The sequence below is a fragment of the Gluconobacter kondonii genome, assembly GCF_002723995.1.
GTDB classification, from domain to species: Bacteria; Pseudomonadota; Alphaproteobacteria; order Acetobacterales; family Acetobacteraceae; genus Gluconobacter; species Gluconobacter kondonii.
The window spans coordinates 1-111,839 of sequence record NZ_BEWP01000007.1 but is presented as its reverse complement, the minus strand read 5'-3'; the positions used below and the strand labels follow the sequence as shown (position 1 = coordinate 111,839).

Sequence of the window (111,839 nt, the reverse complement as noted above, 5' to 3'; positions counted from 1 at the left end):
GTCCAGCGGCGTCTGGTCCAGAACATTGTGCCCCCCCATATCGGCGCCGCGGTTGAGCGCTTCTTTTGCCGCGTTGAGTGAGCCACGGTTGATGGCATCGAACAGGGCGACAGTCGGGTTTACGTCAACGCGCGCATGACCGGCGTCGTCGTCGGAGGCTTCTGCTCCCGGAAGTGCGGAAGGCGGCGCGGCGCGCTGGGCGGCCTTACGGGCTTCGGCTTTTTTCTGATTGGCTTCGGCTTCCTGTTCAGCCTCGGCGTCGTCGGCATCCTGAGCCTGAGCATGGTGCCAGGGTACGAGAATCGTCGGCGTCATTGCCAGAGCGGCAACGAGCAGCAGGCGGGGCAGGGTGGGGAGCAGTCGCATGAAACCAATATACTGTGATCGTTCGTCCTGCGCGAGTCTGCAGATGCCTTTCGGAGGTGCCGGATTGTGACATTTTTTCAATGACCTTCCCGCCACCAACCGATTGCGAGGAAAATCAGTGCTGCAAGTAGGGCTGCCCATGCCGGAACAAGGTCTGTCGTCCGCGTCTCGCCTGCGACGGCCGCCGTGGTGACGGGAAGCCCCATCCAGTCCGAGCCGGTCGTGGCCGAACCGACGGGCACCTGTTTCAGATGGGGCGTATGGTCCGCGACCCACGCCACGATTCCTCCCGATGCCTGAGCGCTGCCGCCCATGACGGTCGCAGTGGCGCGCAGGTCCTGCCGCTCGATCGGATCGTGAGAAACGGGACTGGCGAAAGCGACCAGACCATCCTGTCGGACACTCCAGATGCCGGGCATGGTTGCGGTCAGCGTGGCGTGCCAGACGCCATCCGTCTGTTTCAGGGTAACGGGTGTGCGCTTGCCGTCCGGCGCCGTGACGAAAGCCTCAGGCGAAACAGCCTGTCCCGCAGCGTGCCGCTCAATATCGAGCTGGCCGTTTTCGATCCGGGCGGTGAGACGGTTTTCCTCAAGATCCGGCTCTTTCATGAGCCAGTGTGATAGCCGCCGCAGAAGTTCGGCTTGCGGGCCGCCACCGCCTTCGCCACGAGACCAGAGCCAGAGCTGGTCCGACATGAGCATGGCCACGCGCCCCCGATCGACACGGTCCAGCAGCAGAAGCGGCGCGCCCTCCGGGCCATGCATCAGGTCTTCGCCGTGCGACTGGTCTGCGCGGAGGGCGCGATACCAAGGGCCCCAGTCTTCCGTCAGGCCAGCCGTGACAGGATGGGTTTTGCCCAGAGCAGTCAGGGAGGGACGGAAAGCCTGCGTAACGACCCCGTCCGTCCCGACATGGGCCGGAAGAATCTGTGCGAGGCTGGTATCCTGAAGGGTGCCGTCCTGTGTGAATTCAGGCCCAGCCGTCACCAGCAGGCCGCCGCCGTTACGGACATAGTCGGCGATATTGGTCAGGTACTCGTCCGGCAGGATGTTGCTGTTGCGAAAGCCGTCCAGAATGATGAGATCGAAGCTGCGGATCTTTTCCTGAAACAGTTCGCGGATGGGGAACGGAATCAGCGCCAGATCCGAAAGCGGGGTGCCATCATCGGTGTTGGGGGAGCGCAGAATGGTGAAGTGCACGAGATCCACGGACGGATCGGCCTTCAGCAACCTGCGCCAGACGCGCTCGCCCTGATTGGGCACGCCGGAGACCAGCAGTACCCTCAGCCGGTCGCGCACGCCCCGGATCCGTACAACATCGCTATTGTTTTCCGTAGAGGCTTCCCCGGTCAGCGGAGAGACGGACAGACCGACAAGTGTTTCGCCGGGATGTTGGACGGGAACCGTGATGTCCTGTGGCGTGCCGGTCCGGATCGGGCGGGTCTGCGGCGGGGTATCGCCCGAGCGGATCGTGAGAACCGCGTCGGCGGCACCCGGAGCGCCCAGATCATCGACCTGAACGCGGATCGTGGCGTTCTGCCCGACGATGGCATAGGGCGGCGTGCTCAGGATGCGCAGGCGACGGTCCTGTTCCTCGCCCCGCGCCGTCAGCAGAAGATGCAGCGGAAGTTTCTGTCCGTCCGGTCCCTGAAAGCGCGCCGGAAGATGGGCCGGAACGTCATGATCCATGCCGTCCGTTACGACGATGGCACCTGCGAACCGGCCCTGCGGCAGATCCGCATGATCCAGCGCCTCGAACAGGCGGGTGCCGTGGCCTGTGCCGCCGGGAACATCGACGCGATGCAGGGTCAGGCCCGGAAGGTGTTCTGCGTCCTGCATGATTTGCCGTGCGGTCTGATCCGCGATGGCCGTACGGGGGCCGACCTGCATCGAGGCCGAGCGATCTACGACCAGCAGCGCATCCTGCGGCACCGGGCGGAGCACCGGGTGAAGCGCGCGGGGTCCGGACAGCCACCCCAGCAGAGCGAGAACGGCCAGAGCCCGCCAGAGCATTCCGCGCGCGCCACGCAGGGCACCGTAAATCGCTCCTGCAACACTCAGTGCGGCCAGCGTCGCCAGCAGCCAGACGGGCAGCATCGGAGAAAGATCGAACATCATGGCGCGTCCTCCTCGTCGGTGGTGTCGGGGCTGGTTGTTGCGGCTGGTGCATCCGGGCTGCCGAGGCGGCGGAGCATTTCAGGATACTGGGCCTGATCGTTCTTGTAGTTTCCGGTCAGGGCGTAGAGCACCATGTTTACGCCAAAACGATAGGCCTGCGTGCGCTGGTCTTCGCCCCCGGGAATGACGGCGAACGGATGGTTGCCCGACCCGTCCACGGCCCAGGCATGCGCCCAGTCGCCATTCCCGATGATGACGGGGCTGACGTCATCATTCGCCTCGTCCCCGTTGCGCGCGACATAAACTGGCTGTCCGGCAACGCGACCGGGAAAGCCGCTGTGCAGCAGATAGAAGGTGTGGGCCAGAACGTGCTTGTCCGTCAGCTTGGCGAGTGGGGGCACGACAAGGCCATCGGTCACGCGCTGCAACGCAGCCCGGGCGGCGGCGCTGGTGCCGGAATCTGTGTCGGTGCCCGCGCCCTGTTCGTCGATCAGCAGGATCCCACCGTGTTCCATGAAGGTATTGAGCGCTTTCGTGCGTTCGGGATCGGGCTGCATATCCGGCGTGATCGGCCAGTACAGGAGTGGATAGAACGCCAGATCGTCCTTGCCGGGAACGACACCGTCGGGATGACCGAGCGTCGCGGAACTGCGGGCGCTCGTATAGTCGGAGAGACCCTGAAGTCCTTCGCGGGAGACGGCATCGATATCGTCATGGCCCGTAAGAACATAGGCCAGCCGCGTTTCGAGTGCGGCCTGCGGTACGGTTGCCGGAAGGGTTGCGGATGTCTGTGCCTGCACATGGGCCATCGGCAGAAGTAGCAGACCTGCAACCGCCAGGGCGCCGAGCAGACCGCGCCGCCGCAGGGACAGGATCAGATCCAGCAGCAGCAGTAGCAGACCCGCCGCCATCAGCGCGGGGCCGATCGGACGATCCGCATGCGCGCCGTCGGGTAGAATCCGGGTGCCGAGCAAAGGTTCCTCCACCATCGGCGAAGCAGCGTCACCGAGATTGAGCGCGCGCGTTCCACGGGCTGGGCCATAAAGCCCGGCAGGATGCGTGACGGAAACATCCGTATGCGCCAGATCCGAAGCGCGGATGGAGCGCGCGGCCTGTGGCGGCATGACGAGGCCCCCATCACTCCCGACGATACGCCACGGTGCCAGTTCCGCAGGGCCACCGCCCGCCACTCCAGCGGACCGTTCGATCAGGCGCTCCAGCATGTCGGGAAACAGACCCGAAAGCGGCACATTCGACCAGTCGGGCGAGGGCGTGACATGGAACAGCACGATCTCTCCATTACCTTCCGCGCGCGCAGTCACGAGCGGGGTGCCGTCACTTAGAGCCGCCCAGACATGATCCGTCAGGCCCGTTTCGGGCTTGGCCAGAACCTGTCGCGAAACGGTGACATCGGGCGGAATCGTCAGGTCCGAAAACGGCGAAGTTTCGGGGAAGGGGGCCAGCGTCTGGGGTTTCCCCCATGACATCGGCCCCCCCAGCTGGCGCATTCCGCTCATGAGATGGACGGGGAGAAGCGCATCGGAGGTCGCGTCGGACGTGGCGGTCTGATCGGCGGCGAGACCGGGGCCTGCGAAGCGGACGAGCATTCCGCCATGACGCACCCATTCCAGAACGCGATGGCGCGTCTGCTCGCCCGAAAGCGCACCATCCGTGGCGATCAGAACTGACAGGGGCGCGCCCAGCAGGGCCGTGGCATCGCCGCTATGCAGGTCCGCAATCGGTTGCAGGGCGCGATTGAGGAAGAACGCTGATCCGACAAGAGGCGTGGCGTCGCCGGGCGTCTGGAGGATACCGACCGGGCGGCGATGATCGGCCTGTCCCATCAGATGTACAGCAGCAGGGCCAGTCGCGCCTTCAAGTGTCAGACGATCGAGCTGGTTGCGCAGCAGGGCCGGGAGGGAGAGCGTCTGGTCTTTCCCCGTCGTGAGGGGATAGGCCGCGAGTGTGCCGCCATTGGCGTTGACGGCATGCAGCGTCACGGTCCGGGTCGGGCAGGGCAGTGTGTCGACTTTTGCATGAAGCGCGCCGTCCTGACCTGTCGCGGCGTCAAGGCGCAGGATGTCACAGCCGTTCCAGCGTATGTCCTGAACGGACCGCGCCTTTGCCAGCGCGCCACGCAGCGCGTCGTCTCCCATCGTAGCCAGACCGTCCGAGAGAATCATTACGCGCTGGTTCGACAGATCCCGGCCCCCGAGCAGCGCGGCCAGCGCCTGACGGTCCGTCGGCCAGGGCTGCGGACGCAAATGTGAGAGATGTTCGGACAGGGCATGGGAATCGTGGGTCGTAAACGCTTCGGGCATTGCGCCGTCCGGTGCGCGTGCAGCATGCAGGAACGTGACGTCCTGACCGTTGCGGATCGCGGTTTCGCCAAGCGCGAGCGCTGCGGAAATACGGTCGGTCCAGTGCGGAATGGCGGCCCAGCCATCGTCGAGAATGAGGGTCAGCGGTCCGTTGCCGGTTTCGGTTTGATGCGGCGTCAGGACAGGGCGCGCCAGCCCGAAAATGATGAGGGCCACCGCCACCATGCGCAGAATCAGAAGCCAGAGCGGGGAACGGGCGGCGTCTTCCCGCCGTGCCGTCAGCCGGTTCAGGATGAGCAGGGACGGAAAGGACTGTTCCTGCGGAGCGGGCGGCGTCGCGCGCACCAGCCACCACAGCGCAGGCAGTGTGAGCAGACCAAGCAGCAGGAACGGAGCAAGAAGGATCATCGGCCGCCTCCGAGCGCCATGTGCAACGCCAGAAGCGCCGGAAGCGGGTTCTGCGACGTGTCATGCACGATGCAGTCGGCATGGAGTGATACCGCACTCTGTTTGAGGGCCGCAAGATGCGCGTTCATCGCCTGCTCATAGGCCGGACCGAGGCTTTCCATGGCGGGAAGAGTCAGAACGCCCCCTTCAAGACCTTCGAACCGGATTCGTCCTGCACGTTTCAACTCGCGTTCCGCCGGATCGAGAATACAGAGAAGATGGGTCCGCACCGGACGGCTGGCGCAGGTTTTGAGGAATGTGTCGATCCGGTCTTCGTCCCACAGGAAATCGCTGATTACGACCAGATCGGACCGTGGAGGAACCAGAGACATGCGGGGAAATTCGGGCTCATCCGCATCCGGACGCAGAAGGGAGGCTGCCAACCGCGGGAGAACCTGACGTCCGGCAAGGGCACGTCCGGCCTCGATTCCGGTCAGCAGACCCGCGCGTTCGCCGCCGCGCAGGGACGCGGACGCCAGCGCCAGCGTGCAAAGCTGCGCGCGCTCCGTCTTGGTCGGCAGGGTATCGGAAGACCGCCACTGCATGGAGGGCGAGGGGTCACACCACAGCATCAGCGACTGGGCGTTCTCGTGCTCGCGCTCACGGACCCAGAACGTGTCTTCGACCGGCGAGCGGGCAGACTGACGCCAGTCGATGGATGTTGCGGGCTCGCCGGCATGATAGGGCCGGAACTGCCAGAAATCCTCGCCCGGTCCTGAACGTCTGCGGCCATGAACGCCGCTTTGCAGGCTTGCAGCAATCTTTTCGGCTTCAAGAACGAGCGCGGGCAGGGGCAGGTTTTCCGCCTGTGCGCTTGACGCGCGGGAACTGGCGCCCCGGTTGCGGCGGAAGAAACTGCGCAGGGTATCGGACGGACTTTTCACGGCGATCAGAGGAGGGCCTGAGCCTGCTTGCGGATCAGGACTTCGCTGTCCGTTCCTGCGGCGCGGGCGCCAAAGCCCAGCCCGATACGATGGGACAGGACCGGGCTTGCAAGCGCCACAACATCATCAAGGCTTGGCGCCAGACGGCCATCGAGCAGCGCACGCGCACGGGTGGCGACCATCAGCGCCTGGGCCGCGCGGGGGCCGGGGCCGTAAGACACGGCCTCCCGCACGTCCGGCGAGGCGGATGGATCTTCCGGACGCAGCGAACGCGTCAGGCTGAGGATGGCATCCACGATCTGATCGCCAACTGGCAGACGCCGGACAAGGTTCTGGGCCGCGAGCAGACTTTCGGCATTCATCAGGGCAGAGACCGTCGGCGTCGTGGCGCCTGTCGTCTGAAGCAGCATCTGCCGTTCCGCGTCCCGGTTCGGAAAGCCGAGGCTGATCTGAAGCATGAACCGGTCGAGCTGGGCTTCAGGTAGGGGATAGGTGCCTTCCTGCTCGATCGGATTCTGGGTCGCGAGAACATGGAAGGGGCGCGGCAGGGCATAATCCTTGCCCCCCTGTGTGACCCGACGTTCCGCCATGGCCTGCAACAGCGCGGACTGGGTGCGGGGGCTGGCGCGGTTGATTTCGTCAGCAAGGACCAACTGGCCGAAGATCGGGCCGGGCAGGAAGCGGAAGGCGCGTCGTCCGTCAGCATCCTGATCCAGAATTTCCGCCCCGGTGATGTCCGACGGCATCAGGTCGGGCGTGAACTGGATGCGCGTGGCGTCCAGACCCAGAACCTGTGAGGCCGTGTTGACTAGCAGGGTCTTGCCCAGACCGGGCGCGCCCATCAGAAGTGCGTGACCACCTGACAGGATCGTGACAAGAACCTGTTCGATGACGCTGTCCTGGCCCAGAACAATGCTGCCGATGGCCTGACGGACATGATGGAGAACCGGAGCCAGACGATCGGCTTCAGCCACGTCCGCCTCGCCCCGCAGGGTGCCGGCGGAGACGCCGGAAGAATATTGCTGCTCGCTCATAACGCCAGTCTGACAGGTGTGGGGGTTTCATCAAGGCTCGATTGCACCCAAGTTGGTGTGAGAAGAGAGTTTTTATGCAGTTGGAGGGAAAATTGAGCGATCATCAGTTCCGGCAGGCGGCCCGGCCTGACGTCTTCGCGGCTCCAGATCCGCTGGTGGCACCGTCTTCCTTTCCCGACTGCTCGTCCACGGACCCTCGAAAGCTGCCCTTTCTGATCCAGCGCGACGGGACGTGGCTGTATCGGGGCTCTGCAGTAAAGCGCAAAGCCATGCTGTGTATGTTCTCGTCCATGCTGACCCGCGACCCCGAAGGCATCTACTGGCTGAAAACGCCGATGGAGCAGGGGATCATTCAGGTCGAGGACGCCCCGTTCGTGGTGGTCGAACTGGATTTTCGCGGAACCTGCGGGCGGCAGCAGAATCTCTGTTTCCGCACGAATATGGACGAACTGATCTGCATTGGCCCTGAACATCCGCTGTCGTGCGACTGGGACCGGCCTTCGGAAGAGTGTGCGGGGGTGCCTTATATCCATGTGCGCGACGGCGAAGGCGCCTTTCCAATCCAGGCTCGGGTGACGCGCGCGGTCCATTATGAACTCGCGGCTCTCGCCGTTCCCGGTCATGTAAAAGGAAAGCCCTGTCTCGGTGTCTGGAGTCAGGATTGCTTTTTCCCGCTTTCGCGGCCTGTATGACACAGAGCTCTGGTCTGCTGGAGCGTCTGCCGGATCGGAAAGGTCTGGACCGGATCTGGAGTGTCCTGCCTGAAGCGCGTCTTGTCGGCGGTTCGGTCCGTGATTTGCTCGCAGGGGTTCCTGTCCATGATCTGGACCTTGCGAATCCGGAGCCTCCCGAGGAAGTTCAGCGTCGGCTGGAAGGTGCGGGAATCCGTGTGATCCCGACTGGCCTGTCCCATGGAACGGTAACAGCGGTGCTGGATAGTGTTCCATATGAGATCACGACCCTGCGTCGTGACGAAGAAACGGATGGACGTCACGCGGTCGTAGTCTGGACGCAGGACTGGACGGAAGACGCGGCTCGACGCGATTTCACGATCAACGCCATGTCGTTGGATCGTCATGATCGCCTCCATGACTACTTTGGAGGACAAGAGGATCTGAAAAGCCGTCAGGTCCGTTTTGTCGGGGACGCATCACGTCGGATTGCAGAAGACGCCTTGAGAGCACTGCGTTTTTTCCGGTTCGACGCGCGTTATGGAAGTGGACGTCCTGACACGGCAGCATGTGAAGCTGTGTCCGAACAACTTGGGTTGATTGGGACGCTTTCTGCCGAACGGGTCGCGTCCGAACTCTTCAGGATTCTTTTGGGTCCGCGCCTCGCGGAAACAATCGCGGCGATGGAGGCGGTTGGACTCTTGCAGGTTATCCTGCCTGATCCGGACCCTGCTGCTTTGAATCGGTTACTGAATTGCGGTGCTCCGGAAAATCCTCTGCTCAGGTTATTCGTCCTTTGCCAGGAAAGCAGCCGGGAATTGCCCGGACGACTGAAACTTTCCAATGCGGATGCCGCGAGAATTGACGTCTGGGCTTCAGGCAGGCCGATCCTGTCTCCGCACATGTCTGACGATGACCTGCGTCGGCTGCGCGCGGAGCAGGAGCTGGACCAGAGTCTGGAACGGAGTTGGCTGCATCAGGCCTGTCTTGTGGGTAAGCCTGACAGCATTTGGGACGGTTTTCGTTCCAGATTGCAGGCGCTTCCGCAGCCGTATTTTCCGTTATCGGGTAAGGACGCCCTCGCGCACGGCGTTCCGCCGGGGCCGGGTATGGGGCAGTGGTTAAAAAAAGGCCGGGACTGGTGGATGGCGCAGGGATGTCTGCCGGATCGGGCGCAGTGTCTGGCCTATCTTCTCGCGCATCCGTGAGATGGCGGTTTCGTCCTTTTCGCAAGGTTTGCTACACCCCCGGACATGACGAAAACCACAGCCCTTGATACGGATAGCCGCGTCCTGATGAAACGCATCTGGCGCGAGGAAATGCGCCAGCATGTCGGACGGATCGTTTCCGTTGTTGTCCTGACCGTTCTGATGGCAGCGCTGACCGCGCTTTATCCTGCCGTTATCAAACGAGCCGTGGATATGTTTGCGGCGCATGATTCCCGGATCCTGTATCAGATTCCGGCTCTGGTTGTTCTCGTTACAGGGCTCAAGGCTGCATCCCAGTATGGACAGACGATTGCTGTGCAGGGGCTTGTTCTGGCGGTGATTCGCGGCTTGCAGTCCCGGATGTTCGCCCATTCGCTTCAGGCAGATGTCTCGACGATTGAAAAGGAAGCGCCCGCCAAATGGGCCGCCCGCTTTACGACTGATGCTATCTCGATCCGCGAGGCCATGATCCGTGTGGTCAATGCGCTCGGAGACGCTGTGACGGTGGTGGGGTTGGTGATTTCCATGATCGTGACGGACTGGGAACTGAGCCTGATCGCGCTCGTACTGTATCCGGTGGCGGCTGTCCCCATCCAGAAGTTGGGCAAAAAGGTACGCCGCGCCTCGGGCGGCATGCAGGAGCAGATTGGCGAGACCTCGGCGCTGCTGAACGAAAGTTTCGCTCTGGCCCGGCAGATCCGTATCTACCGCATGGAAGACCGGGAAAGCACGCGGGTCGATCACTCCCTTGATCTGCTGCATTCCGCATTTTTGCGCATTGCCAAAGGCCGTGCCCGCGTCGATCCGGTGCTTGAAGTTCTGGGTGGTGCAGCAGTGGCTGCCGTGCTGGGGTTTGCGGGCTGGCGGGCCGCTCAGGGCGGTGCGACGCTCGGAGATTTTACTGCGTTCATCGCAGCCCTTCTCACCGCATCCCGCCCCATCCGCGCGCTGGGCTCTCTCAACACGGCCCTTCAGGAAGGATTGGCCGGACTATCGCGTGTTTTCGCCGTGATCGATGAACCCCCCGCCGTGATGGAGCGGGTAGGGGCACAGCCTCTCCCGGCAGGCAAGGGGCATCTGGTGTTCGAGCAGGCCGGCTATTGTTACGAAGACGGCCGGGTCGCGTTGCGCGGCCTGACGTTCGATGTGCAGCCCGGAAAAACCGTGGCGCTTGTCGGTCCCAGTGGGGCCGGAAAATCTACGGCTCTATCCCTGATTCCGCGTCTGCATGATGTGAGTGAAGGGAGTATCCAACTGGAAGGCGTGGATCTGCGCGATCTTACGCTCTCATCCCTTCGCGATGCCATTGCCTATGTCAGTCAGGACACAACACTCTTTGACATGTCCCTGATCGAGAATATTTGGATTGGGCGACCGTCAGCCTCGCGGGATGAAGTCGAAAAGGCATGTGCCATGGCGGCGGTCGATTTTCTCGATAATCTGCCCGCGGGACTGGAAACGCGGGTAGGCCCGGGTGGACGTCGACTGTCGGGCGGCCAGCGTCAACGTGTGGCACTGGCCCGTGCACTCCTGCGCAACCCGCGAATTCTTCTGCTGGATGAAGCGACGAGCGCGCTGGACTCAGAAAGCGAAGCGCGGGTTCAAAAAGCCTTGGCCAATCTGCGTTCGGGCCGCACGACCGTGATTGTGGCGCACCGGCTCTCCACGGTGCAGGCGGCGGATCTTATCGTCGTCATGGATCATGGTGCCGTCGCCGAAGCGGGGACACATACTGAACTGATTAGGAAAGACGGTCTTTACGCGCGGCTGGTACGAACCCAGTCTTTGGCAGCGGCCTGAAACAGGGCCGTCAGTTCTGGGATTAATGCGGCATACAGGTCTTTTTTGAAGCCCAGATCGCGTTCCAGAACGTCGTTCGGCTCAACCCATTCCCAGCAGTCGAATTCCGCTGGCTCATGAAGGTCCAGCCGAATATCGGAATCCTGCCCTTCATATCCCATCACGAACCACTTCTGGGTCTGCCCCCGGAACCGGCCACCCAGGGCTCTGCCGATCAGGGCAGATGGCAGATCATAGGACAGCCACCCCTCACGTTCGGCAAGAATGCGGGCGCTGCTTGTACCGATTTCTTCGCCCATCTCTCGTATGGCGGCTGTTTCGGGCGTCTCGCCCTCATCGATCCCACCTTGCGGGCACTGCCAGACGCGTCCCGGAAGGTCCGTCCGGCAGGCGATGAACAGCTTGCCCTCCCGATTAAAGAGCGCAATTCCGACATTCGGACGATAGGGCAGGGTCATGCAATCGCTCATAAAGGGGCCACCGGGCTGGAAGACAGCAGATTGGCGGCCTGATCGTTTCCGATGCCGCTATCGACGAAACTGGACGGCGGCACCAGAACAAAGCGGCCTGCCGCCGGGCCTTTGAGCCAGTTTGCAAGACGGTCGATCATGACGGGGGTGACAGGACCAACCATCAGCAGAATTTTTGTGGGCTTTCCGTCCTGGGGCAGCAGCGCGGCAAGGCGGCTGTCCAGAGTGGCCGCGTCTGTGTCGCCATCAATCCAGGCTGTCGCAGTCATGCCGCGCGTGCGGCGACTATCCTGTGCAGAGCCAGCCAGATAAAGAAGCCCTTTACTGCTGATGAAACTGGCGATTGGAGCAAAATCCGGTGAGGTCGCATATCCGCCACCCGGCTGGTCGTCTCCGTTTTCGGAAGCGTCCGTCAGGCCTTCTGCGCCTGTGGCTCTGGATAGACACCATTCCAGTTCACGCTGGTCATCGGCGGCGGAGTTGCCATATCCGAGTGCATGCGGGCCTTCATCGACGCGTTCGGGGTGTGCGCTTTGCATCGGAAGCGTGACATAGACTTCACGATGGCTGGCATGGGCTCGCGCAATAATGTCGCCGATATTGCTCACATAAGGCGAAATCCCGACCGCAACTGGGGCTGGAATGCGCGAAAGAACGTCGTAGGTCAGCGCGTCGGAATAACCGAAACCCTGAAGCACGATTGCAATGGCGGTTTTGTCCGCCGGAACTGCGGGTGAAGGCGGTCTGACGACGGCTGCTGGACTGGCGGCGGCAGGCGACGGCAGAGGTTGTTGCGTCACTGCGGTTGAGGGGGCTGCCAGTGTGGGCGGAACGGCTTTGGCGGGAATGACTGTCGGTGCAGCAACCGGCATTGCAGGTTGCTGCACCTCAGATGGACTGACAGAACGGACTGCCTCTTTCGGCACCGGTGTGGAGACGATTGAGGAAGCGTTCTGTGCAGGCGGAGCTTCCGGTCGTGCCGGGGGGGTAGTTTTTGCCAGAACGACAGGTTTCTGCTGATGAAACAGAAACGCTGCCGCTCCTCCTGCCAGAAGGACGGCCCAGAACGCGATCAGAAGGCGTCCGATAACGGGAAGTCGTTGCCAGAGCCCTGCGCGGCTGGAGGCGGGACGGTTCTGCACGATCCGGGATGTCCTTAGTTAGTGATGTGCTTCAGACGGTTTGGGGGCAGCAGGAGCAGTAGTTTTGACCTCGGTTGCCGGTGCTGTCGCAGGAGCCGGATTTGAAATGCCTGCCATGGCGTTGACGACCTTGATGGCCTGCTGAAGCTGGAAATCCGTCGCGGGTTTCGTCGCGTCAAATGCGGGCCAGTTGGCATCCGGCATTTTGGGAATGGATTTCGCAATCGGCGGAATATCGGTGCGTGGCGTTTCGGTCGTCCGGTTACCGCCGATATTCGTCAAAATGTGGGACAGATCCGCTTCACGATATCCGTAGGAATCGTCGTCTTTTGTTTCGGAGACGGGGATATCGGGGGTGATGCCAAGGCCCTGAATGGAGCGCCCGGATGGCGTGTAGTAGCGGGCTGTCGTCAGGCGGACTGCGCCCTGATCTCCGATCGGGATCAGGGTCTGGACCGAACCCTTACCGAAAGTTTTTTCGCCGAGGATGATGGCGCGGTGATGGTCCTTCAGCGCGCCAGCCACGATTTCACTGGCCGAAGCGGAACCCCCATTTGTCAGAACGACGATCGGCAGACCATTGGTGATGTCCGTACCCTTCGCATCCCAGCGCTGGTTGTTTTCCGCATGGCGGCCACGGATGGAGACGATTTCTCCGTCCTTGATGAAATCGTCCGCGACCGCGATGGCCTGATCGAGCTTGCCGCCCGGATTGGAACGCAGATCGAGGATGATCCCGGTCAACTTGCCGCCGGGGGTCTTGGCGGCTTCTGCCTTGAGTTTGTCGAACGCGGCATGCATGGCGCCTTCAAGATCGTCATCGAATTCGGTCAGACGGATATAGCCCGTGCTGCCATAAAGCGCCGACTTTACGATCTGGACATGGACGATTTCACGCGTCATGTCGAAGGTCAGGGTCTTGCCGGTCTTGGGGCGCACGACTGTCAGGCTGATTTTGGTACCCGGATCGCCGCGCATCTTGCGGACGGCCTGATCGAGCGTCAGGTCATCAATGCTTTTGTGGTCGACCATCGTGATGAAATCGCCCGGCTGGATGCCAGCGCGTGCGGCAGGGGTGCCGTCGATCGGGGAGACGACACGGACATGGCCGGATTCACCCTGAACCTGCAGGCCCAGACCGCCAAACTTGCCCGAAATCTCGGTCTGCATGTCGTGGAACTGAGCTGCGGTCATGTAGGAGGAATGGGGGTCGAGGTTGCCGACCATGCCATCCAGCGCGTTGTTGATGAGGTCTTTGTCAGACACAGGATGGACGTATTCCGCCTTCACCACGTCCATGACGGTCCCCAGCAGCGTCAGCAGGCGGACGGTTTCCGCGCTGTTGTCATGAGAAATTTCACGGGCGAAGGCTGCGCCCGGAAAGTCGCCGGAGCCAGCAAGACGCAGGGCGCCCGGTCCGACAGCCAGTCCGGCCAGAAAGGCGGTGCCCAGCAACAGGCCACTGCGAAACTTCATGTGATCTCCATCCTCGGGCACGAAGGAACCTGCTGGCCGACGGTGCTCCGCAGGGAGACTAGGCCGGTTCAGGTTGCCAAATTACTAAGATACGATCCTACAAGGTCAGACGCTCTCGGCAAACCGGCTCAGAGGAAAGGCGCCGGGCTGACCACCTGTGCGCCGTGACGGAGCTGGACGAACAGCATCCCTTCTGCCGCAGGCATCTGGCCGAGTGTGGCAGCTTTCCTGATGCTTTGGCCACCCGAAACAGTGAGTTGGCCCAGTCCTGACAGCACGAAACGATAGTTGCGCCCACAATCAAGGATTAGCATCTGTCCGAAAGAGCGGAATGGACCGGCAAATTCGACTCGGCCCGTGCAGGGAGCCTGTACGGGGGCGGAAGAGAGGGCGGCATAGGTAATGCCGGTGGCCGGACCGGCTTCTGTTGCCTGCCCCCAGCGGATCGCAACATGGCCCGGAACCGGGGCGTGGCCGCCGGTGCTGGAAACGCCCTGTCCGGCGGAGGAGAGTGACTGGGCCTGCGAGCGCGCATGACGGGCACGTTCGAATTCGTGCTGGCGGGCGAGAGCTGCGGCTTCTTTTTCAAGTTCGGCGCGGGCCTGCGCTTCCTGTTGCACCAGGTTGGTGATTTCCGCAGACAGATCCGCTGCGGCCTGCATGGCGTCGGCGACGGCTTTGCGGGCTTTTTGCGCGCCCTGATCTGCGACGGCTTCCTGATGCGCTGCAATTCGAGTCCGGGCCGCGGCGGTGTTGCGTTCATGCGTCTGTTGCGTCAGCAGGTCTGAAAGTTCTTTCTGGTGCTGTTCCAGATCGCTGCTGATGGCATGGAGCTCGTCTTCGCGGGACTGAAGGGTCTGGGCGCGCTGTCGGGTGAGCTGGGAAAAGCCGCCGAGAATGGACAGGGCGGTGACGCTTTCGGACGCTGTTTCCGGAGACGCCAGCAAGGCGGCGTCAGGCGCTATGGACAGGCGCGCTGCGATGGGGAGCAGGGGTTGCAGGGCGGCATTCTGTTGCTGGATGCCGGCCTGAATGGCTGTCCGTTTGTTTTTCAGTTCTGAGATGTTGGCCTGAAGAGTCTGGATGTGGCTTTGGGTGCTGTCCATGGCGGACTGCGCCGTATGGGTCTGTGCGGTGTAGGCGAGCGTTCGGGCTGTATCCTGCCGGGCTTTTGCCTCGGCCTGCGCCGACGCGATCTGTTTGGCGCGCAGGGTTGCGGCTTCTGCGGCCTGTTGCTGCTCCAGCGTGCGACGTGCGGCCTGTGCGCGGGCGAGAGCTTTCTGCCCCGCGCTCGGCGCTGTCGCCGTTGATTTGGCAGGATGGTGGTGTGCCGCAGGATGCGCTGTCGCCCAGTGGGGCGACAGGAGCAGGGCAAGCGACAGAATGTGTCGTGGATCAGGGGCTTTCAAGCAGGGAGACACCCGTCATCGCGTCAGGCTGCCTGATATTCATGAGAGCCAGCATGGTCGGGGCGAGATCCGCCAGACGACCGTCATGAATGGTTTTGCCGTCTGCATGGGCCAGAATGACCGGCACGACATTCAGGGTGTGGGACGTATGGGCGCCGCCCGTTACGGGGTCCCGCATGGTTTCGCAGTTGCCGTGATCCGCTGTTACGAGCAGGGCTCCGCCTGCTTTGACAATGGCGTCATTGATACGGCCCAGTCCCTGATCGACTGTTTCGCAGGCCTTGATGGCTGCGGGCAGGGAGCCTGTGTGGCCGACCATATCCGGATTGGCGAAATTCAGGACGATCATATCGAACTTGCCGCTCTCGATGGCGGCAACGGCCTTGTCCGTCAGTTCGGGTGCGGACATTTCGGGCTGAAGATCGTAGGTCGCGACTTTGGGGGACGGGACCAGAATGCGCTCCTCACCCTCGAACTGGACTTCACGGCCACCGTTGAGGAAATAGGTGACGTGCGGATATTTCTCCGTCTCCGCCATGCGGAGCTGTGTTTTGCCTGCTTTGGCCACTACGTCTCCCAGCAGATCGTCGAGCGGCACCTTGGAGAACAGGACACTCATATAAGGGGCCAGATGGTCGGAGTAGCGGGACATGCCGCAGACGGACGCGAAGTTTATCTTCCGTCCGCTGTCGTAGTCCGCAAAATCTGGCAGAACCAGAACGTCCAGAAGCTGGCGGATGCGGTCCGCACGGAAGTTGCAGGACAGGATGCCGTCTCCGTCCTTCATGCCAGCGTAATCGCCCAGAACGGTGGGAAGAACGAATTCATCGCCCTTGTCGCTGTCGTAACTGGCCTGAAGAGCGGAGAGCGCGTCCTTGGTGTGAGGCCCCTTCGCATCGCGGATGGCCGCGACGGCTAGCCCAACACGTTCCCAGCGGCGATCGCGGTCCATGGCGTAATAGCGGCCGCTGAGTGTGGCGACTTTTACGCTGTCTGGCAGGTCGCGGAGGAATTTACCGATGAACTCCTCACCAGAACGCGGCGCGGTATCGCGGCCATCGCTGAAGATATGAACGGCGACCGGAACGCCTGCTGCGCTGACGATTTTGGCCAGTGCCACGACATGATCCTGATGGGCATGTACGCCGCCGGGCGAAATCAGGCCCATGAGGTGGCAGGTTCCGCCCGAGGCTTTCAGCGCCGCAATATGGTCCAGAAGGACGGGGTTCTGGGCCAGAGAGCCGTCCCGGGCGCTGCGGGAAATGCGGGGCAATTCCTGCATGACGACGCGGCCTGCGCCGATATTCAGATGCCCGACTTCGGAATTGCCCATCTGGCCGTCCGGAAGGCCGACATCCTCGCCGGATGTTTTCAGAAACGCATGTGGGCTTGTGGCCCAGAGGGTGTCGAATGTCGGGGTATTGGCAAGGCGGACCGCATTGTCGGACTCATCTTCACGCCAGCCGAAGCCGTCGAGAATGACCAGCATAACGGGGCGGGGCGTTGAGGATGCAGACATGACAGTCTCCTGAAGGGAAAGAAGGAGTGAACTTCCGTCCATCATGCCACCATTCCCCGCAAATGCGAACGCCCGCCATGAAGGCGGGCGCTGCATTGTGATCGGAGATGGGGGTCAGAGCTTGTCGATGCCGCTCTTGACCGCATCCTTGGCATCGCCGACGCCTTTCTGGACCTTACCCTTGAGGTTCTGGGCAATGCCTTCAGCCTCAAGCTTCTCATCGTGCGTCACGTGGCCGACTTCTTCCTTGATCTTGCCCGTCACCTGATTGGCAACGCCTTTGATCTTGTCTTCGATGGAACTCATGACCGGATCCTTCCGTCTTGATGTTGTGCGAATATTAACGGGTTTCAGCGTGCCGGGTTGCGTTCTGACAGTTTAAGATGCGTGACAAAATACGGCCGCGCTTTCATACATCCCCAAAGATCCATTCCCAGAAGACGTCCCCCAGAGTTTCCGGAGAACCAGCATGACCCAGAGTTGCGGCCCGAACGGGCAGACCGGCAGTGGTTGCGGTGTTGGCCTGACACCTGAGCAGCGGCGCATCCTTCACGAACATGGCACGGAACGCCCCGGTTCCAGCCCGCTCAATGATGAAAAACGTGCGGGAACCTATGCCTGTGCAGCCTGTGGACGCTCGCTGTTCTCCTCAGAGACTAAATATGACAGCGGCAGTGGTTGGCCGTCATTTTTCCGGCCTCTGGCTGGAGGCGTCGAGACCACGCAGGATAGCCGCTACGGCATGGTTCGCACGGAAGTTCACTGTGCGAACTGCAAGGGTCATCTGGGGCATGTCTTTCCCGATGGGCCGCCGCCCACGGGGCTTCGTTATTGTATGAACGGTCTGGCGCTCGATTTCCGCCCGGCCGAAGGAGAAAAAGCATGAGCAAGGCGCTGCCGCCTATCGTCCTCGACCATCCGCTGGTGCGCCACAAGCTGACCCGTCTGCGTGACCACAATACGTCCACGGCCGGTTTCCGGCGTCTGACGCGCGAACTCAGCCTGCTGCTGGCCTATGAAGCCACGCGGAATCTCTCGCTGGCACCGCGCCATATCGAAGCGCCGAGCGGGCCGATGGAAGGTGAGGAACTGGACGGTAAGAAGCTATGTTTCGTTTCCATCCTGCGGGCTGGAAACGGCCTTCTGGACGGGATGCTGGATCTGGTGCCGTCCGCGCGCGTAGGGCATATCGGTCTGCGCCGGGATCATGAGACGCTGGAAGTGAGTGAATACTACTTCAACATGCCGAGCGATGTTCCGGGCCGGACATGCATCGTTCTGGACCCGATGCTTGCCACGGGCCACTCGGCTGCGGCTGCGCTGACCCGCGTAAAGGCCGCCGGGGCGACGAACCCGATTTTCGCCTGCCTGCTGGCTGTTCCGGAGGGAATTGCCCACATGGCGGAACTGCATCCGGATGTGCAGATCGTGACCTGTTCGATCGACAGCCATCTGGACGAGCATGGCTATATTGTTCCGGGCCTCGGAGATGCGGGCGACCGTCTGTTCGGAACGCGCTGAAACAAAGGCACACGGTCTTGTGTGCTGAAATGTCAGGCGTTTTGTGGCGGGTATGGGGGCTCATCCTGTGGAGAGCGTTCCATGCCTGCCTATGCCCTGTTCATTCGTGAAAAACTGGCCGATCCGGCTGAATTCAAAAAATATTCGGAAGTTGTGGCTGAAACCTTCAAGGGGTTTCCGGCCAAAATCCTTGCGGCCTACGGCAAGCAGGAAAAACTCGAAGGCACTGAGCCTGATGGTGTGGTGATTATCGAGTTTCCGGACGTGGCTTCGGCCCGCGCCTGGTACGAAAGCCCGGCCTACCAGAAGGCTGCGGAGCATCGCTGGAAGGCCGGGCCGTATAATGTCGTGATCGTGGACGGGGTCTGAGGATCAATCCCGCCGGACGATGTAATGCCGCGCCAGATCGGTTTCGATCTGGTGGGCATGTTCGGTATCACGGGCTTCCACCATCACCAGCAGTTCCGCCGTCTGAACGGACGGAGAGGCAAACAGGCGGTGATGGGAAACCTCGATGATGTTGCCGCCGTAATTGCCGATACGGGTGGAGATGTCCGCCAGTGTGCCCGGACGATCGGGGATCTGGAAGATCAGCCGCAGGATCCGTCCATCCCGGAGCAGGGAGCGCAGGATCGTATTGGCGAGAATGCGGGCGTTGATGTTGCCGCCTGAAAGCGGCAGGGCGACGTGGCGTCCTTTGAACAGTTCAGGATAGGCAAGAACGGCGGCAAGGCCCGTCGCGCCCGCGCCTTCGCAGACCTGCTTGGCTTTTTCGGCCAGTGTCGTGACGGCGCTTTCGACCTGAAGCTCGCTGACGACAAGGATCTTCGAGACCTTGTTACGAAACGCGCTCAGGCAGTGATCGCCGAGTTTGGTAACAGCGATGCCTTCCGCAATGGTCGAACCGCCCAGGGTTGGGCCGTCTTCCTTGGGATAGCTGGACAGCGAGGCATAGGCTTCAACCTGTACGCCGATCACCTCAACATCCGGGCGAAGGGCTGCCATGACGGTGGCAAACCCACCAATCAGCCCGCCGCCGCCAATCGGTACGACGACCGTGTCGATATCCGGGGCGTCTTGCAGAAGCTCAAGTGCAGCCGTGCCCTGACCGGCGATAACGGCCGGATCGTTGAACGGGTGAACGAGAACGCGCCCGTCCTGTTTTTGAAGCTCGGCGGCTGTTTCGCTGGCCTGCGCGAAGTCGTCGCCCGCGAGCACCACATTCGCGCCCCAAGCCTGCGTTGCCGCGACCTTGGTGGCGGGCGTGAAGCGCGGCATGACGATGGTGGCATCAATGCCGAGAAGACTGGCCTGACGAGCCACACCCTGTGCATGATTGCCTGCCGAGACGGTAATCACGCCACGGGACCGCTCTTCCGGTGTCAGAAGGGCCATTTTGTTGGCCGCTCCGCGCTCCTTGAAGGAGCCGATCGCCTGAAGGTTTTCGAGCTTGAGCGTAATCTCCGCGCCTGTCAGCCTGGACAGGGCGGGGCAGGAAATCGTCGGCGTGCGGACCACGGTGGACGCGATACGCTCGTGGGCGCTCTCGATATCCTCGATGGTCACGACAGGGGCGGTGGACGTCAGGACGTCAGACATTAGCGATATGCGACCTTGAGGATTTCATAAGTCCGGTCTCCGCCGGGCGCGGGGACGGACACGGTGTCACCGACATCCTTGCCGATCAGGGCCTTGGCCAGCGGTGAGGAAATCGAAATCAGGCCCTGTTTGATGTCGGCCTCATGGACGCCGACGATCTGGTACAGGGCTTCCTTGTCGGTTTCTTCGTCCACCAGTTCGATATGCGCACCAAAGCGGACACGCGTTCCGGTCAGGGTCGAAGGATCGATAACTTCTGCGTTGGAAATGATGCTTTCCAGCTCCAGAACACGGCCTTCGATGAAGGACTGACGGTCACGGGCAGCGTGGTATTCGGCGTTTTCGGACAGGTCCCCATGTTCGCGGGCTTCTGCGATAGCGCGAATGACGGCCGGGCGGTCGACGCTCTTGAGGGTCCGCAGTTCGTCTTCGAGACGCTGCTGTCCCTTCGCGGTCATGGGGATCTTCTGCACTCTGAAATCCTTGGGAAAAATCATTGCGACTGAATGCGCATAAGTACCGAATAATAAGGTTTTTTAGCGATTTTTGCAAGAGTTGGAAAATTTGTTATTGAAAAACAATAAAATTATTCTGTTCGTAGAGAAGAAATTATTTCATTGAAAAACAATAAGAATTTACTGCCAGCTTTCAGCTTCGGGTTGAAACCAAATGTGATCTGGATGCTTCAATTGGGTCTGAATGAAAAGCAAAGACCGGAACGAGGCTCTCTGAATGCCCATTGCCATTAATCTGGATACGCTATTGCGTGAGCGCGGGATGACCCTGACAGAACTGTCGGAACGGGTCGGGCTGACTTTGGCGAACCTGTCTATTCTCAAAACGGGAAAGGCCAGGGCCGTCCGGTTTTCAACGCTAGAAATGCTGTGCCGTGTGCTGGAGTGTCAGCCGGGCGATATCCTCGGATTTTCCGAAGAGGAATAGCCCCGTCGAGATGATGTCCCGACGGGGATGCTCCTGTTAGAATGTACCCTTGAAGTACGACTGGAGCGGGGCGACGCCCAGATCGTCTTCCTTGAGGACTGCGATGGCATAGGTCGCCGCACGGGCGCCTGCGATCGTGGTGTAATGCGGGATCCCCATGGTCAGGGCACTGCGACGGATCTCGTAGCTATCCTGCGCAGCCTGACCGCCCTGTGAGGTGTTGATGACCATCTGCACGTCGCCCGAGCGGATGGAGTCCACGCAGTTCGGACGTCCCTGCATCACCTTGTTCACGCGCTGTACGGGAATACCGGCAGCTTCCAGGCGGGATGCCGTGCCACTGGTGGCGAAAATGCTGAAACCCATGGCGACCAGCTTGCGAGCGAGAGGCTGGACATGCGCCTTGTCGCTGTCGCGGACGGACAGGAACACAGTGCCTGCAAGCGGCAGTGTTACGCCAGCGGCAAGCTGGGACTTTGCAAAGGCGCGCTCGAAGCTGGAATCCAGCCCCATGACCTCACCCGTGGACCGCATTTCCGGGCCGAGGATCGTGTCGGCATTGGCGAAGCGGTGGAACGGGAACACCGCTTCCTTGACCGCGACATGTGGAGAAACCGCACCGCCATCGAGCTTGAACTCGGTGAGTTTTGCGCCTGCCATGACGCGCGCGCCGATCTTCGCAACCGGAACGCCTGTTGCCTTGGCGACGAACGGTACGGTTCGCGAGGCGCGGGGGTTCACTTCGAGAACGAAGACTTCCTGATCCTTGATGGCGTACTGGACGTTCATCAGGCCGCGGATGCCCAGTTCGCGGGCCATGGCTTCGGTCTGCGAGCGCAGTTCCGTTACCAGTGCCGGGGAGAGCGTGTAGGGCGGCAGGGAGCAGGCGGAGTCACCGGAGTGGATGCCGGCTTCTTCGATATGTTCCATGACGCCTGCGACATAGACGTTCTCGCCGTCGCAGATGCAGTCCACGTCTGCTTCGATGGCGTCGTTGAGGTAGTGGTCGAGCAGGACGGGGCCGGTCGAGACTTCGGGGCCGGCGGCGCGCAGGACTTCGTTGAGGTAGCGCTTGAGGCCCGGTTTGTCATAGACGATTTCCATCGCACGACCGCCAAGGACGTAGGACGGGCGGGCGACGACCGGATAGCCGACCTCTTCCGCGATGGCTTCGGCTTCCGCCGGGCTGCGGGCGATGCCGTTGCGGGGCTGGCGTAGGCCGAGCTTGCGCAGCATGGTCTGGAAGCGCTCGCGGTCCTCGGCGCGGTCGATCGCGTCCGCAGGTGTGCCGAGGAGGGGAATCCCGGCGTCTTCAAGGGCGCGGGACAGCTTGAGCGGGGTTTGGCCGCCATACTGCACGATGCAGCCCAGAACCTTTCCACCCTTTGCTTCGGTACGGATCAGGGCGATCACGTCCTCGGCGGTCAGGGGCTCGAAATACAGGCGGTCCGAGGTGTCATAGTCGGTTGAGACCGTCTCGGGGTTGCAGTTGACCATGACCGTTTCGAAACCGGCTTCGCGCAGAGCGTAGGCGGCGTGGACGCAGCAATAGTCGAACTCGATGCCCTGACCGATACGGTTCGGGCCGCCGCCGAGAATGATGATCTTGTCGCGGTTCGTCGGGCGGCTTTCGCATTCCGGCGTGCCGAACCCGCCTTCGTAGGTGGAGTACAGATAGGGCGTGTCGGAAGCGAATTCGGCGGCGCAGGTGTCGATGCGGCGATAGACCGGCGTGACAGCCAGTTTTTCGCGCAGTTCTGCGACATCCGTGACGCTCTGGCCGGAAAGGCGGGCGAGCTGGACGTCCGAGAAGCCCTGAGCCTTGAGGCGGCGCAGGTTGTAGGCGTCCGTGGGCAGGCCGTTCTTTTCGATCTCGCGTTCGGAGGCCACGATGTCTTCGAGTTGGCGGAGGAACCATGGCTCGAACTTGCAGGCTGCGTTGACCTGTTCGACCGACAATCCGGCGCGGAGGGCCTGTGCGGCCATCAGGATGCGCTCGGGGCGCGGTTCGGCCAGAGCGGCGAGATAGGCGTTGTGCGAACCGTCGCCGGGGGCTTCGACCGGGTCGAGGCCGGTGAGGCCCGTTTCCATCGAGCGCAGGCCCTTTTGGATAGCTTCGGCGAAGGAGCGGCCCACCGACATGGCTTCACCGACCGACTTCATGGACGTCGAGAGCAGCGCCGGGGAGCCGGGAAACTTCTCAAAGGTGAAGCGGGGGATCTTGGCGACGACATAGTCGATCGTCGGCTCAAAGGAGGCCGGGGTCGTTTTGGTGATGTCGTTCTTGAGTTCGTCCAGCGTGTAGCCGACGGCCAGCTTGGCGGCGATCTTGGCGATCGGGAAGCCGGTGGCCTTCGAAGCGAGCGCGGAGGAGCGCGACACGCGCGGGTTCATCTCGATGACGACCAGACGGCCATCGGCGGGGTTGACGCCGAACTGCACGTTGGAGCCGCCGGTTTCGACGCCGATCTTGCGCAGGCACGCGATCGAGGCGTCCCGCATGCGCTGGTATTCCTTGTCGGTCAGCGTCAGGGCGGGGGCGACGGTGATGGAGTCACCGGTATGGACGCCCATCGGGTCGATGTTCTCGATGGAGCAGATGATGATGCAGTTATCCGCAGTGTCGCGGACCACTTCCATCTCGTATTCTTTCCAGCCGAGGACGGATTCTTCGATCAGGACTTCTGTCGTGGGCGAGGCATCGAGGCCGCCTGCGACGATCTGGTCGAACTCTTCACGGTTATAAGCAATGCCACCACCAGCGCCACCCATGGTGAAGGAGGGGCGGATGATGGCGGGCAGGCCAACATCGGCCAGGGCCGCGCGGGCTTCTTCGAGCGTATGGGCGATGGTGCTGCGGGGGCTTTCGATCCCGATCTCGTCCATGGCTTCGCGGAACTTCTGGCGATCTTCCGCGCGGTCGATGACTTCCGCGTCCGCGCCGATCAGTTCCACGTTGTGTTTTTTGAGGAAGCCGGACTTGTCGAGCGCCATGGCGGCGTTCAGGGCTGTCTGGCCACCCATCGTCGGCAGGACGGCGTCGGGCTTTTCCTTGAGGATGATGCGCTCGACGAATTCCGGGGTGATCGGCTCGATATAGGTCGCATCCGCCAGACCGGGATCGGTCATGATGGTGGCGGGGTTCGAGTTGATCAGAATGACCCGATAGCCTTCCTCACGCAGGGCCTTGCAGGCCTGTGCGCCGGAATAGTCGAATTCGCAGGCCTGTCCGATGACGATCGGGCCAGCGCCGATGATCAGGATGGACGAAATGTCTGTCCGTTTGGGCATGGCTCAGGCTCCTGCTTTAGCGCGACGGTCCATGACCGCGACGAAACGCTCGAAAAGATAGAAACTGTCAGACGGGCCGGGGCTCGCCTCGGGGTGGTACTGGACGGAGAAGGCGTCCTTCGTGGTCGAGGCGATGCCTTCGTTGGAGCCGTCGAACAGGCTCACATGCGTCACCTTCACGTCCGTAGGCAGGGACTTTTCGTCCACTGCGAAGCCGTGGTTCTGGCTGGTGATTTCCACGCGGCCGGTCTCAATGTCTTTGACCGGCTGGTTGGCGCCGCGATGGCCGCGTTCCAGCTTGTAGGTCTTGCCGCCCAGCGCCTGTGCGAGAAGCTGGTGGCCGAGGCAGATTCCGAAGACGGGGACGTTCGCGTCGAGCACTGTGCGGATGGCGGGGACGGCATAGGTGCCGGTTGCGGCCGGATCGCCGGGGCCGTTGGAGAGGAACACGCCTTCGGGCTTGAGTTCCAGAATTTCTTCGGCGGTAGCCGTGGCGGGCAGAACGGTGACGTCACAGCCGGCGGTCACGAGGCAGCGCAGGATGTTGTCCTTGGCGCCATAGTCCATGGCGACAACGCGGCGACGGTTTTCGGTTCGGGCCGGGCGGGTGGTTTCCCACACACCCTGTGTCCAGACGCGCTTGGGCTGCGTCACCTCTTTGGCGAGGTCCATGCCTTCGAGGCCGGGCCACTGGCGGGCGCGGTTCAGCAGGCTGTCCGTGTCGATGCGGCCGTTTTCCGGGAAGGCGAGAATGGCGGTCTGGGGGCCGTTGTCGCGCAGGGTGCGGGTGATGGCGCGGGTATCGACGCCGCTGATGCCCGCACGGTTGTGTTGCTTCAGCCATGCCGCGAGGGGGTCATGCGAACGCCAGCTTGCAGGGGCGGTGATGTCTTCCTTCACGACGGCACCGAGGGCAGCCATTTTCGGGGCCTCGTTGTCATCGGCATTGGTGCCGACATTGCCGATATGCGGGAAGGTGAAGGTCACGATCTGTCCGGCGAAGGACGGGTCTGTCAGGGTTTCCTGATAGCCGGTCATGCCGGTGGAGAAGCACAGTTCACCGACGGCGCCATCGGTGTGGGCGCCGAAGCCGCGACCCCACAGGACTGTCCCGTCTGCAAGGACAAGGGCGGCGTTGGCGCCGGGAGGGCAGGGATTGGACACGTCCGTCTCTCTTTCTTGTTCTTGCTGGGCTTGTTCTTGTGGGGGTTGAGGTGCGGTGAGATCCGCTGTCAGATCCTGAAGGGCGATTCCCGGTACGCGCAGCAGGGCTGGCCAGTGTTTGGTGGGGACCATGCGGGACTGGCGCCATTTGCGCACGGCCTCCAGTCCGACGCCGGCGAGAGCGGCGATTTCGTCCGCGCCTCCGGCTTTTTCAATGATTTTGTCGATGTCCATGGTCGCCCCGTTGCTGGCTGCCGGATGTACTCTGGAGGCTCTGAATAAGGGATCGGCAACGGAATGGGAAGTTTTTTCCCACTGCGTGTTGTGCATGCCGGGAGGGGGTGGGAAGTTTTTTCCGAATGGCTCGTTTCGTGCGTTGGAAGGCTGTCGGATTGTTGCAAACCGGCTTTTGTGCGATTTTGCCGCCATTCACGGAATGAGGGACGGCTCGCCGAGGGAATTTCCTGCGGGCTGTCCGATAAAGGAGAACGGCGATGTCGCTTCGCAAGCAGATCATGGATGACCTCAAGACGGCGATGAAGGCCGGTCAGTCCGAGACGGTGGCGCAGATCCGCGGGATCACGGCCAAGATCAAGGATCTGGATGTCGCTGCCCGTGCCAAAAGCGCCGAGGTGACGGATACGGACATCATTTCCGCTCTGCGCTCCATGATCAAGTCCCGCACGGAATCCGCCACGATGTATCGTGAGGGTGGCCGTCCGGAACTGGCGGAAAAGGAAGAGGGCGAGATCGCCACGATCAAGTCCTACCTGCCGCCGGAACTCGATGAATCTGCGCTGAAGGCCGGGATTGCCGAAGCGGTGCAGAAGACCGAAGCGGCGGGCATGAAAGACATGGGCAAGGTCATGGCCGCTCTGAAAGAGCGCTTCGGCGCAGATCTGGACCCGGCGAAGGCCAGTGCGTTGGTGAAGGCCCATCTTTCGGCCTGATCGATCGTTCAAAAGCCTATAATGCAGAAAGCCGCTCCTTCGGGGGCGGCTTTTTTTGTTGGAACGGACGTTTGACAGCGGTGCGTGGAGGTCATCACTCTGATGTCCGGATTTTACGAATGAGGCCAGAATGTCCGCAGGTGGTTCAACGAAGGTCGTTTTCATTGCCCTGGGGGTCAATTTCGGAATTGCCTGCGTGAAGGGGGCCGCTGCGCTGCTGACCGGTTCGGCGGCTATGTTGGCGGAGACGGTTCATTCGTTTGTCGACTGCGGCAACCAGATCCTGCTGCTGGTGGGGATGAAGCGGGCGGCGGCTCCGGCGACGAAAGAGCATCCGCTGGGATATCACCGGGAGCTTTATTTCTGGACGCTGGTTGTGGCGGGGGCGCTGTTTGTCGGGGGTGGTGTCGCGTCCCTGCATGAAGGTTGGGAGAAGGTTTGGCACCCCTCGGCGATGGAGCCTGTTCATGTTCTGGGGCATGTTCTGCCCGGCTGGTGGTTGAACGTGGCCATTCTCGGGATTTCGGGATGTCTGGAAGGGTACGGTTTTCTGGCAGCCATGAAGTCCCTGCCATCGGGCAAGGGATCTTTGTGGACCATGATCCGGCGCAGTACCGATCCGGGACTGTTTGTCGTGTTGTTCGAGGACGGCGCGGCGCTGGTCAGTCTGGTGATCGCGCTGGTCTTTACCGTGCTGTCCGTTGTGACGGGATGGCATGTGCTGGATGGTGTCGCATCGCTGCTGATCGGGTTGGTGCTGGTGATCGTGGCGGTGTTGCTGACGAACGAGACGCGCTCTTTGCTGGTCGGAGAGAGCAATCCGGAAATTGACGCCTATGTGCGCAAGGAGGCGATGAGGCTGCCGGGCGTGGTCGGGGTGAATGAGGTTGTGACTGAAACGCGGGGGCCGGGGAGTATTATCGTGCTGCTGTCTCTGGACTGGGAGGATACGTTGACGGCAGGTCAGGTCGAGCAGGGCGTGTCAGCACTGGAGCGGATGACACGGGCGCGGTATCCGTCGGTCATGCGGATGTATGTCGAGGCACAGGATCACAAGGATGGTGTGCCGGTTCCGATCTGAAACCAGAGCAGGCCGGCCTTTCTTTAACGAAAGGCCGGTGCAGGATGTTTTACTCGGGCTGTGCCGGAGCCGGTGCGGCTGGTGCAGAGTTTGCAGGTGCGGTGTTATGCATCTGGCCGGGGCTGGTGGAATGTTCCACGTCATAGGCCGTGGCTTTCTGTTCGTAAGAGCCCTTGGCGCCCGGATGTTCCTGATCGTACAGAGCGGCCTTGGCCCGGGCTTCCTTACGGTAACGGTGACGCACATACATGCCGGTCACGCAGCCGCCCATGGCGCCCAGAAAGCCATGATGATTGGCGACATGGCCACCGACGGCACCGGCGGCCCCATATTTGAGGCATCCGCCCGGTTCGGCCTGCGCTGTTGTGAGTGACGTTGCCAGCAGGCCCGTTGCAGCTGCAAGCATCAGGTACTTTTTCATGAACGCTTCCTGTTTTTCAAAGCTGCTGGAGCACCCGGCAGCAGAGAGATGGCCTTAAGCATGCCTTAACCTTGTATCCTGAACAACGGGCGGTGCGATGTGACGGATATGGATTTCGGTGGAAAGTTTCCTTTAAACAGGAGCGCTGGCGCTGTATGCGCTCGGGAAACTTTTCTCCAACGCTCATGAAAGGCTCTTTCTGCCCATGGCAATTGATCCGGCCTTTCTGGATGAATTACGGAACCGGACGCCGCTTCCGTCGCTGATCGGGCGGCGCAACAAGCTGGTGAGGTCCGGGCGGAACTGGAAAACCTGCTGCCCGTTTCACGGCGAAAAAACGCCGTCCTTCTATATTTATGACGATCATTTCCATTGCTTCGGCTGCGGTGTGCATGGAGATGCGATTTCTTATGTGATGCAGAGCGAAGGGCGCAGCTTCCCTGAAGCCGTCGAACAGCTTGCCTCTGAAGCCGGGCTTGAGGTTCCGAAAGCGGATCCGCGGACCGAGGCGCGTGCGCGGGAAGCACAGTCTCTTGGGGATGTGCTGAATCTTGTGCAGGAGAGCTATCGGCGGCGTCTGTATCGTCCGGAAGGGCGGGAGGGGCTGGCCTATCTGCGTGGACGGGGCCTTACCGATCAGACGATTGAGCGGTTTGGTCTGGGGTGGTCGGGAGACGGACGGCAGCTGCTGGATGAACTGCGACCGCATGGTGTGAACGTTGAGATGCTGATCCGTGCGGGTGTGATGCGGGTCGATGAGCAGGGGGCGCCGAAGGGGGAACTGTTCTTCAACCGTGTGACGTTCCCGATCCGGGACCGGCGGGGGCGGATGATGTCCTTTGGTGCGCGGACGCTGGGAGACGGGCAGCCCAAATATCTCAACGGTCCGGAGACGGCGCTGTTCTCCAAGCGGCGGACGCTGTTCAATCTCGATCTGGCGCGGGAAGGCGTGCATCGTGGGGCGGATCTCGTGGTGGTCGAGGGGTATATGGACGTGATCGCCCTCGATCAGGCCGGGTTTGGCGGGGCGGTCGCGCCGCTGGGCACGGCGATGGGCGAGGAGCAGCTTGAACTGCTGTGGCGCATGTCGCCGTCGCCAATCCTGTGTCTGGATGGCGATGCGGCGGGCGCCCGGGCGGCGCTGCGGGTGTGTGAGGTCTCGCTGCCGCTGCTTTCGCCGGAACGCACGATCCGTTTCTGCCGACTGGATGCGAAGGACGATCCGGATAGCCTGATCCGCAGTCGTGGCCCCCGAGCCATGAAGGAGGCGCTGGCAGGCGCGACGTCCATGGCGGAGGAACTGTTCGGGCTTCTGACGGCGGGGCTGGTCGATCCGGGGCCGGACCAGCGGGCGGCGCTGCGGGAGAAGCTGGTGACGTTATCGAAGCTGATCCCGGACCGCTCTCTGGCGTCGGAATATCGCAGTACCCTGCTGGACATGTTCTTCGAGCGTTTCAGGCGGAAGAAAACTTTCCAGCGCAAGGCCGGAGAGAGTCTGAAGCTGTCCACACAGGCTCCGGGTGCGATGCGCGATGTGGAGTCGGGTAATGTGGAGCGGCTCAACATCATGACGACGATGCTGCTGCTGCATCCCGATATCCTTCCGGAAGTGGAACAGGCCTATGCAGGGCTTTCTCTCTCGTCGGATCTGGATCGTTTGCGCTCTGCGCTTCTGGACTGGTCCTGTCAGGAAGAGGGGCGCGATACCCTGACGGAAGAAAGCTGCATGGCGTGGCTTGAAGAGCATGGGCTGGCGGATCTGGCGGGGGCGCTGAAAAGCGGACCGCTGCCGCGCGGTGTGGGGGACGGGAAGGTCCGGGATGAGATCCTGAAGGTGGATGTCATTGAAAGCTGGTGGCATTTTTATGCTTTGGTCAATTTCCAGACCTTCGAGCGCACTCTTGAAGAAGACGTGACCAAAGCTGTTGTGAATGGTGACATGGAGTCTTTTGTGGATGAGACTGGTCAGAGTGGGTTGCGCTTTCCCAGTGCGCTTATGACCCGGCTGCGGGTACGCGATGCTCTCAAAAGCGGAGAGAGAGTCGGAGAATGAGCGCTTGATGTGATGTCGGGATCACCTGCGAAGAAACGAATGCGAAACGATTTTTATTCCCGAAAGGTTGCATTCTTTGGGGCTGCAATCTTGACTTCGGGCGAAGGATCGACCACCTGCACGCTGCCGGATTGCTAACTCGCGGCGGAGTTGACGGAGAGACGAATGGCGACGAAAACAGCCTCTGGAACGGATCGGAACGCGCAGGAACAGGAGGGGGATGCCACTCTCCTTGATACGCAGTCCGCTGCCGTCAAGCGGCTGATCGCCAAAGGGCGTGAACGCGGGCATATCACTTTTGATGAACTGAATGCGGTCCTGCCGCAGGACCAGATGTCTTCCGAGCAGATCGAAGACGTCATGGCGGCCCTGTCGGAAATGGGCATTCAGGTCCTTGAGAACGAGGATCAGGAAGAAGCCGAAGGCGCTGCCGAAAAGGAAAGCGAAGCCGAGACCGAGGAGGCCGAAGGCCCTCAGGGCGGTAACGTCGATGCCGAGGCCGCCAGCCGCACGGATGATCCGGTCCGGATGTATCTGCGTGAGATGGGTTCGGTTGAACTGCTTTCCCGCGAAGGCGAAATCGCGATCGCCAAGCGGATCGAGGCGGGTCGCGATGAGATGATCGGCGGCCTGTGCGAGAGCCCGCTGACGATTCGCGCCATCATTTCCTGGCATGAGCGCCTCAAGGACGGCGAGATGCTCCTGCGCGACATCGTCGATCTGGAGGCCAGTCAGGGCGGTGGTCCCGATCCGGACGCGGTTGAAGGCGAAGAAGGCGATGAGGCGTCCGAAGAGGACGACAAGGCCGAGGACGAGAACGAAGAGGGCGACGGCGAGCAGCAGGAAGGCAGTGGCCTGTCCCTGTCTGCGCTGGAAGAGAAGCTGAAGCCGGAAATTCTGGCCCGTTTCGAAGCCATCGAGCCGCTGTATCACAAGCTGCGCAAGATCCAGATCAAGCGTATTGAAGCCCTGACGGGTGGCGAGGATCACTCGGACAAGTCCGAGCAGACCTATGAGAAGCTGCGTCACGAGCTGGTCAGTCTGGTTGAGCAGGTGCATCTGCACAACAACCGGATCGAGGAACTGGTCGCGCAGATCAAAATGCAGGTTCAGAAGCTGAACGGCGTTGAAGGCCGGATGATGCGTCTGGCCGAGAGCTGCAAGATTTCGCGCGATGACTTCCTCATCAAGTATCGCAGCCGCGAACTGGACCCGACCTGGCTGGACAGCATTTCCGCGCTGCCCGGCAAGGGCTGGAAAAACCTGACGACCAAGCACATGGACCAGCTGCGCAACCTGCGTGGCGAGATTGCGGCTCTGTCGCATGAGACGGGTCTGCCGGTTGGTGAGTTCCGTCGCGTTTATGCGACCGTTTCCCGTGGTGAGCGTGATTCTACGCGCGCCAAGAAGGAAATGATCGAAGCGAACCTGCGTCTGGTGATCTCGATTGCCAAGAAATACACGAACCGTGGGTTGCAGTTTCTGGATCTGATTCAGGAAGGCAATATCGGCCTGATGAAGGCTGTGGACAAGTTCGAGTACCGTCGCGGCTACAAGTTCTCGACCTATGCGACCTGGTGGATCCGTCAGGCGATCACACGCTCCATCGCGGATCAGGCCAAGACGATCCGTATTCCGGTCCACATGATCGAGACGATCAACAAGCTGGTCCGGACGTCGCGTCAGATGTTGCATGAGATCGGGCGTGAGCCGGCTCCGGAAGAGCTGGCTGAGAAGCTCGGTATGCCGCTTGAGAAGGTCCGCAAGGTCCTGAAAATCGCCAAGGAGCCGATCTCGCTTGAGACGCCGATCGGTGATGAGGAAGACAGCCATCTCGGTGATTTCATCGAGGATAAGACGGCCGTTATTCCTCTGGATGCTGCGATCCAGACGAATCTGCGTGAAGCCACGACCCGCGTTCTGGCGTCTCTGACGCCGCGTGAAGAGCGCGTGTTGCGGATGCGCTTCGGTATTGGCATGAACACGGACCACACCCTTGAGGAAGTGGGCCAGCAGTTCAACGTCACGCGTGAGCGTATCCGTCAGATCGAGGCAAAGGCGCTGCGCAAGCTCAAGCATCCGAGCCGTTCGCGCAAGCTGCGCTCCTTCCTCGACGACAACTGAGCCGTCTGAGAGCGCGCGGCAATGTTGCCGGACTGGCTCAGGCCGAAAGGGGCATCCACCCGTCTTGCGGTGGATGTCACTTTTCTGGAGACGTGTTCTTCCCGACCCTCTCCGGTGCTGCCTGAAGGGTTTTCCCTGTCGCGCATGACGGGGGACGAAGCTCTTCCGCTTTACCGTTTCCTGTATTCGACAGTCGGGCAGGAATACTGCTGGTGGATGCGCCGGTCGATGCCGGATGCGGAATTGGGAGAAATCCTTCACGATCCTGCTGTCCATTTCATGGTTCTGCGTGACAATAGTGGCGAACCGGCTGGTTTCTATGAGCTGGATCTGCGGCAGGGTGGGGATGCCAATCTGGCCTATTTTGGCCTTCTGCCGCAGGCGATGGGGCGTGGGCTGGGTCGGGCGCTTCTGGACCATGCTGTTGCACGGGCGTTCGGGGCGGGAAGCTGGCGGCTGAGGGTCAATACCTGCACGCTGGACCATCCCAATGCGCTTCCGAATTATCGTCGGGCGGGATTTGCAGTCCGGCATGTTGTGTCTGAAACATGGGACGTTCCGGACGAATATGTGCCGGAAAGACTGAGGCGACTCTGAGTTAAGACTTGCTTTTGGGGGCTGTGCGTGATTAATGCCGCCTTTCCCTGCCGGGCGATGTGGCATCGCGCCGGCTATACCCGCGCCCTGTAACATGGGCCCTGTTTCCGGCATGGGTCGGAGCCAGTTGCGGGTTGACCCAATCCGAAGGGAGTCTTCATGCCATTGTATGAAAGCGTGCTCATTGCACGTAATGATGTGTCGCAGGCTCAGGTGGAAACCCTGGTCGAGACCATCGAAACCCTGCTCACGGACAACGGCGGTTCCATCCAGAAGCGCGAGTTCTGGGGCCTGCGTTCCCTCGCATACCGCATCAAGAAGAACCGCAAGGGCCATTACGTCCTGCTGGGCCTTGACTGCACCCCCGACACGCTGCGCGAAGTTGAGCGTCAGCTCGGCCTGAACGAAGACGTGCTGCGCGTCCTCACGCTGCGCGTTGACGAGATCGACGAGAACCCCTCTCCGGTTCTGGCTCGCAAGAGCGACGATCGTGGCGATCGCGGTAACTTCCGTGGCGGCTCCAAGCCGGCTGGTCGTTTCGAGAGCGGCCGTGGCGGTCCCCGTCGCAGCAGCGAAGACCGTGAAGAATATCGTGCACGCGGCGAGCATGACGATGTTCGCGAGACGGCTGGAGCGGAGTAAGAATTATGTCTGACACCATCACGCCTGATGCAAACGAAGTGAACCCCGCTGCCCGTCGCACGGCAGTTGGCGCACGTCGTCCGTTCTACCGTCGTCGCAAGTCCTGCCCGTTCTCCGGCGCCAATGCCCCGAAGATCGACTACAAGGACGTGCGTCTGCTGAGCCGCTTCCTTTCCGAGCGCGGCAAGATCGTGCCGAGCCGCATCACGGCCGTTTCGGCCAAGAAGCAGCGTGAGCTGGCACAGGCGATCAAGCGCGCCCGCTTCCTCGCCCTGCTCCCCTACGTTGTGAACTGAGGAGAGCATCATGTCCCAGACCGCACTGATCCTGCTGCAGCGGGTCGAGCATCTCGGCCAGATGGGCGACCTGGTGCACGTGAAGCCGGGCTATGCCCGTAACTTCCTGCTGCCCCAGGCCAAGGCCATGCGCGCCACGGTTGCCAACAAGAAGCGTTTCGAAACCGAGCGCGCCCAGCTTGAGGCCCAGAACCTCAAGAAGCGCGAAGAGGCCGAGCGCCTTGCCGAGCGCATGCACGAGCTGTCCGTTGTTGTCATCCGTCAGGCTGGCGACAGTGGCAGCCTGTATGGTTCCGTCAGCACCCGCGACATCGCGGTTGCCGCTACGGATGCCGGCCTGACGATTTCGCGTCAGCAGGTTGTTCTGGCACACCCGATCAAGCAGCTTGGTCTGACGGAAGCACGCGTTGTGCTGCATCCGGAAGTGTCCATTCCGCTGACGGTCAACGTTGCCCGTTCCGCTGAAGAAGCCGAGCGTCAGGCTCGTGGCGAAGAGATCGGCGTGCAGGAAGAGGATGAGAACATCCTTGGTGACCTGCAGGCTGAGAACGCCGCCGAAGAGGCTGCTGCCGAAGCTGCCGAGGCATCGGAAGAAGCGTAAGGCTTTTACCGCTGATCTTGGTTTTAAAGAACCCGGCCGGGAACACTCCCGAGCCGGGTTTTTTTATGTCCATTTGACTGGCAGGATACAACTACAGGCCCGCTGAGGCTTTTTCCTGGTATTGGAATCAGGAGATCGGAATGAAGCGAATTCTGGATTTTGTCTTGCGGAAATTCATTCAGACGGGACGCCTGCGGGTCACATTCAGCGATGGTATTGTCCGGACCTATCGCGGATCAAAGCCGGGACTTGAGGCGGGTCTGCATCTTCGGACCAAGCGGGCCGAGCGGGCCCTGATCGTCAATTCCGGTCTCGCCTTTGGTGAAGAATACATGGCGGGCAGTATTGTGCCCGATGGATGTACGCTTGAAACGCTGTTGACGGTGCTGATGGAGAACATCAACAGCCATGGTCATGTCTTCGAGGAAATCGAGGACCGTCTGCGGTATGTCACCCGGGCCTGGAAGACGCTGAATTCTCTCAAGACATCCCGAAGCAATGTGGCGCATCACTATGATCTGAACGGCGCGCTGTACGATCTGTTTCTTGATAAGGACCGGCAGTATTCCTGCGCGTATTTTGAGCGTGAGGACATGACGCTGGAGGAGGCGCAGATTGCCAAGAAGCGTCATATCGCGGCCAAGCTCAATCTGGATCGTCCGGGGCTGGAGGTGCTGGATATCGGCTGTGGCTGGGGTGGCATGGCGCTGACACTGGCGAAGGATTATGGCGCACGGGTTCTGGGAATCACGCTGTCACGGGAACAGCTTGCTGTGGCGCGGCAGCGGGCGAAGGATGAAGGGCTCGACGGGCAGGTCCGGTTTGAATTGATTGATTATCGCAACCTGCACCAGCAGTTTGACCGGATTGTTTCGGTGGGCATGTTCGAGCATGTGGGGCCGCCGCAGTTCGAGGCTTTTTTCCAAAAAGTGAAGGTCTGTCTCAAGCCCGATGGCGTGGCGCTGATCCATTCCATCGGACGGATGGACGGGCCGGGAACGACCAATCCCTGGATTCAGAAATATATTTTCCCCGGCGGTTATTCACCCGCTCTGAGCGAAACGCTGGCAGCGATTGAGCGATCAGGGCTGTGGATGACGGATTGTGAAGTGTTGCGTCTGCATTATGCGCGAACGCTGGCGGAATGGCGTAAGCGCTTTGACGCCAACCGTGAGAAGATCCGGGCGCTGTATGACGAGCGGTTTGTTCGGATGTTCGAGTTCTATCTGGTGGGAGCTGAGCTGTCGTTCCGGGTGCAGGGGCACATGAATTTTCAGCTTCAGCTGACCCGGTCGATTGATGCCGTGCCGTTCACGCGCGATTATATGTTCGAGCGTGAACGGGCGGGTGCGGGTTAATAAGGGGTTCTAGCGGCTGGCGAGATTGAGTTCCGCCAGCCGTGCGAATTCAGCGACCGAGAGGGTTTCGGCGCGGCGGGTCGGCTCGATTTCAGCTTTTTCCAGCAGGCGTTCGCCTCCAATGGATTTCAGCGAGGAGCGCAGCATTTTGCGGCGTTGTCCGAAGGCGGCCGCCGTAACCTGCTCCATGGCGCGGAACAACTGTGGGGAGGGCTGCTCGGCATGTGGGATAATGACGGCCACTGCGGAATGGACCTTGGGGGGCGGTGAGAACGCTCCGGGCGGAATGCGCAGGGCGACCGAGCAGGAGGCGCACCACTGGGCCAGAACTGCGAGGCGCCCGTAAGCTGAACTCCCCGGCTCTGCGCAGATCCGCTCGGCGACTTCGAGCTGGAACATCAGGGACAGCCGTTCCCACTGCGACGCCTGTCGCAGCCATCCCACAAGGAGAGGGGTGGCGACGTTATAGGGTAGATTGGCGATAATCTGGCGTGGTGCCGGAGCGAGGGTGGCGGCATCCAGTTTCAGGGCGTCCTCACGGACGACGTGCAGGCGGTCCGGATAGTAGGTCGCTAATTCGTCCAGAAGGGGCCAGGCGCGTTCGTCGATTTCCACGACATCGACGCGGGTGGCGGGCGTGTCCAGCAAAGCGCGGGTCAGGCCGCCGGGACCGGGACCGATTTCGACGACGCTGCGGCCTGTGAGGTCGCCGCCAAGGGCTGCGATCCGGGCGCAGATGCCCGGATCAAGAAGGAAGTGCTGGCCGAGGGATTTCTTGGCATCCAGACCATGGATCTGGATGGTGTCGCGCAGTGAGGGAAGGGACACGTCAGTTGGTGGCCTTGGCAGCAGGACGCATGTCGATGATGGCGCGGCGCTGAAGATCACGCTGAAGCTGGCGTGAAGCCTGTTCGACATGCTCGTTCATGAGCTGGTCGGCGATTTCGCTCGGGCTCTGCTGTGCCAGATTTTTTTGTTGCCGGTTGCAGACCATGAGCAGGGCGATACCGTCCATCGAGACCAGCGGACGGCTGACCTTGTTCGGCGGCAGCGATTCGAGGACTGACTTCATCTGCGGCATCAGACGTTCCAGAATCTGCGATCCGGGATTGCCGGGGCGCTTTTCACCCAGAGACTTGTTGAGCGCTTCCATGGCGTCACAGCTATGGACGGTCTGAACGGCGGCTGTGGCTTTCTGCAAGGCTGCGCGCTGCTGTTCGGTCGGGTTCTGCGGGTTCAGGGGGGCGTCGAACGGGAAAAATGCCTGTCTCAGATCAAGCTGGGTGCCCATCTGTTTGCCGACCACGCGCTTGGCCTGAACGGTGGCGATCACGAAGCCGCCTGCGACCTGAATCGGGTTAGAGATGGCGCCGATCGGCATCTGGCGGACGATGTTGACGACCTGCGGATCGAGGTTGTCTTCCTGCACCCAGCCCATGGAACCACCGTCGAGAGCAGACTGGGCCTGAGAGAACTGCGCGGCCACGATCGGGAACGGTGCGCCCTCGCGGAGCTGGGAGATGATGGTTTTGGTGAAGGCGAGTTCGGCTTCGTCATGGCGCGGGTCGGCGACGGGAACAAAGATTTCGCTCATGAAATACTGCGGGCGTCCCTGTTCCGCCTGAAGCGCCTGTTCGCGCTGGCTGATTTGGGTGGCGGTGATCCGGCCTTCTTCGCCAAGCTTTTCACGCAGAACCTGCATCCAGCCGATCTGGACGCGGATCTGGTCGATCAGTGTCGTGAGCGAGACGCCGTCCGAAGCCAGGCGGTTGCGCAGGGCGTTCTTGGGCATCCCGTTGCGCTGCTCGATATTGGCGATGGCGCCTGCGATCTGATCCGGCTCCACGTTGATGTGGCGCTTGAGAATTTCCTGCGTTTTCAGGCGTTCGTCGATCAGCTGATGGATGATCTGGCCGCGCATGCGCCCCATAATTTCCGGGCTGATGGGCAGACCAGTCGAAAGCACGAACAGCTTTGCGCGGTTGTCCACGTCACGCTGCGTGAGAACCTGTCCGTTGATGACGGCCAGAATCTGGTCTTCAGGGGGCTTGACCGGTGCTGCGGCCTCTTTGGTGGCAGCAGGTTTCGTGGCCGCCTTGTGGTGCGGGGCGGCCATGGCCGGGAGAGTGGCCGAGAAAGCCAGAAGGACAGCCAGGGCCGTGGATGCGGTGCAATGGGTCTTGGACATGCTCAACCGTTGATTCCGAAGGTGCCGATCGTCTTGAACGTGAAGTTGAAGAGGATGGTCTCGTTACGCTGTTCGCCGCCGATACGGGTGTATTGTTTGATATACATGATATCCAGCCCGAAACAGTCATTGGAATAGCCGATTGTGCCCCCGTTGGCGACGAACTGTTTCCGGGACAGGCTGCGACGGAAGAAACCTGACGCATGGTAATTGCGCCAGTGGGTGGAGAAACCGCCTGTCACTTCGCTGGTTTTGACCAAATAGGGAGCGTTGGGGCCGTTTTGGCGGAAATCTGTTGCGTAATAATAATATGGCGTGACGGGAGCATAGACGTAGCCGCCTGTCAGGCGGAACATCGGAACGCCTGTGCTGATCAGGCCTTCGCCGTAATCGAACTGGTGGGTCCAGGGATTATATCGACCGCGGGCTGTCACATCGACATACTGGTTCGGGCTGACACGCAGGCGGGCCACCGGGTCCGACAGGTGATGGTCGAGGCCGGAATAGGGCAGGCGGTTATGGTCGATATGCTGCTGGAAGCTTTCGCCGACGAGCATGTCGATTGCATGGCCGTTCCATGACCAGTTCTGATGGATGCCCACATTGGCGCGCAGGCCACCATCAAGGCGGTCGGTTCCGAGATAGCGGTTAAGGGAAAACAGCGTCGTGTCCGTGAACTCGTAGGACAGGCTGTCTTCATTAGGCAGGTGGCGGTTCTGCGAATTGCCGGTGTTGGGCGCGGCGATGATCTGGGCGATGGGTTCCAGGATCTGCGAGCCATGGCCTTTGGCGAAGCTGCGCAGGAACGGCCAGTTCATCCGCAGGGCGATGGTCGGCTGGACCTGTCCCACGAGATGGTTGCCGCCTGCGTTCATGTAATAGGTCGGCTGCTGGTAGGCCTGCGTGGCGTGATAGACCATCGAATCGATCCGCGCCGTCAGCAGGAACTGCTGGCCGAGTTTGTTGTGGAACGGACGATCCCATTGGATGGCCACCTGACCACGTTGATCGTTGATGCCGTTCTTTCGATACAGGTTGAAGTCGGTCGTCTTCACACTGAGACGGCCGCCAAACATGTCCGGCTGTCCCTGAAACGCATAGGTCAGTCGCGGTAGCGCCCAGGGCAGATCGGAGTTTCGGATGACGCCCTGGTTCAGGCCCTGATAGGCCTGCCCGTCGAAGCGCAGATACGAGCCGACGCCGTAACCTTCGAGGAACAGGTTGGAGTTCAGCATTTCCTGACCGTAGCCGGGAACGCGGTAGTCGCGCATGTAGTTGGCGGAACTGGCGACGTTGATGTTGGCGCCGAGCTGCCAGTTGCGATTGAGAGCGAAATTGCCCCGGCCGAACACATAACCCTGAATGCCGTATTCGTTGGACGAACCGACATTATCGCCGAACGTGTTTGTGTAGCGGCTTTCGTCGTGGGTATCGTAGGCAACGCCGCCGGTCACGTCGATCGCGCCGAAGTTGAGGCGGTTGCGGTACTGCGCAGTCAGTTCCGGGCCGGTCTTGGTGGAGACGAGGCCACGGACCGTCAGATCCTGATGTTCGTCGATCGCCCAGAAATACGGCAGTGTGAAATACGTGCCGAGATAGCGGTCATGCGGGCTGATGCCCGGCATCAGGAATCCGCTCTGGCGCTTCACGGACGGGTCGGTCATGGAGAAGAACGGGAAGTAGAAGACCGGCAGGCCGAGCATCTTGAGCCATGCGTGATCGAATTCGAGCCGCTTGTGCTGTACGTCCTGTGTCGCGTCGAAAGCCTGAAACTGCCAGAACGGCGGCAGGTCGGGGTTCTTCTCGCAGATTTTGCACGCCGTATAGACGGCATGCGTCAGGTCGTTCAGCATCCCGTTCGTGCGGCGCATGCCGTTGCCGGCCAGCTTGGCGTTGTCTTCCATGCGGATATAGATGCCGCTGCCAATGCCGTCGTGCATGCCATGACTGAACTCGACATAATCGGCGTAGGTCGTGCTGCCGTCGGGTTCTACGACCGCGACATGGCCCTTTGCCGACAGGATGCCGGTGCTGCGGTCATAGGTCACGCGGTCCGCGCGCATGGCGTGGTCGCCTTGCCAGACGCGCACGTTGCCGTCCCATGTGATCAGGCCGTTCTTCGCATAGCTTTCGCTATCGGCGAGATAGGTCAGGGGATCGGTCTGGGATGTGGGCTTTCCGATGACGATGACATGGGAGTTGTCGCGCTGCATCGTGTTGGCAGACATTTTCTGCGGCGCTACGAGCGCGGTTCCAGCCATCAGTGTGGCACCGACGAACGAAGCGCGTCTGCGGGCGCGTGCTGGGAGCCACAGGGGCACCGTCATCAACCATCCTCCATGTGCAGCAAAAGCGCCACGGCGAGGCAGAGCCCCGCACCCGTCGGCGCCCATGCCGCAAGAACCGGTGGCAAGGCACCGGATTCACCAAACTGTTCGGCCACTTTCGAGATGGTGAACAGCGCAAAGCCTGCGGCAATTCCCGATCCCAGCATCCGGGCCACGCCGCCGCGCCGTGTCGGACGCATCGAGAAGCCTGCGGATACCAATGCCATGGTCCCGGCCAGAATGGGAAGGGCCAGCAGCGACTGGAAATGAAGTCTGTGTCGGATCGAGGGGAATCCCGAGCGTTCCAGAAGGCTGATGAACCCCGGAAGTGCGAAGACTGACAGCGTGTCGGGGGAGGCAAAACTTTCCTGCACACGACCGACTGTCAGGTCGGATGGCAGGGTCATGTCGCCGATTTTCTGGGGTAGGTGATCGGGGTGCAGCACAGAGGTGTCGTGCAGGAGCCACTGATGATCGCCTAGACTGCCATTGGGGGATTCGACACGCAGGATCAGACGGTCCCGGTCATCGAGGCGGAAGATCGAAACGCCGGAAACGTTCAGTGCGCCGTTGACGAGATGAACATCCTGCGCGTGCAGGATCGCAACGCCGTGGGGGACCAGTCCGTCATCGGATTGTCTGAGCCACAGGGCGCCTCCGTTGAGCGTCAAGGGGCCTCCGCCAGTGCGGAGATAGGTCTGATCCAGCATTTCGGCGCTGCGGAACATGCTCGACGACAGGGCGGAAATACCGGTTGTGGTCAGTAGCCCCGTCAGAAGCGCGCAGGCCAGAGGGCTGGCGAGGAACTGCCAGGCGGAAATACCGGCGGCGCGGGCGACGATGAGTTCAGACGAGCGCGTCAGGCGCGAAAAGCAGACAATCCCCCCCAGCAGGATTCCGAAGGGCAGGACATAGATGATGTAGTACGGCACATGCAGCGCCGCGATTTTGACGACGAGGCTGGCCGGGACATTGGGCCGTGTGGCCGCTCGGCGCAGCAGGTCGATGAAATCGAACAGCGAAACCAGTCCGGTCAGCGCCAGCACCATGGACAGGGTGCTGAGCATGAACTGACGGGCGATATAGATGGCCAGTGTTGTGGAGAAACCGGCATGGTCGTCGCGGGTGCTGAAAACCTGAAAGAGCGAGGTCAGCCACAGGCCCAGTCTCGGGGAGGCGATACTTCTCATCGGGAGGCCTCTGGTGAGGGCGTCATGGGAACGGGCTGTTTCACGCTTCCGGTCCATTGTTCGAGGAACAGCAGGACGGCGCAAACGACTGCGGGCAGGAGGGCTTCAAGCCAGATGAGCGGCACCAGCGCCAGATGCCGCCCGGCGAGATTCTGGAGCATGAGCGAGAGGGCCAGCAGTCCGACGACGGTGAGGATCGCGGTCAGGGGGCGAGTGATATTGCCATGGCGGGAGAAGGCACCGCGCAGCACTGTCACCAGCCCGATCATGGCAAAAGACAGGGCGGTCAGCGGAGAGGTGAGCCGTCGCCAGCCTACGACGATATTCTTGCCGCGATCGCGTTCGGACACTTCATGGGGGTCGGGATGGAACAGTTCGTGGAGAGACATCTCGTCCGGGTCGCGGTCTTCGTGGCTGTTCCGGCGTCCTGATGTCAGGTCAATGGTGTTGCGTCCGAAGATCAGGACATTCAGTCGCCCGGTATGATGGTCGATTTCCTCGCGCGAACCGTCGTAGAGAACGACGCGGGGCTGGTCGTTCACCACGACCATGGTGCCGCGCTCGGCGAGGATCGTGGTGTGGGAATCGGGGTTGCGGTCGTCTTCGACCAGAACGCCATGAAGCTGGCCGTCACTGGTCCGTCCGCGGACATAGACTGTCATGTCACCCGAAAGGCTGGTGAAGACGCCGTCCTGAAGTAGGAAGGCTGCCATGCGGTTGCGGATCTGGAATTCGTAGCGGTGAAACGCATGATAGGACACGGGCGCGAGCCACAGGGTCAGAACATAACATAGCGCCACGGAGAAAAACGCGCAGAGCAGCCCCGGTCTGGCCAGTTCCAGCGGAGAACGCCCGGCGGCGCGCATGACGGTAAGTTCCCGGTCTCCGACCATGCGCTGATAGGTGAACAGCACGACGAGGAATGTCGTGATGGGAAGAATGACGGCAATGAACGTCGGGAGCATCAGCGAGGTAAGCTGGATGAACACGCGCAGGGACAGGCCGTGCTGAACCACCATCGAGACGAAATGCAGCGACTGGGTCAGCCAGATCAGGGCTGTTGCACCTCCGGTCAGCGCCAGCAGGGCGATGAGGAGCTGACGGAGGATGTAGCGGTCGAGCAGAGGCAGGATCTGCCGCCCGGAAGTACCGGAGGATGAGGCCATAACCCTTCATCTATCCCTAGCGCGTGGCGGGAGGAAGGCGAAAAAACGAAACAGTTTTTATCGCAGATAGGTCGCCCGGTCGATGACTGCCCTTGTCGTTGTCAGGCTGTGATAGAACTGGGTTCCGGCAATGCCGACCAGAAGGCCCGCGCCTGTTGCAAATGCCAGGGCAGCATATCGCCAGGGTTTCTGCAAACGGAAGGTCGCCACTTCCACTTGAAGCAGTCCCATGTCCATCTGGCATCGCCCCAGTCGTGACTGGGCTGTGCGGGTATCGCTTTCGCTTTGACTGAGACGGCGTTCCAGATCGCGGACGCGATCACGTAGTCCCTTTTCGCGGGCGATGACGTTTTGTGGGGAGACTGTTCCAATCCGTGTGATGAACAGGTTTTTCAGTGCGCCACCCGTGACGACGTCCCGCCGGGCCATCTGGCGGATCCGTTCCAGAGCCGTGGCGGCGTGGCCCGGTTGCTCGTCCAGAACCAGCGCCAGAATGTCGGAAAGAATCTTGATTTCCCGTGGGTCGATGTCTTTGGGGTCAGGCGCACGAGCCATGTTCAGGACGGTGCCATGGTATCTGCGTGCGTCTCTGTGCGGGGTTCGGCCGCGCGGCGCAGGCGGTCACGGATCGCGAGGCCCAGTCCGTGACGAGGGATTGTCTGGGCCGCAATGGTTTTCAGGCCGCGTCGGCTGCCTTCCGCATCCAGAAAGCGTAGTCCGGCGAAGAGGCGGGCCGCTGCTTCTTCAAGATTGCCGCTTTCGCTCAGATTCCATGTCAGGCCCGCACCGGGGAATGGTCGGCCGAAAGCAAGTTGGGCTTCGTCAGGTGCAATGGAGGTCACGTCCAGCCTGACGGGCAGGCTGGGGGCGTAATGTGAGGCCAGTCTGCCGGGGGAGGCGGGTGCGATTTCGGCGAAATCGTCCGGATGGCGGATTGGGCCGCAGAGATCGTTCAGCTCTTCGAGCGTGACCCCGCCCGGACGCAGAAGAACCGGCACGTTCCGGGTCAGGTCCAGAACCGTGCTTTCCACGCCGATGGAGCAGGGGCCGGAATCCAGAACTGCGTCGATCCGGCCGTCCAGCGAGCGCAGGACGTGGAACGCGTCGGAGGGGCTGACGGTGCCCGAAACATTGGCGGACGGTGCGGCAACCGGCGCACCGACTTCGCGCAGGAGTGCCAGTGCCGTCCGTCCGCGAGGGACACGCAGGGCGAGCGTGGAGAGCCCGGCGGCGGCGAGATCTGAGACGGTCGAGTCAGGAGAGCGGGGGAGCACCATCGTTAGCGGGCCGGGCCAGAAGCGCTCGGCCAGCGTATGGGCGATTTCTTTCATCCTGCCGCTAAGGGATGCCTGTGCGAAGGCGCTTTCGGCATCGGGAAGATGGCTGATGAGGGGATTAAAGCGCGGGCGCCCCTTGGCGGCGAAAATCCGGGCGACAGCGGTGTCGGACGAGGCGATGGCCCCAAGGCCGTAGACGGTCTCGGTACCGAAGGCGACCAGCTTTCCGGCTTTCAGAAGCTCCGCCGCGCGGCGGATGCCCTCGGGTGTGGCTGTCAGGCGTTCGGTATACGGCGTGTCGCTCAAGATGCACCTCCCGTGCAGTAAAAGGACGAATTCAGTCGGCCCGGCTTGCCATAGCGCAGGGGCTGGCCGTCCGCGTCCAGAAGGGCGCCGCCTGCCGCTTCGAGAATGGCCTGCGGGGCGGCGGTGTCCCATTCCATGGTGGGGCCAAAGCGCGGGTAGAAATCCGCCGATCCCTCTGCGACGCGCATGAATTTGACTGAAGAGGACAGTTTGTCGATGGACGCGACTTTCCGTCCTGCGAGCCAGCGGTCCAGCAGTTCCGGGTCGCCATGATGGCTGGAGGCCAGCACGCGCAGGCCTTCGACAGACGGTATTGCGGTCTGGATCGGGGTGTTGTGGGTGCCGTCCCAGCGATGCGCCCCCAAGCCCTGACCACCGCTATAGATCAGTCCGTAACCGGGAAGCGCCACAACGCCCAGAACCGGACGGTCATGGCGGACGAGGCCGATATTGACCGTAAAATCCCTGCCACCCGACGCAAAGCCCCGCGTGCCGTCCAGCGGATCGACCAGCCAGTAGGCGTCTCCTGCGGTGATACGGATCCCGGCAGAAATTTCTTCCTCGCCGATTGCGGGAATGGATGGGCAGGCCGCACGCAGACCGGAGAGGATGTGATGTTCGGAGGCATGGTCCGCTTCCGTGACGGGGGAGGCGTCGTCCTTGATATCCGTGCGAAAGCCGCGTTCGCGGATGGCGTTGATAATGTCCGAAGCTTCGGAAGCGAGCCGGAACGCCAGATCCAGCAGGGCGCGGTCATCGTTCGCGGGGACGGTAAAGGGGGAAGCGGAAGTCATTCTACCAGACTACTCCAAGATGGCTTTTGCGTCATGTGTTGATGCGAGTGGTGTCACTGCGGACAGGTCGGCACAGGCTCCTGAGGGCCGTTCCATGTTGCGAACGGAATTTTTGTTGCGGCGCTGAGCGCGATATCCGCATGGCAGGTCTTTCTCGAGGGAGGGCTTGTATGCCGGGGCGGTGTTTCCGATAACGGAGCTGACGATTTCATGTTCCAGACGACAGGGCCATCATGCTTTCAGTGATTTTCGATTCCCTTCCTGCTTTTTCGGCGGATGCGCCCAAGGCGGTTGTGCTGCTGTGCGAGGCTGCGGGTGGTGAGACGTTCTTGGCGCTGGACAAGGCGACGGCGGGTGCGGTGTCACGCGCTGTTGCCCTGAAGGGGTTCAAGGGAGAGGCCGGGCAGAGCGTGGTGCTGCCTGCTCCGGCTGAAGGGCTGTCGCAGATCGTTCTCGCCGGGGTGACGCCGAAGGGCGGCGCGGCTGTGGATGCTGTGGCGGTTGAGAATGCTGCGGGCCGGGCGGTGCGGCTGCTGGATGGTGTTGAAAATGCGGTTCTGGTCGTGTCTGGGGCACTGGAGCAGTTTGCTCCAGAATCGGCTCTGGGCGCGCGTCTGGCGTCTTATGATTTCGAGCTGTATCGCAGCAAGAAGCCCGGTGCGCGTCCGGTTCTGAAGTCGCTGACTGTTGCAGTCTCGGACGTGGCGGCGGCTCAGGCACGCTGGACGGCTCTGGATGCGGTGTCCCAAGGTGTGATCCTGACGCGGAACCTCGTGAGCGAGCCGCCGAATGTGCTTTATCCCCAGAGCTTTACGCAGCGGATTGAAGAATTGCGTGACCTTGGCCTGACGGTTGAGGTTCTTGACGAAAAAGCCATGACGGAGCTCGGGTTCGGTGCGCTTCTGGGTGTGGCGCAGGGCAGCGTACACAAGCCGCGGACGGTGATTGTCCGTCATGATGGCGGCGGCAGCGAGGCGCCTCTGGCGTTCATTGGCAAGGGGGTCACGTTCGATAGTGGTGGCATTTCCATCAAACCTGCGGCTGGCATGGACGAGATGAAGACCGATATGGGCGGGGCCGCGACCGTGATTGGTCTCATGAGTGCGCTGGCCCGTCGCAAGGCGCCGGTCAATGCGGTCGGTGTGGTCGGGCTGGTTGAGAACATGGTGTCCGGCGGGGCGCAGCGTCCGGGCGATATCGTGCGGGCCTATGACGGACAGACGATTGAGGTCCTCAATACCGATGCGGAAGGGCGTCTCGTTCTGGCGGATGTGCTGTCCTACACGCGCAAGCGGTTCAGCCCGAAGCTCATGGTCAATCTCGCCACGCTGACGGGCGCGATTGTAGTCAGCCTCGGCTATGAAAATGCCGGTCTGTTCAGCAACAGCGATGTGCTGGCCAAGGGGCTTTCGGAAGCCGGAACGCAGGTGGGTGAGGGCCTGTGGCGGATGCCGATGGGCGAGGCCTATAACCGTGAAATCGATTCCGATATTGCCGATATGAAGAATATCGGCGGACGTCCGGGCAGTGCGATCTTGGCTGCTGAGTTCCTCAAGCGCTTTGTGGGCGATACGGACTGGGCGCATCTCGATATCGCCGGGACGGCCTGGAAGACCAAGGCGTCTGCCATTGCGCCGAAGGGGGCAACGGGCTTTGGCGTGCGTCTGTTGGACCGGTTTGTGAAGGCGCATGAAGCCAGCGCCTGAGGGGCAGGATCACGCTGTGGATGTCGGGTTCTATCATCTGACGCGCACGCCGCTTGAGGAAGCGCTTCCGGCTCTTCTGGGCCGGACGCTGGATGCGGGGGAGCGCGCGCTTGTGCGCTGTCCTGATGCGGCGGCGGTCATGGCGCTGGATACGGCGCTTTGGGCGTGTCGGGACCCGGTGTGGCTTCCGCATGGGAGCGCAAAGAGTGGTCATGCGGCCCGGCAGCCGATCTGGCTGACGGAAGGCGAAGACGTGCCGAATGGGGCGCGTTTCCTGTTTCGGGTCGATGGTGCGGGGGAGGATGATTTCGCGCCATTCACCCGGATTTTCGATCTGTTCGACGGCGGCAACCCGCAATCCGTGCAGCGGGCAAGAGATCGCTGGGTGGCGATGAAAGCTTCAGGTCACAATCTCGTGTATTGGAAACAGGAAGAGCGGGGCTGGAAAAAGGCTGGGTAAGGTTTCAAAGTATGTCTGAAACCATTGATGGAAGGGGACCAATAACGGGGTCGTCTTTCATGTCATTGGAGAGGACACCTGACTGTGCCGGACCCCACGAATTCTTCCCCTGATCCTCTGAAAACCGATCTTCGTCGCGTCGATATCAATCCAGACTTCTGGTATCCGCTGGCGTGGTCGAAGGATCTTAAACGCGGGAAGACGATCGGGTGTCGGTTCGGACGTCATCCCATTGCGCTGGTCCGGCCTGCGGAAGGCAGCGTGTTTGCGCTGGAAGATCGCTGCGCGCACCGTCAGGTTCCGCTCAGTCTGGGCAAGGTGAGCGGCGAGGCTGTTCAGTGCTGCTATCACGGCTGGGCGTATGGCCGATCGGGGCGGTGCATTGATGTGCCGTATCTCGGCAAAGGCAAGCTGCCGAATGGTGTGAGGACTTATCCCTGCCGTGAGGCGGGCGGGATGATTTTCGTTTTTCCCGGTGATGCGGCGAAGGCGGACAGCATTCCCCTGCCGTCGCTGGCGCAGGTGGACAATCCGGCGTTCAAGACGCGGCATTTCAGCCCTGTCGTGAAATGCCATTACACGTTCATGCATGAGAACCTGATGGACATGAACCATCAGTTCCTGCACCGCCGCCAGATGGGGCAGATCAAGGCGCGTTTTCTGGGGCAGGATGCGGGCGAGGGCTTTATTGAGGCGCGTTACAGTTTCGCACGCAGCGGCAACCAGCAGCCACTGGCAGAGCGGCTGATTTTCGGCAAACACCATGATGATCCGGGCCGGGAGCAGCCGGTTGAGGAAATCGTCAGCATTCGCACGACCTATCCGTATCAGAGCCTGAAAATCCACGACAAGGATGGTGATCTGATCATGGAACTGTTCAGTGTTTACGTCCCGAATAGTGCTGATGGCGCGAGTACGCAGACATTCGGTCTGCTTTCGGTGCTGCGTCCGAAAACGCCATTCCTGATTGATGTGATCTGGCCCGCGCTGGGCATTTTCACGAACCGGATTTTTGAGGAAGACCGGGAGATCATGGAACTGGAGCAGGCGGCCTGGCGGGATTTGGGGGGAGATCACAACGTCGAAGTTTTCCCGATCGTGCGAAAGCTGCGCGACCTTCTGAAGGTCGAGGGGATTGTGAGGGAACAGACTGCCGATCCTGTCGTTGTTTGGGAGCATGGGTCTTGAGGGCAGGGACAGGAGGTGGTCATGAAAACAGTCACGCTCAGGAATGGTGTCACGGTTCCGGCACTGGGGATGGGAACCTGGAATATCGGCGACAGTGCTTCGCGGCGCAGCAGTGAGATCAAGAGCCTGCGCAAGGGGCTGGAGGCCGGTCTGCGGGTTATTGATACGGCTGAGATGTATGGAGACGGGCGCTCGGAAGATCTGGTGGGGGAAGCAATTTCGGATGTGCGCGAGGATGTTTATCTCGTGAGCAAGATCGTGCCGTCAAATGCGTCTTATGACGGGGTTTATAAGGCCTGTCAGCGGTCTCTGGAGCATCTGGAGACAGAGTGGTTGGATCTGTATCTGCTGCACTGGCACGGGGGGACGCCACTTGAGGAAACGGTTCAGGCTTTTGAGGATCTGAAGGACGAAGGTCTGATCCGGGGCTGGGGTGTGTCGAACTTCGATGTCGAGGACATGGAAGAGATCGAAAGCCTGTCCGAAAACTGTCTGGTCAATCAGATTCTATATAATCTGGAGCACCGGGGAACAGAGTTCGATCTTCTGGATCATGATCTGAAATCCGGAACGGTGACGATGGCCTATTCGCCGCTCGGGCAGGGCGGGGAGCTTCTGGAGCATCCGGCTCTGAAAGAGCTGGCGTCACGGCATGAGACGTCGCTTGGGCCTGCCGATCCGGCCCAGATTGCTCTGGCCTGGGTGTTGCGTCGACCAAATGTTCTGGCCATTCCGAAGGCCGCGTCTGAGAAGCATGTGGCGGGAAATCTTGCCAGTCTGGAGATCAGCCTGACGGATGCGGATCTCAAAACGCTTGACAGTGCTTTCCCTTCTCCGAAACGCAAGCTATCTCTCGCCATGATCTGACGGTCGTGATGGTTGCGGTCCGTTCTCCCTAACCTGCGGACCGCGCCCTGCATATTTTCACGTCCCTGTTCCATACTGATCCGGTTTCCCTCTGCCTTGCGGTTCTGGTGGTGCCTGCCTGTGTGCGGGTGATCCAGCCGGGGCGGTTCGGGCAGGCTGTAGTCGTGTGTCTGGCGGCTTTGGCTGCGGTATTGGCGCTTTCGCCTGCCGTTCTGGCTGTGTCGCTGGGCGTGATTGCGGCGCAGGAGCGGGATGCCTGTCCGGCGGTGTGGAGCGTTCCGGTTCTGCTGCTGAGCGTTCTGTTTCCCGCCCAGACACCTGTTTTGCTGGGGCTGCTGCCTGTTCTGTTCTGGTCTGCGCTCGTGCGTCGCAGAGACGGGGGCTGCTCCGCCGTTATGAGCATTCTGGGCGTGTCGCTGGTGTGGCATGCTCCGGAAGCTGTATCGGCCGAACTGGTTGCTGGTCTGGGTGTGGGTGTGCTCGGGCTGATCGGATGGTCCGTTCTGGGAGCGCGTCGGCCGGGAAATCTGGGGCTTTTGCGCCCCGTTCTGTTGATGGTTCTGGTGGTGGCCGCGCAGGACGAAGGGCTTGCGGTCTGTGCCCGGATTGCACTGGAAGCTGCGTTTCTTGATCTCGCAACTCTGGTTTTGACGGTATCACTGGGGCTTCGGTTTCCAGCGCTGGCCGTATTGCGTCTGCCGTTTCCGCCTTTGCCCGGACTGGTCGTTCTGTGGCTTGGGATTCATGCGGCGTTGGGCATGGCGGCGGGTGTCGAGGGCTGGAGCGTCCTCGGCGTGATTGTGGCGTTGCTTCTGGGCGTTCTGGCGCTGTCCGATCTGCTTGTTGTTGGGCGGCAGATGTCTGGAGGACAGGCTGCTATATCCGGTGTTTCCGTATTGCTGGTGGGTGCTGGGAGTCTGCTTTTGCCCGCGCTGGTGTTCGGGCTGACAAGCCCTGCGCTGCATGGTGTGGGAGGGGAATGGGTCTGGCCCGTCTGGAGTATTGGTGCAGGCGATGGCTCCCATTTCCGGTTGATGGCCTTCGTGATGGTTGGAGCCTTGATCTGGATTGTTCTCGTGCGTCCCTGGCGCATTATGGGGGGGATCGTTCAGGCGGCTTCCACGCTGGCTCCGGCATTGATGACATTGCTGGCATCAGGCGATGTCCTGTTTGAAGAGGCGCCGTCTCTGGGCTGGAGCCTGCGTCGTTTTGTCGTGTCAGGGCGAGTTCGTTTCAGGGCGCTGAAAGGGATGAAAGCGCCCGTTTTGCCCGATCTGCGTCAGGGGGCCGTGGGGCTCTGGCTTGTTCTTCTCGGCCTCGTTCTCGCGGTGCTGGGAGTGATGACGTAATGGCGCATGACGCGGGGCTGATTGCGTTGTCTGTGCTGGAAGCGCTGTTCCAACTGGGGCTGCTGCTCGTTCTGGCGCCTGTGCTGGGGTGGTGTCTGGACGGTCTGCCGTTCTGGCTGGCTGGCCGCGCGGGTGGTGCGGTGCGGTTTCGTCTTTTGGGTGCGGGTCGTTTCTGGAAAAACTTGTTCCAGACACCGCTTTCAGGGCGTCCGGCGCTTGCGTTGACCATGGGGCTGCTGGCGCTGGTGTGCCTGCCTGTGGTGACAACGGGATCGGTGCTGTCTTCGCTGGCGGATCCGCTCGTCATGGGGCTCATGCTGTTGATGGGGCGTGGATTTCTGGGGCCGGGCGTTTTGTCGGGAGAGGCATCGCGTCTGGTTCCGGCGGTTCTGCTGCTATGCCTGACGGAAGCACTGATCGCGCTGTCCGCTCCGGGGACAGATGGCCTTGGGGGCTTGTGTGCGATGTTGCATATCGAGCCTGAGCCGGGTCTGGAGGGAGCGCTAGCCGCCTGTGCGCTGGCTTTGGGAATTGCATGTCCGCCGCTTCGTTCCGAGGATGTGACGGGTATGTTGTCCGGGGTGCGGGACCGGCAGGAGCGTGAGGCGGCGCGCAGTATTGCGGATGTGCTGAACTGTGGCTGGCTGCTGTTATTGGCTGATCTGGCATGGCCGGTGAGTGTGGGGCTTGCGCAGGGAGGCGTTCAGGGCTGGTGGCTCGGACTGGTGGCACTTGCCGCACGGTTGACGCTGGCTGTGGCCGTGGCGGTCGGACTGAGACTGATGGCGCAGGAGCGGAGTGCACGTTTGACGGCGCTGTTTGCGGGGGTGGCGCTCCTTCTGGCTCTGGCGGGGAGGTTTGGCACATGATTGTAGGGTTCGGACTGCTTTTGCTGCTGGCCCTTGCAGGGTTGGGAAAAGACGGTCGGGGGTTGCCGCTTTATGGGGCGGTCTGCGCTTTTGCCGGGGCGACGGTTTGTTCGGGGTTGATGGCGCTGCTGACGTCCGTGGCGCTGATCGGGCTGAACGTTCTGGCATGGATCTGGCTGCGGCGGTTTGCACCGGAAGCGCCGGACAAGGCGGCTGTTTTGCCGGTTGTGGGCACGCTTGTTTTGTTGCTGGCGCTCGGTCTGTCAGGCGCTGGTCTGGGGCTTGCACCGGTTCTGGGCGCGGGAGCGGTTCTGGCCGGGTTATGTGGTGCTGCTTGGGGAACGCCGCTGGTTCAGTTTACCGGGTTGATCCGTGCGGCTGATGGGCTGGTTGTTGTGGCGTGCGTTCTGAATTCATGGCCGCTTTTTGCCGCTGCTCTGAGCCTGTGGGGCGTTCTGGCGGCCCTTGGCGTCACGCTGCTGCCCCGTCTGGCATGGCGACGGGTGGAGGACGTCTGATGCATCCGCTCGCACCTGTCGGTACGCTGTTTGCCGTCACTGTCTGGCCGCTTCTGGCAGCGTTCCTGCTGTTCCTGACGCCTGAAAACCGGCAGTCTGCGAGCAGTCGGACTTTTGCCGTGGCCGGGCTTGCCATCACGTCGCTGGCCGTGTGGCTGATGCCGGGCACGGATGCGCTGGCCGCTGCGTGTTCCTGCATCGTGACGGCCATTCCACTGCTTCTCCCGCAGGCCCGGGACCGAACGGGGCGGATTTTGCCGTTTCTGGTGACGGGGTGTGCGCTGCTGGCGCTGAACGTCCATTCGGCGTTCGCAGTGACCATCCTGTGTGGCGCAGGAGCAGTTCTTCTGGCGTGGCGCGAAGGGCGTGGTCCCCGGCAGGCCGCAATTGTGTGGGACATTGCGCGCAGTCGGCTCGGGGGTGTGGTCCTGGGGCTTCTGGGCGCGTCGCTGCTGCCGATGCAGCAGTCATCGCTGGGGGCGGTGCTGCTGACGGTCGGACTATGCATGGTGGCGGGTCTGGGGCCGTCACCCGCGCCTGCGCCGGAGGCGGCGCTTCTGGATACGGGGCTGCGGTTTGCGGCGCTGATGCTGATGTTCCGCCTGAGTGCCTATCCGCTGGTCCATCTGCTGATGCTGATTGCGGGTTTTGGAACACTCCTCATGCTGGTGGTGACGCGCTCGACGGGGCGGACGATTGCCTTGCCGATGCTGTCGGCGCTGGGCGCTATTGCGGCCGCGACCGGCGAAGGTCCGGCGATCGTTCTGCTGCTTCTGGCGGCGCTGGGACTGGCCGTTCTGGATCTGCATGAAGGTGAGGGAGCGGAGACCATCGGGGCAGGAGCCGCACCTTGGCCGGTGTTCTGCGCTCTGGTCGGGATCGGGCGGTCGCTTGATGCCGGGCAACTCGTTCTGCTGGTGTTGTGTCTGCTGCCTGCTTTGTGGTCCGTACGGCCTATGACATTGCTGCCAGCCTTCGGACGGGGGGAGCGGGGTATCGTCGCTGTGACACAGACTGTTCTTCTGCTGGGCGGTTTGTGTGGCCCGCTGTTTCTTGCATGGCATCCGGTGACGGGGTGGCGGCCATGAAGAGCATGGGGCGCATCATCCGTGGTGGCGAGCGTGTGGCGCTGTCGCATTATCATCTCGATCCCGCACAGTGGAGCGATATGCTCTGTGTTCCGGGCGCGACGTTGCCGCTGATCTCGTGCTGGGCGGATGATGCGCGCGCCTATGTTCTGCTGCTGGAGGGGGATCGCCCGATTCTGGCGAGTACGGTTGTGGAAGACCGTCGGTATTTGGCGCCGTCGTCGCGGTTTGCCGGGGCGGAATGGGGCGAGCGCGTGTCGTATGACCTGTATGGCGTCGAGGCTATGGAGGCGCGTGGGAACGGTACGCCTGCGCTGGATGAAGGTGGCTGGACGTCCACATGGCCATTGTCGTCCCGTCCCGGACCGGCTTCGGGGGGGCTGCGTCCGCTCGGAGGGAGCCGCTTTCTGCGCCCGGAGCAGACGGGGTTGAGTGGCCCTCTGGATCTGTCTTTCGAGGTTCTGAAAGGGAAGATCCGGGCTGTGGATGTCTGTGCGGGCGGGGCACATCGGGGTGTGGTGTCGCGTCTTTTGGGGAAGACGCCGGAGGAGGCCATGTTCCTCGTGGCGCGGATGACGGCGGGTGGTTTCGTGGCGCATCCTCTGGCTTTCGCGCGTGCTGTGGCGCAGGCGCGCGGGCAGGTTCCGGGGCCGGGAGTTCGGGATGTGTGGATGATCCTGCTGGAGATCGAGCGGATGTCGCTTCATCTGTTCGACATGGCCCGGACGGCGCGGGGCGTGGATGCGGAATTGCTGGCGACACATTGTGATCATGCGCGCGAGGCCATTGCGCAGGCCTGTTCGGAGCAGGGCGTGTCGCGGCGTTTGATGGATACGGTGAGTTGTGGCGGCTTTCGCGAGGGGTTGGAAATCGTCCCGCTGGCGCAGGCTGTTCACGCGGCGATGCAGCCACGTCTTGCAGCGCTGGAGGAGCTTCATCGGGTTTTTGCGTCCCGTCTGAACGGGTTTGCAGTTCTGGATGCGCGGCTGGCGGAGCGTTTTGCCGTTGGGGGCGTGACAGGGCGTGCGAGCGGTCGCAGCATGGATATGCGACGGCGGGAAGCCGGAATGCGGCTGGAGGCGCTGCGGGCGACGGGATCGAGCAGTGGCGATGCCCGGGCGCGTGATGGGCTGCGGCTTGCGGAAATCAGGGACTCGCTGAAGCTGATGGAACGGATTCTGGGAAGCATCGGTCTGGACGATGACGAACCCGCGCCGGACAGCACGGATGAGGGTATTGGCGTGGCCGAGGGCGCGCGCGGAGACGTGTGGTACTGGGTGCGGTTGAAAAACGGCCGGATCGAGAACCTGCATGTCCGTGATCCGGGTGTCTCGGTTCTGCCGGTTCTGGGGGTAATGTTGCAAGGCTGTCCCGTGGAGCGGGTACCTGCGGCTCTGGGGTCGATCGGGCTGTCTCCGGCGGGGATTGCGTTGTGAATGGGTTGCGACGAACGGGGCCTCTGAGCCTGCTTTATGCGTTCATGGATGCGCGGCGCTGGTGCCCGTCCTCTGACGAAGTGCTTCCGCGTCGTGAGCGCCCCATCGGGCTTTATGTGCTGGAGACGGGGGGATGCGAGGGCTGCTTCATGGAGATCGAGTCTCTGAAAAGCAGTGCTTTCGCTCTGGAGCAGGCAGGTTTTGTTTGTGTGAGCGATCCCGCGGATGCTGACTGGTTGTTGCTGACCGGCGCGGTGACGCGGGTCTGTGCTGAGATGGTGGATCGGGTCTGGCGGGCGATGCCGCCGGGCCGGAGCCTGATTGCGGTCGGGGCCTGTGCGGTCGACGGAGGGCCGTTTCCAGCCAGTTACGCGACGCTGGGGGGCTTGCAGGCTCTGACGCCGGTGCGGCGTGCGATTCCAGGCTGTCCACCCGCGCCACAGGAGATCCTGCACGCGCTTCAGGAACTGGCGCGGGTCTGATCGCGATATTCTGAAACTGGAAATTGCCTGAAACAACGAAGTTTTGTCTTCGGACGGCTTGTCGTGACACGGTTTCGCGTTAAAGCAGACGGACGCACTGGATGCGTTTTCCCATGAGGTCCGGCCACCTGTTGTTCAGGTCGCCGCACAGAGCACAGGGCTTGAGATGGCTGATTATCGCCTTGGAATTGATCTTGGTGGCACGAAGATCGAAATCGCGGTTCTAAATCGTTCGGGCGATCTCGTCCTTCGGGAACGAATTGCCAATCCCGGTATTTATAACGAGGCCGTTCTGGCGATCCGGGATCTGGTGGCGGATGTGGATCATCGTCTTGGTGCGGTGCCGAGCCACCGCGTTTCGGCGGGGCAGCATACGTCCACGCTGGGCATCGGGATTCCGGGATCAATCTCGCCAGAGAGCGGGCTGATCAAGAATGCCAATGCAACCTGGCTGAACAACCAGCCTTTCGGGCACGATCTGGAAGCCGCGCTGGCCCGTCCGGTCCGGACGGAAAACGACGCCAACTGCTTTGCCCTCTCGGAAGCTGCCGATGGTGCGGCTAAGGGCATGCTGACCGTTTTCGGTGTCATTATCGGGACGGGTATGGGCGCGGGCATCGTCAATAATGGCCGCGTTCTTGAAGGGCGTCATCATATTGCTGGTGAATGGGGGCATCTGCCTCTGCCCTGGCCGACGGAAGAAGACGCGCCGCCGCGGGAGTGCTTCTGTGGGAACAAGGGCTGCATGGAGCGCTATCTTTCGGGCCCGGCACTCGCTGCGGACTGGAAGGGGCCTGGGCATCGCAATACGGCCGGTATCGAAGAGGCTGCGGCCAATGGCGATCAGGCTGCGATTGCAGCCCTCGGCCGTTATACTGAGCGTTTTGCCCGGGCCTGCGCCATGGTCATCAACTTCCTTGATCCGGATGTGATTGTTCTAGGTGGTGGTGTTTCCAACCTTCATACGCTGTATGAGCGCGTGCCGCCGCTTCTGGCCAAGCATGTCATTACGCCGGTCTGCACGACGCCAATCGTGAAGAATAAGCATGGTGACAGCTCTGGCGTGCGTGGTGCGGCATGGCTGTGGGACGTGACGGAATAAGTCTGTCGCGTATTGGAGATGAAAAAGGCCGCCCGGAGAACCGGGCGGCCTTTTTTGTTGGGATTTCCTGCTCTCAGGCGGGTTCTTCTTCCACCGTTTCCGACATTTCCTCTGCCGCCAGTTTCAGGCGGTGGTAAGAGCGGCGGGAGAAGGGTAGGATCGCGATATAGAGCAGTCCCGCACCGGCGAGGGCGCCCCAGGGGTCTGCGACCAGAAGGGCCGCATACAGGCCGGTTCCGAGCATCAGGGGCAGGACGTAGCGGGCCGGAACCTTGAAGTTCTTGAAGGACCAGACCGGAAGCGTCGAGACCAGCAACAGCCCTGTGACGATCAGACAGACGGCCGAGACGAGGGGCAGGCGGGCGAATGCGGCCAGACCTTCAGCATGCAGGCGGTCGGCTTCAAGGCCGAGGAAGACCGGGAACAGGACCAGTCCAGCGCCCGCAGGGGCCGGGACGCCTGTGAAGAAGCTGTAGGAATAGTCCGGCTTGTCGTCGTCATCGAGGCTGGCGTTGAAGCGGGCCAGACGCAGAGCCATGCAGACGGTGAACAGGATGCACGGGACGAAAGAATAGCGCCCGGCATGTTCGAGCGACCACATCAGCAGCACGAAGGACGGTGCGACGCCGAAGCACACGAAGTCCGACAGGCTGTCGAATTCTGCGCCGAAGCGTGTGGCGCCCTTGAGGAGGCGCGCGATGCGTCCGTCGAGTCCGTCGATGCAGGCGGCGATCAGGAGTGCCACGGCCGCGGGTTCAAACTGGTGTTCGAGCGCAAACCGCATGCCGCTGAGTCCGGCGCAGAGGCCGAGCATCGTCATGATGTTGGGGATGAGGCGGTTGAACGACGGCCCGCGCACACGGGTGCGCGGGTTGCGGCCCATACGGCGGAGTCTGCGTCGTATGCGGCGCTTTCGGCCAGAGGCGCTCACAGAGGCACCAATAGACTGGGCGGGTTCGCGGGTGGGTTCAACCGTCGGAGGCTTGGTCATGTATGGCGTCTGGCTCAGAGCGTCGCCAGGACAGTTTCGCCACCAACCATGGTCTGCCCCTCCACAACCAGAGGTTCGACGCCGGGCGGCAGATAAACGTCGGTGCGCGAGCCGAAGCGGATCAGGCCGAAGCGCTCGCCTGCTTCCATGCGATCGCCTTCCTCGACGAAGCACAGGATGCGGCGCGCGATCAGGCCAGCAATCTGCACGACGCCGATATTACGGCCATCCGGCAGCGTCAGGCGCAGTTCATTGCGCTCGTTGTGTTCCGACGCCTTGTCGAGGCTGGCATTGAGGAACTTGCCTGCGTGATAGGCGATCTTCGTTACTTCACCGGCGGCGGGCATCCGGTTGATATGGACGTTCAGCACGGAGAGGAACGTCGAGACGCGCCAGACCGGCGTGTGTCCCATTTCCAGCGCGGGTGGTGGCGTGACGAGGGCGACGGATGTGACGCGGCCATCGGCGGACGCCAGCACCAGATCGGCGCGCGGCGGTGGGGTGCGTTTGGGATCGCGGAAGAAGTACAGGCAGAACGCCGTGAAGGCGATGCCCGCATTGCCCAGCAGGCGCGTGGCGCGCCAGGGCGTGGCCCGTCCGATCAGTCCGACAAGCGAACCGGCGAGGAGGAAGGGAGTCGCGGCGCGGTGCGGCGGCGACAGGACGAGCTTGAAGGACTGGATCAGCGACATGGAACGCACTCTTACGGCACACGGCGGGAGGGTCAAGAATTCGCCACAAAGAAGGCGTTTTTCGGGCAGGTTTTCTGGTTCAGGCGGGTCTGGCGACCTGTTGGGGGAGTGTGGCGGCCAGTTTGTCGTCGATCATGGGGATTCCGGCATAGGCATTTTTTCTGGCCGTGACGAGGTGGACGCCGCCGCATGGCAGGCGCAGTCTGTGCCCGATCTGCTCCATGAGCCGTCCCTGTGTGGCGGAAAGAGCGGCGGGTGGCGCCATCAGAGCACCCGAATGGTGATCGATCCGGAACAGGGTCTGGTCGAGCAGGCGGGTTAGCTGGCGGCTGCTGTAGGGACTGCCGTGGCCGAAGGGGGTGGCGTCGGTATGCGCCCAGTAGCCGGAACGGTTGGGAACGATCAGGATTAGGACGCCGTCATCAGTGAGGGTGCGCCAGATGGCCCGCAGGAAATCCGGAGCGACACGCGTGAATTCGAGACCATGCACTACGAGCACCGCGTCCATTGAAAGGTCGTCGAAAGGCAGGCGGGCGCTGTCGACGATGCAGTCTTTTGAGGAAGGGTGAAGTGTTTTCTGCGTCTGAGCGTGAAGCAGGCGCGCGGAGACTGCGAATTCGGCACTTTCGGGAAGATAGGGGGCTGTGTAGCCTATGCCGAGAATGCGTCGGCCTCGCATGGGAGGCATGATACGTCGCAGGCGCTCGTTGAGGAGCAAGGCCGTGCGCTGTCCCTGTCGGCTTTCATAGAAAGTGGCGGCATCATCGGAACGGATGCGGGCCAGGGACGTCAGCATGCAGCTACCTCATCAGCAGGACAGTCCAAGGGGAACAGTCATGCCACTTGATATCAAGCCGATTCCGGTTCTGTCGGACAATTATGCCTGGCTGCTGACAACGCCAAAGGGGGAACGGGCCATCGTGGACCCCGGTGAGGCCGGGCCGATTCTTGATGAGATTGGGGATGGGCGGCTGGACATGATCCTGCTGACCCACCATCACGCCGACCATACAGCCGGGACGGAGGCGCTCCGGGAACGCTATGGCGCGCAGGTTTACGAGCCGCGCCAGAATCAGGAACGGCTGCCTCGGCTGGATCATGCGGTTGAAGAAGGGGACGTTGTTTCTCTGGGAAATACGAAGATTCAGGTCCTGTCCACGCCGGGTCATGCAGTTGGGCATGTGTCGTATGTCGTGGCCGAGGTTCCGGTGCTGTTCTGTGGCGATGTGCTGTTCAGTCTGGGCTGCGGGCGATTGCTGGAAGGCACGGCGCAGGAACTGTTCGACAGCCTGCACCGGTATGACAGTCTGCCGGACAGCACGCTTGTCTGTGCGGGACATGAATATACGCGCTCCAACCTTGCTTTCGCACTGCATGTCGATCCGGAGAACGCCGCCCTGAAGGCGCGGGCCGGGGAAGTTGAACGTCTGCTGGAAGCCGGGCGGCCGACGCTTCCGGTCGCGCTGGGCGTGGAGCGGCGGACCAATCCGTTTCTGCTTGCGCCGGATGTTGCGACTTTTGCGCGGCTGCGCCGGGAAAAGGATACGTTCTGACAGCACAAAAAAAGCCCCGCTCGAAAGAGATGGGGCTTTTTTTGTGGCTTGCTAAGGCCGTTACCAGCCGAAGATGATTTTCTTGAGCAATTCGGCACCAAGGCCGACGACAACAACGCCGCCCGCCCAGATCGCCACGAACCAGCTCACGCGTTTCATCCAGTTCAGGAAGCCCGGTTTCTCGTCGGGCTGACCGTATTCGATACGCATGGGGCTGGTCCTCTGCCGTTAGTGGTAGTGGTGTCCGGCGGACATTTTTCCGCGGAACACATAGTACGAATAGGCGGTGTAGGAGAGGATCAGCGGCAGGAGGAACATCGTTCCGACCAGCAGGAAGGTTTGGCTCTCCGGCGGAGAGGAGGCCTGCCAGATGGTGATGGTCGGCGGCACGATATAGGGCCACACATTGATGCCCAGACCGCTGAAGCACAGGAAGAACAGGCCCAGTGTCGCGATGAACGGCAGCAGATGCGAGCGCGGGTTGCGCAGTCCGAAGAAGAGCGCTCCTGCAAGAACGACCACTGCAACCGGAACCGGCGCCACCAGAGCGAGCTGCGGCATGTCCAGCCAGTGCTGCATGTAGGTGGTGTGGAGCATGGGCGTCCAGATCGAGACGAGCGCGATCGTCACCAGCATAAGGCCGCCGAGGACGAAGGAAATCCGGCGCATCGCATCGTGCAGTTCACCTTCGCAGCGCCACAGAAGCCAAGTCGCGCCGAGCAGCGCATAGCCGATGACGACCGCAAGGCCACAGAACAGGGCGAACGGGGTGAACCAGTCAAAGCTGGACCCGACGAACACATTGTTCTCGATTTTGATCCCCTGAACGAGCGTTCCGAGAATGACGCCCTGCATGAAGGCCGCAACGATGGAGCCGCCGCAGAAGGAGCTGTCCCAGAAGAACTGGCTCATGGGCGATTCCGACTTGAAGCGGAACTCGAAAGACACGCCGCGCAGGATCAGGGCCAGCAGCATGAACAGGATCGGCAGGTAAAGGGCCGGGAGGATTGTGCCGTAGGCGACGGGGAAGACGCCGTAGAGCGCCGCTCCGCCAAAGATCATCCAGGTTTCGTTGCCGTCCCAGACGGGGGCCACGGTGTTGACCATAAGGTTCCGGTGATCGTGGTCCTTTTCCTTGAGGAAAAGGATGCCGATCCCGAGATCGAAACCATCAAGGCAGACATAGAGGAAGATGGCGGTTGCTGCGAGCAGCGCCCAGACCACCGGAAGCCAGAAGCCGGCTGTTTCTGTCATGGTTCTTACTCCGCCATGCCAGCGCCGGCCGTCGGGCCAGACGGGGGCTGATGGGAGACCTGTGTTGTACCTGCGGCGCGCTGGGGCTGGTCTTCAGCGGGGCCGTGTTCACCCGAATGGGGTTCTTCGGCGAAGGTCCGCAGCAGGATGGTGATGCCGCCCATGAACACGATGAAATAGACGACGATGAAGGCAATCATCGACGTTGCGATGCTCGGCAGGGCGATCGGAGAGACGCTGTCGGCGGTCCGCATAAGGCCATAGACAGTGAAGGGCTGACGGCCCACCTCAGTCGTGACCCAGCCACACAGCAGCGCGAGGAAGCCCGCCGGAGACATGAACAATGCGACCCGATGCAGAAGCGGCGTGTCGTACAGTTTGCCTTTCCAGCGCAGATAAAGCGACCACAGACCGACCAGCACCATCAACATGCCGAGGGCGACCATGATGCGGAAGGAGAAGAACAGCAGCGGAGAATAGGCGCGGTCTTCTTTTGGGAAGTCCTTCAGGCCCGGGACCTTGCCGTCGAGGCTGTGCGTCAGGATCAGCGAGCCCAGATATGGGATGGCGATCTTGTAGCGGGTGGTCTCGCTTTCCATGTCGGGAATGCCGAACAGGATTTCCGGTGCGCGGCTTTCGGACTCCCAATCACCTTCAAGCGCGGCAATTTTGGCGGGTTGATATTCCAGCGTGTTCAGGCCCTGCGTATCACCGGCTAGAACCTGAATCGGGGAGACGATGGCGGCCATCCACATCGCCATGGAGAACATCAGGCGGACCTGTTCGGACGCCTGACGGCCCTCACGGCGCGCCTTGAGCAGATGCCATCCGGCCACGCCTGCCACGATAAACGCCACGCACAGGAAGGCTGCGAGGCCCATATGGACGATGCGGTATGGGAAAGACGGGTTGAAGACGATCTGCCACCAGTCGACGGGCAGGAAGCGGCCAGTGGCTTCGTCGATGCGATAGCCGCGAGGAGTCTGCATCCAGGAATTGGAGGACAGGATCCAGCTCATGGAAATCAGCGTGCCGATCGAGACCATGCAGGTGGCTGCGAAATGCAGGCCTTTGCCGACGCGGTTGAGGCCGAACATCATGACGCCGAGGAACCCGGCTTCAAGAAAGAACGCCGTCATGACCTCGTAGGCCAGCATCGGGCCAAGGATCGGACCGGCCTTCTGGGAGAAAGCCGACCAGTTCGTTCCGAATTCGTAGGACATGACGAGGCCGGAGACCACGCCCATGCCGAAGACGACGGAAAAGACCTTCAGCCAGTATTTGAAGAGGTCCAGATAGGCGCTGCGGCCTGTCTTAAGCCAGAGGCCTTCCAGAACAGCCAGATACGCTGCAAGACCGATTGAGAACGCCGGGAACACGATGTGAAACCCGACCGTAAACGCGAACTGGAACCGCGCCAGGAATAAAGCCGAGAGGCCAAACATTTCAGTTGCCTTCTGGATAGATGGCGAGAGGCAGATTCCGTCAGAAGCAAGGCCGCTCCCTGCGGGATCTGACGCACGCAGAACGAGGATAACGAAGTTGTGATCGTTTCGTGTGTCGCCGTCTTTTGAACCCACAGAACGTGTTTGGCCAGAGAAAGTTCTGTGTTCCGGTGGGTTTTTTGATGGAAATCAAGCGGGAGTTTCGGCCTCAGGGAGGAGGGAGTGTCCCGTTGAAAAGCGTGGAAATCGCCTGTGTATCCGGGAGGATCTGGCCGTTGACGACGGGGAGCGCCACCGAAAGTGGTTGTTCGCTTTTGGGCTGTGGAACGGCAGCCTTTTCCAGCGCTTTGCGGAGGGCGGCCTGAAGGTCTGGGGCGAGGTGCGACTCTATTTCGGGCCGATCCAGAAGGCGTGCTGCAAGCTCCTGCCAGTGGATTAGGGAGAGGGTGAGTGTGCCGGTTTGGCTTGGGAGGGTGAGGGCGCCGGACAGGGTGATGTGGCTGTCTGTCGAGGCCGGGGAGGCTGAGGCGTCCTGAAGCAGGAGGCGGCCGTATGACGCCGGGTCAAGAAATGAACGGCCTGTGGAAGACACGGATGCTGTCAGGGCGAGTGCAAGATGCGCCTGATGCAGGTTGGCGGAGGCTCCATAGAGCAGTGGAAACCCGGACAGTTCCGCCGTCTTTGCCTCTATGCCGAGCCGTGTTGCGCCGACGAGGGCTTCGGGAAAGCGAATAAGGCGTCCGGAGAGGTTTTTTGCGAAGATCTGCCTGTCAGGCCATCCGCCCGAGAGCGCCATCTGAAATTGTGGTGCTGAAAATCGCAGGTCTTCTGGGTTTCTGAAACGGATCTGAACACCCGACGTCAGAACAGTCAGGATTTTGTCATTCAGGACAAGCCGTATCGCCTGATGCCCCGTCAGAGAAAGCGGAAATCCTGCGAGAAGCAGGGAGGCCCATGATCCTCCAAGACGAAGATGCTCTGCGGCCCAGCCTGCGTCGTAGGGCGAACCGGGCGATGCCGGATGTGTGACGTCCAGATGCTCCAGTTCCACCCATGCGCCGAACGGCCAGCCGCCTCTCCGTAACGGAGTCGCATGAACGGCCCAGCCGTTTTTGTCTGCCGTGGCGCTGGCGGTGTGGGCGCTGGTCTCCAGCCGGTGGATCGTGTGATGCCAGCAGAGTGTATCGAGGAGGATCGATATTGCGAGAATGGCAATCAAGACCACAGCATATTTGCTGTAACCGACAGTAAAGAGCGGACGATCCATTGAGCATCTCTTTTCAGGAGTGGCTGCGGGATTGGTCAACCCCTGTTTGTTTTATCCCCAGCCGTAGAGAGTGCTTCGGGAGTGCCGGAAAGTGTGTCTGCAGGCCGGTTTGTCAGAAAAGCCATGGCGGTTGTGCAGTAGTGAAAACCGCAGAAAACCAAAGGATATGGAGATTTTGTTAATGGTTGGATGTTGGAAGCGCGAAGTTCTTGAGAGAGCGTTGAAAGATTTCAGTTTTTTGCAGCCCGATCATGCGTTTTCCGGGTCCACAGAGTTATCCACAGGATCTCTGGGTAGGGTGTGGGTTGTGCACAGTTCGTCCCACGTGCTTTCCAGAGCCTCGGTAAAGGCCTTGCGTTCCTGTTGCGGCGGGAGGGACTGACCGATCACAACGTGAAGGGTGCCCGGACGTTTGAGCCAGGGGTTTCGGTCCCAGAAGAGCCCTGAATCGGTTGCGACGGGCACGACGGGAACGTTGGCCTGTCGTGCTAGAGCGACGATACCGGGCTGGATCGGATGACGTTCGCCGGGCAGTGTGCGGGTGCCTTCGGGGAAGATGATGATCTGGCGGCCCGCGTCGTGAGCGGATTTTGCATCCTGCATCATGGTGCGCAGGGCTTTTGATCCGGCTTTCCGGTCGACGGAAATCATGCCCGTCAGACGCAGCATCGGGCCGACGACGGGTATGCGTGTCAGTTCCGTTTTGATGATGTAGTCGGGGCGGTCAACGAGGGTCATCCAGATGAAGCCATCGAAGAAGGACTGATGCTGCGAGGCGATCAGCAGCGGGCCGGGTGGCAGGTTCTCTTGACCTGTGATCTCGATCCGGACCGAAGAGATCCGGGTGAAGCCGAACAGAACGGCGCGCGCCCAGAGTTTTGCATAAGAGAGGGCCAGATCCTGATTTTTCATCAGGCGGATCGGAATGGTCCCGAGGCCCATGAACAGGGTGATCCAGAAGAGATAGAGATTGAACAGGGCGCCGCGCAGAATGCTCATCATGGTGTTCTGCACACCAGAAAAACCTGTCCGGCACAAGGGCTGTCAGGCGCCATCCAGTCCTTCACGACCATCTGGCAGGCCTGTCAGGACGCCAATTTCGGCGCCGAGTAGTTTGTTGTATTCCCGAAACATCAGAAAAAGCGTTCTGCGCGAAGGGACGCCTTGCAGGGCGAGCGGCACCACCGGATAGGCGATGAGGTCCAGATCGGGAGCTGTGCGGTGGATTTCGAGAACGGCCCGACGAATATGATAGCCGGAGGTGACGACGAGAAGGCGGTGCAGGCGGTTGTCCATGGCCCATTGGGCCGTTTCATGGGCATTGCCGATTGTGCTGGTGGCGCGGCGCCCCAGAGTGATGCGTGCGGCCAGAGGTGAGGACAGGGGTTCCTGTTGAAGATGCAGGATATGTTGCAGTGTAACATGGGGCCCAACGCCCGAAATCAACAACAGATGTCCGTATCCGCCTCGCAGGAGCGTAATGGCCGTATCGACGCGCTGTTCTCCGCCGGTCAGGGCGACAATGCCATCACAGACAGTGGCGGTGACGGGAGGGCTGCTGGCGTCCTGAACGAACCAGACGAATCCCGCCAGCCAGAGACCTCCCAGCGCCAGACATGCCCGGAAGAGACGTGTCATGGCAGGCGTCGGAGCCAGGCGAGCACGACGGTCTGTGCGGTGAGCCAACCCAGACAGGCGGCGATCAGGGGCAGGGCGCCGAGTTCTTCAAGAAGTATGCGCGGCAGGACGTGCAGGGTGCTCCACCATGCGGCGATCAGGGCGTCCCATGTGTTGGCGGGAGAGTCGGTTGGAGGTGTGCCATGTGAAAAAGGCGTAAGCTTCCGGGCCAGCATGGTGATGACCGGGCTCAGAAGCAGAAGGCCGACGAACCCTCCGGCGAGACTGAGCAATGCTGCCCGTCCGGCGATCCTGCTGGAGATGGTCAGGTCTCCTGCGCCAAGGAAATGGACGATTTCGACGGCCTTGCGCTGGGCCATGACGGAACGGCGGACGGTCATGCCGACTGAAAGAACCGCAATGGCCGCGATGAGGCTGACGGCCAGCCATGCACAGGCGATCAGGCTGCTTCCCAGGCCGTTGAGGCGTTCACCCCAGCGGCGGTCTTCTTCCACGACGGCTTCAGGCAGGACGTTATGTACGATCGTGCCCAGATCGGGCGTGCCGGTATGGGCGACAATCAGGACGACAGGCAGTGAGAGGCCGGGAAGGCCTGCGCTGTCAGACACCTGCCCCAGCCATGGTGCGAGAAGGGTTTGAACTTCTTTGGTGGAGAGTTCGCGGACTGCCGTGACATTGGGCGTTTTGTTCAGGGTCTGGACTAAGGTGTGGGTGTGGTCTGCAAGCTGGGGCGTGTCGGACGGGATCTCGATTGTGGTTGCGTTTCGGGCGGCACCGGACCAGCTTTCGGCAAGGGTCTGCACGCCTGCCAGCCCAGCAAGTGAGAGGCCTGCGAGCAGGGTCATGAGTGCGACCAGAAGCGGCAGGCTGCCTGAACGCAGTCCGGGGGAGACCGGGGCACTCATGAGCGTTCTGCCCGTCGGGTGGAAATTCCGTTCTGAATGTCGGTATTTGCGATCGTGCCGTCCTGAAGGATGATGGAGGCTGCCGGAGCTTCGCGGACCAAGGCCTCGTTATGGGTGGCGACGATGACGGTCGTGCCCATTTCGATCAATTCCTGAAATGTCGTCAGAAGGCGTCTGGCCTGCGCGTCTTCGAGCGCATTGGTCGGTTCATCGGCGAGCAGGAGTTCGGGGCGACCGATCAGGGCGCGGGCAATGGCCGTGCGCTGCTGCTCACCGCCGGACAGGGCGCCGGGGCGCTTATCGGCGAGATGTGCCACATCCAGCCATTCCAGTACGGCGAACGCCTCGCGTCTGGTGTCGCGCTCGGAAGCGCCGCGCAGTCTGAGCGGGAGAGCCACATTGTCGAACACCGTCCATTCCCCGATCAGGCGATAGTCCTGAGGAACAAACCCGATTCTTCGGCGCAGGTTTCGCAGCGTTGCGCGGCTGGCGTGGCTGACGGAAACGCCGAGCAGGTCCATCTGACCGGCGGATGGGCGTGTTTCGAGCGTCAGGAGGCGCAGAAGGCTCGACTTGCCAGCGCCGGATGGTCCGAGCAGCCAGCGGAACTCTCCCTGCGGCACGGAAAGCGTCAGGTTTCGCAAGACCGGCTGCCCTACGCCGGGAGGCATCATCGAGACATTCAGGAGGCGGATCATGACGCTTTCATTGAAAATTGGAGTAATTTATTAACCATTTAATAACGATCATTTTGTCATAACAGACAAGTACGCGGATCAGGCTAGGCTGGATCGGAGCCGGCTGTCGAAGGGATTGATTGAATGCGCATTGAATGCCCCCATTGTCATGCGGTCTTTGAAGTACCGGAGGCGATGGCAAAAGGGGTTAAGCGTCTGCGCTGCGCCAATTGTGGAGACAGTTGGGAAATGACTGCCCCTGCGGTGACGGCGCAGGAATCTGTTCCCGAAGCCACGCCGGCTGTTTTTGAAGTTCCGGAAGAGGAAAGCAGCAGCAAGCCTGATGTGGTGGACGCCCCTTCGTCCGTTTCGGAAGGAACATTCCGGGCGACCGGGGTGATGGCGGGACGAAACGCTGAGCGCCGTTCGGCTGTCCTGCATTCCCGTTCAGCTGGCGACGTTCAGGCACGGACTGAACAGGTTGGTCCGTCGATGATCGGGTCTACGGGTCTTTGGGTTGCGGCCTGGGGTGCCAGTCTTGTGCTGGCGGGCTCCGGAGCTGCGGCGTTGTGGTACTGCAAGGGCGCGGGGGTTTTCGGTTTTCTTCCGGGGATCGGACATTTTTCCTGAACCCCGGTTTGGGCCGCCCCGGGGGGGGGCTTACATGTTGCGGGCGGCGAGTGCCGAGAGTGTGGCCCCGATGGCAGCTACGGCCATGAGCAGGATGCCGTCGAAAATAAGGGAGCCCGGCGTGATGAGGTGGCTGCCGATTTGAAGATGGGTCGGAAGGGTTCCGGCGACGTGATTCATGACGTCGCGTGCCTGTGGGTCGGCACTGGCTGCGCTGGTTGTGATCGCATTGACGATGTGCGGAAGAATGTACCAGCCCAGACCCAGAATCAGCAGGAGAGGCGCCATGAGTTCGGCAATCTGCTGGGCCAGATAGAAAGCAAAATAGCAGACGGACCAGACGCCCATCCGGATCATCGACGATGTTGTGAGCGATGACTCGCTCCGGCTTCTGCTACCGAGGAGACGGTCCGTGATATGGGGCGGGGGCTGCATGTCCATGAGATATGGCTTCCAGTGGTCCGGCAACGGGAGTTAGTGTTCGTCCCTGAAATCGGACGAATGGTTCACTTCGGACTAGCTGCAAGAGATCGCCAATGCAAACTTTCCCGTGCCGTCATGCCTTTTCCTGAATTCGAGATGCCGATGGTAACGCCGAATATGCCCCGGGTCGTTCTGGTGGAGCCTGACTGCGACCATGCCCGGCAGATTGCCCGGATTCTGGTCAATGAAGGCTTTGCGCTCACCTGCGCGACGAGCGGCGAGGAAGGTTTGGGCACGATCGAGGATACGATGCCTGATCTGGTGGTGGCCTGTACCGAACTGCCGGGGATGAGCGGAGGGCAGCTTGCGCGGCGGCTGCGGCTGGATGCGCTGACTCGCAACATTCCGATCCTGATGCTGACGGAAGATGCGTCGCCGGGCGTCGAGCGTGAGGGGCTCGAAAGCGGGGCTGACGCTTATATTTCCAAATCGGCTCATCCTGACCTGATGGTTCTGCGGATGCGGGCGCTGTTGCGGGAAGGGCCTGAGCTTCTTCAGGTGGATGAAGCATCCCGGTTGCGTCGGGCCCGGATCGTGATCGTCAATTCTCCACGCGAGGAGGAAGACGAAGACGATACAGCTGAGGAAGCACCCGAAACGACGCTGGGAGAGTTGCTCTGGCGTGACGGGCATACCGTGACATCAATTGAACGTTCGGACGATCTGATCGAAGGCGGATGGCTGCGGGGAGCCGACAGTCCGGATTGTCTGGTGCTGGAACTTGGGAGCGGGGACGAGGATCTGAAATTCTGCCGTCTTCTGGATGCGCGGCGGCAGGCTGTTCTGGAGGCCGGTGGCATTCCGTTCCGGACGTTGGGGATCGTGGAGGCATCACGGTTCAGGCGGCAGTCTTCCGGAGAATTTTTTGAAGCCGGAATCGATGATCTGGTGCCGAGCGATATCGCGCTTGAAGCTCTTGCGATGCGAATCCGGACGCTGGCCCAGCGCAGAATGGCGCAGGACGAGTTCCGCCAGCAGGAAATCGAGCGTCAGCAGAACGCGCTGACACTGGAGGCCGCACGAGCCAAGGCGGAAATGGCCGAAGCGCTGGCGCAGGCCAATATGGAGCTGGCGCGCACGAACGAGCGGCTTCTTCAGGCGCAGTCCAAGCTCGTGCAGACGGCAAAAATGGCCTCGCTGGGTGAACTGGTGGCCGGGATTGCGCACGAGATTAACAATCCGCTGGCCTTCACGATTGCCCATGCCGATACGGTGGCGCGGACGTTGAAGCGGTTACAGGGCGTCAATGCGTCTGACGAGGCAATCTCGCTGACGAAAAAAGGCATGTCGCGTCTGGACTCCATGAAGCTCGGCTTGCAGCGGATTCAAAATCTGGTGCTGAGCCTGAGGCGGTTTTCACGTCTGGATGAAAGCTCGTTCCAGAAGGTCGATGTTCCGGCCGCGCTGGACACGGCGCTGGCTTTGCTGGCCCATAAACTGGGGCCGGGGATTGTGGTTCGGAAGGACCTTCAGGCACCGCCTGAACTGGTCTGTCAGCCGGCATTTCTTAATCAGGTTGTCATGAACATCATTTCCAATGCGGCGGATGCGCTCGCGGATCTGTCCGTGGATAGTGATGTGGTGCGCGGTACGATCGTCATCGCCTCGCGTCTGGAGAACGGGCGTTATGAAATGAGTGTGAGCGATGACGGGCCGGGTCTGCCGTATGAATTGCGGACACGGATCTTTGACCCGTTTTTCACGACCAAACCTGTGGGAACAGGGACGGGGCTGGGACTGGCCATTGCCTATAGTGTCATGGAAGCGCATGACGGGACGATCGAAGTAACGGACGCCAATCTGCCGGGCGGGCATGGTATCGGAGCCTGTTTCCGGCTGAGTCTGCCCGTTCGCATGACCGAGGAGGGGCCGGTGGCGACTGGCCGCGCAGCATGACTTTCTGGAGCGCAAAGGGACCGTCGCGTCCTCTGATTCTGTTGGTGGACGATGAGGAGGAAATCCTCGTTGCCCTGACGGATCTGCTGGAAGACCAGTATGAAATCCTGTCCACGACGGACCCGCTGCGGGCACTGGATCTGCTGCGGGAACATCGGGATGTTGCGACCATCATTTCCGACCAGCGGATGCCAGGCCTGACTGGGGACCAGTTGCTGATGCAGGCGCGGGCCGTTTCGGACGCGCGCAGTATTCTGCTGACGGGATATGCCGATCTGGAGGCCGTCGTATCGGCGCTGAATCAGGGGCAGGTACAGGCTTATGTGCACAAGCCTTGGGATTCGGATGCGCTGCGTTCACTGGTTGGGGAAGTCACGCAGCATTGTCTGGCGCAGCGGGCGTTGCGGACCGAGCAGGCTCTGCTGCGGGGACTGATGGAAGCGCTGCCGATTGGACTGGTTTTTTCTGATCGCGACGGGCGGTGCATCCGCAGCAATGTGCGCGATGAATCCGAAAATGGTGCCGAAACCGAGCAGGCCCATTTTCCGGAAAATCTGTGGCCTGACGTGGAGGCTATGCGAGAGAGCGTCCGCAGGTCCGGGCAGGAAGAACGGCTGGTTGGGGAAGTTCTTGCGCAGGAGGATGGCAAAACGTCCATGCGCTGGCATGAACTGACGCGACTGGCGCTGGCGTGGCCGGAAGGTGCGGCTTCGGAAGATGCCTGGCAGGTCAGTATGGACCGGGATGTGACATCGCGTGTTGCCATGGAATCACGGCTGCGACAGGCGGAAAAGCTTCAGTCTCTTGGGACTCTGGCAGGAGGAATTGCTCATGATTTCAATAATCTGCTCGCCGCGATTTCCGGGTCTCTCGAACTGCTGGAAGATATTGCCGATCTTGACGAGGCGTCTTTAACGCTGCTGCGCAATGCTGCTGATTCGGCGCAACGCGGGGCGGTTTTGACACGACGGTTGCTCCAGTTTGGACGTCCGCGCGAGGCGCGGCTGTCCGCGGTATCGCTGGAGCAGCTTTTGCCCGGTTTGACGGATCTTCTGCGTCAGAGCCTCAAGAAGCGTGGTGCGCCTGCGGTGGCGTCACCTTGTGCGCTGTGCGTTGAAGACCTCCCGCAGGATCTGCCGCTGGTGTGGTCGGATGCCGATCAGCTTGAAATGGCGCTTTTGAATCTGTGTGTGAATGCACGCGATGCCATGGCGGACGGTGGAACGGTGCGGATCAGCGCGCGGGTTGTGGATCAGAAGCGGACGGACCTGCCTGCGGAGTGTTGTCTCAATCGAGCAGTGGCGCTGGACGTCGTGGATGAAGGTGCGGGCATGACGCCGGACATTGCGGCGAGAATTTTTGATCCGTTCTTTACGACCAAGGATGTCGGGCGCGGGACGGGGCTGGGCCTGTCGAGTGTGTATGGGTTCCTCAGCCGCAGTTATGGGGAGATCGTTGTCGACAGTGTCGTGGGTGAGGGAACGCGCATGACGCTGATTCTGCCTGTAGCGCGGAGCGGGCAGCAGGGAGTTAGTCAGCCTGAACGTCCCGGCGGGAGTGTCGGGTGGTCGCTGAAGGTTCTGGTTCTGGATGATGAAGCGCCGGTACGCATGGTGACAGCCGGTTTCCTTACACAGGACAGACATAAGGTGACGGCTGTTTCTTCGCTGGAAGAGGCGTTGAATTCTGTTGATCCATCCTCTCCGTTTGATCTGGCGATCGTCGATATGCGGATGCCTGATCATGATGGCCTGACCTGTGCGGCAGCGTTACAGAAAGCCGTGTTGGGATTGAAGGTGTTGTTTATCAGCGGACATACAGATGATATGCCGACGCCTGAAAACGGTCTGCTTCTGCCAAAGCCTTTTACGCAGGACGCCTTGCGCAGAGCCGTTGCCGAAACCATGCGTCACGGCAGCGGGAGCACGGACTGAAGCCTGTAACGGAGATTATGACGCGTGAGTGATGCCTATTTTGTTCCCCCGGAAGACACTGCTGCGGCAGCCATTGAGGAGATCGAGGCTGAGCTGAGTCTGTTTGACGACTGGATGGAGCGGTATCAGTACATCATCGAGATGGGCCGCAAGTTGCCGCCATTTCCGGAAGACTGGCAGGATGATGTCCATCGTGTTCCGGGCTGTCAGAGCCAGGTCTGGCTTGAAGCGGTTGAGCGCGACGGGAAGCTGTTTTTTGCCGGTGCATCCGATGCTGCGATCGTTCAGGGGCTCGTGGCGCTGTTGCTGAGGGTTTACTCAGGCCGATCCAGCGCAGAAATCCTTGGGACAAGTCCGGTATTTTTGCACGAGATGGGGCTGGTCAAAGCGCTTTCGACAAATCGCGGCAACGGGGTGGAAGCCATGGCGCAGGCTATCCAGAAGCGGGCCGCCCTTCAGGCGTGAAAACCCCCGTTGGCTGAGGCCTTCGGGGGTGTGAAATGTTACTTCGGAGCTGTTGCAGGAGCCGTGCTGGTGGCAGGTGCGGGGCACTTGGTGAACTTGCCTTTTGCGTCACGGCAGGGCTTCGGTTTCGGAGGGGCTTCACATTTTGTGAACTTGCCCTTGTCATCACGACAGGGCTTGGCATGAGCCATCTGGGCCCCGAGGGCCATAACGGCAAAAGCGGCAACGGACAGGCGGCGGAATGACATGATGAAGGTCTCCAAAGAAGGACCGGGTCGTGGAAGCCGCGTCCCAGATTTTTGGAAATCATGCATTATGTTTCGGGTGCGGCGCAAGTTGCCTCATTGCCGCTGAACTAGCGAAATCCTTTCTGATCCGCGGGATGAGATGAGTCCCAGTTGATGCTGCCGTGATACTGCGCCGAAATGGGCTGACCGTCCTTCAGGGCCGGGTAGTATCTTGCGAGACCGAAATAGGCGAGCGATGCCTGTTTCAGGATAGCGGGGCCGTCGCTGGCGGTGCAGTCATGGGCGACACCGATCGGATCAATCTGGCAGGTGACGGCGATGTGCGCGCCAAGTGCGGCGACATCTGCCGCTTCGGGATAATGGGGCGGTGCAGAATGGAGCTTATCGAGCAGCGGGCTCGTCAGGTCGGGGTGCGCGTGGAAAGTATATGCATATTCCCACGTGCTCTGAACGGGGCTGCCATGTTCGTAAGCTGGCAGGAATTTTGAACTATAGGCCAGATGTTCGGCAGCGAGCGCGAAATCCGGCTGTGAGGCGGATGTCTCACATTCTGTGGGAAAACCCATGGCACTGATGGTGCAGCGGATATGGGCCGTACCGCTTTTGCGTTGTTCGAGTTCCGCCGGTGGGTAGATGAGCTGACCATGATGGTGGGGGTCCAGCATTGCTCCGAGAGACTTATCCTCGGCGTGTGCTGTTATCATCGTACTTAAAAATATGACCGTCACAGCGAGTGCGGGGCGGGCGGCGGGCAATCTCATGGCATGTCTTTCGTCTGCGACCGAATTATTACCATATGTAACGAACATGTCTGTGGCCAGTACGCTGCCATCAAAAAAGGGGAGATGCCGGATGGCACCTCCCCTTTTTCATGACCTGTGTGGTCCTGTCAGATCATTTCTGATCGGGCAGGGCGTAGGCGATGATGTCATCGCCCATGCGGGTCGGGAACGAGTTGTGTCCGCCAGCATAGGTCACGATGTACTGCTTGCCGTTGATGGCATAGGTCATCGGAGTGTTCTGGGCACCAGCCGGCAGACGATCCTGCCAGAGGACCTTACCCGTCGTCAGGTTGTAAGCCCGGATGTAGTAATCCATGGACGACGTCAGGATACCGATGTTGCCAGCCGTGGAGAGCGGGCCACCAAGGCTCGGGACACCGATCTTGATCGGCGGGAGCGGGATCGGCAGGGAGCTGCCATACATCGAGTCACGCAGAGTGCCGTTGCGGTGCTGCCAGACGACCTTGTTGGTCTTCAGGTCAATACCGGCGACATAGCCCCAGGGCGGCGTGCGGCAGGGCATCTTAATGCCGAGCGGCAGCAGCACTGGATCCAGGAACGGATGCAGGTTGACGGCATAGGGAATGCCATAGTTGTGCTGCAGGCCGGTTTCGCCGCCTGTGCCTTTGGCGTTTTCTTCAGGCCAGAGCGGGTTGCCCGGTCCGCGAGGAACCAGCTGGGAGACGAACGGCAGGGAGATTGGGTTGGCAAAAGCCACCTGACGCTGCGGATCGACGGCTAGGCCACCCCATTCAAACATTCCCAGATCGCCCGGGAAGATGAGCGAGCCCTGAAGCGACGGTGGCGTGAAGGGGCCCTCGTAGCGCAGGCTGTGGAAATAGATGCTGCAGAACATCTGGTCGAAGATCGTGCCGCCCCAGATATCGGAGTCGTTCAGCGGGTTCTTCGGACGCAGGGTCAGCTTGGACATCCGCTGTGTCGGGTTGGTGTAATCGCCAGGAGCAGCGCCGCCGGGAACGGGGGTTTCCGGAGCTGCGACAATTTCCTTGCCGGTGCGACGGTCGAGGACGAAGATATCGCCGGTCTTGGTCGGGATATACATGGCCGGAACAAGTGTGCCGTCCTTTTGCGTAATATCCACGAGGCTCGGCTGGGACGGAACGTCCATGTCCCACAGATCGTGATGAACCGTCTGGTAGAACCAGGCGAGCTTGCCCGTGTCTGCGTTCAGCGCGACGATGCCCGGAGCAAAACGCTCGGAATCCTTCGTGCGATACCCGCCCCACTGGTCGGGAGTGCCCACGCCCATCGGAATGTAAACGAGGTTCAGGTTCTTGTCGTAGGACGACACGATCCAGGAGTTCGGAGAATTCGGATGGAAGACAGGATGGTTTTCATCCGGAAGCTGGTTCGGGTCGGAGTTCGAGGCATCGAAGACCCAGACGCGCTTGCCGGTATAGACGTCGAATGCCTGCGTGGCGCCCGAAGCCTGCTTGACCGAACCGTTATCGGTGATCGCACTGTTGGCGATGATCAGCTTGTCCGCAATGACCGGCGGGGACGTCGGCTCGTACTGGCCGGGCGTCGTGTAGGGCTGGTTCGGAACGCGCAGATCGATTTCGCCATTGGTGCCGAAGCCCGAGCAGGTCTTGCCCGTGTCCGCGTCGACTTCAACCAGACGGCCATCGTTAACCGGCAGGATGATGCGCTTGGCGCAGTCCGTCGGAGCGGGATTGCCATCGGAATCGGTCGCATTGGCCGGCGTTTCGTGGAAGCTGACGCCACGGCAGGTCAGATGCTGGAAGCCGGGATTGATCTGGAGTTTCGGATCATAGACCCATTTGACGTTGCCGGTCGCGCCGTCGATCGCAAACAGCTTCTGGTGCAGGGAGCACATGTAAAGCGTGTTGTTGAATTCGATCGGGGTGGCTTCGTTCGTTGCTTCGCCCGGGTCGTTGGGCGTCATCATATCGTGCGTATGAATATGCCATGCGACCTTGAGGTTGCTGACGTTCGATGCATTGACCTGATTCAGCGGGGACCAGCGGTCACCGGCCTGCGTACGGCCGTAAGCGTGCCATTCGCTGGCCGGGACGTTGTCCGGGTCGACGGGGGAGGCATTTGCGATCTGCGTCGGTAGTTCGCCGCTGATGTCGTGCGGGTCCGTGAAGAGGCTGGCGAACAGGGCCAGCACCGCAACGCCAACGGCACCTGCGAGCGGCAGAATGGTCGTACGCGTTCCGCCGATCTGACGGGAGACGAACGGCAGCAGCAGCCAGATGCCGAGAATGATGACGATATCCGAACGCGGGATCAGGGCCCAGATGTCGAGGCCGACAACTGTGAGTTCCCAGATGACCGTTGCGAAAACGACGACTGCGAACAGATAGAGTGCAGCCGGATTGCGTCGGAATGAGAGGAAAGCCGTGGCAAGAAGTGCCAGGCCAAGGAGGACGTAATAGAGTGGGCCGCCGATAGCGGCGACCCAGGCGCCGCCTACGGTAAGGATCGCGCCGCAAAGCGCGAAGACCGCGGCCGTTATCAGGGCCCAGAGCCCTGGCCGGGATGATGTGCTCATGATGTTCCTGAAGATGTTGTTCTGGTGCAGCACGGTGACTTCCGGACAAAGCACATGGAAGGATATCAAGGGTCAAGATGTCAGAAGGTTCACTTTGCTCACGTCACTGTGAGGACATTCACGTCGTCGTGACTTGAGGAAAGGAGGCACTTATGATTGAGCGTTCAAGAAAATAATGCGCTTGCAGAATACTTTGGCCTCCGATAAGGACACCGCTTCCGCGCACGCGTCCGGGCCACGAGTGGCATGCCCGGCCGTGCAGAGTCCCTACTGTGCGAGGGACCAATCGTTTACGGCGAGGGAGACCGAAATGCCCAAGATGAAGACCAAGTCGTCGGTCAAGAAGCGGTTCAAGATCACCGCGACCGGCAAAGTGATGTGCGGCCCGGGCAACAAGCGCCATGGCCTTATCAACCGTCCGCAGAAGATGAAGCGCACCAACCGTGGTCCCCAGACCATGACGGACATGGATGCGAAGACAATCAAGCAGTGGGCGCCCTACGGGCTCTGAGGAGATAAGGTACTATGGCACGTGTCAAGCGGGGCGTAACGTCGCACGCCCGTCACAAGAAGGTTCTCGGGCTCGCCAAGGGCTATCGTGGCCGTTCGTCCACGAACTATCGCATTGCTCTCGAGCGCGTCGAGAAGGCGCTGCGTTATGCGTATCGTGACCGTCGCAACAAGAAGCGTGATTTCCGCGCCCTGTGGATCCAGCGTATCAACGCTGCCGTCCGCGAGCACGGTCTGACCTACAGCCGCTTCATCAACGGTCTGGACAAGGCTGGCATCGAGATCGACCGTAAGGTTCTCGCTGCCATCGCTTTTGACGATAGCGCCGCTTTCGGTGAAATCGTGAAGAAGGCCCAGGCCGCTCTCGGCTGAGCTTTTTCCGGCTTGATCCCATCCTCGGGGTCTGGTGGCTGGCGGGCCGTCCTGTTATCAGGACGGCCCGTTTTGTTTTGTGCTGCAGGAGATGGGCGGTATGGCTGACGATCTCGATATACTCAGGAATGACACGCTGGCGGCGCTGGCTGGCGCGCAGGACCGTGCGCAGTGGGACGCGATCCGCGTCGGGACACTGGGTAAATCCGGTGCGTTGACTGGTTTGCTCAAGCAGCTCGGCAAGCTGGAACCTGAGGAGCGCAAGGAGCGCGGTCAGGCGCTGAACCGTCTGCGCGACGAATTGACGGCCGCTGTCGAGGCGCGTGGTCGTGATCTTGAGGAAGAGGCGCTTCAAGCCCGTCTGCGCTCTGAGCGCGTCGATGTGACGATGCCGGCGCCTGCGGTTGTGACGGGCACCATCCATCCCATCAGCCGCACCATTGAAGAAATGACGGCCATTTTCGGCGCGATGGGTTTTTCCGTTGCCGAAGGACCGGATATCGAGAGCCAGTGGCACAATTTCTCGGCGCTCAACACGCCGGACCATCATCCTGCACGGACCGAGCACGACACATTCTATCTGCCGCCAAAGACTGAAGGCGGAGAGCCACGGGTGCTGCGGACGCAGACATCGGGCGTGCAGATCCGCACGATGCTCGGCTCACAGCCTCCTATCCGTATTATTGCACCCGGCCGGACGTATCGTGCCGACCATGATGCCACGCATTCGCCGATGTTCCATCAGTGCGAAGGTCTGGTGGTGGATCGTAATATCACGCTGGGTCATCTCAAAGGCTGCCTGATCGAGTTCCTGCGCGTTTATTTCGACAAGCCGAACCTGCCTGTTCGTTTCCGGGCCTCTTACTTTCCGTTCACTGAGCCTTCCATGGAAGTCGATATCGGCTGGTCGAAGGCGACGGGCGAGATCGGCGGAGGGTCTGACTGGCTTGAGGTTCTGGGTTCGGGGATGATCCATCCGCGGGTTCTGGCGAATTGCGGACTGGACCCGGCTGAATGGCAGGGCTTTGCGTTCGGAATGGGAATAGAGCGTCTGGCGATGCTGAAGAATGGCATCCCCGATTTGCGCTCTTTCTATGAGAGCGACCTGCGCTGGCTGCGTCATTATGGATTTTCGGCGTTTTCGCCTGCCACGCTGACGGAGGGCGTGTGACATGAAGTTCTCTCTTTCATGGCTGCGTGAACATCTTGATTTTACGGCTTCTGTTGAAGACATCTGCGCCCGGCTGAACGTTATCGGGCTTGAGGTCGAAGGCGTTGAGAATCCTGCCGACCGTCTGGTGGGTTTCCGGACGGCCAAGATTGTCGAAGCGCATCGTCATCCCGATGCGGACCGGCTTCAGGTCTGTCGTGTGGCGGCTGGCGGTGGTTTTGAAGACGTGCAGGTTGTGTGTGGTGCGCCGAATGCACGCGCGGGTCTGCATGTGATTTTCGCTACGCCGGGGACGTATGTTCCGGGTCTCGATATCACCATCAAGAAGGGCAAGATCCGCGGGCAGGACAGCAACGGAATGCTGTGCTCCCTGAAGGAGCTGGGGCTGGGCGAGGAAAGCAACGGGATTGCCGAGCTTTCCGAAGCAGCTCCGATTGGGGAGTCCTATGCTGCCTATGCGGAACTGGACGATCCGGTTATCGAGATCGCGATTACGCCCAATCGTGGCGATGCGCTGAGCATTCGTGGCATTGCGCGGGATCTGGCTGCAGGAGGCATCGGACGTCTCAAACCCTGGCTTACGGAAGCCGTGGAAGGCGATTTTCCATCTCCGCTGGCATGGAAAACCGAGCATCCGGCCTGTCCGTATATCGTTGGGCGCGTTATTCGGAATGTGAAGAACGGGCCGAGCCCGGACTGGCTGCGGCGGCGTTTGGAGGCCGTTGGGGTCAAGCCGATTTCGGCGCTCGTCGATGTAACGAATTACCTTACATATGATCTTGGCCGACCGCTGCATGTCTTTGATCTTGCGAAACTTAAAGGCGATACGCTGACGGTGACGCACGCGGCTCGCGAGACCTTCACCGGCCTTGACGGACGCGAATATGTGCTCGGAACCGAGGACATGGTCATTGTCGATGAAGCCGGGGTGCAGTCGCTTGCCGGGCTGATTGGCGGCGAGAGCAGTGGTGTGGATGAGAACACGACGGATGTGTTCGTAGAATCTGCTTTATTTGATCCGGTGCGGATTGCCCTGACTGGACGTCGTCTGGCCATTCACACCGATGCGCGCCAGCGTTTCGAGCGTGGGATTGATCCGGCACAGGTTCTCAACGGGCTTGAAGCCGCCACGGTCATGATCCGTGATCTGTGTGGCGGTGAAGTCAGCGAAATTATCGAAGCGGGCACTCTGCCAGACTGGAAGCGGACCGCGACGTTGCGTTTCGAGCGCCTGAAGACGTTGGGGGGCGTGGATATCGCGTCTGAAGATGCCGTACGCGCTCTGGAACATCTCGGCTTTGAGGTGACGGAGCAGACGGCGGACGCCGCGACGTTCCTTGTGCCGTCCTGGCGGAATGATGTCGCTTCGGGACAGGTTCTGGCGCAGGCCCCGACGCTGGATGAGGCTATGGCGGCGAAGGCTGCCGATCATGTTCGGGCCATGGAGGCGGAGTGCGATCTTCTTGAAGAAGTGCTGCGTCTTTACGGGCTGGACAATGTCCCGGCGGTCGCGTTGCCGCAGGTGACGGTGGTTCCGGCTCCGGCTGTGACGTCTCTTCAGGCCCGTGCGGCTCTGCTTCGGCGGATCTGTGCGGCGCGTGGATTGACTGAGACAGTCGGCTTTTCCTTTGTGGCGCAGGACGATGCTGCACTGTTCGGAGATCTGCCGGAGACCCAGCATCTTCTGAACCCGATCGCCACGGATCTGGATCAGCTCCGTCCGACCCCATTGGTCAATCTGGCGCGGGCGCTGTCTCGCAATCTGGCGCGTGGCCTCGGTGTTTCGGGAGAAGGTGCGCTGTTCGAAGTCGGACCGTGCTTTGATGCCGAAGGGCAGCATCTGCGTCTTGCCGGACTGCGGGCTGGACAGACAGCGCGTGAGCCGGGTGTGGCCGCGCATGATGCAACCTTGTGGGATGCGAAGGCGGATCTGTCGGCGGCTCTGGTGGCGCTTGGCGTGCCGGAAGCTGCACTCTCCGTGACGGCGGATGCTCCGGGCTTCTATCATCCGGGTCGGTCAGGGCAGGTCCGGCAGGGACCGAAGACGGTCCTGGGTAGCTTTGGTGAATTGCATCCGCGTGTTGCACGCGCCTTGGGCCTGAGCGGAACCGTGGTGGCGTTTGAAGTCTATCTGGATCAGGTGCCGCAGCCGAAGGTCAAACGGAAATCCGTGCCTGTCCTGTCGGCGTTGCAGCCTGTGCGACGTGACTTTGCCTTCGTTGCCGGACCGGATGTCGAAATCCAGGCCGTTCTGAAAGCGGTGCGGATGGCGGATCGCAATCTGGTGCAGGATGTGCGTCTGTTCGATGTGTTCGAAGGCGGCAGTCTGCCGGAAGGGCATCGCTCGCTCGGTGTGGAAGTGGTCTTGCAGCCGCAGACCGAGAGTCTTACGGATACGCAGCTTGAAGCAGTTTCCAAATCGGTGGAAGCTGCGGTTCTCAAGGCAACAGGGGCAGTACTGCGTCGATGAACTCTCTTCCAGAATCCGGATCTGACGGACAGGCCACGGTGGACCCTTCCCAAAAGACCACGCCTTTGCCCTGTTATGGGCGGGTGATCTGGATTCTGGCAGGTGAGGCCAGTGGAGACGTGATTGGCGCGCGCCTGATGCAGGCGCTTCATGCGCAGGACCCGTCGCTGGTTTTTGCCGGTGTTGGCGGGGGGCGCATGGAAGCGTTGGGGCTGCACAGCCTGTTTCCCATGAGCGATCTGGCGGTGATGGGGTTTGTCGAGGTTCTGCCCCGGCTGCGGCATCTGTCGCAGCGGCTTCTCGAAGCCGTGCAGGATATCGAACTGCGGAAACCCGATCTTGTCGTGACGATCGACAGTCCGGGTTTTGCCCTGCGGCTGTTGCAGAAGATCGAGCGTTCCGGGATCAAGCGCGTTCATTATGTGGCGCCGCAGGTCTGGGCTTGGCGGGAAAGCCGGGTCAAGGAATTTCCGGGTCTGTGGGACAGGCTTCTTTGCCTGTTGCCTTTCGAGCCTGAATGGTTTGCAAAACGCGGACTTGAGGGGCGGTTTGTCGGGCATCCGGTGCTTCAGTCCGGTGTTCGGCAGGGGAATGCGCAGCGGTTCAGGTTGAGGCACAATATTCCGCCCCATGCGCCGGTCGTGATCCTGATGCCGGGCAGTCGGCGTTCGGAAGCGCCCCGGCTTCTGCCTGTGTTCCGTAAGATGTTGGATCTACTGCGGGTGCAGTATCCGGATATCTGTCCTGTGATCCCGGTTGCGCCTGTGATTGCGCCGACGATCCGTCAATTGATCCGCAAATGGCCGATCCAGCCGCATATCGTCACGGACATCCATGACAAGCACGATGCCTTTGCGGCAGCGCAGTGCGCCCTGACCAAGTCAGGGACGTCTACGTTGGAGCTTGCGATGGGCAATGTGCCGATGGCGGTGACGTATCGGGTCAATCCGGTGACGGCAACAATCGCGCGGCGTCTGATCAAAGTGCCGCATGTGGCGATGGTCAATCTGCTAGCTGGTCGGGAAGTTGTGCCGGAACTGCTTCAGGAAGACTGCACGCCGAAGAAGCTGGCCGAGATGGTCTCGAAGCTGTTGAGCGATCCGCAGGTGGTGGAAAAGCAGCGTATGGCATTTGCCGACGTGCTTGAGATGCTCGCGCCGCCTGTGGGAACGCCTGCCGATGCAGCGGCTGCCGAGATCATGGATCTGCTGAACGAACCGGTTTCCCGGTCGTCCAGCCTCTGAAATTTTAACGTAGGAAGCCGACGAGGCGTTCGGCTTCCTGAACGATCGGTTCCGAAACGCTGTTTGCACGTTCGGCACCGGCACGCAGAACCGAGAGCAGATGTGCTTCGTCCTGAAGTAGGCGCTGTGTTTCGCTGGCGACCGGGGCCAGACGTTCCACCAGAAGATCCGCGAGAGCGTTCTTGAACGGGCCAAAGCCCTGACCGCTGAAACGGGCCAGAATGTCTGCCGGTGTTTCATTCGACATGGCTGCATAGATGGAGACGAGGTTCCGGGCTTCCGGACGTTCGCTCAGACCGTCCATTTCGCTGGGGAGCGGTTCGGAATCAGTTTTGGCGCGGCGGATCTTCAAGGCGATGTCATCTGCCGTGTCGGTCAGGACGATGCGGCTCTGTTCTGACGGGTCGGACTTGGACATTTTCTTGCTGCCGTCGCGCAGGCTCATGACGCGGGCCGCGGCAGGCGGAATGAAGGCTTCCACTTGCGGGAAGAACTCCACGCCCATGTCGTGATTGAATTTCTGGCCGATATCGTTGGTAAGTTCGATATGCTGGCGCTGGTCTTCGCCGACGGGGACGCGGGTTGCGTGGAAGGCCAGAATGTCAGCGGCCATCAGGTTGGGATAGACATACAGGCCCGCCGAATGGTTCTCGCGGTTCTTGCCAGCCTTGTCCTTGAACTGGGTCATGCGGTTGAGCCAGCCGAGGCGTGAGACGCAGTTGAAAATCCAGCCGAGGCGGGCATGCGCGCTGACGGCGGACTGGTTGTACAGACGTGTGGGTTCGATTCCGGCCGCGAGCAGGCAGGCTGTTGAGCCGAGTGTCTGTTCACGCAGGGTTTGCGGGTCCCAGGGCATCGTGATGGAGTGCAGGTCCACCAGACAGAAGACGCAGTCGTGGTCTTCCTGCAGCGTAACCCAGTTGCGGATTGCTCCGAGATAATTGCCCAGATGGGGAATGCCGGTTGGCTGAATGCCGGAAAATACGCGCTGCATGGGTTCTGTCTTCATTTGCTGGGAAAGGGGAAGCGAAAGGCTTCAATGAACGGGGGTTTGCAGGTCCAGCCTCTGGCGTTCCTGCAGGACATCCGCCGCCGACATCGGATGAGCTCGTGCGGCTGCGATGTCAGCGGCAGTGAATTTGGGGGCGTCTGCGGGCATTTCCTGACTTGCGACGAATGTCAGGATGCGGGCGATTTCGTCGTTGGAAAGACGATGGAAAGAGGGCATGGAGCTGTTGTAATGGCCGTCTCCCGCCGTGATGGGGCCGTTTAGTCCGTAAAGCAGGACATCGACAAGATAGTGATGACCGGCAGGGGACTGGGCAATCGGGCCAACGCGACCGAAGATGGGGGCGACTTCAGAAACCTGACCATGACCGCCATGGTGGCAGGTGCTGCATTCATTAGCGTATTCGCGCGGGGCCTGAGCGCGATTTTCCCAGGCGTGACCGACAACGAAGACCACCACCATGAAAATGGCGAGAAACAGAGGCAGTCGGACGGCTGGGTCAATTCTGATCACAGTGCCGTTGTCGCATCTTCGGAGGCGTTTCAGCAAGTCCGGGGCTTGGCAAATCGGCTGTAATAGGGCTCATGGCGCTATCGGGAGGAGAAACCATGACCGTCAGAGGCCGTCTTGTAGTGTATGTGGGGCCGATGTTTGCGGGGAAATCCGCGCATCTGATTGCTGCCGCGAAAAAGCAGACGGATGTTCTGGCCCTCAAACCCGGCTTTGATACGCGCGATGGCGCCGAGCTTGTCAGCCGGGATGGATCTCATCTCGCTGCGATGTCGGTGAACACATGGCCCGCAGATGCGGACAGGTACGGCCATATCGTTCTGGATGAAGGACAGTTCTGGGTTGCGCCGCATTATCAGGGCGATATCGTTGAGGATATCCGGGGTGTTCGGGCGCAGGGCGTGGATGTGACCGTCGGGGGGCTGGATACCGATTACCGGCGCGTTCCGTTCGACGTCATGGAGCGGCTGAGGGGAGAGGCAGACGAAGTTATTCTCCTGACGGCGCGCTGTCATGTTTGTGGTGCGCCCGCCGCGTGGACCGCGAAAACCCATGACACCGGTCATTTGCTGGAGACGGGCGATCAGGAGCTTTACGAAGCGCGCTGCGAGGCGCACTGGACCTTGCCGGAACGGCCCTGAAGGCGGCTCCGGCAGAGGTGACGGCTTTTACTGCTGGCCGCCGCCACCGTTGTTGACGCCCAGCAGACGGATCTTGAAGATCAGCGGGCTGTTGGGCGGGATAATGCCCATGGAGCGCTTGCCGTAGCCGAGGTTCGGCGGCAGGTAGAGCATCCATTCATCGCCGACATGCATCATGGGGAGGGCTTCAAGCCAACCCTGCACAAGGCCGTCGAGCGGCATTTCCATGTAGGCGCCGTTCCCGTGCTGGTCGGAGCTGTCGAAAATGCCACCATCGGGGAGGCGACCCTCGTAGATGACCATGATGGTGGAGCCGTGATGCGGGCTGTCACCATCCTTCGGGCCTGACTGGAGAACCTTGTAGGCCAGGCCGTCCGGCAGGGTCTTGACGCCGGGCTGGGCATGGATTTTCGCCATGAACTGCGCCGGTGTCAGGTCGGAATCATCCACCGGCTTGGGAGCGCCCGAGCAGCCCGCGAGGGCAAAGGCGCCACACAGGGCGAAAGCGGATGTAAGACGGATCAGACTGGTCATGGTTTCCCGGGGAGTCAGTTGAGAAGTCAGAGCGTGCCGCCGCGACGGCCGATCTGACCGCCGAGCCGCAGACGCAGGGCGTTGAGCTTGATGAAGCCCTGCGCATCCTGCTGATTATAGGCGCCTTCGTCGTCTTCGAAAGTCACGACGCGGGTATCGTACAGGCTGTTCGGGCTCTCACGGCCAACGCAGGTCACATTGCCCTTGTACAGGCGCATGCGGACACGTCCGGTCACGGAATGCTGGCTGGTGTCGATGAGGGCCTGAAGCATCCGGCGCTCGGGCGAGAACCAGAAGCCGTTATAGATGATTTCGGCATAGCGCGGCATGATGCTGTCCTTGAGATGGGCAGCTTCGCGGTCGAGCGTGATGCTTTCGATGGAGCGGTGCGCGGCCAGCAGGATCGTGCCGCCCGGCGTTTCGTAGATGCCGCGGGACTTCATGCCGACGAAGCGGTTTTCTACGATGTCGAGACGACCGATGCCGTTGTCGCGGCCCAGTTCGTTCAGGCGGGTCAGCAGAGTTGCCGGGGTCATTTCAACGCCGTTGATGGCGACCGGGTCACCGCTGACGAAATCGATGGCGATTTCGGTTGCGACGTCAGGAGCAGCTTCCGGCGAGATCGTGCGCTGGAAGACGATTTCTTCGGCTGCGATCGATGGGTCTTCGAGCAGCTTACCTTCGGAAGAGGAGTGCAGAAGATTCGCATCCACGGAGAACGGAGCCTCGCCGCGCTTGTCCTTCGTGACGGGGATCTGGTTCTCTTCAGCGAAGGCGAGGAGCTTCGTGCGGGACGTCAGATCCCATTCGCGCCAGGGAGCGATGACCTTTACGTCCGGCTTGAGCGAATAATAACCCAGTTCGAAACGGACCTGATCGTTGCCCTTGCCGGTCGCACCATGCGCCACGGCATCGGCACCGACGGCTTCGGCGATTTCGATCTGGCGCTGTGCGATCAGCGGACGGGCGATAGACGTGCCCAGCAGGTACTGACCTTCATAGAGCGTGTTGGCCCGGAACATCGGGAACACGAAATCCTTGACGAAGGTTTCGCGCAGATCCTCGACGAAGATTTCCTTGACGCCGAACATCTCGGCCTTTTTGCGGGCCGGCTCCAGTTCTTCACCCTGCCCGAGATCGGCAGTGAAGGTGACAACCTCACAGTTATAGGTTTTCTGAAGCCAGCGAAGAATAACCGAAGTGTCCAGGCCGCCAGAATAGGCGAGCACAACTTTCTTGACGTCCTGGTGGGCACTCATAACGGTGTGGTCCTCGGTGTGTTTCGTTTGAGAAGCGTTTCTAGCAGTTCAGCCGACAGAGGGAAACCGGGCGCGTGTCAGGTATCCGATGCGGCTGTACGGCGCTGGCGTTCGCTTTCGGTTTTCAACTGACCGCAGGCTGCGAGGATGTCCTGTCCGCGTGCCGCGCGGATGGGGGAGGCGAAGCCTGCGTCCATCACGATATTGGCGAATTTCGCGATCTGGGCGCGGCTGGACGGCTGGAAGTCCGAGCCAGGCCAGGGATTGAACGGGATCAGGTTCACCTTGGCTGGAAGGTCGCGAATCAGACGGACCAGTTCGCGGGCATCGGCTTCGCTGTCGTTCACGCCCCGGAGCATGATGTATTCGAAGGTAATGCGCCGCGCGTTGGACGCAGCCGGATAACGGCGGCAGGCAGCGATCAGCTCTTCGATCGGGTATTTGCGGTTCAGCGGGACGATCTGGTCGCGCAGTTCGTTCGTCACGGCATGCAGGGAAATGGCCAGATTGATGCCAAGTTCTTCGCCGCAGCGATCCATCATTGGGACGACACCGGAAGTCGAAAGCGTGATGCGGCGGCGGGAAAGGGCGATGCCTTCGCCATCCATGATGATCCGCATGGCTTTTGCGACATTTTCGTAATTATAGAGCGGCTCACCCATGCCCATCAGGACGATCGTGGACAGGTAGCGTGGCATGTCCGCGCTGGGGCTGGGCCATTCGCCGTAGCTGTCACGGGCGGCCATGAACTGACCGACGATCTCGGCCGGGCCGAGGTTACGGACCAGCTTCTGGGTGCCCGTGTGGCAGAAGGTGCAGGATAGGGTGCAGCCGACCTGCGAGGAAATGCAAACAGCGCCTCGGTCTTCCCGACGATCCGGAATATAGACGGTTTCGGCTTCCTGACCGTCGCGGAAGCGGAAGAGGAACTTGCGCGTCTCGTCTACGGAGGTCTGTTCGGTCGCGGTCTCAGGGCGGCTGACGACGAAATGCTCGGCGAGTTTGGCCTGCATCGGCTTGGCGATGGTGGTCATCGCCGAGAAATCGGTGGCGCCCTGGTGATAGATCCAGTGCCAGAGCTGTTTGGCGCGGAAGGGCTTCTCGCCGATATCCGTCATGAGCGCGGCCAGTTCCTCGCGCGACAGGCCCACCAGATCGCGCCGTCCGTCGGCCATTCGCGCCTCGGGTGGTGCGAAGAGAGCGGATTTCGCATGAATGCGCTCGCGCTCGGCGGCGTTCAGGTCGTCGGAGGCGACGGAATTGATTCGGGGGCGGATGTCGGGATGGATTACGGCTGTCATGACGGCGGAGCCATAGCACGGAGAAGACCCGCAGTTCCAAAGGAAAAGCGCGGTCTTTCCGGGAAAACTGTTTTGGAAAACTATTCCGCTTCCGGCTGGGCTGGAGCAGTTTTTCTGGCAGCGATCAGGAACTCGCGGTTGCCTTCGGGACCGGTGATGGGGCTCGCTTCGATCCCGAGAACGTCCCAGCCGGGGAGGGCTGCGAACCATTCGCGGATTTCTTCGCAGACACGTTCATGAACCGCAGGGTCGCGGACGACGCCTTTCGCACCAACCTCGCCGCGTCCCGCTTCGAACTGCGGTTTGATGAGCGCGACGGCCCAGGCATCCGGCGTGGTGAGTTCAAGGGCTGCGGGGAGGACGGTGCGCAGGCCGATGAAGCTTGCATCGCAGACGACAATTCCAGCGGGTTCGGGAATCTGTTCGACCGTCAGGGCGCGGGCATTCGTCTTTTCCATGACGACGACGCGTTCGTCCGAGCGGATTTTCCAGGCGAGCTGTCCGTGTCCAACGTCCACGGCATAGACCTTTTCGGCGCCGTGGGTCAGCAGGACGTCCGTGAAGCCTCCGGTCGAGGCACCCACGTCAATGGCGATGCGGCCTTTCGGATCCAGCCCGAAATGTTCAATGGCGTGAATCAGCTTGAGCCCGCCGCGCGATACCCAAGGATGGTCCTGCCCTTTGAGGGCGAGGGGGGCATCCTCGGGAAGCTGGTCGCCAGCCTTCGAGATCCGGCGGTCGCTGGTATAGACGAGGCCAGCCATGATCAGGGCCTGAGCCCGTGTCCGGCTTTCGACCAGCCCTCTGTCAACGAGGAGCTGGTCGGCGCGGCGTTTGGCCATCAGTCGCTCAGGCGGACTGCTGGGCGACGTCCACGCCCAGAGCCGTGGCAGCGACATGCACGATGTTCGGCGCGGTCAGGCCGGCTTCCTCGTACTGTGCGTCCTGCGTGTTGTGGTCGATGTAACGATCCGGCAGGGCGAGCGGGCGGAACTTGACCTTGTCCAGCAGGCCGGTTTCGGCAAGATGCTGCACGACAAGACTGCTGAAGCCGCCAATGGCACCTTCTTCAAGCGTGATGAAGACTTCGTGCTGGTTGGCCAGATCTTCGACAAGGGCCTTGTCGATCGGCTTGGCGAAACGGGCATCGGCAACCGTGACCGGAACGCCCTGTGCGGCAAGAAGGTCGGCGGCGCGCAGGGATTCATGCAGGCGTGGACCAAGCGACAGGATGGCGACGCCACCGCGGGCGTTCGGCGCGCGACGGGCTTCGCGGACGATGCGGCCCTTGCCGATTTCCAAAACTTCGCCCTTTTCAGGCAGATCAAGCCCGATGCCGTTGCCGCGCGGGTAGCGGAAAGCGATCGGACCGGCATCATATTCACAGGCCGTCGCCGTGGCGTGTAGCAGTTCGATCTCGTCGCACGGTGCCATGACGACCATGTTCGGCAGGCAGCACAGGTAGTTGAGGTCGAACGAACCGGCATGGGTGGCGCCATCGGCACCGACCAGACCGGCGCGGTCGATGGCGAAGCGGACCGGAAGGTTCTGGAGCGCCACGTCGTGAACGACCTGATCGTAGGCGCGCTGCAGGAAGGTCGAGTAGATCGCGCAGAACGGGCGTAGACCTTCGGACGCAATACCGGCTGCGAAAGTGACCGCGTGCTGTTCGGCAATCCCGACGTCGAAGAAGCGATCCGGATAGGCCTTGGCAAACGCGCTCAGACCCGTGCCGGACGGCATGGCCGCCGTGATCGTGACGAGCTTGTCGTCGGTCTTGGCGCGGCGCATCAGTTCGCGGCTGAAGATGGACGTGTAGCTCGGCGGACCGGCCGGAGCCTTCTTCTGCTCACCCGTGACGACGTTGAACTTGCTGACGGCGTGGTACTTGTCACCGGCGGCTTCAGCGGGTTTGTAGCCGCGGCCCTTCTCGGTGATGATGTGCAGCAGGATCGGACCCTGATCGTCGGCATCGCGCAGATTGCGCAGGATCGGCACGAGCTGGCTCATGTCATGTCCGTTGACCGGGCCGACATAATAGAAGCCGAGCTCTTCAAACAGCGTGCCACCTGTGATCAGGCCGCGGGCATATTCTTCGGCGCGCTTGGCGGTGCGCTCGATCTTGCCCGGAAGGCGCTTGGCGACCTTGCCGGCGAGATCGCGCAGGCTGAAGAACTGGCGCGAAGACATCAGACGCGACAGATAGTCCGACATCGAACCAACCGGGGGGGCGATCGACATTTCGTTGTCGTTCAGCACCACGATCAGGCGGTTTGCGCCGGGGCCTGCGACTGCGGCGTTGTTCATGGCTTCATAGGCCATGCCAGCCGAAATCGAGCCGTCGCCGATCACGGCAATCACGTTGCGCTCGTGATAGCTCGGGTCTTCTTCCGCGCGCAGGTGATGCGCGACGGCCATGCCGAGGCCCGCCGAGATGGACGTGGACGAATGTGCTGCGCCGAACGGGTCGTATTCGCTTTCCGAGCGACGGGTAAAGCCGGACAGGCCCTCGGGCTGACGCAGGGTGCGGATCCGGTCGCGACGGCCGGTCAGGATCTTGTGCGGATAAGCCTGATGGCCGACATCCCAGATGATGCGGTCGTCCGGTGTGTTGAAGACGGCGTGCAGGGCAACGGTCAGTTCGACCACGCCAAGAGAGGCGCCGAGATGGCCGCCCGTGGTGGAGACGGCGTCAACGGTTTCCGAGCGCAGTTCGTCGGCAAGCTGCTTGAGCTGATCGACGGACAGGTTCCGCATGTCGGCAGGGAAGCGGACGCGATCCAGTTCGGGATAGCGGCCATAGGTAGGAATCGTGGAGGAATTCTTGCTCATGGGATCAGTTCCTGCGCTCGACGACATAATCTGCCAGTGCCCTGAGGGCGTCGGCCTGTGCACCGAAGGATGAAAGAGCCTCCCGGGCCCGGTCGCTCAGGCGACGGGCTTCGGCGCGGGCACCGTCGATGCCAAGCAGGGAGACATAGGTTGATTTGCCGCTGGCTTCGTCCTTGCCAGCGGTTTTGCCGAGTTCCTCGGCGGTGGCGGTAGAATCCAGAACGTCATCGGCGACCTGAAACGCCGTGCCCAGATCGCGGCCATAGGCGACGATGGCGGCGCGGCGTTCATCGTCCACATCAGCCAGAATGACGCCAGATTCGGCGGCATAGCGGATGAGGGCGCCGGTTTTCAGGGCGTGCAGACGGCGCACCTGATCCAGCGGCAGGGCGCGGCCTTCGCCACGGATATCGATGACCTGACCGCCGACCATGCCAGCCGATCCAGAGGCCTGCGCCAAGGCAAGGGCCAGATTGGCGCGGACGGCCGGATTGGGGCTGGTTTCGGGTTCGACGAGAATTTCGAAAGCCCGGGTCTGAAGGGCATCGCCTGCCAGAATCGCGATCGCTTCGTCGAACTGCTTGTGCGTGGACGGCTGACCGCGTCGCAGGTCGTCGTCGTCCATGGACGGCAGGTCGTCATGGACCAGCGAATAGGCGTGCAGCAGTTCGACCGACGCGGCAACGCGTAGGGCGGCTTCGCGGTCTGCGCCAAACAATGTCGCCACTTCGACGGCCAGAAAACCGCGCAGACGCTTGCCGCCGCCGAGGGCGGCATAACGCATGGCGTCCAGAAGAACAGACTCGTCTCCCGGAACCATGGGCAGAAGGGCGTCGATTGTGCTTTCGATTTCGGCACAGGCGCGGGAAAGCGCGTCCTTCAGGGAAACAGACGGGGTAGGGGCATTCATCGGCCGGAGTCTCCGGTATCGGCAAGAGGCTCCGTGCCTGTCGTGCCGTCATCGTTCTGCACGATGGCACGCACACGCATCTCGGCCTCTCCCAGCTTCGCATCGCAATGTCTGCGCAGGGCAGCACCGCGTTCATAGGCGGAAATAGCGTCCTCGAGCTTCATCTGCCCGCCTTCAAGGCCACGGACGATCCTCTCCAGTTCGGACAGGGCATCCTCAAAAGACAGGGCATCCATGGGGGCATCAATGGGTTCGGGCATGAAAAGCCTCAAGGCACACTTTGGAACAAGGTAGCGAGGGGATTACAGGCAGAAGACAGTTTTTGCCAGCCCCGCACACGGGAACGCTGGAGTTTCCTCAGGAGGGTGACGTTTCTGCACGTCGCCGGATCACGAAGGAAAGCATGCCTGCGGTTTCGGTGAACGCAATGAGGGCATGGCCGGTTTCGCGGCAATAGGACTGGAAATCCGCCACTGAGGCGCGGTCGGTGGCGAGGATGCGCAGCTTCGCACCCGGGGCCATGTCACGCAGGGCGCGATTGGCTTTGAGGACGGGCATGGGGCAGGCCAGACCACGCAGATCGAGAAGTGTTTCTGTCGGAGGAACAGTCATGGGGCGCGACTATGCGCCTATCTCCGAAGGGGGCCAAGCCAGCTTTTGGTGCGCTTGGCTGAAGGTTTCAGGTTTTCATTGATAAATCAGGTGTTTGTTTCTATATTAATGGCTTAATGCCACAAAAGCGTTCCTTCCGGGGAGCGCTTTTTTTATTTGGGGGACGGCATGTCTGACGGGGAAGGCCAGGTAGTCAGTCTGGCTGATGGAAATGAGAGACGCGCCTATACGCTGCGGATGCTTGAAGATCGGGTTCTGCGGCTGGAGACGATCGCGGGAGGGCTTTCGGATCGATATGAGGAACTGCGGACCGAGATGCGGCAGGAAATCTCGTCGCTACGGGATCAGATGAAACTGTTGGAGACGAAGGTTGATGAGGGGAATCGCGTGGTTAACGGGAAGCTGGACCGGCTGATCGGGGGGCGGGCGGTTATTACGGGGATCATCACGCTGGTCACATCCATTCTGGGGACGGGCATGGTGCATGTCGCCCTGTCCCTGACTACGAAGTGAGGAGATGCCATGAGTGGAATTGATGCAGGCCAGCTCAAGCATCTGGTAGTTGCCCCAGCACTGGCGGCGCTCGGGCTGGATGGGGACGTTGCGGTCAATCTGGTGACGGGCACGGCACTTGCGGAAAGTCGGGGAACATATGTCCGGCAGATCGGTGGTGGCCCGGCTCTGGGTTTGTGGCAGATGGAGCCAGCGACGCATGACGACTGCTGGGTCAACTTTCTGTGTTATCCGGCAGGCAGGAGGTTCGAGCGGATTCTGGAGGGGATGCTTTCGCAGGATCTGCCCCGAAGCGCGCAACTTGTCTCCAATTTGAGATATGCCTCGGCAATGGCCCGCATCCGGTATTACCGGACGCCGGTCTCCCTGCCGTCGTCGAGCGATCCGGCCGTTCTGAGCCGTTTTCACAAGCAGTATTACAACACGGCTGCAGGGGCGGCTGACCCTGTGGCCAACATCCCGTTTTTCCGTCAGGCGGTTATGGTCTGAAGAGAGTGGGAGCGGTGTCGGGGAATGTATGCATCACGCTCCCGACACCGCATGACTGTTTAAACCGGTTTAATATGACCGAATAGTGGCAGATGATGCTGGAAAATGCGCCGTTTGAGGTTCAGGGTGTAGAAAGTGGCAGCGTTCGCGCAGACAGGTCGCCTTTGAACGTCGTGCTGCCTGTATGGGTCAGGGATAGACCGCGGTGGAGGGCGACCTTTCCTCCGATTGTGATCCAGCGGCGGCAGAAGGCGAAATCTTCGGAAAGATAGGTCCGGGTTTCCGGGTCGATCAGACAGTCGAACAGGGCATAGGCGTCTGACGACGGTGCTTGCGAAGTCTGGCCTTCGGACTTCGCGTCGATGCGGCTGTAACGGGTTTCGGGATAGTGGGCGATCATGTCGAGGACCATCTGACGGGTCATGAGCATGAAGCCGGTTCCGATATAGGAGACAGTGACGATATCTTCCGAGGGGTTGCCGTCATGCAGCGCGGCGCAGTCTCCGACATAGCGTAGGCTGGCTGTTCTGGACTCTTCGCCAGCGGCCATGAAACGGTCCGTATCGTGGTCCCAGTAATGGGATTTCAGGGGATAGGCTCCTCCGATCAGAGGGCGGTTTGCATCCAGCAGGGCGAGAATGTCGGTAATCGAAAAGCCGATGTCGCTGTCGATGAAAAGAAGATGGGTGGCATCGGTCATGGTCACGAACTGATGCAGAAGCGTGTTTCTGGCCCGCGTGATGAGGGCGTCACTGCCGATCGTGGACAGGGTGAGTTGCAGATTATGGGCCGGTGCTGTGGCCGTGCAGCCGATGAGGGACTGCATGTAATCCAGTGTGATGGTGCCACCGAAGCAGGGCGTGGCGATAAAGACGTGGCGCGGGTTGGGGGGGCAGGAAGTCATGCGAGGCAGCCTGCCCTGAAGCTATGAAAAAAGAATTAAAACGGCGCTTTAAAAAGTCTTCATGCTCCCATGTGCGCCTGAAGAACCATGTAAAAGACGAAAGCGGCGTCCAGACCGAGGACAATTGGCGTTAGGCGCTGGAACTGACGTGTGGCGACAGCGAGCGCGGTGTAGATCAGCAGGCCGCAGGACAGACTCAGCATGAAATTGCCGGTCACGCCTGCGATGAGCAGCATCATCAGGGGCGGGATGGCTTCTGCGGGTGTTTCAGCAACGCGGCTGAGGCTGCCGAGCATGTTCAGTCCCACGAGAATGAGCACGGGCGCTGTGGCGATCGCGGGAATGGCGGTGATGAGCGGCCAGAAAACGGAAGACAGTGCAAACAGGACTGCGACGACCAGTGCGCTCAGGCCTGTCCGGCCTCCGGCTTCCACGCCTGCCAGGCTCTCGACATAGGCGGAGACCGTGCAGGTTCCGAGCGAGGCGCCGATGATGCTGGCGGCTCCATCGGAACCGAAAGCGCGATGGTCGAGCGCAGGTTTTTCAACCGTTCCGTCCAGGCCTGCGCGGTGTGCGACGCTCATCATTGTTGCGGTTGCGTCGAAGAAATCGCTCAGCAGAAAATAGAGCGTGATGGGGACGAGAAGTCCGAGATGGGAAAAATATTCGTGGAAATCGAAGGGCAGGAACAGGTTGGTCGGATAATGCGGCCAGTCCAGAAGTTGGGCTGGAAGATGCGTGATCGGGCCTGAGGGCGTGTGGATGAACAGTCCGGCGATGGTAATGGTGAGGATGGCAAGGAGCAGCCCGGCCGGGACGCGCAGGACGACGAGAATGGCGCTCAGGACGACGCCAGCCATGCTGAGCAGGACGGACGGGTTGCTCAGGGAGCCAAATGTCAGACCTTCGGGCGAAGGAACGGCGATGCCGCCCGTCATCAGGCCGATCCGGGCGATGAAGGCACCGAGTGCGATCTGGATCCCAAGCACAATCGAGGGCGGAAAGCCACGGATGATGCGCTGGCGGATCTGGCTCAGCGAGAGGGCAGTGAAGCATAATCCGCTGAACAGGACGACCGTAAAGGCTGTGCGCGGGCTGACATGGGCTTGCTGCACGACAACCTGTGCGAACAGGACATTGCTGCTCATGGCGGGGGCAAGAGCGATGGGCAGTCTGGCCCAGAGCGCCATTAGCAGCGTACCCGCGATGGCGCCGGCGATCGTGGTCATGACCATGTCGTGACGGTCCAGACCCGCCGCCGAGAGGATAGCCGGATTGACGGCCACGATATAGGCCATGGCCCCGAAGACCGTCAGTCCGGCAATGACCTCACGCGGGATCGTTGAACCGCGGGCGGTGATATGGAACCAGCGGTCGAGTCTGGATAGCAGCAAGCGGACACTCCGGGGGCAGGGGATGGCTGGGCCAAGCTATAGTCAAAAAAGCTGGTTCTGCCACGACCCGGAGCGTATCTTTTCATTTCGGATTCGATTTTTTCTCCCATGCCTTGTGGATCTCTGCCGGAGACAGGCGATGGTGTGAGGTTTGCGGATGCGTTGCTGTCTGTGGGTGTGCTGGGTGCGGGATGCTGCTGGGGCCTGAGCCTGTGGTGGCGCCGGGTGCGATCCCGGCGGCGGGATGTTCATTGGCTTCCAGAATGGCTTTTTCGCAGGCCGAGCCCTTGCCGACACCAAGCTGGATGGTCGGGATCAGAGCTGCTGGCGGAAAGACGATCCCAAGCCCCACAGAGGCTGTGACGCGGCCGATCAGTTCCGCACCCGGCAGAATTGTGGGGTTGTTGATCGGGCCAAAAATATGGACCGCGCCGGGCAGAGACAGGATCTGTGGTCCGATCGAGCGGGTGGTGATGGCGTAATCCAGTGTGTCCTTATGAAAATTGACGGTGCCAGTGCCGCTTGTCCGGGTAGTACCGGTTTGCAGGAGCATTGCATCGGTATGCACAATACCGTCCTTGAGCGGCAGATCCGCCACGAGGCATTCCAGTTTTGAGCGATCCGGAATTCCGAGCGCAGACAGAATGGCCGAGCCGAGCTTGAGCCCCAGCAGATCGGGAAGAAGGGCCGTCACATCACCTCCGCGGTCCAGCACCAGTGTCGTCCCACCGTTGCCGTTTTCGACCAGCGTTGCGACCGAATTGCCAGTCGAATTAAGCGTTACATGACCGCCAATAGTGCCTTCACCCTGGAACATGTCCTTGGATGTCATGATGCGGGAGAGGGGAAGGCGGGAGACGTCCAGACGGAAGCGGGTGTGGAACTGGGCGTTTTTGGTCGGCTCAAGCGTAGCATTTGCGGAAATGGTTCCTGTCCCGGTGGCAAAGGTCAGGTGTTTGAGGTCAATGGCGCCGTCGTGGATGTCGAGTTCGGTATCAATATTGTCCAGAGGCCAGTTTTTATTGCGGATGTGATCGCCGTGATATGTCAGATGCACGTTGGCGGCATTGAGTTTCGGGACATTGATGGCCTTGTCCGGCAGTACACGGGTGCTGGCCGGTTCGGCTTTTTTCGCTTCGCCGGGCTGTGCGCCAATGAAGCCACCCAGATCCGCCAGATCCACTTGATGGGAATGAAGGGCCGCATCCACGAAGGTCGGTTTCTGATGCGGATTGACGTTGATGTCGCCGCCGATATCCGAAGAGCCCATATGGCCTTCGAATTTCTGGAAACGGATTGCGTGGTCGGAATAGGCCAGATTGCCGGTGACGCTATAGGCCGGGGTTTCCGGAATGGGTACGCCCGTCAGTGGGTAAAGGAGCGCCATGTCCGGGCCGGCAAAATGCAGGGCAAGATTGGTACCGCGGAAGTGGATCGGATCGTCAACCGTGCCGCGCAGAGTGATGTAGGTGGGGCCGTTGGCGAGGCGTCCATCGATTGGATAGGGATGCGTGGTGTCTGTGATGTCCAGAAGGGCGCCCCCAACAATATGACCCGTGATGGGTGCGCGGGCGTACCGGCCTTCGAGATCAATGACGATATGCCCGTCGTCGCCGTCTTTTGGCGGAACGGTATGGATAAGGACGTGCATGTCCGTCTTCAGCTTTGCCATCGCTACACGGATATCGCCGTCATTGATCTCGATCTTGCCGAGCTTGGGCAGTGTTGTTGAAGGCGACGCTGTCTGGGAGGATGTGTTGGACGATGAGGGGAACGTATAGTTGTTCGTGCCATCAGCCAGTGAAACGATGTCGCCTTTTGGTGTGTCGACACGGATCAGTGGCACGGAGAGACCGCCACCTGTCAGGTAACGCCATGCATCGACCTTGACCGTGATGGCGTGAGCCGAGGCAAAGTCGTCTTTTTCTTTCCCGAAGCCCTCGGGCTGGCCGATTTTTAGATCATCGATCGTAATTGTTGGTTTGAAGCCAAGATGAACATGCAGATGCGCGATGCTGACGGGGCGTTGCAGGGCTGCTGTGGCCTTGCGGTCAATGTAGGGAACGAACCAATCCCATTGCCAGACCAGGATCAGCACGATGAGGGCGGCCACCAGCGCTCCGACAATACCGCCAGCGGTTTTCAGGCGCCGGTGTCGCTTCCCCCGCCCGGTGAGAGGGTTGTCAGAAGGGGATGGTGTTCGGGGCAGGGTGCTGCTCAACGGCGTTTCTCCGGAATTTGTGGTGTGCCGAGACGGATCTGGTTGTTGCAAGTCACTCTAATTACGGACAGAATCAGAAACGGTTTCACAAAAGACGGGAAGGTCGGAACGGATGGACACGGTTGAACGCATCGGCAGTCAGGACGGCTCAGGCCTTGCGGAACTGCGACGTGTCAGCCGAAAGGCGCACGAAGCCGTGGATGAAGTTTTTTCGCGTTTCGATCTTGCGGATAAAGAATCCTACGGTGCGTTTCTGACAGCTCATGCAGGCGCGCTTCTGACGGCCGAGACTTATCTCGCGAAGCATGCGAGTGTGCTGCCATCATGGCATTCACGCTCGGAACTGCTGAAGGAGGATCTGCGGCAGATGGGGGTTGAAGTTCCTGCGGCGCGTCAGGACATCTTTCCCGAGCATGACGGCATGGCGCTGGGTGTGTTGTATGTTCTGGAGGGATCGCGCCTTGGCGGTCGGGTGCTTTCGGCCCGTGTAGCTGAGGGCTTGCCTCGGGCGTATCTGTCGGCGTTTCATCAGAAAGGGGAATGGCCGGAGTTTCTGGCCTATCTGGAGCACTTTCTGAACGAGAGCGATGTGGCACAGCGTAAGGCTGTTACGGCTGGGGCAGTCCTGACGTTTGACTTGTTCCGCAATAGCGCCGGTTCTCAGGCCTGAGGCGGTCGGGCCGACCGCACATTCCTTGGGACAACACCCGGAAAAGCATCGGACAGACGCTCGGCCTCCTCGAACGGCAGCATAGCAACCGCACATCCCAGGGCGCTTGCATCTGCTGCGGGAAGCCTTTCAATTCCGCGCAGTAATCCTGCGAGGTTATGGCCCCCCGCCGTCAGAACCATGAAAGATGTAATGCGGCTGTAGAGACTTATTGTGGCGTCAATTTCCGTCAGGGCATGATCGGGGATGGCGATATGGATGTCGTCACCACTCACGGGGGACTGAACCGTGTTTTCAGCGATTTTGATGTGGAGCGGTACCATGGGCAGGAGCGTCGGCGAGCCTGCGAGTGAGAGATATCGGCCGGGCAGTGGGTTTTCCACAAACAGGCATGCGTTCCAGATATCGGTATCCGATACTTCCAAAGCCATGATGAGCGGATTGTAGCGCCCGAAATTCGTGTCAGTTTCTCCAACAGGAACGAGAGAGCCGGTTTGCATATCCAGCATCAGGCGCTGCGTTGCCCCGAGCGTACAGAAACGAAACTGTGGTTGTGAGCGGGAAGACGAAGACACGGAAAGCTGATCGGGTGTCAGGCCAAGTTTTTGCAGAGTGGACTTATCTGCATGGGTCATGACGGCCTTGAGGCGCCAATAAAGATCGGTCAGCGACGCCTGGGTCAGGAATGAGGCGATCCGGCGGCTTCCGGGAAGCCAGCGGTTTGCGCCGCCATATTCAGCATCATTGCGATCGAAATTTTTCCAGGCCTGTTCAGGCGTCGCGCTAGAATCGCGCTTGAAGAAACTTTCCCGGTCGCTGGCGGCAAAGTGAAGAATCCGCGCTTCGTCCCAGACGGCATTTCTATCCAACGCCGAAAAGGGGTCAGGCAGGCCGGTGTCGAGAGAGCGTGGCTGAACAAGATGCCGCACAACGCGATGATCAGGCAGGCTGAGAAGGCCGTGACGGATGAAGGTCTCGACCGGGGAAAAGGCCGAGGGTGTCAGGCGTCCGGAAGAGCCGAACAGGCACCAGTTTACGGGAATTGTCGTTCCGGGGGCATTGGCCGTGAATTCAGCGACGGATCGGGCGGTCTCGAAATGCAGGTACTCGTCCGCCGCCAGAATCATCATCCAGTCGAATTCGTCGTGACCCTGTGCGAGCGCGTTTTCGTGGAACCGGGTCTGACGTTCCAGCCGCGTGGAGAGCGTTGTATCCGCAGACTGGACCCGGATGTCGTAGAGTGTGGCAGCGTTTGAGAGGGCCGTAAGCGTCCCGTCTGTCGAATGGTCGTCACAAACAATCAGGGTCGAGAAACCGATTGTTGCGTGATGGGCCAGCCACCATCCGATCGTATCAACCTCGTTGTGAACGAACAGGATGGCGGCGCTTTTCGACATGGGACAGGTCTCAGTCCATTTTCAGGGCGGCAAGGAAGGCGCTCTGCGGGATTTCGACCTTACCGAACTGCCGCATGCGCTTCTTGCCTTCCTTCTGCTTGTCCAGAAGTTTGCGCTTACGGGAAATATCGCCGCCATAACATTTGGCCGTCACGTCCTTGGACAACGCGCCGATCGTTTCACGGGCGATGACCTTGGAGCCGATGGCGGCCTGAATGGCGATCTTGAAGAGCTGCTTGGGGATCAGATCCTTGAGCTTGCCGCAGATCGAGCGCCCACGCTGCTCGGCGACGGTGCGGTGCGAGATGAAGGACAGGGCATCGACTGGCTCGTGATTCACGAGAATGGAGATGCGGACCAGATCGCTCTCTTCGTAGCCGTCCATCTGATAGTCGAAAGAGGCGTAGCCACGGCTGATGGATTTCAGACGGTCGTAGAAATCGAACACCACTTCATTCAGCGGCAGGCGATAGACGGCCATGGCGCGGTTGCCGACATAGGTCAGGTCCACCTGCACGCCACGGCGTTCGGAACAGAGAGTCAGGACCGGGCCAAGATATTCGTCCTGCACCATGATGGTGGCCTTGATCCACGGCTCATCAATGGTTTCGATCTTGCTCAGTTCCGGCATGTCCGCCGGATTGTGCAGATCCTCGACTGTGCCATCCGTCATGTGCATCTTGTAGACCACGGACGGAGCGGTTGCGATCAGGTCCAGATTGAATTCGCGGGACAGGCGTTCCTGAATGATTTCCAGATGCAGCAGGCCGAGGAAGCCGCAGCGGAAGCCGAAACCCAGAGCAGCCGATGTCTCAGCTTCAAAGTGGAATGAAGCATCGTTCAGACGCAGCTTCGCAAGACTGTCGCGCAGCTTTTCGAAATCGTCGGCGTCGATCGGGAACAGACCGCACCACACGACGGGAATGGATGGCTTGAAGCCCGGAAGAGCTTTCTCGGCAGGGCGACGGTCAAGAGTGACGGTATCGCCGACATTGCAGTCCGCGACGGTCTTGATGGCAGCGTTGATGTAGCCCATCTCGCCCGGGCCGAGGCTGTCGACCGACTGCATCTTGGGCAGGAATACACCGACCTGATCGACGTGATAGGTCGCGCCAGTCTGCATCATGCGGATGCGGTCGCCGCGCTTGAGGCGGCCGTCCTTGATGCGAACGAGGATGATGACGCCCAGATACGCATCGTACCAACTGTCGACCAGCAGGGCTTGAAGCGGGGCTTCGGCGTCACCCGTGGGGGCGGGGAGGCGCTGGACGAGAGCTTCGAGCACGCCTTCGATATTGATGCCGGTCTTGGCGCTGATTTCGACGGCGTCATCGGCGGGGATTCCGACAACTTCCTCGATCTGGGCGCGGACGCGCTCAGGTTCAGCAGCCGGAAGGTCGATCTTGTTCAGGACCGGGACGATCTCGTGATTGGCGTCGAGGGCTTGATAAACGTTCGCCAGTGTCTGGGCTTCCACGCCCTGAGAGGCGTCCACGACCAGAAGCGAGCCTTCACAGGCAGCGAGCGAGCGGCTGACTTCGTAGGCGAAGTCGACATGGCCCGGCGTGTCCATGAGGTTCAGCGTGTAAGTCTGGCCGTCTTTCGCCGGATAGGTCAGGCGCACGGTCTGCGCCTTGATGGTGATCCCGCGCTCCTGCTCGAGTTCCATCGAATCGAGGACCTGATTTTTCATCTCGCGCGCGGTCAGGGCGCCACAGGCCTGAATCAGGCGATCGGCCAGCGTCGATTTGCCGTGATCGATGTGGGCGATGATCGAGAAATTGCGGATAAGGGAGAGCGGGGTATCGGTCATGGCTGCTACATAAGGGATTATCGCAGAAATGTCAGTAGATCTGCGCAAAAGCCTGCCTTTGTGAAAAGGCAGGCGGGAGTGGGATCAGCGGTCCGTCAGACGGAACTCGATCCTGCGGTTTCTGGCGTAGGCTGCCGGTGTGGTGGCAGCGTCCAGAGGCTGGTAGTCGGCAAAGCCTGTTGCGGCCAGATGGCGCGGGTCCACGCCCTCGGCAATCAGCAGTTTGACCACCGTGATGGCGCGCTCCGACGACAGTTCCCAGTTGCTGGGAAAGGCGCTGTGGATCGGTTGGCGGTCAGCATGACCATCCACGCGCAGAATCCACGGAAGATCCGTCGGAATCGTTGAGGCGACCTGTTTGAAGGTGTGGGCGAGGGTTGTGATCTCCTTGCGTCCTTCCGGCGTCAGTTCGGCACTCCCCTGCGGGAACAGGATTTCCGACTGGAAGACAAAACGGTCTCCCACGACATTCACGCCTTTCTGGTTTTTCAGCAGATCCCGCAGACGTCCGAAGAACTCTGAACGATAGCGTTTGAGCTGATTGACCTTATCGGCCAGCGCTAGATTGAGCTTGTTGCCAAGGTCCGCGATCTGCGCGTCCTTGCCCTGCTCGTTCTTCTTCTCAATGTCGAGGGCGTTGCTGATCGCCTGAAGCTGGCGGGTCAGTTCTTCAACCTGAGCCTGAAGGTCCGAGATCTTACTGTTCTGCTGTTTGCTTGTGTCGTCTGCCGAGGCCAATGCCTGATCTTTCGACTGAAGCTGTCCCGTCAGGGCGGCGATCTGGGTCGAAAGGGTCTGGAGCTGGGCCTGGTTGTGTTGTTTTTCGTCAGACAGGGTGGCGACGGTTGAGGACAGGCTTTTATTTTTGTCTTCCGTCATCGACAGCATGTGCGACAGTTCGGCCAGTTGCTTTTGCAGGGCGTCGAGCGTGTGTTCGCGTCGTGAGAGCGAGACCGACAGGAATTGCTGCCCCACGACGAAGACGAGCAGAACGAAGGTGACGACCATCAGCAGGGTGGACAAAGCGTCCACATAGCCGGGCCATGCATCAAGGGCGTTGTGAGATCCGCGTCTGCGCCGGGCCATGGATCAGTCCTGCCTGCCGGGGGAGGGCGTCGTGCTGCCTGAGGCTGCGGCAATCGTGCGGGCCAGAACACGGAGATCGTTGCGTAACTCGCCGATTGTCTGGGCGCGGCCTTCATGAAGCTCTTGGATCAGGCGGCTGAGATGCGTTTCGATCCGCAGGAGCGCCGTTCCCTGAGAGCCCGGACCATCATCGCCCATATGGCGCAGAAGGGCGGTCTGGGTTTCGGCGGTGCGGGTCATGAGGGTCTGGTTGGCGGCGAGCAGATCCGTCATGCCGCGCAGACGTTCCTGAAGGCTGTCGAGCATGTGCAGTTCGCGGACGCGGTTTTCCTCGCTGCGGGAGACGGCGTTCTGGAGCGTTTCCAGATTTTCGGCGGTCTGTTCGAGCAAGGCCTGAACATAGGCCGGAACAGGGGCGCCGTCGCTCTCGATGGACGTGCTGCCCGTGACGCGGGTGACGCCAGCCAGCCATTCTTCCAGTTCATTGAAGAAGCGGGTCTGGGCCTGCCCGGCTGTGAGATCCAGAAAGCCGAGAACCAGTGCGCCGGCGAGGCCGAACATCGAGCCCGAGAACGCCGTGGACATTCCGGCGAGTGGTCCGGCAAGGCCCGTCTTGAGCTGGTTGAACATGACGTCCATGTCGCCGCTGCCTGCGGACATGCCACCGATTACACCGGCAATCGAACTCACCGTTAGCAGAAGGCCGTAGAACGTGCCCAACAGACCCAGAAAAATCAGAAGCTGGGTCATGTAGCGGGAGATTTCCCGGCTTTCGTCCAGACGAGAGGACAGGCTGTCGAGCATGGCCTGTGTAGTCTGGGTCGAGAGCGTCAGGCGGTCCGTCCGGTTGCGGGCTGCCAGCATGCTGGCCATGGGCGCGAGCAGGCGGGGCGCCTTGGGCGCGGCCAGACCGGCGCGAGGCTGGCGTAGGAGTTCAACCCAGTGAACTTCCGGCATGAGGCGCTGGACGACATGCAGGTTCCACAGGATGCCCAGCAGGAGCACACCGAGGATAATGGCATCGAGCTTCGGGTTCGCGCTGAAGGCCTGAAGCAGGGTTGTGCCCATTGTCGCGGCCAGAAGGCCGACCGCGACAAGGAAAACGGCCATTCGGAGCAGATAGGTCGTAGGACGTGTCACGGCGTGTCTTTCCTGATGTTATTTCGGCAGGCCGTTTGCGGAAGGTGAGGGGTCGACGGGATTTGTCTCAATGACAACATCCAGCCGGTCGGCAGGCGCGCTGTCTCCGGCGTCCGGTCGTCCCAGCGCGCGGGGATAAAGACGGGTCGTGGCGACACCTGCGTGAATGAAGATCGAACGGACGGCAAGTGCGCGGGCCAGCGCGATGCGGCGCGGCATGGACACGTCATCGCCCGGCAGGGTGGCATGAGCGATCAGCACGACCCGCTCTTCCGGGTGATGGGAGAGTTCGGTTCCGTAAGCCTGAAGCGCTTTGAGGCTGTCGGCGTTCAACGCCTCGCTTCCGGATGGAAACAGAACTCTCATTCCACCGTCAGGCAGCGATTCCGTGTGGCTTGCGGCATCGGCGACAGCGGTCACGTCCGTCGGAGGAACGGGGGGATGGAGCTGAACTGGAACGAATGGTGGGGGCAGCACGACGGGCGGTGGCGGGGCGGCAGGAACGCCCGGAACCGTCTCATGCGCTGGAGCAGATTTGACCGGAGTGGCTGCCGGGGCAGGCGTGGATGTCGCAGCAGGTTTCTGCGAGACCGGCTTCGTGTTGCTGTGTGCGGCGGAGGTGTGGGCCGTATGTGGCGCAGCAGCCGTTTTTTTTGCGGTGGGAGCGGACTTGCCCTGAGGCAGATCATCCAGATTGCTGGTGACCTGTGCCTGTGCGGCGGGCAGCGAAAGGCAGGCCAGAAAGGCCGCCAGAGAAAGGGAGGAGAGGATCGGCCTGTTCATGTCAGGCCGATCCTAGACGACGCCTCACGACTCCCGCAATGGGGCGTGAGGGCAGTTTCGTCAGCTCCGAGAGATCAACCCCGGTTCAGGGCCTCATGCACGAGCGCGCGCAGGGTGCCGTGCAGGTTGGTGTTTCCGGCAACGACATTCACGTCGTCCGGCAGATCGTGGAGTTCGTTACCGTCCGGGTCGGTCGCATAACCACCGGCTTCACGGACGAGAAGCAGACCGGCTGCGCAGTCCCACGGCTTGATGCCGAATTCCCAGTAGCCTTCGTAGCGGCCTGCTGCCACCCATGCGAGATCAAGGGCAGCGGCACCGAAGCGGCGAATCCCTGCGACCTGCGGCATCAGTGCGCCCAGAACGCGGGCGAACGGCAGACGGCTGCTGCTTGGGACTTTCGCAAAGGGAATGCCTGTCGCGAAAACGGCTTCCAGCATGTTGCGGCGACCGGACACGCGGAGGCGGCGCTCGTTGAGGAACGCGCCCACGCCCTTTTCGGCCCAGAACATTTCGTTGGCCGCCGGGTTGTAGACAACCGCCGCGACCAGTTCGACCGATCCGTCCTGAAGTCTGCGCTGAAGGCCGATGGAAATGGCCCAGTGCGGAATGCCGTGCAGGAAGTTCGTCGTGCCGTCCAGCGGATCGACAATCCAGCGCCAGGTCCAGTTATCCCCGCCCGAAGCGCCGCTTTCTTCCATCAGGAAGGCGTAGCCCGGCCGCGCACGGCTCAGTTCTTCGCGGAGGATGGTTTCGGCGCGCAGGTCGGCCTGGGAGACGAAATCTCCCGGGCCCTTGATGCTGACCTGAAGCTGTTCGACCTCGGCAAAGTCACGGAGCAGACGGCGCGAGGCCTTCTGCGCAGCACCCTGCATGACGGCCATGTGCGGGGAGAGACGCATGATGGATCAGTCCTTCGCGCGTTCGACGTAGGATGCGTCTTCCGTGCGGACAACGATGCGCTCACCGGCTTCGATGAACGGCGGGACCAGCGTCTTGACGCCGTTGGACAGGACGGCAGGCTTGTAGGACGAGCTGGCCGTCTGGCCCTTGACCACCGGATCGGCTTCCGTGATTTCCAGCGTCACATGCGGCGGCAGTTCCACGCCCACCGGGTCGCCTTCGACCAGCTTGACGTTCAGCGGCATGTTATCCTGAAGGAATGCGAACTGGTCGCCGAAGATGTCCTTGGCGAGGATCAGCTGCTCGAACGTCTCCGGGTCCATCAGGACGACATTGTCACCATCCATGTAGGAATAGGTGTAGTCCTTGTCTTCCGTCATCAGACGCTCGACGGAGTCAGCCGTTCTCCAGCGCTCGTTGGTCTTGTTGCCAGTCTTGAGATCGCGCATTTCGACCTGGATGAAGGCGCCACCCTTGCCCGGGGTGATGATCTGCTGCTTGAGAACCGTCCAGCGGCGACCGTCGTGCTCGATGACCTGGCCGGCCCGGATAAGGTTGGCTTGCTGTTTCATGCTTGTGTCCTGATGACCCTTGAATAGGGATTTTCTGTCACGTCTGTGGGCTTCTAGCGCCGCAGGGGGCTTCTAAGCAAGGCACAAGGGCTGCGTGGGCTGCGGGGACTTCAGGAAAGTGTGAAGGAAAGGGGGCTTGGGGCCGCACGCCGGGCAGGTCATGTCAGACTGTGTGTGCGTCCTGAGGGTCAGGGCGAAACGCAAGGAGAAGACGCATGTACGATATGAAGAACCTCTCGCGCATTTCCCATCTCGAAGCCAATGCCTCCAAGGGTATGGAGGCTTTCTGGCAATTCGATCGTGCTGCTTTCGAGGAAGGGGCCGTCAGCGCCCTGACCAAGCAGCTCGCCGCTGTGGCGGTCGCCCTGACAACCCAGTGCCCGTATTGTATTGAACTTCATGTGAAGGCAGCGCGCGAAGCCGGGGCGACGGACGCCCAGCTTTCTGAAATCGCCCTCGTGGCCGCCGCCATCCGTGCGGGTGGCGCGATCACGCATGCCACGCATATGTTCGAAGCGAAGTAAGGTTTTCTTTCGCTTTAGGTGAAGTCGCAAATCTCTCCGTCAGGTGTTGAAACCGCACCCGGAGAGCCGGGCTCGAGATATTCCGGACCAATCGGGACTTTGCCCCGGCCGCCCGGAATATCCAGAACATAGGTTGGCCAGGCGAGACCCGTCACCCGCCCGCGGAGTTGCCGCAGCAGCGCCTGTCCTTCCTCGACCGGAACATGAAAGTGTCCGGTCCCCGCGGCTGCATCCAGATGATGCAGATAATAGGGTTTGACCCGCGCTTTCAGAAACGCCCGCAGAAGGGCTTCCAGACTTTCCACCGTATCGTTGACCCCGCGCAGCAGAACGGACTGCGACAGGACCGGAATGGCGCGCGACAGCACGGCGCGGATGGCTTTCGTGGCCTTCGGCGTCAGTTCGCTGGCGTGGTTGGCGTGGACCACGAGCCACATGGCGCGGTCCGTTTCCATCGCATCGAGAAGCTCTTCCGTCATGCGGGCCGGATCGGCGACTGGCACGCGGGAATGGATGCGGATGGTCTCGATATGGGGAATGTCGGACAGGGATTGCACGATGTGCTTCAGCCGGCGGGGCGCCAGCATGAGCGGATCGCCACCCGTGAGGATGATTTCGCGGACATCGGAATGCTGCCGCACCCAGTCCAGTGCGGTTTCAAGTTGCGCATCATTCAAAAGGCCGCCGCCGGGCCCGACATGTTCTCGGCGGAAGCAGAAGCGGCAATAGAGCGGGCAGACCAATAGCGGCTTGAGCAGGGCACGATCGGCATAGCGATGCACGATTCCGGGAACGGGCGAGAGCGCATCATCGCCGATCGGGTCCGTATCTTCGTGCGGCAGCGTGATCAACTCGCGCGCATCGGGGATGACCTGTCGGGCGATAGGGTCGTCCGGATGGGTGATCAGGTCCTGAAAGGCGGGTGGAATGGCCATCGTGAAGCGTTCGCCGACGGCTTCGAGCGCTGAACGGTCTGCCTCGTTCGCCAGCCCCGCGTCGATCAGGTCCGAGGGTGTGCGGAGGGTGGCGCGTTTTGGGGAATGCTTTTGGGCTGTCTTGACCATATCGTGCATGTGATGCCTCTAGCGGTGCGGGTCCCCGTTTTGCAACAGGAGCGATAGACGCCATGACCGTATTGTCCGCTGGATTGGCCGCTGATTCGGCCCGGATCGCCGAGCGCCTACCGTTGCTTGAGCGGCGCTCGCAGATGGTGAAATCCGTTCGGACCTTCTTTGAAAAACGGGGCTATCTGGAAGTCGAGACGCCCTGCGCCGTTCTTGTTCCGGGAGAAGAGGTCCATCTGCGGTGCTTCAGAACCGAGCTTGAACGTCCCGACGGCTCCCGCGAGGCGCGTTTCCTGCATACGAGTCCGGAATTTGCGATGAAGCGGATCGTGGCGGCGACGGGACGGGCCGTGTTCCAGTTGGCGCGCGTCTGGCGCAATGGTGAGGCGAGCAACACGCATGCGCCTGAGTTCACCATGCTGGAATGGTATCGTCCGGGTGCTGATCTGTCGTCTCTGATGGATGAAACGGAAGATTTTCTCCGGGCTCTTCTGCCGCCTGTGGTGCATCGGGGGATGGATGTCATTGATCTGTCACTCCCCTTCGAACGTCTGACGATGCAGGGTGCGTTTGCGCGTTATGTGGGTGCGGATCTGCTGGGGACGGCCGGAAATGCCGAAGCCCTTGCCGAACAGGCGCGCGTTGGTCTGCGGAACGGAGAGACGTGGGAGGATCTGTTTTTCCGCCTTCTGCTGGAGCGCGTCGAACCCGTGATCGGGCGTGAACGCCCGACATTCCTGACGCACTGGCCTGCCGAACAGGCCGCTCTCGCGCGACGGGACCCGGCGGACGGGCGCGCGGCTCTGCGGTTTGAGCTGTATGTAGGGGGGCTGGAACTGGCGAATGCGTTCGAGGAACTGACCGACGCGGTAGAGCAGCGGGAGCGTTTTGTAACGGACCGCAAGCGCCGTATCGGTCTGTCACCGGATCAGGACTGGCCGGTGGACGAAGCCTTTTTGGCAGCGTTGCCGGATCTGCCAGCCTGTTCGGGGATTGCGCTCGGGTTTGACCGGCTGGTCATGCTGGCGACAGGGGCGCCGCGGATCAGTGACATTTTGTGGTTGGCCTGATCTTTTCGGAACTTGCAGGAGTTTTAATCCTTCTTTTGCGTCAGAAGGGCTAGAACGTGTCGAAAGAGGAACATGACCGCGTTGCAGCGGCACAGTCGGGGAAGAAGATGATGAAAAAAGTTGGCGTGCTGTCCGTTCTGGTGCTGCTGGGCCTTTCTGCCTGTGAGGTCCCGACCCTTCAGCAGCGCAAGGTTCTGGATTCCATGGTCGGCAAGTCCGAGGTGGATGTTCTGCGCCAGTTCGGTGTGCCGACCCGCAACTACGATGCGCAGGGCCATACTTTCCTCGCCTATATCGACAACCAGACGCAGTATTCTCCCGGTGGCGGCTGGGGCTGGGATGGCTGGGGCGGCGGCTGGGGAGGCTGGGGCGGTGGCTGGGGTGGTGGCTGGGGTGGTATGGGCGGCTGGGGTGGCGGCTGGGGCGGTATGGGTGGATGGGGTGGCGGTTTTCCGTCGACCTATTACAACACCAGCTGTCAGACGACATTCGAACTGGTCAGCGGTCATGTCGTCGGATGGACCATGCGTGGGGACGGGTGCTGAAACACCCGACCTGCTCTATGGTCGTCTCTCCCGCTCACAGGATGGTGCGATCAGGCATGGATGTGCGACTCGATGTTTTCCCTTCAGGACGGTTTGCGGGCTGGGGGAAGGGACTGAAACTCGGCGTGGGGCTCCTTCTCGGGGCCACACTGTCCGCCTGTGGCGATCCTGACTGGCAGGGCACGGACTGGACGAAGAACTATCAGGACAGTTTCGAGACCCAGATCAGCGCCCGCGCGTCTGCAATGCCGGGAAGCACTGATGGCGCCTATAAGCCCAGTGCGGACGGGACACCCAACAGTCCTGTCGCCTATCACTCCCCTCCGATGCTGTCTTATGAGGATCGTCCGCTTGACGAGAATATCGCGGGTTCTCTGGAACTCAGCGACTACGTCAAGGCGATCCAGGTGGCGAAGCTGGAGCCGTGGATCAGTGGTCCGGGGCCGTACACGCTTTTTGCGATTCCCAATGCGGCTATGGAACGCCTGAGTGCACGCTGGCCCGGTGGGCTGCTGGCTCCGGCCAATCGCGGGCAGCTCGTCCATATTCTGGGCTACACGATTGCCTATGGAAAATGGAACGAAGCCGCTTTGCGCCGGGCCATCCAACGCAATCATGGCCATGCAATCGGCCTGAAGACCCTATATGGCGATCTTCTGGGCGTGGAAGTATCGCCGCGTACGGGCGAACTGCTGCTTGAAAACGCAGCGGGTGAGACTAACCGTCTGTGGGGCAAGTCTTTCCCGCAGTCCAATGGTGTTCTTTACTTCACTCAGGACGCTTTGCTGCCGATACCTACCGTAAAGGTCTCAGCCGGCCGCAAGCACGGCCATCGCTGAAAACCGCTCTTTGTCCTTGCCATCAAACTGAAGGGGGATGGCAAGGAAATCGGCACCGGCAGTGATCGCGGAGGAAGCATCCGCCGCAGTCGTGACGTTCTCCGTGACGCCCGGAAGTTCCATAACGGAACTCCACCATGTCACGAGTTCCAGATCCCCCGCAGGAAACGCGACGTAATCGGCGCCCGATTCGCCAGCTTTCATGGCATCATCGCGGTTGTCGCACGCACAGCCGATCGGCATATCGCTCCCGACCGTTTTGCGAAGGGTGACCAGATTCTCGACACAGGCGACATGCAGCCCATCGCAGATCCCCAGAAGAGAGTCCGGAGTATTGGACAGCGGAATGCCGACTTCAGGGATCAGGGCGACACCATTGGCATGGAGCAGGTCCACCAGTTTTGAAAGCTGCGCTTTCTCTGGCGTCCAGCCGCAGGGCAACCGAAGGGCGGTGACTTCAGGCAGCGGTAGAATATCGCGGAGCACCTCTAGAGCGGCATCCATATCAAAACCGGCAGGTAAAACGGGGTAGAGATCACAGGCTGTCATGGGGATGTTCTCGCAGATTGTGGATGCGGGAGCTAGGCGGTCTGAACGTCAGGATCCGTCCGCGGTATCGGTCGTAGGAGTCCAGTGTGCGAAGCTGCGGGGAATTGACCCGGCAGATCGCCCAGCCGACCCCGCAATCCAGCGCCAGTCGTGCCGCTGTGGGAGACGCGCCGCAATCCAGAACAGACAATCCCGCATGGTCATTCATGACGTTCAGCCACCAGGGAACGCCAAAGCTGCTGCCTGCGCTTTCAACAGAGAGGGCAAGAAAGCGATTTCCCTTAAGCCGCGCAATCCGATCCATCTCATGGTGCGACGAAATGACGAAAACAGGATAGTGAAAGGGCAGGGATGTCCTTGACCCCAAAGCGGGATCGGGTCTTTCCTGAGCAACGGGCCGGAGCGGGTCTGTATCGGGCATTTGACTGGCATAATGATTGCAGGAACGGGAAGAACGTGGCGGTAAACGAGACAGGTATGGCGCAGGACGATAAGACGGTTGAGCGTCTTGAGGAAGCGATGATGCGGATTGCCGCTGCGTCCGAGCGTCATGTTCTGGCAAAGGAAGCCTGTGAGCGCGCCCTTCATTCCGCGCCTGACCTTTCGGAATTTGCAGCCAATATCGATGCGCTGTGCGCCCGCATTCAGGGCGTGCTGAACAGGAAAGAGGGCTGAGCGATGGGACAGGTATCCATTCGACTTAATGGCTACGTCTATAATGTCGGCTGTCAGGATGGCGAAGAAGCCCATCTGTATGATATGGCCCGTCATGTCGAAGGCTGGCTTCAGCGGGCCCGGAGTCTGGGTGGGGCTGCAAGCGAATCCAAAACGCTCATGATGGCTGCGCTTCTGATGGCTGATGAAATCTTTGAACTGAAGCACCGGCAGATTTCGCCGCAGGCCGAGGCGCAGATCCAGCAGGCCGGGCATCTGCTGCAGCGTGAGGGCGCGCGTCAGGAACGTCTGGTCCGTCTGGCGGGGCAGGCAGAGCTTCTTGCCTCGGAACTGGAGCGCACTTCCTGATTCTTCAAGGTTTGCATTGAATATCGGGCCGGACAGTCTAATATAGGTGATGGAGCTGCCTGGTGCGTCAGGCAAATCATCCCCCGGGCCGATAAGCATTCCTACGGGAACTGGCTCTGTCGTGGCTCTGGTCACGTTAACCGGTGCCCACCTGCACTTGCAGGTCTAGGAGGGCTGAAAAGACCAACGGCTTTGGCGGCTCCACAGATTTCCGAAATCGACGTTCTGAAAAAAAGCCTGCGCCGCAAAATGGCCGAATATCGGCAGGGCCTGTCTTCTGAAAACGAAGAGAAGCTGCGCGGCTTTCTCTTAAAAGAAATTCTCGCACAGCCTGCTCAAAAAATTGCCGCAGTCTGGCCTCTTGCCGAAGAAGTCGATCTTCGCCCCCTGTGTCATGCTCTGTCTGAAGCTGGGCGTCAGGTTCTGTTGCCTGAAACCACACCAAAAGGTTCTCCTTTGATCTTCAGGCGCTGGACGCCTTCATCTTCCATGATTGCGGGCCGTTTCGGAACATCGCATCCGGAGGGTGAGATTGAAGTTCCAGATCTTGTTCTCGTGCCATTTCTGGCATTTGACCGTTCTGGTTACAGGCTTGGATATGGTGGCGGCTATTATGACCGTACTTTGGCCGCACTGAATGTTCCGGCGATCGGCTTTGGCTTTGCCGGTCAGCAGATCGATGCCGTTCCCACGGGCCCGTACGATATTCCGTTAAAAACGATCGTCACGGAGTACGGGGTTCTCCAGACTGATAACCCAAAATCTTTATGAAAGACTGACTGTTGAGACTGCTGTTTCTGGGCGACATTATCGGGCGTAGCGGGCGTGAGGCCATTATCCGAAATCTGGCCGACTGGCGTGAGAAACTCTCGCTGGATCTGGTGGTCGCCAATGGTGAGAATGCCTCACACGGCTATGGCCTCTCCCCGGATATAGCGAAAAACCTGCATAGTGCCGGCGTCGATGTCATTACGCTGGGCAACCATGCGTGGGATCGCCGTGATATGCTCGGCTATATCAACCAAGCCCCCCATATCGTCAGGCCTGCCAATTATCCTGTCGGAACGCCGGGGCAGGGGACCCATATCGTTGAAATCAGCCGTGGGCGCAGGGCTCTCGTCATCAATGTGATGGGGCGCATTTTCATGGACCCGCTGGATGATCCTTTCCGGGTCGTCAGCGAGATTTTGTCAAAACATCGGCTTGGCGTGACGGTTCATGCCATCCTGATTGACGTTCATGCCGAAGCCACCAGCGAGAAAATGGGCTTTGGAGCTTATTTTGATGGCCGGGCCTCCGTTGTGGTGGGAACGCATACGCATGTTCCCACTGCGGACCATCGCATTCTGCCTGCGGGTACGGCCTATCAGACGGATGCCGGGATGTGTGGCGACTACGATAGCGTCATAGGAATGGGGAAACCCGCAGCACTCCACAAGCTGGTTCGCAAAACTCCGGGTGACCGTCCGCAGCCGGCGGAAGGGGAGGCGACAGTCTGTGGGCTTATGGTTGAAACGGATGACGCCACCGGTCTGGCCAGAAAGGTCGCTCCGCTGCGGATTGGGGGACATCTGGCTCCCAACTGGCCGGACTTCTGAGAAAAGCAGAAAAATTGAGAAAAAACCGTCTTTTTTCGAGTGCGATTCGCAATGAATAATGGGGGTTAGTCTTTTCTGTCGCAGAAAACCGGGATTTTATCTGTTGATAAGTGTCTTGTGAATTCTGTTTGACACTCTGGGATCTCCCCCG

At 60.9% G+C, this 111,839-nt stretch carries 111 protein-coding genes and 1 other RNA gene (1 of these 112 running past the window's edge); 50 read left to right on the top strand and 62 right to left on the bottom strand.

Annotated elements, in window-relative coordinates:
• The 5 genes from GKO01_RS09610 to GKO01_RS09590 all read right to left on the bottom strand — a co-directional run.
• Positions 1-366 carry the 5' portion of an ankyrin repeat domain-containing protein gene (locus tag GKO01_RS09610; RefSeq protein WP_099286897.1) on the bottom strand. It extends 252 nt beyond the left edge of the window, so the window shows 366 of its 618 coding nt (coding positions 1-366); it begins with the start codon at positions 364-366; its stop codon lies off the left edge, out of view.
• A gap of 77 nt (positions 367-443) precedes the next feature.
• Positions 444-2,483, bottom strand: coding sequence for a DUF7408 domain-containing protein (locus GKO01_RS09605; RefSeq protein WP_099286896.1), 2,040 nt, complete (start codon positions 2,481-2,483; stop codon positions 444-446).
• Positions 2,480-5,212: a DUF4159 domain-containing protein gene (locus tag GKO01_RS09600; protein ID WP_099286895.1), complete on the bottom strand. Its 2,733-nt coding sequence runs from the start codon at positions 5,210-5,212 to the stop codon at positions 2,480-2,482. The genes GKO01_RS09605 and GKO01_RS09600 overlap by 4 nt, the downstream gene beginning before the upstream one ends.
• A complete protein-coding gene (locus tag GKO01_RS09595; RefSeq protein WP_099286894.1) occupies positions 5,209-6,135 on the bottom strand; it encodes a DUF58 domain-containing protein in 927 nt (308 codons plus the stop codon). Before GKO01_RS09595 ends, GKO01_RS09600 begins: the two co-directional genes overlap by 4 nt.
• A gap of 5 nt (positions 6,136-6,140) precedes the next feature.
• On the bottom strand, positions 6,141-7,169 hold the full coding sequence (locus GKO01_RS09590) for an AAA family ATPase (protein ID WP_099286893.1): 1,029 nt from the start codon (positions 7,167-7,169) through the stop codon (positions 6,141-6,143).
• 152 nt (positions 7,170-7,321) lie between these two features.
• On the opposite strand from GKO01_RS09590, the gene GKO01_RS09585 reads away from it, so the two are divergent.
• Genes GKO01_RS09585 through GKO01_RS09575 form a run of 3 tightly spaced genes read left to right on the top strand, consistent with a single transcriptional unit; the run spans position 7,322 to position 10,848 of the window.
• Entirely contained in the window at positions 7,322-7,861 is a 540-nt protein-coding gene (locus GKO01_RS09585; protein WP_244901409.1) for a DUF1285 domain-containing protein, read from the top strand.
• Positions 7,858-9,048: a CCA tRNA nucleotidyltransferase gene (locus GKO01_RS09580; RefSeq protein WP_099286892.1), complete on the top strand. Its 1,191-nt coding sequence runs from the start codon at positions 7,858-7,860 to the stop codon at positions 9,046-9,048. The genes GKO01_RS09585 and GKO01_RS09580 overlap by 4 nt, the downstream gene beginning before the upstream one ends.
• Positions 9,049-9,093: 45 nt before the next feature.
• Complete coding sequence (locus GKO01_RS09575; protein WP_099286891.1) at positions 9,094-10,848, top strand: ABC transporter ATP-binding protein; 1,755 nt, start codon at positions 9,094-9,096, stop codon at positions 10,846-10,848.
• Here GKO01_RS09575 and GKO01_RS09570 read toward each other — a convergent pair.
• From GKO01_RS09570 to GKO01_RS09545, 6 genes are all read right to left on the bottom strand, one after another.
• Entirely contained in the window at positions 10,806-11,318 is a 513-nt protein-coding gene (locus tag GKO01_RS09570) for an RNA pyrophosphohydrolase (RefSeq protein WP_099286890.1), read from the bottom strand. The genes GKO01_RS09575 and GKO01_RS09570 overlap by 43 nt on opposite strands.
• A complete protein-coding gene (locus GKO01_RS09565) occupies positions 11,315-12,460 on the bottom strand; it encodes a divergent polysaccharide deacetylase family protein (RefSeq protein ID WP_099286889.1) in 1,146 nt (381 codons plus the stop codon). Before GKO01_RS09565 ends, GKO01_RS09570 begins: the two co-directional genes overlap by 4 nt.
• Before the next feature lie 18 nt (positions 12,461-12,478).
• Positions 12,479-13,936, bottom strand: coding sequence for a S41 family peptidase (locus GKO01_RS09560; RefSeq protein ID WP_099286888.1), 1,458 nt, complete (start codon positions 13,934-13,936; stop codon positions 12,479-12,481).
• 128 nt (positions 13,937-14,064) lie between these two features.
• Positions 14,065-15,345: a murein hydrolase activator EnvC family protein gene (locus tag GKO01_RS09555; protein ID WP_099286887.1), complete on the bottom strand. Its 1,281-nt coding sequence runs from the start codon at positions 15,343-15,345 to the stop codon at positions 14,065-14,067.
• Complete coding sequence (gene gpmI / locus GKO01_RS09550; RefSeq protein WP_099286886.1) at positions 15,332-16,864, bottom strand: 2,3-bisphosphoglycerate-independent phosphoglycerate mutase; 1,533 nt, start codon at positions 16,862-16,864, stop codon at positions 15,332-15,334. The genes GKO01_RS09555 and gpmI overlap by 14 nt, the downstream gene beginning before the upstream one ends.
• 114 nt (positions 16,865-16,978) lie before the next feature.
• On the bottom strand, positions 16,979-17,170 hold the full coding sequence (locus GKO01_RS09545) for a CsbD family protein (RefSeq protein ID WP_099286885.1): 192 nt from the start codon (positions 17,168-17,170) through the stop codon (positions 16,979-16,981).
• Between the two features lie 163 nt (positions 17,171-17,333).
• Here GKO01_RS09545 and msrB point away from each other — a divergent pair, with 163 nt between their 5' ends.
• The 3 genes from msrB (at position 17,334) to GKO01_RS09530 (ending at position 18,754) form a co-directional block, all read left to right on the top strand.
• A complete protein-coding gene (gene msrB, locus GKO01_RS09540; protein WP_099286884.1) occupies positions 17,334-17,750 on the top strand; it encodes a peptide-methionine (R)-S-oxide reductase MsrB in 417 nt (138 codons plus the stop codon).
• A complete protein-coding gene (upp, locus tag GKO01_RS09535) occupies positions 17,747-18,385 on the top strand; it encodes a uracil phosphoribosyltransferase (RefSeq protein ID WP_099286883.1) in 639 nt (212 codons plus the stop codon). The genes msrB and upp overlap by 4 nt, the downstream gene beginning before the upstream one ends.
• An 81-nt stretch (positions 18,386-18,466) precedes the next feature.
• Positions 18,467-18,754: a DUF1330 domain-containing protein gene (locus tag GKO01_RS09530; protein ID WP_099286882.1), complete on the top strand. Its 288-nt coding sequence runs from the start codon at positions 18,467-18,469 to the stop codon at positions 18,752-18,754.
• Between the two features lie 3 nt (positions 18,755-18,757).
• Here the strand turns inward: GKO01_RS09530 and GKO01_RS09525 are convergent, their stop codons facing one another.
• Positions 18,758-19,984 carry a threonine ammonia-lyase gene (locus GKO01_RS09525; RefSeq protein WP_099286881.1) on the bottom strand — a complete coding sequence of 409 codons (1,227 nt, stop codon included), beginning with the start codon at positions 19,982-19,984 and terminating at the stop codon, positions 18,758-18,760.
• Entirely contained in the window at positions 19,984-20,457 is a 474-nt protein-coding gene (gene greA / locus GKO01_RS09520; protein WP_099286880.1) for a transcription elongation factor GreA, read from the bottom strand. The genes GKO01_RS09525 and greA overlap by 1 nt, the downstream gene beginning before the upstream one ends.
• Positions 20,458-20,716: 259 nt before the next feature.
• On the opposite strand from greA, the gene GKO01_RS09515 reads away from it, so the two are divergent.
• Complete coding sequence (locus tag GKO01_RS09515; RefSeq protein ID WP_099286879.1) at positions 20,717-20,926, top strand: helix-turn-helix domain-containing protein; 210 nt, start codon at positions 20,717-20,719, stop codon at positions 20,924-20,926.
• 36 nt (positions 20,927-20,962) lie between these two features.
• Here the strand turns inward: GKO01_RS09515 and carB are convergent, their stop codons facing one another.
• The gene (gene carB / locus GKO01_RS09510) at positions 20,963-24,217 is read right to left on the bottom strand and encodes a carbamoyl-phosphate synthase large subunit (protein ID WP_099286878.1); all 3,255 of its coding nucleotides are present in this window, start codon (positions 24,215-24,217) and stop codon (positions 20,963-20,965) included.
• Positions 24,218-24,220: 3 nt separating this feature from the next.
• On the bottom strand, positions 24,221-25,615 hold the full coding sequence (carA, locus tag GKO01_RS09505) for a glutamine-hydrolyzing carbamoyl-phosphate synthase small subunit (protein WP_099286877.1): 1,395 nt from the start codon (positions 25,613-25,615) through the stop codon (positions 24,221-24,223).
• A gap of 260 nt (positions 25,616-25,875) precedes the next feature.
• On the opposite strand from carA, the gene GKO01_RS09500 reads away from it, so the two are divergent.
• Both GKO01_RS09500 and GKO01_RS09495 read left to right on the top strand, forming a co-directional pair.
• Positions 25,876-26,331, top strand: coding sequence for a GatB/YqeY domain-containing protein (locus GKO01_RS09500; RefSeq protein WP_062033210.1), 456 nt, complete (start codon positions 25,876-25,878; stop codon positions 26,329-26,331).
• A gap of 130 nt (positions 26,332-26,461) precedes the next feature.
• On the top strand, positions 26,462-27,412 hold the full coding sequence (locus GKO01_RS09495) for a cation diffusion facilitator family transporter (RefSeq protein WP_099286876.1): 951 nt from the start codon (positions 26,462-26,464) through the stop codon (positions 27,410-27,412).
• 49 nt (positions 27,413-27,461) lie between these two features.
• Here the strand turns inward: GKO01_RS09495 and GKO01_RS09490 are convergent, their stop codons facing one another.
• Positions 27,462-27,833 carry a hypothetical protein gene (locus GKO01_RS09490; RefSeq protein WP_099286875.1) on the bottom strand — a complete coding sequence of 124 codons (372 nt, stop codon included), beginning with the start codon at positions 27,831-27,833 and terminating at the stop codon, positions 27,462-27,464.
• Positions 27,834-28,038: 205 nt separating this feature from the next.
• On the opposite strand from GKO01_RS09490, the gene dnaG reads away from it, so the two are divergent.
• The 7 genes from dnaG to GKO01_RS09455 all read left to right on the top strand — a co-directional run bounded on the left by dnaG (position 28,039) and on the right by GKO01_RS09455 (position 35,504).
• Positions 28,039-29,886: a DNA primase gene (gene dnaG, locus GKO01_RS09485; RefSeq protein ID WP_099286874.1), complete on the top strand. Its 1,848-nt coding sequence runs from the start codon at positions 28,039-28,041 to the stop codon at positions 29,884-29,886.
• Positions 29,887-30,051: 165 nt separating this feature from the next.
• Positions 30,052-32,010 carry an RNA polymerase sigma factor RpoD gene (gene rpoD / locus GKO01_RS09480; protein WP_099286873.1) on the top strand — a complete coding sequence of 653 codons (1,959 nt, stop codon included), beginning with the start codon at positions 30,052-30,054 and terminating at the stop codon, positions 32,008-32,010.
• Positions 32,011-32,031: 21 nt separating this feature from the next.
• A complete protein-coding gene (locus GKO01_RS09475; RefSeq protein ID WP_174694277.1) occupies positions 32,032-32,607 on the top strand; it encodes a GNAT family N-acetyltransferase in 576 nt (191 codons plus the stop codon).
• 159 nt (positions 32,608-32,766) lie between these two features.
• Positions 32,767-33,249, top strand: a complete 483-nt coding sequence (gene rpsF / locus GKO01_RS09470; RefSeq protein ID WP_099286872.1) for a 30S ribosomal protein S6 — start codon at positions 32,767-32,769, stop codon at positions 33,247-33,249.
• A gap of 5 nt (positions 33,250-33,254) precedes the next feature.
• Positions 33,255-33,545, top strand: coding sequence for a 30S ribosomal protein S18 (rpsR, locus tag GKO01_RS09465; RefSeq protein ID WP_099286871.1), 291 nt, complete (start codon positions 33,255-33,257; stop codon positions 33,543-33,545).
• A 10-nt stretch (positions 33,546-33,555) separates the two neighbouring features.
• Complete coding sequence (rplI, locus tag GKO01_RS09460) at positions 33,556-34,146, top strand: 50S ribosomal protein L9 (RefSeq protein ID WP_099286870.1); 591 nt, start codon at positions 33,556-33,558, stop codon at positions 34,144-34,146.
• Positions 34,147-34,286: 140 nt separating this feature from the next.
• Positions 34,287-35,504, top strand: coding sequence for an SAM-dependent methyltransferase (locus tag GKO01_RS09455; RefSeq protein WP_099286869.1), 1,218 nt, complete (start codon positions 34,287-34,289; stop codon positions 35,502-35,504).
• 9 nt (positions 35,505-35,513) lie between these two features.
• On the opposite strand, the gene rsmA is transcribed toward GKO01_RS09455, so the two are convergent.
• The 8 genes from rsmA to GKO01_RS09415 are packed head-to-tail and all read right to left on the bottom strand — an operon-like array spanning position 35,514 to position 44,752.
• Positions 35,514-36,332 carry a 16S rRNA (adenine(1518)-N(6)/adenine(1519)-N(6))-dimethyltransferase RsmA gene (rsmA, locus tag GKO01_RS09450; RefSeq protein WP_099286868.1) on the bottom strand — a complete coding sequence of 273 codons (819 nt, stop codon included), beginning with the start codon at positions 36,330-36,332 and terminating at the stop codon, positions 35,514-35,516.
• A gap of 1 nt (position 36,333) precedes the next feature.
• Positions 36,334-37,692, bottom strand: coding sequence for a peptidylprolyl isomerase (locus tag GKO01_RS09445; RefSeq protein WP_099286867.1), 1,359 nt, complete (start codon positions 37,690-37,692; stop codon positions 36,334-36,336).
• A 2-nt stretch (positions 37,693-37,694) separates the two neighbouring features.
• The gene (locus GKO01_RS09440; protein ID WP_099286866.1) at positions 37,695-40,019 is read right to left on the bottom strand and encodes an LPS-assembly protein LptD; all 2,325 of its coding nucleotides are present in this window, start codon (positions 40,017-40,019) and stop codon (positions 37,695-37,697) included.
• Positions 40,019-41,209: an LPS export ABC transporter permease LptG gene (gene lptG / locus GKO01_RS09435; RefSeq protein WP_099286865.1), complete on the bottom strand. Its 1,191-nt coding sequence runs from the start codon at positions 41,207-41,209 to the stop codon at positions 40,019-40,021. The genes GKO01_RS09440 and lptG overlap by 1 nt, the downstream gene beginning before the upstream one ends.
• Positions 41,206-42,375, bottom strand: coding sequence for an LPS export ABC transporter permease LptF (gene lptF / locus GKO01_RS09430; RefSeq protein ID WP_099286864.1), 1,170 nt, complete (start codon positions 42,373-42,375; stop codon positions 41,206-41,208). The genes lptG and lptF overlap by 4 nt, the downstream gene beginning before the upstream one ends.
• Positions 42,376-42,432: 57 nt before the next feature.
• Complete coding sequence (locus GKO01_RS09425) at positions 42,433-42,930, bottom strand: hypothetical protein (protein WP_099286863.1); 498 nt, start codon at positions 42,928-42,930, stop codon at positions 42,433-42,435.
• 2 nt (positions 42,931-42,932) lie between these two features.
• The gene (locus GKO01_RS09420) at positions 42,933-43,958 is read right to left on the bottom strand and encodes an L-threonylcarbamoyladenylate synthase (protein WP_099286862.1); all 1,026 of its coding nucleotides are present in this window, start codon (positions 43,956-43,958) and stop codon (positions 42,933-42,935) included.
• Positions 43,955-44,752: a 3'(2'),5'-bisphosphate nucleotidase CysQ family protein gene (locus GKO01_RS09415; protein ID WP_099286861.1), complete on the bottom strand. Its 798-nt coding sequence runs from the start codon at positions 44,750-44,752 to the stop codon at positions 43,955-43,957. Before GKO01_RS09415 ends, GKO01_RS09420 begins: the two co-directional genes overlap by 4 nt.
• Positions 44,753-44,985: 233 nt before the next feature.
• On the opposite strand from GKO01_RS09415, the gene GKO01_RS09410 reads away from it, so the two are divergent.
• From GKO01_RS09410 to GKO01_RS09360, 11 genes are all read left to right on the top strand, one after another.
• Positions 44,986-46,458, top strand: coding sequence for a leucyl aminopeptidase (locus tag GKO01_RS09410; protein WP_099286860.1), 1,473 nt, complete (start codon positions 44,986-44,988; stop codon positions 46,456-46,458).
• On the top strand, positions 46,442-46,918 hold the full coding sequence (locus GKO01_RS09405) for a DNA polymerase III subunit chi (RefSeq protein WP_244901405.1): 477 nt from the start codon (positions 46,442-46,444) through the stop codon (positions 46,916-46,918). Before GKO01_RS09410 ends, GKO01_RS09405 begins: the two co-directional genes overlap by 17 nt.
• Before the next feature lie 84 nt (positions 46,919-47,002).
• Entirely contained in the window at positions 47,003-48,106 is a 1,104-nt protein-coding gene (locus tag GKO01_RS09400; protein ID WP_244901404.1) for an aromatic ring-hydroxylating oxygenase subunit alpha, read from the top strand.
• A 21-nt stretch (positions 48,107-48,127) separates the two neighbouring features.
• Complete coding sequence (locus GKO01_RS09395; RefSeq protein WP_099286858.1) at positions 48,128-48,973, top strand: aldo/keto reductase; 846 nt, start codon at positions 48,128-48,130, stop codon at positions 48,971-48,973.
• A 107-nt stretch (positions 48,974-49,080) separates the two neighbouring features.
• Positions 49,081-50,322: a hypothetical protein gene (locus GKO01_RS09390; RefSeq protein WP_244901403.1), complete on the top strand. Its 1,242-nt coding sequence runs from the start codon at positions 49,081-49,083 to the stop codon at positions 50,320-50,322.
• The gene (locus GKO01_RS09385) at positions 50,322-51,191 is read left to right on the top strand and encodes a hypothetical protein (protein ID WP_099286856.1); all 870 of its coding nucleotides are present in this window, start codon (positions 50,322-50,324) and stop codon (positions 51,189-51,191) included. The genes GKO01_RS09390 and GKO01_RS09385 overlap by 1 nt, the downstream gene beginning before the upstream one ends.
• On the top strand, positions 51,188-51,709 hold the full coding sequence (locus GKO01_RS09380; protein ID WP_099286855.1) for a hypothetical protein: 522 nt from the start codon (positions 51,188-51,190) through the stop codon (positions 51,707-51,709). The genes GKO01_RS09385 and GKO01_RS09380 overlap by 4 nt, the downstream gene beginning before the upstream one ends.
• The gene (locus tag GKO01_RS09375) at positions 51,709-52,797 is read left to right on the top strand and encodes a hypothetical protein (protein ID WP_099286854.1); all 1,089 of its coding nucleotides are present in this window, start codon (positions 51,709-51,711) and stop codon (positions 52,795-52,797) included. The genes GKO01_RS09380 and GKO01_RS09375 overlap by 1 nt, the downstream gene beginning before the upstream one ends.
• Positions 52,767-54,233 carry an NADH-quinone oxidoreductase subunit D-related protein gene (locus tag GKO01_RS09370; RefSeq protein WP_244901402.1) on the top strand — a complete coding sequence of 489 codons (1,467 nt, stop codon included), beginning with the start codon at positions 52,767-52,769 and terminating at the stop codon, positions 54,231-54,233. The genes GKO01_RS09375 and GKO01_RS09370 overlap by 31 nt, the downstream gene beginning before the upstream one ends.
• Positions 54,230-54,715 (top strand): NADH-quinone oxidoreductase subunit B family protein, encoded by a 486-nt coding sequence (locus GKO01_RS09365; RefSeq protein WP_174694276.1) that lies wholly within the window; start codon positions 54,230-54,232, stop codon positions 54,713-54,715. The genes GKO01_RS09370 and GKO01_RS09365 overlap by 4 nt, the downstream gene beginning before the upstream one ends.
• 166 nt (positions 54,716-54,881) lie before the next feature.
• Positions 54,882-55,817 (top strand): ROK family protein, encoded by a 936-nt coding sequence (locus GKO01_RS09360; protein WP_099286853.1) that lies wholly within the window; start codon positions 54,882-54,884, stop codon positions 55,815-55,817.
• A gap of 73 nt (positions 55,818-55,890) precedes the next feature.
• Here the strand turns inward: GKO01_RS09360 and GKO01_RS09355 are convergent, their stop codons facing one another.
• The 3 genes from GKO01_RS09355 to GKO01_RS09345 form a co-directional block, all read right to left on the bottom strand.
• A complete protein-coding gene (locus tag GKO01_RS09355; RefSeq protein WP_099286852.1) occupies positions 55,891-56,808 on the bottom strand; it encodes a CDP-alcohol phosphatidyltransferase family protein in 918 nt (305 codons plus the stop codon).
• Positions 56,809-56,822: 14 nt separating this feature from the next.
• Positions 56,823-57,500 carry a phosphatidylserine decarboxylase gene (locus tag GKO01_RS09350; protein ID WP_099286851.1) on the bottom strand — a complete coding sequence of 226 codons (678 nt, stop codon included), beginning with the start codon at positions 57,498-57,500 and terminating at the stop codon, positions 56,823-56,825.
• A 79-nt stretch (positions 57,501-57,579) separates the two neighbouring features.
• Positions 57,580-58,296 carry a methyltransferase domain-containing protein gene (locus GKO01_RS09345; protein WP_099286850.1) on the bottom strand — a complete coding sequence of 239 codons (717 nt, stop codon included), beginning with the start codon at positions 58,294-58,296 and terminating at the stop codon, positions 57,580-57,582.
• 40 nt (positions 58,297-58,336) lie between these two features.
• On the opposite strand from GKO01_RS09345, the gene gloB reads away from it, so the two are divergent.
• Entirely contained in the window at positions 58,337-59,053 is a 717-nt protein-coding gene (gloB, locus tag GKO01_RS09340) for a hydroxyacylglutathione hydrolase (RefSeq protein ID WP_099286849.1), read from the top strand.
• Positions 59,054-59,113: 60 nt separating this feature from the next.
• On the opposite strand, the gene GKO01_RS09335 is transcribed toward gloB, so the two are convergent.
• The 8 genes from GKO01_RS09335 to GKO01_RS09300 form a co-directional block, all read right to left on the bottom strand.
• Positions 59,114-59,263: a DUF2474 domain-containing protein gene (locus tag GKO01_RS09335; RefSeq protein ID WP_099286848.1), complete on the bottom strand. Its 150-nt coding sequence runs from the start codon at positions 59,261-59,263 to the stop codon at positions 59,114-59,116.
• Between the two features lie 18 nt (positions 59,264-59,281).
• Positions 59,282-60,307, bottom strand: a complete 1,026-nt coding sequence (cydB, locus tag GKO01_RS09330; RefSeq protein WP_099286847.1) for a cytochrome d ubiquinol oxidase subunit II — start codon at positions 60,305-60,307, stop codon at positions 59,282-59,284.
• Positions 60,308-60,312: 5 nt separating this feature from the next.
• A complete protein-coding gene (locus tag GKO01_RS09325) occupies positions 60,313-61,752 on the bottom strand; it encodes a cytochrome ubiquinol oxidase subunit I (RefSeq protein ID WP_099286968.1) in 1,440 nt (479 codons plus the stop codon).
• 208 nt (positions 61,753-61,960) lie between these two features.
• The gene (locus GKO01_RS09320) at positions 61,961-63,019 is read right to left on the bottom strand and encodes a DUF2125 domain-containing protein (protein WP_099286846.1); all 1,059 of its coding nucleotides are present in this window, start codon (positions 63,017-63,019) and stop codon (positions 61,961-61,963) included.
• A 249-nt stretch (positions 63,020-63,268) separates the two neighbouring features.
• Positions 63,269-64,018: a lysophospholipid acyltransferase family protein gene (locus GKO01_RS09315; RefSeq protein WP_099286967.1), complete on the bottom strand. Its 750-nt coding sequence runs from the start codon at positions 64,016-64,018 to the stop codon at positions 63,269-63,271.
• A 45-nt stretch (positions 64,019-64,063) separates the two neighbouring features.
• Positions 64,064-64,657, bottom strand: a complete 594-nt coding sequence (locus tag GKO01_RS09310) for a YdcF family protein (protein WP_099286845.1) — start codon at positions 64,655-64,657, stop codon at positions 64,064-64,066.
• The gene (locus GKO01_RS09305; RefSeq protein ID WP_099286844.1) at positions 64,654-65,562 is read right to left on the bottom strand and encodes a cell division protein FtsX; all 909 of its coding nucleotides are present in this window, start codon (positions 65,560-65,562) and stop codon (positions 64,654-64,656) included. The genes GKO01_RS09310 and GKO01_RS09305 overlap by 4 nt, the downstream gene beginning before the upstream one ends.
• Positions 65,559-66,260, bottom strand: coding sequence for a cell division ATP-binding protein FtsE (locus tag GKO01_RS09300; RefSeq protein WP_099286843.1), 702 nt, complete (start codon positions 66,258-66,260; stop codon positions 65,559-65,561). Before GKO01_RS09300 ends, GKO01_RS09305 begins: the two co-directional genes overlap by 4 nt.
• A gap of 123 nt (positions 66,261-66,383) precedes the next feature.
• Here GKO01_RS09300 and GKO01_RS09295 point away from each other — a divergent pair, with 123 nt between their 5' ends.
• Positions 66,384-66,869 (top strand): zinc-ribbon domain-containing protein, encoded by a 486-nt coding sequence (locus GKO01_RS09295; protein ID WP_099286842.1) that lies wholly within the window; start codon positions 66,384-66,386, stop codon positions 66,867-66,869.
• A gap of 30 nt (positions 66,870-66,899) precedes the next feature.
• On the opposite strand, the gene GKO01_RS09290 is transcribed toward GKO01_RS09295, so the two are convergent.
• Complete coding sequence (locus GKO01_RS09290; RefSeq protein ID WP_099286841.1) at positions 66,900-67,310, bottom strand: hypothetical protein; 411 nt, start codon at positions 67,308-67,310, stop codon at positions 66,900-66,902.
• Positions 67,311-67,469: 159 nt separating this feature from the next.
• Here GKO01_RS09290 and GKO01_RS09285 point away from each other — a divergent pair, with 159 nt between their 5' ends.
• From GKO01_RS09285 to GKO01_RS09275, 3 genes are read left to right on the top strand one after another with little or no spacing between them, the layout of a single operon-like run.
• Positions 67,470-69,248 carry an ATP-binding protein gene (locus tag GKO01_RS09285; RefSeq protein WP_244901400.1) on the top strand — a complete coding sequence of 593 codons (1,779 nt, stop codon included), beginning with the start codon at positions 67,470-67,472 and terminating at the stop codon, positions 69,246-69,248.
• Positions 69,245-71,182 carry a response regulator gene (locus tag GKO01_RS09280; RefSeq protein ID WP_099286839.1) on the top strand — a complete coding sequence of 646 codons (1,938 nt, stop codon included), beginning with the start codon at positions 69,245-69,247 and terminating at the stop codon, positions 71,180-71,182. Before GKO01_RS09285 ends, GKO01_RS09280 begins: the two co-directional genes overlap by 4 nt.
• 24 nt (positions 71,183-71,206) lie before the next feature.
• The gene (locus tag GKO01_RS09275) at positions 71,207-71,647 is read left to right on the top strand and encodes a SufE family protein (protein ID WP_099286838.1); all 441 of its coding nucleotides are present in this window, start codon (positions 71,207-71,209) and stop codon (positions 71,645-71,647) included.
• Between the two features lie 38 nt (positions 71,648-71,685).
• Here GKO01_RS09275 and GKO01_RS09270 read toward each other — a convergent pair whose 3' ends face one another.
• From GKO01_RS09270 to GKO01_RS09260, 3 genes are all read right to left on the bottom strand, one after another.
• A complete protein-coding gene (locus GKO01_RS09270; protein ID WP_099286966.1) occupies positions 71,686-71,895 on the bottom strand; it encodes a hypothetical protein in 210 nt (69 codons plus the stop codon).
• A gap of 107 nt (positions 71,896-72,002) precedes the next feature.
• Entirely contained in the window at positions 72,003-72,560 is a 558-nt protein-coding gene (locus GKO01_RS09265) for an energy transducer TonB (protein WP_244901399.1), read from the bottom strand.
• A 229-nt stretch (positions 72,561-72,789) separates the two neighbouring features.
• Complete coding sequence (locus GKO01_RS09260; RefSeq protein WP_099286964.1) at positions 72,790-75,216, bottom strand: glucose/quinate/shikimate family membrane-bound PQQ-dependent dehydrogenase; 2,427 nt, start codon at positions 75,214-75,216, stop codon at positions 72,790-72,792.
• Positions 75,217-75,526: 310 nt separating this feature from the next.
• Between GKO01_RS09260 and rpmI the strand changes: the two genes are divergently transcribed.
• From rpmI to lpxB, 5 genes are all read left to right on the top strand, one after another.
• A complete protein-coding gene (gene rpmI, locus GKO01_RS09255) occupies positions 75,527-75,727 on the top strand; it encodes a 50S ribosomal protein L35 (RefSeq protein ID WP_046901279.1) in 201 nt (66 codons plus the stop codon).
• A gap of 14 nt (positions 75,728-75,741) precedes the next feature.
• Positions 75,742-76,098, top strand: coding sequence for a 50S ribosomal protein L20 (rplT, locus tag GKO01_RS09250; RefSeq protein WP_062033041.1), 357 nt, complete (start codon positions 75,742-75,744; stop codon positions 76,096-76,098).
• Positions 76,099-76,198: 100 nt separating this feature from the next.
• Entirely contained in the window at positions 76,199-77,269 is a 1,071-nt protein-coding gene (pheS, locus tag GKO01_RS09245; RefSeq protein WP_099286963.1) for a phenylalanine--tRNA ligase subunit alpha, read from the top strand.
• Position 77,270: 1 nt separating this feature from the next.
• Positions 77,271-79,739 (top strand): phenylalanine--tRNA ligase subunit beta, encoded by a 2,469-nt coding sequence (pheT, locus tag GKO01_RS09240; protein WP_099286837.1) that lies wholly within the window; start codon positions 77,271-77,273, stop codon positions 79,737-79,739.
• Complete coding sequence (lpxB, locus tag GKO01_RS09235) at positions 79,736-80,983, top strand: lipid-A-disaccharide synthase (protein WP_099286836.1); 1,248 nt, start codon at positions 79,736-79,738, stop codon at positions 80,981-80,983. The genes pheT and lpxB overlap by 4 nt, the downstream gene beginning before the upstream one ends.
• 4 nt (positions 80,984-80,987) lie before the next feature.
• Here the strand turns inward: lpxB and trpS are convergent, their stop codons facing one another.
• Together trpS and GKO01_RS09225 are read right to left on the bottom strand one after the other, a co-directional pair.
• Entirely contained in the window at positions 80,988-81,977 is a 990-nt protein-coding gene (gene trpS / locus GKO01_RS09230) for a tryptophan--tRNA ligase (RefSeq protein ID WP_099286835.1), read from the bottom strand.
• A gap of 42 nt (positions 81,978-82,019) precedes the next feature.
• A complete protein-coding gene (locus tag GKO01_RS09225) occupies positions 82,020-82,505 on the bottom strand; it encodes a c-type cytochrome (protein WP_244901398.1) in 486 nt (161 codons plus the stop codon).
• Positions 82,506-82,600: 95 nt separating this feature from the next.
• Here GKO01_RS09225 and GKO01_RS09220 point away from each other — a divergent pair, with 95 nt between their 5' ends.
• Complete coding sequence (locus GKO01_RS09220; RefSeq protein WP_099286834.1) at positions 82,601-83,143, top strand: thymidine kinase; 543 nt, start codon at positions 82,601-82,603, stop codon at positions 83,141-83,143.
• A 27-nt stretch (positions 83,144-83,170) separates the two neighbouring features.
• Here the strand turns inward: GKO01_RS09220 and GKO01_RS09215 are convergent, their stop codons facing one another.
• The 8 genes from GKO01_RS09215 to GKO01_RS09180 all read right to left on the bottom strand — a co-directional run bounded on the left by GKO01_RS09215 (position 83,171) and on the right by GKO01_RS09180 (position 90,591).
• Positions 83,171-83,677, bottom strand: a complete 507-nt coding sequence (locus tag GKO01_RS09215) for an FKBP-type peptidyl-prolyl cis-trans isomerase (protein ID WP_099286833.1) — start codon at positions 83,675-83,677, stop codon at positions 83,171-83,173.
• A gap of 26 nt (positions 83,678-83,703) precedes the next feature.
• The gene (locus GKO01_RS09210) at positions 83,704-84,936 is read right to left on the bottom strand and encodes an argininosuccinate synthase (protein ID WP_099286832.1); all 1,233 of its coding nucleotides are present in this window, start codon (positions 84,934-84,936) and stop codon (positions 83,704-83,706) included.
• Between the two features lie 77 nt (positions 84,937-85,013).
• Entirely contained in the window at positions 85,014-86,237 is a 1,224-nt protein-coding gene (rlmN, locus tag GKO01_RS09205) for a 23S rRNA (adenine(2503)-C(2))-methyltransferase RlmN (RefSeq protein WP_099286831.1), read from the bottom strand.
• An 80-nt stretch (positions 86,238-86,317) separates the two neighbouring features.
• Positions 86,318-87,079: a TlyA family RNA methyltransferase gene (locus tag GKO01_RS09200; RefSeq protein WP_099286830.1), complete on the bottom strand. Its 762-nt coding sequence runs from the start codon at positions 87,077-87,079 to the stop codon at positions 86,318-86,320.
• A 7-nt stretch (positions 87,080-87,086) separates the two neighbouring features.
• The gene (gene dxs, locus GKO01_RS09195) at positions 87,087-89,069 is read right to left on the bottom strand and encodes a 1-deoxy-D-xylulose-5-phosphate synthase (protein WP_099286829.1); all 1,983 of its coding nucleotides are present in this window, start codon (positions 89,067-89,069) and stop codon (positions 87,087-87,089) included.
• Positions 89,070-89,073: 4 nt separating this feature from the next.
• Complete coding sequence (locus GKO01_RS09190; RefSeq protein WP_099286828.1) at positions 89,074-89,979, bottom strand: polyprenyl synthetase family protein; 906 nt, start codon at positions 89,977-89,979, stop codon at positions 89,074-89,076.
• Complete coding sequence (locus GKO01_RS09185) at positions 89,976-90,239, bottom strand: exodeoxyribonuclease VII small subunit (RefSeq protein WP_099286827.1); 264 nt, start codon at positions 90,237-90,239, stop codon at positions 89,976-89,978. Before GKO01_RS09185 ends, GKO01_RS09190 begins: the two co-directional genes overlap by 4 nt.
• Positions 90,240-90,336: 97 nt before the next feature.
• Positions 90,337-90,591, bottom strand: coding sequence for a sulfurtransferase TusA family protein (locus GKO01_RS09180; protein ID WP_099286826.1), 255 nt, complete (start codon positions 90,589-90,591; stop codon positions 90,337-90,339).
• A gap of 168 nt (positions 90,592-90,759) precedes the next feature.
• Between GKO01_RS09180 and GKO01_RS09175 the strand changes: the two genes are divergently transcribed.
• Positions 90,760-91,104, top strand: a complete 345-nt coding sequence (locus tag GKO01_RS09175) for a hypothetical protein (protein ID WP_099286825.1) — start codon at positions 90,760-90,762, stop codon at positions 91,102-91,104.
• 9 nt (positions 91,105-91,113) lie between these two features.
• Positions 91,114-91,593: a hypothetical protein gene (locus GKO01_RS09170; protein ID WP_099286824.1), complete on the top strand. Its 480-nt coding sequence runs from the start codon at positions 91,114-91,116 to the stop codon at positions 91,591-91,593.
• A 121-nt stretch (positions 91,594-91,714) separates the two neighbouring features.
• Here the strand turns inward: GKO01_RS09170 and GKO01_RS09165 are convergent, their stop codons facing one another.
• The 3 genes from GKO01_RS09165 to GKO01_RS09155 form a co-directional block, all read right to left on the bottom strand.
• The gene (locus GKO01_RS09165) at positions 91,715-92,497 is read right to left on the bottom strand and encodes a hypothetical protein (protein ID WP_099286823.1); all 783 of its coding nucleotides are present in this window, start codon (positions 92,495-92,497) and stop codon (positions 91,715-91,717) included.
• Positions 92,498-92,556: 59 nt separating this feature from the next.
• The gene (locus GKO01_RS09160) at positions 92,557-93,888 is read right to left on the bottom strand and encodes an NCS2 family permease (protein WP_099286961.1); all 1,332 of its coding nucleotides are present in this window, start codon (positions 93,886-93,888) and stop codon (positions 92,557-92,559) included.
• Between the two features lie 85 nt (positions 93,889-93,973).
• Entirely contained in the window at positions 93,974-96,037 is a 2,064-nt protein-coding gene (locus tag GKO01_RS09155; protein WP_373319080.1) for an AsmA family protein, read from the bottom strand.
• A gap of 187 nt (positions 96,038-96,224) precedes the next feature.
• Here GKO01_RS09155 and GKO01_RS09150 point away from each other — a divergent pair, with 187 nt between their 5' ends.
• Positions 96,225-96,782, top strand: a complete 558-nt coding sequence (locus tag GKO01_RS09150) for a biliverdin-producing heme oxygenase (RefSeq protein ID WP_099286821.1) — start codon at positions 96,225-96,227, stop codon at positions 96,780-96,782.
• On the opposite strand, the gene GKO01_RS09145 is transcribed toward GKO01_RS09150, so the two are convergent.
• From GKO01_RS09145 to efp, 7 genes are all read right to left on the bottom strand, one after another.
• Positions 96,773-98,179: a glycosyltransferase family 2 protein gene (locus tag GKO01_RS09145; protein ID WP_099286820.1), complete on the bottom strand. Its 1,407-nt coding sequence runs from the start codon at positions 98,177-98,179 to the stop codon at positions 96,773-96,775. The genes GKO01_RS09150 and GKO01_RS09145 overlap by 10 nt on opposite strands.
• A gap of 10 nt (positions 98,180-98,189) precedes the next feature.
• Positions 98,190-99,992, bottom strand: a complete 1,803-nt coding sequence (lepA, locus tag GKO01_RS09140) for a translation elongation factor 4 (RefSeq protein ID WP_099286819.1) — start codon at positions 99,990-99,992, stop codon at positions 98,190-98,192.
• An 84-nt stretch (positions 99,993-100,076) separates the two neighbouring features.
• A complete protein-coding gene (locus GKO01_RS09135) occupies positions 100,077-101,078 on the bottom strand; it encodes a peptidoglycan -binding protein (protein ID WP_099286818.1) in 1,002 nt (333 codons plus the stop codon).
• Between the two features lie 3 nt (positions 101,079-101,081).
• Positions 101,082-102,218 carry a flagellar motor protein MotA gene (locus GKO01_RS09130; RefSeq protein WP_099286817.1) on the bottom strand — a complete coding sequence of 379 codons (1,137 nt, stop codon included), beginning with the start codon at positions 102,216-102,218 and terminating at the stop codon, positions 101,082-101,084.
• Between the two features lie 18 nt (positions 102,219-102,236).
• The gene (locus tag GKO01_RS09125; RefSeq protein ID WP_174694275.1) at positions 102,237-103,001 is read right to left on the bottom strand and encodes an OmpA family protein; all 765 of its coding nucleotides are present in this window, start codon (positions 102,999-103,001) and stop codon (positions 102,237-102,239) included.
• Positions 103,002-103,075: 74 nt separating this feature from the next.
• Positions 103,076-103,903: an inositol monophosphatase family protein gene (locus GKO01_RS09120; protein ID WP_099286816.1), complete on the bottom strand. Its 828-nt coding sequence runs from the start codon at positions 103,901-103,903 to the stop codon at positions 103,076-103,078.
• A 6-nt stretch (positions 103,904-103,909) separates the two neighbouring features.
• A complete protein-coding gene (efp, locus tag GKO01_RS09115) occupies positions 103,910-104,476 on the bottom strand; it encodes an elongation factor P (protein WP_062032946.1) in 567 nt (188 codons plus the stop codon).
• Between the two features lie 215 nt (positions 104,477-104,691).
• Between efp and GKO01_RS09110 the strand changes: the two genes are divergently transcribed.
• The gene (locus tag GKO01_RS09110) at positions 104,692-105,000 is read left to right on the top strand and encodes a carboxymuconolactone decarboxylase family protein (protein WP_099286815.1); all 309 of its coding nucleotides are present in this window, start codon (positions 104,692-104,694) and stop codon (positions 104,998-105,000) included.
• Positions 105,001-105,014: 14 nt separating this feature from the next.
• On the opposite strand, the gene GKO01_RS09105 is transcribed toward GKO01_RS09110, so the two are convergent.
• Complete coding sequence (locus tag GKO01_RS09105; protein ID WP_099286814.1) at positions 105,015-106,073, bottom strand: lysine-2,3-aminomutase-like protein; 1,059 nt, start codon at positions 106,071-106,073, stop codon at positions 105,015-105,017.
• Between the two features lie 53 nt (positions 106,074-106,126).
• On the opposite strand from GKO01_RS09105, the gene epmA reads away from it, so the two are divergent.
• The 3 genes from epmA (at position 106,127) to GKO01_RS09090 (ending at position 108,518) form a co-directional block, all read left to right on the top strand.
• Positions 106,127-107,134, top strand: coding sequence for an EF-P lysine aminoacylase EpmA (gene epmA, locus GKO01_RS09100; protein WP_099286813.1), 1,008 nt, complete (start codon positions 106,127-106,129; stop codon positions 107,132-107,134).
• Between the two features lie 107 nt (positions 107,135-107,241).
• Positions 107,242-107,679, top strand: a complete 438-nt coding sequence (locus GKO01_RS09095) for a hypothetical protein (RefSeq protein WP_174694274.1) — start codon at positions 107,242-107,244, stop codon at positions 107,677-107,679.
• Between the two features lie 56 nt (positions 107,680-107,735).
• Positions 107,736-108,518, top strand: coding sequence for a fasciclin domain-containing protein (locus GKO01_RS09090; protein WP_099286812.1), 783 nt, complete (start codon positions 107,736-107,738; stop codon positions 108,516-108,518).
• On the opposite strand, the gene GKO01_RS09085 is transcribed toward GKO01_RS09090, so the two are convergent.
• A complete protein-coding gene (locus GKO01_RS09085; protein WP_099286811.1) occupies positions 108,489-109,067 on the bottom strand; it encodes a thiamine phosphate synthase in 579 nt (192 codons plus the stop codon). The two genes, GKO01_RS09090 and GKO01_RS09085, sit on opposite strands and share 30 nt — an antisense overlap.
• Entirely contained in the window at positions 109,054-109,488 is a 435-nt protein-coding gene (locus GKO01_RS09080; protein ID WP_145994752.1) for a hypothetical protein, read from the bottom strand. Before GKO01_RS09080 ends, GKO01_RS09085 begins: the two co-directional genes overlap by 14 nt.
• Before the next feature lie 35 nt (positions 109,489-109,523).
• Between GKO01_RS09080 and GKO01_RS09075 the strand changes: the two genes are divergently transcribed.
• The 5 genes from GKO01_RS09075 to GKO01_RS09055 all read left to right on the top strand — a co-directional run bounded on the left by GKO01_RS09075 (position 109,524) and on the right by GKO01_RS09055 (position 111,688).
• Complete coding sequence (locus tag GKO01_RS09075; RefSeq protein WP_244901397.1) at positions 109,524-109,742, top strand: hypothetical protein; 219 nt, start codon at positions 109,524-109,526, stop codon at positions 109,740-109,742.
• A gap of 3 nt (positions 109,743-109,745) precedes the next feature.
• A complete protein-coding gene (locus tag GKO01_RS09070; RefSeq protein WP_099286808.1) occupies positions 109,746-110,090 on the top strand; it encodes a cell division protein ZapA in 345 nt (114 codons plus the stop codon).
• Between the two features lie 49 nt (positions 110,091-110,139).
• A non-coding RNA gene (gene ssrS / locus GKO01_RS09065) (6S RNA) lies at positions 110,140-110,296 on the top strand.
• Positions 110,283-110,861 (top strand): 5-formyltetrahydrofolate cyclo-ligase, encoded by a 579-nt coding sequence (locus GKO01_RS09060; RefSeq protein WP_099286807.1) that lies wholly within the window; start codon positions 110,283-110,285, stop codon positions 110,859-110,861. The genes ssrS and GKO01_RS09060 overlap by 14 nt, the downstream gene beginning before the upstream one ends.
• An 11-nt stretch (positions 110,862-110,872) precedes the next feature.
• Complete coding sequence (locus GKO01_RS09055) at positions 110,873-111,688, top strand: TIGR00282 family metallophosphoesterase (protein WP_099286806.1); 816 nt, start codon at positions 110,873-110,875, stop codon at positions 111,686-111,688.
• The last annotated feature ends 151 nt before the right edge of the window (positions 111,689-111,839 follow it).

Excerpts from the sequence above, each read along its gene's own strand:
- GKO01_RS09170 (WP_099286824.1), top strand. The coding sequence starts at position 91,114 with ATGAGTGGAATTGATGCAGGCCAGCTCAAGCATCTGGTAGTTGCCCCA.
- GKO01_RS09150 (WP_099286821.1), top strand. The coding sequence starts at position 96,225 with ATGGACACGGTTGAACGCATCGGCAGTCAGGACGGCTCAGGCCTTGCG.
- GKO01_RS09285 (WP_244901400.1), top strand. The coding sequence starts at position 67,470 with ATGCCCCGGGTCGTTCTGGTGGAGCCTGACTGCGACCATGCCCGGCAG.
- pheS (WP_099286963.1), top strand. The coding sequence starts at position 76,199 with ATGGCTGACGATCTCGATATACTCAGGAATGACACGCTGGCGGCGCTG.
- GKO01_RS09455 (WP_099286869.1), top strand. The coding sequence starts at position 34,287 with ATGAAGCGAATTCTGGATTTTGTCTTGCGGAAATTCATTCAGACGGGA.
- GKO01_RS09300 (WP_099286843.1), bottom strand. The coding sequence starts at position 66,260 with ATGATCCGCCTCCTGAATGTCTCGATGATGCCTCCCGGCGTAGGGCAG.
- GKO01_RS09370 (WP_244901402.1), top strand. The coding sequence starts at position 52,767 with ATGGCATCCGGTGACGGGGTGGCGGCCATGAAGAGCATGGGGCGCATC.
- GKO01_RS09090 (WP_099286812.1), top strand. The coding sequence starts at position 107,736 with ATGGATGTGCGACTCGATGTTTTCCCTTCAGGACGGTTTGCGGGCTGG.
- GKO01_RS09260 (WP_099286964.1), bottom strand. The coding sequence starts at position 75,216 with ATGAGCACATCATCCCGGCCAGGGCTCTGGGCCCTGATAACGGCCGCG.
- GKO01_RS09440 (WP_099286866.1), bottom strand. The coding sequence starts at position 40,019 with ATGACGGTGCCCCTGTGGCTCCCAGCACGCGCCCGCAGACGCGCTTCG.
- GKO01_RS09605 (WP_099286896.1), bottom strand. The coding sequence starts at position 2,483 with ATGATGTTCGATCTTTCTCCGATGCTGCCCGTCTGGCTGCTGGCGACG.
- GKO01_RS09070 (WP_099286808.1), top strand. The coding sequence starts at position 109,746 with ATGGGACAGGTATCCATTCGACTTAATGGCTACGTCTATAATGTCGGC.
- GKO01_RS09590 (WP_099286893.1), bottom strand. The coding sequence starts at position 7,169 with ATGAGCGAGCAGCAATATTCTTCCGGCGTCTCCGCCGGCACCCTGCGG.
- rpsF (WP_099286872.1), top strand. The coding sequence starts at position 32,767 with ATGCCATTGTATGAAAGCGTGCTCATTGCACGTAATGATGTGTCGCAG.
- rpmI (WP_046901279.1), top strand. The coding sequence starts at position 75,527 with ATGCCCAAGATGAAGACCAAGTCGTCGGTCAAGAAGCGGTTCAAGATC.
- GKO01_RS09560 (WP_099286888.1), bottom strand. The coding sequence starts at position 13,936 with ATGAAGTTTCGCAGTGGCCTGTTGCTGGGCACCGCCTTTCTGGCCGGA.
- GKO01_RS09295 (WP_099286842.1), top strand. The coding sequence starts at position 66,384 with ATGCGCATTGAATGCCCCCATTGTCATGCGGTCTTTGAAGTACCGGAG.
- gpmI (WP_099286886.1), bottom strand. The coding sequence starts at position 16,864 with ATGTCTGCATCCTCAACGCCCCGCCCCGTTATGCTGGTCATTCTCGAC.
- carB (WP_099286878.1), bottom strand. The coding sequence starts at position 24,217 with ATGCCCAAACGGACAGACATTTCGTCCATCCTGATCATCGGCGCTGGC.
- lpxB (WP_099286836.1), top strand. The coding sequence starts at position 79,736 with ATGAACTCTCTTCCAGAATCCGGATCTGACGGACAGGCCACGGTGGAC.
- GKO01_RS09215 (WP_099286833.1), bottom strand. The coding sequence starts at position 83,677 with ATGACCAGTCTGATCCGTCTTACATCCGCTTTCGCCCTGTGTGGCGCC.
- GKO01_RS09180 (WP_099286826.1), bottom strand. The coding sequence starts at position 90,591 with ATGACTGTTCCTCCGACAGAAACACTTCTCGATCTGCGTGGTCTGGCC.
- GKO01_RS09395 (WP_099286858.1), top strand. The coding sequence starts at position 48,128 with ATGAAAACAGTCACGCTCAGGAATGGTGTCACGGTTCCGGCACTGGGG.
- GKO01_RS09175 (WP_099286825.1), top strand. The coding sequence starts at position 90,760 with ATGTCTGACGGGGAAGGCCAGGTAGTCAGTCTGGCTGATGGAAATGAG.
- epmA (WP_099286813.1), top strand. The coding sequence starts at position 106,127 with ATGACCGTATTGTCCGCTGGATTGGCCGCTGATTCGGCCCGGATCGCC.
- GKO01_RS09490 (WP_099286875.1), bottom strand. The coding sequence starts at position 27,833 with ATGAAAAAGTACCTGATGCTTGCAGCTGCAACGGGCCTGCTGGCAACG.
- trpS (WP_099286835.1), bottom strand. The coding sequence starts at position 81,977 with ATGCAGCGCGTATTTTCCGGCATTCAGCCAACCGGCATTCCCCATCTG.
- GKO01_RS09360 (WP_099286853.1), top strand. The coding sequence starts at position 54,882 with ATGGCTGATTATCGCCTTGGAATTGATCTTGGTGGCACGAAGATCGAA.
- GKO01_RS09335 (WP_099286848.1), bottom strand. The coding sequence starts at position 59,263 with ATGCGTATCGAATACGGTCAGCCCGACGAGAAACCGGGCTTCCTGAAC.
- GKO01_RS09380 (WP_099286855.1), top strand. The coding sequence starts at position 51,188 with ATGATTGTAGGGTTCGGACTGCTTTTGCTGCTGGCCCTTGCAGGGTTG.
- efp (WP_062032946.1), bottom strand. The coding sequence starts at position 104,476 with ATGAAACAGCAAGCCAACCTTATCCGGGCCGGCCAGGTCATCGAGCAC.
- GKO01_RS09515 (WP_099286879.1), top strand. The coding sequence starts at position 20,717 with ATGCCCATTGCCATTAATCTGGATACGCTATTGCGTGAGCGCGGGATG.
- GKO01_RS09495 (WP_099286876.1), top strand. The coding sequence starts at position 26,462 with ATGTCCGCAGGTGGTTCAACGAAGGTCGTTTTCATTGCCCTGGGGGTC.
- GKO01_RS09290 (WP_099286841.1), bottom strand. The coding sequence starts at position 67,310 with ATGGACATGCAGCCCCCGCCCCATATCACGGACCGTCTCCTCGGTAGC.
- GKO01_RS09410 (WP_099286860.1), top strand. The coding sequence starts at position 44,986 with ATGCTTTCAGTGATTTTCGATTCCCTTCCTGCTTTTTCGGCGGATGCG.
- rplI (WP_099286870.1), top strand. The coding sequence starts at position 33,556 with ATGTCCCAGACCGCACTGATCCTGCTGCAGCGGGTCGAGCATCTCGGC.
- upp (WP_099286883.1), top strand. The coding sequence starts at position 17,747 with ATGAGCAAGGCGCTGCCGCCTATCGTCCTCGACCATCCGCTGGTGCGC.
- GKO01_RS09190 (WP_099286828.1), bottom strand. The coding sequence starts at position 89,979 with ATGAATGCCCCTACCCCGTCTGTTTCCCTGAAGGACGCGCTTTCCCGC.
- GKO01_RS09305 (WP_099286844.1), bottom strand. The coding sequence starts at position 65,562 with ATGAGTGCCCCGGTCTCCCCCGGACTGCGTTCAGGCAGCCTGCCGCTT.
- GKO01_RS09125 (WP_174694275.1), bottom strand. The coding sequence starts at position 103,001 with ATGAACAGGCCGATCCTCTCCTCCCTTTCTCTGGCGGCCTTTCTGGCC.
- rpsR (WP_099286871.1), top strand. The coding sequence starts at position 33,255 with ATGTCTGACACCATCACGCCTGATGCAAACGAAGTGAACCCCGCTGCC.
- pheT (WP_099286837.1), top strand. The coding sequence starts at position 77,271 with ATGAAGTTCTCTCTTTCATGGCTGCGTGAACATCTTGATTTTACGGCT.
- GKO01_RS09345 (WP_099286850.1), bottom strand. The coding sequence starts at position 58,296 with ATGCTGACGTCCCTGGCCCGCATCCGTTCCGATGATGCCGCCACTTTC.
- GKO01_RS09570 (WP_099286890.1), bottom strand. The coding sequence starts at position 11,318 with ATGAGCGATTGCATGACCCTGCCCTATCGTCCGAATGTCGGAATTGCG.
- rlmN (WP_099286831.1), bottom strand. The coding sequence starts at position 86,237 with ATGACAGCCGTAATCCATCCCGACATCCGCCCCCGAATCAATTCCGTC.
- rplT (WP_062033041.1), top strand. The coding sequence starts at position 75,742 with ATGGCACGTGTCAAGCGGGGCGTAACGTCGCACGCCCGTCACAAGAAG.
- GKO01_RS09445 (WP_099286867.1), bottom strand. The coding sequence starts at position 37,692 with ATGTCCAAGACCCATTGCACCGCATCCACGGCCCTGGCTGTCCTTCTG.
- dxs (WP_099286829.1), bottom strand. The coding sequence starts at position 89,069 with ATGAGCAAGAATTCCTCCACGATTCCTACCTATGGCCGCTATCCCGAA.
- lptG (WP_099286865.1), bottom strand. The coding sequence starts at position 41,209 with ATGAGAAGTATCGCCTCCCCGAGACTGGGCCTGTGGCTGACCTCGCTC.
- GKO01_RS09375 (WP_099286854.1), top strand. The coding sequence starts at position 51,709 with ATGCATCCGCTCGCACCTGTCGGTACGCTGTTTGCCGTCACTGTCTGG.
- GKO01_RS09580 (WP_099286892.1), top strand. The coding sequence starts at position 7,858 with ATGACACAGAGCTCTGGTCTGCTGGAGCGTCTGCCGGATCGGAAAGGT.
- GKO01_RS09210 (WP_099286832.1), bottom strand. The coding sequence starts at position 84,936 with ATGAGTGCCCACCAGGACGTCAAGAAAGTTGTGCTCGCCTATTCTGGC.
- GKO01_RS09270 (WP_099286966.1), bottom strand. The coding sequence starts at position 71,895 with ATGTCATTCCGCCGCCTGTCCGTTGCCGCTTTTGCCGTTATGGCCCTC.
- GKO01_RS09575 (WP_099286891.1), top strand. The coding sequence starts at position 9,094 with ATGACGAAAACCACAGCCCTTGATACGGATAGCCGCGTCCTGATGAAA.
- GKO01_RS09405 (WP_244901405.1), top strand. The coding sequence starts at position 46,442 with ATGAAGCCAGCGCCTGAGGGGCAGGATCACGCTGTGGATGTCGGGTTC.
- GKO01_RS09530 (WP_099286882.1), top strand. The coding sequence starts at position 18,467 with ATGCCTGCCTATGCCCTGTTCATTCGTGAAAAACTGGCCGATCCGGCT.
- GKO01_RS09600 (WP_099286895.1), bottom strand. The coding sequence starts at position 5,212 with ATGATCCTTCTTGCTCCGTTCCTGCTGCTTGGTCTGCTCACACTGCCT.
- GKO01_RS09500 (WP_062033210.1), top strand. The coding sequence starts at position 25,876 with ATGTCGCTTCGCAAGCAGATCATGGATGACCTCAAGACGGCGATGAAG.
- GKO01_RS09355 (WP_099286852.1), bottom strand. The coding sequence starts at position 56,808 with ATGACCAAGCCTCCGACGGTTGAACCCACCCGCGAACCCGCCCAGTCT.
- GKO01_RS09315 (WP_099286967.1), bottom strand. The coding sequence starts at position 64,018 with ATGAGCATTCTGCGCGGCGCCCTGTTCAATCTCTATCTCTTCTGGATC.
- GKO01_RS09265 (WP_244901399.1), bottom strand. The coding sequence starts at position 72,560 with ATGCTGGACCCCCACCATCATGGTCAGCTCATCTACCCACCGGCGGAA.
- GKO01_RS09145 (WP_099286820.1), bottom strand. The coding sequence starts at position 98,179 with ATGTCGAAAAGCGCCGCCATCCTGTTCGTTCACAACGAGGTTGATACG.
- msrB (WP_099286884.1), top strand. The coding sequence starts at position 17,334 with ATGACCCAGAGTTGCGGCCCGAACGGGCAGACCGGCAGTGGTTGCGGT.
- rpoD (WP_099286873.1), top strand. The coding sequence starts at position 30,052 with ATGGCGACGAAAACAGCCTCTGGAACGGATCGGAACGCGCAGGAACAG.
- GKO01_RS09135 (WP_099286818.1), bottom strand. The coding sequence starts at position 101,078 with ATGGCCCGGCGCAGACGCGGATCTCACAACGCCCTTGATGCATGGCCC.
- GKO01_RS09080 (WP_145994752.1), bottom strand. The coding sequence starts at position 109,488 with ATGCCCGATACAGACCCGCTCCGGCCCGTTGCTCAGGAAAGACCCGAT.
- cydB (WP_099286847.1), bottom strand. The coding sequence starts at position 60,307 with ATGACAGAAACAGCCGGCTTCTGGCTTCCGGTGGTCTGGGCGCTGCTC.
- GKO01_RS09280 (WP_099286839.1), top strand. The coding sequence starts at position 69,245 with ATGACTTTCTGGAGCGCAAAGGGACCGTCGCGTCCTCTGATTCTGTTG.
- GKO01_RS09475 (WP_174694277.1), top strand. The coding sequence starts at position 32,032 with ATGTTGCCGGACTGGCTCAGGCCGAAAGGGGCATCCACCCGTCTTGCG.
- GKO01_RS09310 (WP_099286845.1), bottom strand. The coding sequence starts at position 64,657 with ATGACACGTCTCTTCCGGGCATGTCTGGCGCTGGGAGGTCTCTGGCTG.
- GKO01_RS09200 (WP_099286830.1), bottom strand. The coding sequence starts at position 87,079 with ATGGCCAAACGCCGCGCCGACCAGCTCCTCGTTGACAGAGGGCTGGTC.
- GKO01_RS09425 (WP_099286863.1), bottom strand. The coding sequence starts at position 42,930 with ATGGCTCGTGCGCCTGACCCCAAAGACATCGACCCACGGGAAATCAAG.
- lptF (WP_099286864.1), bottom strand. The coding sequence starts at position 42,375 with ATGGCCTCATCCTCCGGTACTTCCGGGCGGCAGATCCTGCCTCTGCTC.
- GKO01_RS09120 (WP_099286816.1), bottom strand. The coding sequence starts at position 103,903 with ATGCGTCTCTCCCCGCACATGGCCGTCATGCAGGGTGCTGCGCAGAAG.
- GKO01_RS09325 (WP_099286968.1), bottom strand. The coding sequence starts at position 61,752 with ATGTTTGGCCTCTCGGCTTTATTCCTGGCGCGGTTCCAGTTCGCGTTT.
- GKO01_RS09165 (WP_099286823.1), bottom strand. The coding sequence starts at position 92,497 with ATGACTTCCTGCCCCCCCAACCCGCGCCACGTCTTTATCGCCACGCCC.
- GKO01_RS09525 (WP_099286881.1), bottom strand. The coding sequence starts at position 19,984 with ATGTCTGACGTCCTGACGTCCACCGCCCCTGTCGTGACCATCGAGGAT.
- GKO01_RS09415 (WP_099286861.1), bottom strand. The coding sequence starts at position 44,752 with ATGACTTCCGCTTCCCCCTTTACCGTCCCCGCGAACGATGACCGCGCC.
- carA (WP_099286877.1), bottom strand. The coding sequence starts at position 25,615 with ATGGACATCGACAAAATCATTGAAAAAGCCGGAGGCGCGGACGAAATC.
- gloB (WP_099286849.1), top strand. The coding sequence starts at position 58,337 with ATGCCACTTGATATCAAGCCGATTCCGGTTCTGTCGGACAATTATGCC.
- dnaG (WP_099286874.1), top strand. The coding sequence starts at position 28,039 with ATGGCAATTGATCCGGCCTTTCTGGATGAATTACGGAACCGGACGCCG.
- GKO01_RS09320 (WP_099286846.1), bottom strand. The coding sequence starts at position 63,019 with ATGGATCGTCCGCTCTTTACTGTCGGTTACAGCAAATATGCTGTGGTC.
- GKO01_RS09185 (WP_099286827.1), bottom strand. The coding sequence starts at position 90,239 with ATGCCCGAACCCATTGATGCCCCCATGGATGCCCTGTCTTTTGAGGAT.
- GKO01_RS09110 (WP_099286815.1), top strand. The coding sequence starts at position 104,692 with ATGTACGATATGAAGAACCTCTCGCGCATTTCCCATCTCGAAGCCAAT.
- GKO01_RS09105 (WP_099286814.1), bottom strand. The coding sequence starts at position 106,073 with ATGCACGATATGGTCAAGACAGCCCAAAAGCATTCCCCAAAACGCGCC.
- GKO01_RS09095 (WP_174694274.1), top strand. The coding sequence starts at position 107,242 with ATGATGAAAAAAGTTGGCGTGCTGTCCGTTCTGGTGCTGCTGGGCCTT.
- GKO01_RS09220 (WP_099286834.1), top strand. The coding sequence starts at position 82,601 with ATGACCGTCAGAGGCCGTCTTGTAGTGTATGTGGGGCCGATGTTTGCG.
- GKO01_RS09385 (WP_099286856.1), top strand. The coding sequence starts at position 50,322 with ATGGCGCATGACGCGGGGCTGATTGCGTTGTCTGTGCTGGAAGCGCTG.
- lepA (WP_099286819.1), bottom strand. The coding sequence starts at position 99,992 with ATGACCGATACCCCGCTCTCCCTTATCCGCAATTTCTCGATCATCGCC.
- GKO01_RS09085 (WP_099286811.1), bottom strand. The coding sequence starts at position 109,067 with ATGACAGCCTGTGATCTCTACCCCGTTTTACCTGCCGGTTTTGATATG.
- GKO01_RS09545 (WP_099286885.1), bottom strand. The coding sequence starts at position 17,170 with ATGAGTTCCATCGAAGACAAGATCAAAGGCGTTGCCAATCAGGTGACG.
- GKO01_RS09350 (WP_099286851.1), bottom strand. The coding sequence starts at position 57,500 with ATGTCGCTGATCCAGTCCTTCAAGCTCGTCCTGTCGCCGCCGCACCGC.